This is a genomic window from Rhizobium lusitanum, from assembly GCF_014189535.1.
Lineage (GTDB): Bacteria > Pseudomonadota > Alphaproteobacteria > Rhizobiales > Rhizobiaceae > Rhizobium > Rhizobium lusitanum_C.
The window spans coordinates 3,394,208-3,504,606 of sequence record NZ_CP050308.1 but is presented as its reverse complement, the minus strand read 5'-3'; the positions used below and the strand labels follow the sequence as shown (position 1 = coordinate 3,504,606).

Sequence of the window (110,399 nt, the reverse complement as noted above, 5' to 3'; positions counted from 1 at the left end):
AGTCGTTGGTATAGCCGTTGCCGCCGAGGACCTGGATGCATTCGAGCGCCAGGGCCGTCGCCTTTTCCGCAGCATAAAGGATGCAGCCGGCGGCATCCTTGCGGGTCGTTTCGCCACGATCGCAGGCGGCGGCGACCGCATAGACATAGGCGCGGGCGGCGTTCATGGTCACATACATGTCGGCAAGCTTGCCCTGCATCAGCTGAAATTCGCCGATCGGCTGGCCGAACTGCTTGCGCTCGTGCAGATAGGGCAGCACGACATCCATGCAGGCGGCCATGATGCCGAGCGGGCCGCCTGACAGGACGACGCGCTCATAGTCGAGGCCGGACATCAGCACCCGCGCGCCGCCATCAACTTGACCCAGCACATTTTCCGCCGGGACTTCGCAATCGATGAAGATCAGTTCCGACGTGCTGGAGCCGCGCATGCCAAGCTTGTCGAGTTTCTGGCCCACCGAGAAACCGTTGAAACCCTTTTCGACCAGGAAAGCGGTGATGCCGCGAGGGCCGGCATCGGGGGTGGTCTTGGCATAGACGACCAGCACTTCGGCATCGGGGCCGTTGGTGATCCACATCTTGCTGCCGTTCAAAATATAGTGGTCACCGCGCCTTTCGGCCTGCAGCTTCATCGAGACGACATCGGAGCCGGAGCTGGGTTCCGACATGGCAAGCGCGCCGACATGTTCGCCGGATATCAGCTTCGGCAGGTAGCGTGCCTTCTGTGTCCCGCTGCCGTTGCGGTTGATCTGGTTGACGCAGAGATTGGAATGAGCGCCGTAGCTGAGGCCAACGGAGGCCGAGGCGCGGCTGATTTCCTCCATGGCGACCGTGTGCGCAAGATAGCCGAGACCGGCGCCGCCATGGGTTTCGTCGGCCGTGACACCGAGCAGGCCGAGATTGCCCATATCCCGCCAGAGCTGCATGGGAAAGCCATTGTTACGATCGAACTCGTCGGCAAGCGGCGCGATGCGCTGGCCGGCAAAGCGGCGCACGCTGTCGCGCAGTGCCTCGATCTCCTCGCCGAGCGCGAAATTCAGTCCCCCGTCATACATGGCTTTCTCCTCCCGCTTCTCTCCTGAACATCACGCCGCGTCAGCCGGAACGTGCTGCTTCTCCTGCGGCATTTCATAGGTCTTCAGCTTCTCGGCGATCCGTGCCATGACCTTCCGGGCAGCCTCCTCCTTGACCGGTCCGTAGCCTCTGATCTCATCGAACAATGACAGAATAGCAAGGGCCTCGGCTTCATTATCCGCGCATAGGCGACTGAGGACACGCTCGGCGATTGCTTCATATTCGCCGATCAACCGGCGCTCGAGCCGACGTTCGGCCATATAGCCGAAAGGATCGAAGGCAGTGCCGCGAAGCCGCTTCATCGGTGCGAGCCAGCGCAGCAGCGGCAAGATCCAAGGGCCGAATTCACGTTTCTTCGGCCGGCCGTTCGGATCCTTGCCGGCGAGCATCGGCGGGGCGAGATTGAGGGCCAGCTTGAAATCGCCTTCCATCTCGTCGCGCAGATGCGCCTCGAAAGCCGGATCGGTCAGAAGCCGCGCCACCTCATATTCGTCCTTATAGGCCAGCACCCGCGCATAGTTAACGGCAACTGCGAAGGGCACCTTGTCGGAAAGCTGAGCTTTGGCGGCCGCTGCCGAGGCGCGTGTGACGAACGCGCCATAGCGATCGGCAAGGGCGGCATCCTGATAGGCGGTCAGATGCGTCTTGCGGTGGGTGATAAGCTCGCCGAGGCTCATCTCCACCAGCGTCTTCTTCGCATCCGGCTCGGACATTATCTCATGCACGGCTTGCGGATCATGCGCCAGCAGCCGGCCCCAATGGAAGGCGGAGAGGCTGGCCTTGACCGCCACACCATTGAGCTCGATCGCCTTCTCGATCGCCTCCAGCGACAGCGGCAGCAGGCCGCGCTGCCAGGCGAAACCGGTGAGCAGGATGTTGGTCGACATGGCATCGCCGGTGACTTCGCTGGCGACATGGCCGAAATCGAGGAAGACAGATTTGTCGGAGACGGTCTTGGCAATCGCATGCTGCACCGAACCAACTTTGAAATCGAAATCGCGGTTGCGGACGAAATCGGCGACCGGCATCAGGCCGGTGTTGACGATGGCGGTGGTGCGGGCGGAAGAGCAGAGCGTGATCGCATCCTTCGATGCTCCGACCACCTCGTCGGCGGAAAGCAACAGGTCGGCGCCGCCGTTGACGATGCGCGACGAGGTGACGTCGGCTTGATTGTGGCCGATGCGCAGATGGCTCATCACGGCACCGCCCTTTTGCGCGAGGCCGGCCATATCGAGGATCATCGGCACCTTGCCGTCGAGATGGGCCGCCATGCCAAGGATGGCGCCGATCGTCAAAATGCCGGTCCCGCCGACGCCGGCGATGGCAATGTTCCAGGGACGCTCGCCGAGAGCCGGGACTTCCGGCATCGGCACCTCAACATCGGCATGTTCCAACGCCTTGCGCTTGCGACGCTTGCCGCCATGGACGGTGACGAAGGAGGGACAGAAGCCCTTGACGCAGGAGAAATCCTTGTTGCAGCTCGACTGGTTGATCTGCCGCTTGCGACCGAATTCGGTTTCCAACGGCTCGACGGAGATGCAGTTGGACTGCACCGAGCAGTCGCCACAGCCTTCGCAGACAGCGGGATTGATGAAGACGCGCTTGGCCGGGTCTTCAAGCAGACCACGGCTGCGACGGCGGCGCTTTTCCGCGGCACAGGTCTGGACATAGACGATGGCCGAGCAGCCCTCGACCTCGCGCAGCGTCAGCATCACCTGATCGATGTTGTCGCGATGCAGGACCTTTACGCCGGGAGCCAGATCCGATGCGAGATAAGCCTCAGGACTTTCAGAGAGCAGATAGATCGGCTTAACGCCCTCGCCGTGCAGCTGGCGGGTGACGAGTTCCGGCGTCAGATAACCATCGATCTGCTGGCCGCCGGTCATGGCGACGGCGTCGTTATAGAGCAGCTTGTAGGTGATGTTGACCTTGGCGGCGACGGATTGGCGGATGGCGAGAATGCCGGAATGGAAATAGGTGCCGTCGCCAAGATTGGCGAACATGTGCTTCTCATCGGTATAGCGGGCGATTGCCGTCCACGGCACGCCCTCGCCGCCCATCTGCGTGAAGGTCTCGGTTTTGCGGTCCATCCAGGTGACCATGTAGTGGCACCCGATACCAGCCATGGCCCGGCTGCCTTCGGGCACCCGGGTCGAGGTGTTGTGCGGACAGCCGGAGCAGAAGAACGGCGTGCGGTTCACCGGCGCGACATGGGTGCGGCTGATCTGGCCGCGCTCTGCGAGATAGGTGAGCTTGGCGGCGATGCGATCATGTAACGAAGAATCGAGATCGAGCTTGACGATACGTCCAGCGATGGCGCGAGCGACCGCGCCGACGGTCAGCGCCGCCGATAGACTGAGATAGGGCTTGTCGTGTTCGTCGAACTTGCCGACGATGCGCGGGCGGACATCGGAGCGCCAGTTGAAGAGCTGCTGCTTGATCTGGTTTTCGATGATCTCGCGCCGCTCCTCGATGACCAGCACCTCGTCCAGCCCCTCGGAGAAATGCCGTACAGCCTCCGGCTCCAGCGGCCAGGGCATGCGAACCTTCAGGATACGCAGGCCGATCGCCGCCATTTCCCTCGGGCCGATCTCGAGTTCGCGCAGCGCCTGCAGCACATCTTCATAGGCCTTGCCGGACGATATGATGCCGAAGCGGGCGTTGGGCACATCATGGGTGACTTCATCGACACGATTGGCGCGGGCAAAGGCGATCGCGGCATAGGCCTTATAGGTCTGTAACCGGTCATCCTGCACCAGCGGCGGATCGGGCCAGCGGAGATTCAGGCCGCCAGGCGGCAGCTCGAAATCGATCGGCAGCACGAATTGGCGTCTTTCGCCGGCGAGATCGACGGCGGCCGTGGTCTCGATGGTATCGGCGATGAATTTCATGCCGACCCAGCAGCCGGAGTAGCGCGACATGGCGATGCCGAGCAGGCCGTATTCGAGGAACTCGTGGATCGAGGAGGGATAGAGGACCGGAATGACCGCCGACATGAAATCATGGTCGGTCTGGTGCGGAATAGTGGAGGATTTGGCGGAATGATCGTCGCCGGCAAAACATAGGACGCCGCCATGCTTCGAGGTGCCGGCGGCATTGGCATGTTTCAGCACGTCGCCAGAGCGGTCGACGCCGGGGCCTTTGCCGTACCAAATACCGAGCACGCCATCCTTGCGAACGCCGGGCGATAGGCCGACTTGCTGTGTGCCCCAGACGGCGGTGGCGGCTAGGTCTTCGTTGATGCCGGGCTGGAAGGTGACGTCGTGCGCGTCGAGGTAGGTCTTGGCTTTCAGAAGCTGCTGGTCGTATCCGCCGAGCGGCGAGCCACGATAGCCGGATATGAACGCAGCTGTGTTGAGACCGGCGGCGCGATCGCGCCGCATCTGGGTCATCGGCAGACGCACCAGCGTCTGCAGGCCGGTCATGAAGACACGACCCTCGTCTGCGGTATATTTGTCGTCAAGCGATACGCTCGTCGCAAGCATCTGCTCTCCTCCCGAGATCGCAGTCACCAATCGCGCATGGACTTTTTCGCCGGATGCCTCCTACCGCATCCGATGAAAACCACACTCGAATCTAACATGCACGGAGGCTAATTTCCGAACAAAGGAGGTGAGTAGACAGCATGATTTGCAAAGTTTCCGGGCGGTTTGCGGATATTTTCGTGCTTGGCCCCGCGCATCCATCAAAAGCTTTCATCCAGATATCAGCGGACACCCCTTCCTTTCGCCCATAGCCGCCAATACCCTAGCTCCACGCAAAACACTTCGGAGACGGAACATGCTGACAATCTATGGCGTCTATCGCTCGCGTGCATCGCGCAACTACTGGATGGCTAGGGAAATCGGCATCGAGTTCAGGTCCGTGCCGGTGCTTCAGGCTCGCCGGCTGGATAACCCCTTGAGCCCCGATGCGCCGCTCAACACGATGTCGCCGGAATTCCTGGCGGTAAATCCGATGGGTTTGATCCCGAGCATCAAGGATGGCGATCTCGTCATGAACGAATCCCTGGCGATCAATCTCTATCTCGCCCGTAAATATGGCGGTCCGCTTGCCGGCAAGACGGTGGAGGAGGAAAGCCAGCTTTTGATGTGGACCATGTGGGCGGCGACCGAGGTGGAGCCCTATTCCGTTGCGCTCGTCAGGATCTACGACAATGGTCTGGAAAACAGCGAGGCCGGCAAGGCCGGGATCGCGGTTGCCTGCCGCTCGCTCAAGAAGCCGCTGGACGTGCTCGAGCAGCATCTTCAGAATCAGGATTATATCGCCGGCAACCGCTTCACCGTCGCCGACCTTAACGCCGCCGAGGTCCTTCGCTATGCGCAGACGGAGCAGGCGCTGTTCGACAGCCATCCGAAGGTGAAGGCCTGGATCGAGCGTTGCCAGTCGCGCGCCGCTTACAAGGCGATGCAGGCAGGCCGGGCCAAAGAGCCGGCCTGAGACCAACTTACTGGAATAGCCGCATGCTCGCTTCCATCTCCTCGCGCATCCATGCCTTGAAGGCGGTCACCTTCTTCGCCTCGCGCGCACCTTCGGCCGTGATGAAATAGTGGCCGAAGCCTGTTTTAGCGCGGATGCCGAAGGGATCGACAAGGCTCTTGTGTTCCAGAGCGTGTACCGCCAGCGTCTGCCAGGCGAGCATGACACCCTGGCCGGCCATAGCGGCATCGAGACAGAGCGAAGCATCGTTGAAGATATGTCTCGTTTCCATGCTCTCGCCGGAGAGGCCAACCTCGCTTAGCCAGACATCCCAGGTAAACATGGCATGTCCGTCGATGATTGCGGGCACGGTCAGCAGATCGGCGGGCTCCTTGAGCGCGGCGGCGATCTGCGGCGTGACGACCGGAAACACTTCCTGCGCGAGTAGCAGCTCGGATTTGACGCCCGGCCAATGTCCGCTGCCGACGCGGATGCCGATATCGACATCCGACGTCGCCGGATTGACCAGTTGTGTGGTGGCATCGATGCGCAGGCGGATATCCGGGTAGCGCTTGGCGAACCGATCCAGCCGGAACACCAGCCAGCGGGCGGCGAGAACCGGCGCGACCGAGATAGTGAGAATGTTGTCGTCACGATATTGCGCGACGGTCACCGCCGCCGATAGCGCCTGAAACCCCTCGCGAAGCCGCGCCAGCACCGCGATACCCGCCTCCGTCACCGCCATGCCCTTTGGCGTGCGGTCGAAGACCGGCCGGCCCAATTGGGCCTCGGCCTTGATCACCTGCTGGCTGACCGCGCCGATGGTCACGCCAAGCTCATCGGCCGCCGCCTGCAATGACCCAAGCCGGCCGACCGCCTCCAGGGCACGAAGCCCGTTCAGATGAACGCTGTTGAGATTTCTCATATAGAATATCTATACCGGCATCCTGGCATTCTCAATTGTAATAGTGCGAAATTCGCGCGATCATTGCAGCATAGATTCAGAAACCGCCACCGTACAACCGATCGATGCGCCCTCAGGACGCACCACCGCGGGAGAACAAGGAGGCATGCCATGTCGATACTGAAGCTTTTCTTCAATCATTTGCTGGACGAGAGTCGAGAGCCGCAGACCGACCCGCTGCAACATCCGGCCCTGGCGGCGATGTCGCTGGAAGAACTGGCGGACCTGCCGCTCATGCCAGAGAATCTGGGGCGCAAGACGGTGGAACGGGACATGCAATCGACGGCATGTGCGTGAGTGCGCTCATGGTGAAGCCCAATGATAGCTTTCCAGAACTCGTCCGTTGCCATCAAGAGAAACGGACCATGCCTCAAGGCCGGGAATGAGGTTTTCGTACCACAATCTTTCAACGCAGGGCATGGTACAGTTCGTATATGCGTAACCAGGATAGAGTCGGTCCGGCTTTTCGCGCGCGGTCGGGTGCCCGAGCTTGGCGAGAACAACTTTTTCCGTATCGCCTATTGCACCAGTTTCAAAAGCAGTCCGCCATCTTCTGTCGTAGTGGATATGCCCCTCTATAATGGACAGGAACGCTATCACCACGATGGCGTTTGCAAGTATTACCCGACCTTCTCGACTGATCGACATACCGCTCTCTACAAAGTCGGAGTTGTTTGTATGCCCCGTGACTTATATTCTCTTTTGCGCAAACACAATCAAAGAGAGCATGGCAGATGGGCATTGACACCGGCAACATTCTTCAGCGCCTTCAGCGGCTCGTAACAGCGTGCCACTTCCCAGAAGTTGAGATCAGCACTCATTACGGTATACCGGCATTGAAGGTCGGCGGCAAAGCGTTCGTTTGGGTCAAGAATATCGAGACCGTCGTGCTGGCCTTGCCAGTCGACCGCAAGGAACAGCTCATCGAAATGGCGCCGGAAATCTATTTCCAGACGGATCACTATGTCGGCTGGCCCTCGCTGCCGCTGCGCATCGCCGAAATCGGCGACGCCGAACTGCAGCTCCGGCTGATCGAAGCCTGGCAATTTCGCGCGCCGAAAAAGCTGCGCGCCGCCTTGGATGCCGTCTGATCAGCTCTGCTGGGCAGCAAGTGCCTTTTGCACGGCCGGGCGTTCCAGCATGCGCGCGTGATGGGCGCTGACCTTTTCGAAGCGGGCCATATCGACGCCGTCGCCGGGCAGCCACCGCGTCAGGGTGAAAAGATAACCGTCGGCGACGGTATATTGCTCGCCCATCACCCACGGACCTTCCAGCATCGTCTCTTCGATTAACGCAAAGCTTTCACCCATGGTCTGCGGCACCTTGGCCTTCATCGCCTCGATTGCCGAGGTATCGTCGGTCCAGCGATGGCCACGCATCTTATGGGCATGATTGGTATGCACAGTCGAAGCAAGATAGCTGTTGAAGGCCTGCATGCGGGCGAATTCGAAGGGATCGTCGAGCGGCGCCAGCTTTGCCTGTGGGGCGATCTGGGCGACATAGGCGAGGATCGCTACATTCTCGGTGATGACGCCCTTGTCCGTGATCAGCGCGGGAACGCGACCCTTGGGGTTGATCGCCAGATATTCCGGCGAACGCTGCTCGCCCTGGGCGAAGCTGATAGGCCGGGCTTCGTAAGCAAGACCGGATTCCTCAAGCGCAATCAGGCTTGCGAGCGCGCAGGTGCCCGCTGCAAAATAGAGTGTCGGCATATTCTCTTCCTCGGTTCGACTCCAAGGAAGGCTAAAGGCAACCGGGCAAATACGGAAGTGGCTGGCAGTGATACTTGCCATGAAAGCTTTTGATTGATGCGGAAAGGCATGCCCATCCCCATGACGCGACGCCGGAAACCGAAGGCCTGCACATAATGCCATGAAGATGGGCGAAAGTCCCTTAGGCGCAGCCGGGCACATCTTCCAGCCGATGCCAGACCGGAATACCGCGCTCGCGGGCAATGCGGACGTCGTTGTCGGCGCCCTTGGACTCGCCCGGCAATCTAAGCACACCCTCGCAAAGTTGCAGCAGCCGGTGGGCGGTTGGGTGGAAGATCTCCTCATAGAGATCGTCGCCGATACTCTTGCCGCCGGCGGCGTGCCAGACCGGCAGCGCGACCCATTCGCCGATCATCGGCAGGTGCCCTGCCCTGAACAGCGCATGGGACGGCTCTTCCAGCCGCCTAAGATTTGCGGCCATCTTTTCGGGATCGTCCCCGGTCCCGGAGCGATAAGGTCCGGCAATCAGGATCAACATGTCACATCTCCTTTTGCTCCTGCCCATTGCAGGAATTTGCACGAAAATGCATTAAATTTCTTGATTGTCGACTCATTTCTGATAAATTCACGATGCATCATGAATTATCGTGCAAAAGCAGGCAGCATGCTCACCAGTCAGCGAAAGACCCTCATCCTCGATATCCTGCGCCGCGACGGCCAGGTGATCGCCAAGACCGTCGCCGACGATCTCGGCCTGTCCGAGGACACGATCCGCAGGGATCTTCGAGAGATGGCGGCGGAAAAGCTGCTGAAACGCGTGCATGGCGGCGCACTGCCGCTCTCGCCTGAGCTACCCGATTTCTCGGCGCGGCAGAACGTATCGTCGGAGGCGAAGCGTCAGCTCGGCGCCTATGCGGCGGGAATGGTTCGGCCGGGACGGACCGTGTTTCTCGATGGCGGCACGACGAATGCGGAAATCGCGCGCCACCTCCCCAGGGATTTTCCCTTCACCATCGTCACCCACAGCCCGACGATCGCTGGCGAACTGGAGCATCACCCGACAGCCGAAGTCATCCTGATCGGCGGCAAGCTCTACAAGCATTCGATGGTGGCGACGGGAGCCGTGGCAATGGCGGCGATCTCGCTGGTGCGGCCGGACATCTTCTTTCTCGGCGTTACCGCCATCCACCCCGCCCGCGGCCTTTCGACCGGCGATTTCGAAGAAGCCGCCATCAAGCGGCATATCGCGCAATGTTCGGCGGAAACCTATGTGCTGGCGACGCAAGAGAAGCTGGATGCCGCCTCGCCTTGCCACATCCTGCCCATCACGGCGGTTTCGGGCATGATCGTGCCATCAGATATGACGGAGGAGAGCCTAGTGCCCTATCGGAGTGCAGGGATGCCTATTTTCGCCGTGTGACCGAAAGCACGGCACCACCCCGTTTGACTGGCGACAGAGGCAGCAGTCTTAAACTTGCGCTATCATGCCCACATACGGCGCAACAACGACACTAACCTGCGAAAATATGCACCCATTGCATGGTTGTCGGGTCTGCCTGGCTATTTCATCGAAAGCGGGTTGTAAGAGCATGAACGAACGTCGAATTCATCAACTCTTCGAGATCAGCGTGCTGTTGAAGGGAGCCCATGCCCTGATCGAATGCATTGGCGGAATAGCGCTTGCACTCATCAGCACCGATACGATCGTTCATCTCGTGAACCTGCTTACCCAAGACGAATTGGTCAAGAATCCGAACGACTTCATCGCAACGCACCTGCTTTCCTGGGCGCAAAACTTCTCCCTCACGACCAAGCACTTCTACGCATTCTATCTCCTGACCCACGGCCTGGTGAAAGTGCTGCTCGTCATCGGTCTTCTCAGGGGCAAGCTATGGGCCTATCCGGCGTCCCTAGTGGCTTTAGGGCTATTTATCGTCTACCAGCTCTATCGCTTCACCGACACCCACGGGATCGGGCTTCTGGTGCTGACCGCTTTCGACCTGGTGGTCATGGTCCTGATCTGGCATGAATACAGGCTCGTGCGGCAGCATCTGCCAGCCAAATAGACAACCTTAAGACACAACGGTATTCTAAGCCGTCAACGCTGCCGTCGCCCTGATATCGCCGACATGGATGCGGTTCCAGTTTTTGAGCACCTTGTTGGCCATGGCCATCAAACCCAAGTTGACGTCACCGCTTTTCTCGAAGAAGCGGGCGAGTGTGGCGGCCACCATGGCTTCGGCGGCGCGCGTCGTGCCGTCATCGCATTTGACCGCGATCGCAATACCCTGTTCGGGGATTGCCGCACAGAAAACGCCCTCCGCCCCGGTCTTGGCGAAAATCCTGCCGGGAGCGATCTGCATCAGCTTCGTGCAGGCGCGATCGGTGCCGGCGACATAGAAGGGCTCGGCCATGCAGGCGTCGATGAGGCGGCGAGAAGCCTTGGCGCGCAGCGGCTCCAGTCCGTTGCCGGTCGCCATTTTGGCGAAGCCATACGCCAGGCTTTTGAGCGGCACGGCATAGCTCGGGATGGCGCAACCGTCGATGCCGCAATTGTCGTGACCCAATGGCGTGCCCGTCAGACTCTGCATCGTCGTGCGGATCTGCTGTTGCAGCGGATGGTCGTAGCCGACATAGCCTGCGGGATCGATGTCCTGATGAGAGCAGGCGCAGATGAAACCAGAATGCTTGCCCGAGCAATTGTTGTGCAGCGCCGTCGGCTTCTCCATGGTGCGCGCTTGATGGATAATCGTCTTCTGATCAAAGGACCAATGTGCGCCGCATTCGAGCGTGGTGACATCCCGACCGGCCCGTGCAAGCATGGATGCGGCCAGCGCCACGTGCTCGTCCTCGCCATTATGCGACGAACAGGCCAGCGCCAGCTCCTTATCGCCAAAGCCATAGGCATCCGCCGCGCCGCTCTCGACCAGCGGCAAAGCCTGCATCGCCTTGCAGGCGGAGCGCGGAAAAACGCCGCGTTCGATATCGCCAAGCGAGAAAACCAGCTTCCCGTCACCATCGACCACGGCAACCGATCCGCGATGACGGCTTTCTACAAGATTTCCACGGGTGACTTCGACGCAGACGGGATTGGACATGATGGAAAGCGCTCTTCGATTTGCGGGATGAGGTATTGTTAGCCGCTGACTGGAGGGTTGCCAATCGGTATGCGAGATGAAACTGGCTCGGGAAGTTGAGGTGCAAGCCTGAAAACGAATCTGGTCCGCCAACTGGTTCGTGCTATTATCACGAGCACAGCTGATCTGGAGAAGTCTATGCCGCAATCGGCGCGAACCATGCATATCGATTTTCCAAATGAATTGCAGTCTCAGGTCGATGACCTTGCTGCTCAGACTGGTCGCTCGAACACCGATATTGTGACGGATGCGGTTGAGAGCTACCTGCGTAATCAGGCACGCTGGCAGCAGGACATGGATGCCGCATTGACAGACGTTGATAACGGCCTCGGTTACGCGGGCGACGATGTATTGGCATGGTTGGAAAGTTGGGGAGAAGATGCGGAGTTGCCGCAGCCTTCGCTCGTACGCAAGCAATAGCACCCCATGGAAATTCGCTTTTCTCGTGATGCCATGCATGATCTGCAAGAACTCAAGCATTGGCTGCGACCGTTGAGCCCACAGGGATATGGCAACGTATCCAAACGTCTTGCCGCCGCGATACAATCACTGAAACAGCAACCGTATTCAGGCCGCCCGACAATACGCGAGCATATTCGCGAACTCGTCGAGCCCCGATATGGGTTCATAGTCCCTTACATTGTCCGCGATCAAACTATTTGGATACTTCGGGTCTACAGCGCCAGACGGTATCCGCTCAATTATACCGATTTTCCGGGCTCAGCTGATCCCGTTTGACGCCGCCCTTATCCGATAGGCACAGCGCCTCGCCCCAAGCAAAATATGCTCCTCCCGCTCCACGCTCGCCGCCAATGCCTCACGAAACGTCTCGAGCTCCGATCGGCAGAAGCCGGCGCAGACGCTTGCGGCTGAACAGATGGGGCAGTGGTTTTCCACCAGCATGACGGAGCCATCCTCCTCCAGCCAGTGATCGGCCATGTAGCCTTCGCGCGTGCGGATGGCCGCAAGCGTGGCAACGCGCGAAGGAAGGTCGGAGCCGATGTCGATTTCGCTGCGGTAACGCTTCAGTGTCTCCACCTCACGGGCTGAAATCACCGCATTGACCGCCCCCTGCCCGAGCTGGTCGGCCATGGTTGCCAGAAGCGTCGCGGTGAGGTCAGCATGGCCGTCGGGAAACTGGCGGTTGCCGGCTGCCGTCAGATGCCAAAGCTGCCGTGGTCGCCCCCTGCCCGAAGAAGCCTCCGTCACCGGCTCGACCAGGCCCTCCTCCGCCATCTTCGTCAACTGCTGGCGCACCGCTTCCGATGAGATGCCGAGCGCGTTGCCGAGGGCTGCTGCAAGCTGCGGACCATCGGTTTTCAACAGGATCAGGATGCGGTTGACGGGCGACTGGCGCATTTTTCCAAGTTTTCTCTTGTTTTAATTTCGCGACGATGTAATTTTCCAATCTATAACTTGGAAAATAATTATTCGCCAGGGAAAACACCGAGGATCATCCGATGTCCAGCATCGACCACGCAGATACGTCCCGCTCCGACTCCATTTTCACCCTCTTCTCACCCCGGCTCCTGCCCGCGACATTGATGCTCGGCGGCGGCGTCACCCTTTACGCTGTCGAATCCTACATCACCGCGACGCTCGCTCCGTCCATCGTTCGCGACATCGGCGGACTGGAGCTGTTTTCCTGGATGACGACGCTTTTCGTCGCGGCTGGCGTACTCGGCTCGATCACGGTTGCGACAAGGCCGAGAGGCATGGGCCTGCGCGCGGTCTATGTCGCGGCGGCGCTGATATTCGGTGCCGGAAACCTGATCTGTGCCATAGCACCCACGATGCATGTCGTGCTGGCCGGCCGCGCCGTACAAGGTTACGGCGTCGGCATGCTGGCCGGCCTCGCCTATGCCTTTATTCGCTTCGTTTACCCCGAGCCGATGTGGCGCAAGGCTTCCACGCTTTACGCCGCAATATGGGGCGTCGCCAGGTGCTCGGACCGACGCTCGGCGGCATGTTTTCCGCCGGGCACGCATGGCGCGAGGCCTTCGTTATTCTTGTGCCCGTGGCCGGTCTCATGGCCCTGTCGGCACGATGGCTGCTGCCAAAGGTCAAGGACGATCGCGCCGAGGGGAAAACCCCGCTGGTCCAGATCGCGCTTCTGCTCACCGCGGTCCTGCTGACGAGTTTTGCGAGCACAAGCGATCATGGATCCTACAAGATCCTGCTGATTGGCCTATCCGTCGCTTTCATCGCGGCAATGTTGATCTTCGAGCGCAAGGGGCAGACCACGCTCCTGCCGAAGGGCGCCGTCATCCTCGCCAAGCCGATCTCCCGGCACTATCTGATGATGTTCACCATGATGCTGGTGCTGACGAGCGATATCTACATTCCTTACTTCCTGCAAAACCTGCATGGCGTTGCGCCGCTCGCCTCCGGCTATCTCGTCGCGCTGGTGGCGCTCGGCTGGACCGTGGCCGCCTTCTTCAGCGCCTCGTTTTCGGGACGGCAGGCCGCCATTGCGATCATCATCGGCTGCGTGCTTGAAACCATCTCCACCGCGTCGCTGATCCCCTTTGTGGCGAGAGACAATCCGGCCGGCCAACTCATCTGGCTCGCGCCCGCCGTCGTCTCCATGTTCCTGATGGGTTTCGGCGTCGGTCTCGGCTGGGGGCATCTGATCGCCAGGATCATCAGCCTTGCCGAGCAAACAGAGCAGGACAAAGCTTCGGCGGCGATCTCGATGGTGCAGTCGCTTGGCGGCGCATTCGGCGCAGCACTCGCCGGCGTCATCGTCAACAGTGCCGGCCTTGCCCATCCGGGCGGCATTGCAGGCAGCCTGTCGGCGGCGACATGGCTCTATGCGTTGATGGCCCTTCCCGGCCTCGTCGCCATCGCCCTGTCGTTCACCCTCAGGCCAGCTTCAGCATGATCTTGCCGATGTGATTGCTGGTCTCCATCAGCCGATGCGCGTCGATGACGTCATCAAAAGCGAAGGTCTTGTAAATGACGGGGGCAATCCTGCCCTCGTCGAGCAGCGGCCAGACCTGCGAGAGAAGATCATCGCGGATAGCGCGCTTCTCCTCCGCTGTGCGCGGGCGCATGGTCGAGCCCGTCACCGTCAGACGCTTGACCATGATCGGCTGCAGGTTGGCCTTTTCGGCCACCGCGCCACCCAAGAAGGCAATGATGGACAGGCAACCGTCCTTGGCAAGCGAGGCAAGGTTCTTTTCGAAATAGGCAGCGCCGATCATGTCGAGGATGATATCGACGCCCTGGCCGGTTTCCTCCTTGATAACCTCGGCGAAGTCTTCGTCCTTATAGTTGATCGCCCGCTTTGCGCCGAGCTTCTCGCAGGCCTCGCATTTCTCCTTCGAACCGGCGGTGGCGTAGGCCGTGGCGCCGAAGGCGTGGGCAAGCTGGATCGCCGTCGTGCCGATGCCACTGGAGCCGCCGTGGATCAAGACGCTCTCGCCTTCGGTGAGGCCAGCCATCTGGAAGAGGTTGGCCCAGACGGTGAAGAATGTCTCCGGCAGCGCCGCCGCGCGGACGGCATCGTAGCCGTTCGGAAACCGCAATGCCTGGCTGGCCGGGATGGCACAATATTCGGCATAGGCTCCGCCATTGGCGAGACCGCAGACCTTGTTGCCGATGGCGAACTCCGTGACGCCGCGTGCGACATCGACGACTTCGCCGGCAACTTCCAGGCCGAGTATAGGACTAGCATCCTTCGGCGGCGGGTAAATGCCTTGCCGTTGCGCCACATCCGGCCGATTGACGCCGACCGCCTCGACCCGGACGAGAATCTCGCCGTCTTTCAACACCGGCAGGGGCTTGCGGGCGATGATCATGACCTCAGGGTTGCCAAACGACGGCAAATCCACAAAACGCATTTCAGACGGCAAGCGCATGGCTCGACTCTCCTCATCCCAGTAAAGCAATGGAGATAGTTTAGCGCATGCCGCTTGAAAAGAAGCTGGTATGGGAGGGCGTCAATTCGTCTCGCCCAGGCTCAGGAACGCAATGCCGATTTCGCTCTCTTTCGCTCGCGCCTTGATGCCGGCGATCGAAGTGCTGACGCGGTTGATATCGTCGATCACCAACCCCTCTGGCAGCTCGAGAATGCCGATGGAACAACGCATCAGCGGGAACATGGCCTCCGTTCCGCTACGATCATGGCCACGGATACGGCCGGCGGCGCGATCCTCCGCTGAGTAGAACTCCAGAACGTCAGCATGGAAATCGGCAAGCAGCCTGTCCAGGATTTCGCGCAGCTCTTCCACAGTCCATCCGGAGACACTGATGAAGAAATCGTCGCCGCCGACATGACCGAGGAAATGGCGCTCGGCAAAGAAATAGCGCCGCATCAGAGCGGCGAATAGCGAGATGGCGTGGTCACCAAGATGGAAGCCGTAGGCATCGTTGAACGGTTTGAAATTGTCGAAGTCGCAATAGCAAAAGTGCCTGACCTCATCGCCATCGCGGCCGGTGCTCTGCATGAAATCATGAATGGCGCGATTGCCCGGCAGGCCGGTGAGCGGGTTCTGATCCTGGGCGACCTTGAGCTGCTTTTCGTTGATGACCTTGATCAGCGAGGCGGCCGAGACGATGCCGGCATAGTGCGTGCCCTCGGTGACGATCAGGCAATCGCTGCTTTCCATATTGGCAAAGATCGCCATCAGCGTGTCGGCGTCGGAATCCAGGCCGACGATCGGCGCCATCTCGACGAAATGAGAAATCGAACGCTCATAGACCTTGTTTTTCAGGAGGTCGCGGCCGAAGGGCTGGTAGATATATTCCTTGAGCTGGTACTCGTGGATGATGCCGCGCGGTTCGCCATTGGCATTGACGACGGGAAAATAGGCGCGACGCGGATTGCGGCGGAAAAGCTCGAAAACGCTGTCGATGCTGTCGTTCTCGCCGATGGTCGGCAGCACCTCGATCTGCTTGCGAATGAGAATTTCGTCCAGCGATTGGCTGTTGCGCGTCCTCTTGCCGAGATCCTGCAGATGCGGAAAGGCGGGCTTCAGCTCGTTGACCAGCATCGTCGGGCGGGCAATGAACCAGCCCTGGACGAGATCGACGCCGAATTCGCGGCAGGTCAGGAATTCCGCCTCGGTCTCGATCCCCTCGGCAATGACGCGCGTGCCGAGGACATGGGCGATATTGACGATGTTTCTGAGGATATGACGCTTGCGGGCGTTGCGATCGATATTGGCGACGAAATGCCGGTCTATCTTGAGATAATCGACGGGATAGTCGGCTAGGAGCTTCATTTCACCGTGGCCGACGCCGAAATCGTCGATCGCCAGCTTGAAACCGGCGTCCCGCATCTTGGCGACCAGATCGGAAAACTCCGGCACGCTGGTGTTATCGAAGCGCTCGGAGAGTTCGAAGCAGACGGAAGACGGCGCAATGCCGGCCTTCTTCATGTGCTGCAGCAAGCCATCGACCAGCAGATCGCCCTGCGGGATCAGGCGAACATCGAGATTGAGGAAAAGGGTCGTGGAGCCTGCATTGGGGAGCGTGGCGAATTTCGCCAGCGCCCGGCTCGTTACCATCTGCTCCAGCCCCAGGAGCTGGCCGGTGCGCTCGGCCTCATCGAGAATGTCGATCGGGCTGTCGAAGCCGATCCGCTCCTGCCCACGCATCAGGGCTTCATAGCCGAAGACCGTACCCGTCCCGGCTTCGACGATCGGCTGGAAGGCATTTTCGATCACGAGTTTGGCGAGCGTGACAATCTGATCGCTGGCATACCGGCGCAATACGCCAGGCTCAACGGCGGCAGTCAGGGACATGCCAATCTCCACTAAAGAATTTTTGATCTAAGTTTTTGAGTAAACTTTGGATTTAATGCATTTTCGGCTCAAGATGGGCCACAAGCATCAACGAAACCTTTCCCCTATGTGAAAGTTTCGTGAATGGTAAAAAAGCATTAACCATAGATATAGCCGCCTCGATCCAAGGATCGGCGACACCGGCTTCGCAAGATGCGAGACCCCAGAGGCTCAGTTATGCCGGTGTGTTTCCGCCTCGTAATCGGCGAACATGTCGGCGACACATCGGCTGCTCTTCACCACAGCATCGGGATCATTGGCCGCGCGCGGCACATCGCAAATCTCGCCACGCTTGCGCGCGGCATCCCACATGCGCAACGCCTCACGCACGACTTCGCTACTCGATGCATAAGTACCTGTGTCTACGGCCGCTCGGATACCGGCGACCTGAAGCGGAGAGATGGAAACCGTTACCATCGGCATGATATTCCTCCCTTTACGTTGTTCGGCAGAATTTGTCACTGGAGATCCGCTCCAGGATATTGAACCGGAGCCTTCAGGACGTGCCTCGATTGACACGGCCGCTCCGGGTGATGGCGCTGAACATTCAGTCCGTAGGCGCCGCTCTCATCCTGCATGACAGCCCCCAGAGAGTACCGCCGCTCACGCCTCTTGTCAAAAAGTCGCAAACCGTTACCGCCGGTTGTGCCCGCTTTTATCGCCTTAGCGCAAAGCCGAAAGCCATCAGCGTCCAGCCCTGGAACGTCAGGTCAACCGCGAGAAACAGGCCGAGAACCCAGAGGCTATTGACCGGCCAGCCGAGCGCAACGGCAATGCCGGCAAGCGCAGTGACCACGCCGCTGATGACGATCCAGACCGAGCCTCGCTCCGGCTTCAGCTTGCGGCCGACCCAGACACGGAATGTGCCGGCAATCAGCAAGGCGATGGCAAGGAACAGCGTCAGCGCTTCCGAGGCGAGCAAGGGATTGGCGAAGGCAAGGATGCCGGCGATCGTGTAGAGTAGGCCGCTCAGCACCCAGAACGGGATATGCTCCCATCCCCGCACCTGAAAGGCATGCGCCAGATGGATGATGCCGCCGATCAGCATCAGCACGCCGACATAGTAGACCGACGCAACGGTGGCGACGAAAAGATTGCCGAAGGCGATCGCACCGCAAATGAGCAGAAACACACCCAGCGCTACAAACCAACCCCACTTTTCGCGCATTACAGACGGGGGGACCTCATCCAGAATATTGACCATGACTGCACCTCCTCCTGCCTAAGAGTATGGCACAGAAATGCAACTCGGAAAGGAGCTTCGAATTTTCAGCACATATCTGGCCGCCAAGCGATTTTTTTATTGATTGATCAGTCAATCAAAAATACACTATCCGCAAGCTCAGGGGTAATTTATGCCGAAAGTCGGAATGGAACCGGTGCGCCGCAAGGCGCTTGTGGACGCGGCGATGCGCGTGATCGGCGATCACGGCTCGCTGACTGTAACCATGTCCGAAATTGCCAAGCAGGCCGGCGTTTCCCCGGCACTTGCGCATCACTACTTCGGCAGCAAGGAACAATTGCTGATCGAGACCGTCCGTCATCACCTACAGCGGCTGCGCGACAGCACCGTGACGGCGATGAAGGTGGCAACGACCCCGCGGGAAAAACTCTCCGCCGTCATCCATGTCAGCTTCCACGCCGATCAATTCGCACCGGAGACGATTGCCGCCTGGCTCGCCTTCTACGCCGAGGCGCAAAGGTCCGAAGAGACCCGCCGCTTCCTCGTTATCTATGCGCGGCGGCTACGCTCCAACCTGCTCGCCAACCTCAAGGCGCTGTGCCCGCGCGAAGACGCAGAACGCATCGCCGAGGGCGCTGCCGCGATGATCGACGGCCTCTATATCCGTCAAAGTCTGAGATCAGCGCCGATCAGCATCGAGGCTTCGATCGCGCTTACAGAAGATTACATCAATTCACTGCTTGCGCCGCTTTCCCGAGAGGCCGCCGTTCAAAGGACTGAGACATGACCCTCAAAGCCCAACCAATAGCTTCCCACTTCATCGACGGCGAATATGTCGAGGATACCGACGGTACCGTCTTCGAGAGCATCTATCCGGCAACCGGCGAAGTGATCGCCCGGCTGCATGCGGCAACGCCTGCCATCGTCGAGCAGGCAATCGCCAGTGCCAAGCGGGCGCAGCCTGAATGGGCCGCAATGAGCCCAACGGCGCGCGGCCGCATCCTGAAGCGTGCCGCCGACATCATGCGCGAGCGCAACCGCGAGCTCTCCGAACTGGAAACACTCGACACCGGCAAGCCGATCCAGGAGACCATCGTCGCCGACCCGACTTCGGGCGCCGACAGTTTCGAATTCTTCGGCGGCATCGCGGCCGCCGGCCTCAACGGCTCCTACATCCCGCTCGGCGGCGATTTCGCCTATACCAAGCGCGTGCCACTCGGCGTCTGCGTCGGCATCGGCGCCTGGAACTACCCGCAACAGATCGCCTGCTGGAAGGGCGCTCCTGCGCTGGTGGCCGGCAACGCCATGGTCTTCAAGCCTTCGGAAAACACACCGCTCGGCGCACTGAAGATCGCCGAGATCCTCATCGAGGCAGGGCTTCCCAAGGGGCTCTATAACGTCATCCAGGGCGACCGCGAAACCGGGCCGCTGCTCATCAACCATCCTGACGTCGCCAAGGTGTCGTTAACCGGCTCGGTGCCGACAGGCCGCAAGGTCGCAGCCGCCGCTGCTGGAAACCTCAAGCACGTCACCATGGAACTCGGCGGCAAGTCGCCGATGATCGTGTTTGAGGATGCCGATATCGACAGCGCAATCGGCGGCGCCATGCTCGGCAATTTCTATTCAACCGGGCAGGTCTGCTCGAACGGCACGCGCGTTTTCGTCAACCGGAAGATCAAGGCTGAATTCCTGAAGCGCCTGAAGGCGCGCACCGAGGCCATGCTGATCGGCGACCCCATGGACGAGGCAACGCAAGTCGGCCCGATGGCGTCCTGGGCACAGCGCGAAAAGGTGCTTTCCTACATCGAGAAGGGTAAGGCCGAAGGCGCGACGCTGGTGGCCGGCGGTGGCATTCCCAACAATGTCTCCGGCGAAGGCTATTACGTACAGCCGACCGTCTTTGCCGACGTTACCGATGACATGACCATCGCCCGCGAGGAAATCTTCGGGCCGGTCATGTGCGTGCTCGATTTCGATGATGAGGCGGAGGTGATTGCCCGCGCCAACGACACGGAATTTGGCCTCTCCGGTGGTGTCTTCACCGCCGATCTTACCCGCGCCCACCGCGTCGTCGATCAACTCGAGGCCGGAACACTGTGGATCAACACCTACAATCTCTGCCCGGTCGAAATCCCCTTCGGCGGCTCCAAGCAATCCGGCTTCGGCCGCGAGAATTCGCTGGCGGCGCTCGAGCATTATTCCGAGCTGAAGACGGTCTATGTCGGCATGGGGCCGGTGCAGGCGCCTTATTGATACACTTCCCCCTTAAGGGAGGAGGTCGCCGCATAGCGGCGGGTGGGGGGTGACCAGCCGCAACGCTTATACCAGTGATCACCCCGCCCCGGCCTGCGGCCGACCCTCCCCCCTCAAGGGGAGGGTGCAAAACCACTTCGATCTACGCCCCTAGCCATCTGGAACACATCGTCATGCAAGCAGATTTCGTCATTATCGGCTCAGGTTCCGCCGGCTCCGCCATGGCTTCCCGGCTGTCGGAAGATGGCAAGCATACGGTCATCGTGCTGGAATTCGGCGGCAGCGATGTCGGGCCGTTCATTCAGATGCCGGCAGCGCTTGCCTGGCCGATGAGCATGGATCGATATAACTGGGGCTATCTTTCCGAACCTGAGCCGCAGCTCAACAACCGGCGCATCACTGCGCCGCGCGGCAAGGTGATCGGCGGCTCCTCCTCGATCAACGGCATGGTCTATGTCCGCGGCCACGCCGAGGATTTCAATCGCTGGGAAGAACTCGGTGCCCACGGCTGGGCCTATGCCGACGTTCTGCCCTACTTCAAGCGGATGGAGCATTCGCATGGCGGCGAAGACGGCTGGCGTGGCACCGACGGGCCTCTGCATGTTCGGCGTGGCGACGCCCGCAATCCGCTGTTCCATGCCTTCATCGAGGCCGGCAAGCAGGCGGGTTTCGAGGCGACGGAAGACTATAATGGCGGCAAGCAGGAAGGCTTCGGCCTGATGGAGCAGACGACCTGGATGGGCCGGCGCTGGTCTGCCGCGACCGCCTATCTGAAGCCGGCGCTGAGGCGGCCGAATGTCGAGCTGATCCGTTGTTTCGCCCGCAAGGTGGTGATCGAAAACGGCCGCGCCACCGGCGTCGAGATCGAGCGCGGCGGCAAGATCGAGATCGTCAAGGCGAACCGCGAGGTGATCGTCTCGGCGTCCTCCTTCAATTCTCCGAAACTGCTGATGCTCTCCGGCATCGGCCCGGGACAGCATCTGCAAGACATGGGCATCGAGGTGAAGGTCGACCGGCCGGGCGTTGGCGCCAATCTGCAGGATCACATGGAATTCTATTTCCAGCAGACCAGCCTGAAGCCGGTGTCGCTCTATTCCTGGCTGCCCTGGTACATGCAGGGCATTGTCGGCGCGCAATGGATGTTCTTCAAATCCGGCCTCGGGACCTCCAACCAGTTCGAAGCCTGCGCCTTCCTGCGCTCGGCGCCGGGCGTCAAGCAGCCGGATATCCAGTATCATTTCCTCCCCGTCGCCATCAGCTATGACGGCAAGGCGGCGGCCAAGAGCCACGGGTTCCAGGCGCATGTCGGCTATAACCTGTCGAAGTCTCGCGGCGCGGTGACACTACGCTCCTCCGACCCGAAGGCCGATCCGGTCATCCGCTTCAACTATATGAGCCACCCGGAAGACTGGGAAAAGTTCCGCCACTGCGTCCGCCTCACCCGCGAAATCTTCGGGCAGAAGGCGTTCGACGACTATCGCGGCCCGGAAATCCAGCCCGGTCAGGATGTCCAGACCGACGACCAGATCGACGCCTTCCTGCGCGAACATCTGGAAAGCGCCTATCATCCTTGCGGCACCTGCAAGATGGGCGCGAAGGACGATCCTATGGCAGTCGTCGACCCCGACACCCGCGTCATCGGCGTCGAGGGCCTGCGCGTCGCCGACAGTTCGATCTTCCCCAGCCTCACCTACGGCAACCTCAACGGCCCTTCGATCATGACCGGCGAGAAGGCCGCCGATCATATCCTTGGAAAGCCAAGGCTGGCGCGATCCAATCAGGAGCCGTGGGTCAATCCAAGGTGGGAAGTGAGCGATCGGTAGGCCTCAGCGAGCATCAATGGTAGTCGTCTTCGCGCTGATGTCGGATCGCCAATATCGTCACTGTGTCGTTGTCTTCGATTTCAAACAGAGCGACATAGCCGGCGGAGCCGAAGGGGATGACCAGTTCGCGGAGAAATGAATTATCCGAGGACACTTTGCGGCAGCTAAACGGGAAGGTCTCGAGAAATTCGGTTGCTTTGACAATCGCTTGATAGGCTCTTTCCGCCAGCTCGATGTCTCTCAGGAGAAGGTAATCGTAAAGCCGATCGAGATCTTCGACTGCTCCTAGCGAATAGCGAACGGCAAACTTCATTTCTGTTTGGAGGCTTTTGCGGCCGCAAGCTTGCTTTTCAGCTTTCCGAGCACCTCATCAGCACTGTAATAGACGCCCGTACGCTTGGCATCGTCTCGTGCGGTCAGGCCACGCGCGATGAATTCCGCCTGCGCCCGCCGATAGTCGATCTGGGCTCTTAGCGAATTCTCCAGGAACGCGGACAGGGTCTCGCCCTCCTTCAGCACGCTCTCGGCAGCAGCGCGCAGCTCCGGGTCGACTCTCAGCGATGGAATGGAAGCGGATTTCATGGGCAACCTCTTGCATTGCAATTGCGATGCATTCTAGGAGACCGTCAGAATGTGTCAAGGCTCGGATAAGCCTTGGCCATAAAGTGAAGTCTTGTAAGAGAGTGTGAATATCCTGCCCCGTCGTTTTTAAGCAGACTGTTCAGAATTGAGTCCTAAACGGACATATCGCTCAGCCCTCTGGTTTAAAATCCCATGCCCCCCATCTACCGAAAATCCAAACTGCTCCGCCGCTCCCGTGTCTTCTGGGGTTCGATCCATCTGTGGCGGCCACGGCTGGTGTTCTGGACGGGGGCTTTGGCGATCGGGGTGATCAGCGTCGGCTTTGCCAAGCTGGCCGATCTGGCGCAGCGCGCCTTTGCCGGGGTGACGAGCTCCGGAGAATGGAGCTGGCTGTTGCCGCTCGTGCTGACACCGCTTGGCTTCGTGCTCTCCGCCTATCTCGCCACGACGCTGTTTCCCAATGCGCAAGGCAGCGGCATTCCGCAAGCGATCGCGGCGCGGCATCTGCATCATGACGAGGATCGCACGAAACTGCTGTCGCTCCGGCTTGCCTTCGGCAAGATCGTTCTGACCATTCTCGGGCTATTCTGCGGCGCTTCGATCGGCCGCGAGGGGCCGACGGTGCAGGTGGGCGCGTCCTTCATGCTGGCGGTCGCCCGCTTCAGCGGCATGGCGCAGGCGAAGGGATTGATTCTGGCGGGCTCTGCAGCGGGTATTGCAGCGGCGTTCAACACACCACTCGCCGGCATCGTCTTTGCGATCGAGGAGATGAGCCGTACTTATGAATCGCGCGCCAACGGCCTGGTGCTGACGGCCGTCATCCTCTCGGGTCTCGCGGCCCTCGGGCTCTCCGGCAGCTACAATTATTTCGGCACGGCCAGTGCTGCGCCGGTAGCGCTTGTGGATTGGGCTCTCGTCCTGATCTGCGGTGTCGGTGGCGGCGCGCTTGGGGCGGCCTTCAGCGGTTTTGCGCTCTATGCCGGCATCCGCATCCGCCGCTGGGCGCAGCCACAGCCCCTCAAGCGCATGCTCTTGCTCGCCGGATGCTGTGGTCTTCTGGTCGCGGCCATCGGCGTCTCCTCCGGCGGCAACACCTTCGGCACCGGCTATGATCAGGCGCGTGGCGCGGTGGAGGGGCATGCCCTGCCCCTGCTCTTCTTCCTGGAAAAACTGCTCGCCAGCTTCCTGTCGATGATCTCGGGCATTCCCGGTGGCATCTTCGCACCGTCACTGGCGGTCGGCGCCGGCCTCGGCAGCACCGTCGGAACACTGATCGGCGGTAGCATTGCGCTGGCGGCGATCCTCGGCATGGCGGGCTATTTCGCCGGTGTGGTGCAGGCGCCGATGACCGCCTTCGTCATCATATTGGAAATGACCGGCGACCATCAGGCCGTTATCCCGATCATGGCGGTGTCGATGATCGGCTATGTCACCTCGCGGCTGTTGTCGCGCGAGCCGCTCTATCACGGCCTGTCGCGCGTCTTCATCGCGGCGGCGATCCGGGCACGGCGGGCAATGGAGAAAGAGGCGGGCGAAGAACACGCCGCCCATTGAGGCCTATGCCAAAAGGCGAGTGACTTCCGCTTCGTCCGGCAGAGCCACAGCATCGGCGATGGTGGTCGAGAACAGAACCTTGCGGGTGACATCCGCAACCCTTGCGAAGACATGGCGGATTTCGCAGGTCTGCTCGCCGTCGCAATCCTCGCAGCGGCGATAGGCGGTGATGGAAAGACAGGGCAATGGCGCGATCGGACCGTCGATGATGCGCAGAATCTCGCCGAAGGTGATCTCCTCGGCCGGCTTGCGCAGGAGATAGCCCCCCTGCTTGCCGCGGCGGCTGATGACGATGCCCTGATGCTTCAGGTCGAGCAGGATCTGTTCCAGGAATTTCTTCGGGATTTTCTGTTGCGTGGCAATGTCGGAAATCATCATCGGTTCGCCCGCTTCGGCCTGAGCCAGAGCAGATAGCGCCCGCAACGCGTATTTTGCTTTTTGAGTGATCATTTCGAACCGCTTACACACACATACGATGCGCTCACCCGATACACCGGCCACATCGCTTCGGAACTCTTAAACCCTTGGCCGACCTCGCCCCGCTTCAAACACCCGGATCGCGGAAGGCTCGGAGCGCCGGCAACCCAGCCTTGTTTTCAAGTCTTCTCACTATGCTCATAGTTTAGCGCATAATTTGGCGTTCCGCATCTTTTTGGCCATCACTTCCGATTTCCGTTTGACAAGCCGCGTGTAACTCTACTATTTCTATAGACATTAAAGCAAGCGCTTAGATATGACTAGTCTTATCGGCGCCTCTCCGTTGGCCCGCTTCAGGGGCAAAACGCCTTGGTTAACAGCCGAGGCGGTCGCTTTTCCGCATGGGAGCGGCTTCGTGGAGATATTTGCTCTCTATCCCCTCGCTTTCGAAATCCGTTTTTCTGTCCGCTGCCCTCTCGAACTGCGATACTGACGGCAATATCAGGACAGGATTCCCCATGACTGCCATCAATCGCATCGAAGAAGCCGGGACGCTGAACAGCCGGTTGGCGGCGCTTGACCTTGCCGGCCGCCTGTCTCTGGTCGCCGGTCTTGGCGGCCGCGCCGTCTTTACGACCTCCCTCGGGATCGAGGACCAGGTCATCACCGCCGAGATCGGCAATCATCGCCTGCCCATCGATGTCGTGACGCTGCAGACCGGCCGCCTCTTCCCCGAGACGCTGGTGCTGATCGACGAGACGGAAAGCCAATACGATATTCATATCCACCGTTACGAGCCGGAGCAGGCCGACATCGACGCCTATGCGGCGAAGTATGGCCTCAATGGTTTCTACGAGAGCGTCGAAGCCCGGCATGCCTGTTGTGGTGTGCGCAAGCTGAAGCCGCTTGCGCGCGCTCTTTCCGGCGCCACGATCTGGGTTACCGGCCTACGCCGTGGCCAATCGAACAATCGCTCCGACACACCGTTTGCCGAATACGATCCGGAGCGCAACCTGATCAAGGTCAACCCGCTCGCCGATTGGGATATCGATGTGATCCGCGCCTATGTCGCCGACAATAGCGTGCCGGTGAATCCGCTGCACCAGCGCGGCTACCCCTCGATCGGCTGCGAACCCTGCACCCGCGCCATCAAGCCGGGCGAACCGGAGCGAGCCGGCCGCTGGTGGTGGGAAAACGACGAGACGCGCGAATGCGGCCTGCACGTTGCGGAAGAAGCCGTCGTCGCCGCGCAATGACATGCCCCGCCGGTTCCCGGCATCGGCTCAAGGCGCGGTATTCGCCGCCGCCAGCCCACCGGGACCCAAAGCATTCTATTCTTTCCGGCCAACCTTCCGGCCGCGACAAATGATTAAGTTCTGGAGTTGAAAATGCCCGATAGCCGTCCGGATACGGAACTCTCCAATCCGCAAAGCACCAAGCCGCCGCTCGACCCGCATCTGAAGGCGCTGGAAAACGAATCCATCCATATTTTCCGCGAAGTTGCGGCCGAATTCGAGCGTCCGGTGATGCTCTATTCGGTCGGCAAGGATTCGTCCGTGCTGCTGCATCTGGCGCGCAAGGCCTTCTATCCCGGCCGCGTGCCCTTCCCGCTCCTGCATGTGAACACCGGCTGGAAGTTCGCCGAGATGATCACCTTCCGCGACGAGATCGTGAAGAAATACGATCTCGACCTGATCGAGCACATCAACCCGCGGGGCAAGGCGGAGAACATCACCCCGTTCACCCACGGTTCGGCGCTCTACACCGACATCATGAAGACGGAAGGGTTGCGCCAGGCGCTGGACGCCGGCCAGTTCGACGCCGCGTTTGGCGGCGCACGCCGCGACGAGGAAGCATCGCGGGCTAAGGAGCGCATCTACTCCTTCCGCACGCCGGATCATCGCTGGGATCCGCGCAACCAGCGCCCGGAACTCTGGAACGTCTATAACGGCCAGATCCGCAAGGGCGAGAGCGTGCGTGTCTTCCCGCTGTCGAACTGGACCGAGGTCGATATCTGGCGCTACATCCAGGCCGAAGAGATTCCGATCGTGCCGCTTTATTTCGCCGAGAAGCGCCCGGTCGTCGAGCGCGACGGCATGATGATCCTGGCGGCCGATCCGCGCCTTGAATTGCTGCCGGACGAGGTCAAGCGCGAGGAGCTTATCCGCTTCCGCACGCTCGGCTGCTTCCCGTTGACCGGCGCGATCCGCTCAACCGCCACTACCCTTGAAGACGTTATCGCAGAGCTGGAAATCGCCACGGTTTCCGAACGACAGGGCCGCGCCATCGACCGCGACCAGTCCGGCTCCATGGAAAAAAAGAAGCGCGAAGGATATTTCTGAGATGACCGCAGCCGTAACCGCAAACGTCGTCACCTTACCCGCCGCCGAGCCCCTCAAGGCCGTGCGCGATACGCGTCCGCTTCGCCTGATCACCTGCGGCAGCGTCGATGACGGCAAATCCACGCTGATCGGTCGCCTGCTCTGGGACACCAAGGCCGTCAAGGAAGATCAGGCCGCCACGCTGCAGCGCGATTCCACCGGCAAGCAGAACGATCTCGGTCTGCCCGACTTCGCCCTGCTGCTCGACGGCCTGCAGGCCGAACGCGAACAGGGCATCACCATCGATGTCGCCTATCGCTATTTCTCGACCGAGAACCGCTCCTTTATCGTCGCCGACACGCCCGGCCATGAGCAGTATACCCGCAACATGGCGACCGGCGCTTCCACCGCCGATCTCGCCATTCTGCTGATCGACGCACGCCTGGGTATTCTCGAGCAGACACGCCGGCACGCGACGATCGCCTCGCTGCTCGGCATCAAGCAGTTCGTGCTTGCTGTCAACAAGATCGACCTGACGAATTACGACCGCGCCGGCTTCGAAAAGATCGCGCATGATTTCCGCGAATTCGCGCTGTCGCTCGGCGTCAAGCAGATCACCGCCATTCCGATGTCGGCGCTGAAGGGCGAAAACGTCGTCTATTCCGGCCAGGCGGCCATGCCCTGGTACAATGGCCCGACACTCGTCGAGACGCTGGAGCTTGCCACCGTGCGCTCGGCTCAATCCGTCGGTTTCCGCCTGTCCGTTCAGCGCGTGTCCCGCCCCGGCGAAAGCTTTCGTGGCTATCAGGGCACGGTTGCCGGCGGCTCGGTGAAGCCGGGCGACAGCGTCATGATCCTGCCGTCGGGCATGGTTGCCAACGTCGCAAAGATCGTCACCTACGATCTCGTGCGCAATGCCGCCGTTGCCGGCGATGCGATTACGCTCGTGCTCGACCGCCAGGTCGACGTCTCGCGTGGCGATATGATCGTCGCCATCGACAGCCAGCCGCAATCGGGCCTTGCCTTCGACGCGCAGATTGTCGCACTGCAGCCGGAAGGCATCGAGCCCGGCAAGCGCTACTGGCTGAAGAGTGGCAGCCGCCGCCAGCGCGTGCAGGTGCAGCCGATTGCGCAGCTTGAGCTGAAGACCGGCGCCTGGGCACCGGCGCAAGCCCTGTGGATGAACGCCATCGGCAAGGTTCGTCTTTCCTTCGACGAAGCCGCTGTTTTCGACCCTTACGACCAGAACCGCTCGACCGGCTCTTTCATCCTGATCGATCCGGACAGCAACAACACGATCGCCGGCGGCATGATCACCGGCAGACGCACCGATCTCGGCGGCATCCACAAGGAGGGTCAGCGCGTTCTCCTGTCGCTGCCGGCAGACCTCGCCGACCAGATCATGGCCAGCGAACTCTTCGCCAGCCGCCGCGACGAGACGGAAGTCCGCCGCGTCACCGCCGCACAGGCCGCCGATATCTGGGCGAACGCTGCCAGCGATATCTGATCCGGATCGGATCGATGACAAAAAGGGGCCTCAGGGCCCCTTTTTCATGTGCTTGCGACACCCGGCAAGACTTCGCAGCTCTTTGCAAAAAGCCGGTCTCCGAGAAAATCGACGAAGACACGGACCTTTGGCGACAGATGGCGATTGGAGGGCCAAAGCAGATGGAAATGGCCAGGCCCATCGATGTGGTCGTCGAGTACCGTACACAGCTTGCCTTCGGCGAGAGGGGTTCGCGCGATAAAATCCGGCATGCACCCAATGCCGAGGCCGCTGATCACGGCGCCGCATAGAGCTTCCATATTGTTACAGGAAAGAGCGGTTTGCAGGCGCAGTTCCGGTCCGCCATCCGGCAAGGTCAGTGGCCAGCTTTGTAGTTTGCCGCTGTTGGGGAAACGGAACCGGATCGCCAGGTGACGGTCAAGGTCGCGTGGGCAATCGGGTATGCCATGACGCTCGAGATAGGCAGGGGCTGCACAAAGCAGCATCTGGAATGGCCGCAGGGTCCGCGACATCAGCCGGGAATCCGGCAGATCGCCGCTACGGATCGCGACATCGACACCCTCTTCAATCATATCGACGATGCGGTCGTTGAAATCGATGTCGAGTTCGACATCCGGATAGCGAGCAAGGAATTCGGGCAACACCGGCAGCAGGAAATGGTAGCTGACGATCGGAACGCTGACGCGCAGTCGCCCGCGCGGCACGGCCACCGCCTGGGCAAGCGAAGCCTGGGCATCGTCCAGATCGTCCAGCACACGCCGGCAACGCTCGTGAAACAGGCGCCCCTCCTCGGTCAGGCGAATGCTGCGGGTCGAGCGCTGCATCAATCGCACACCGAGTTGCCGCTCGAGATTGGTCACCGCCTTACCGACGGCCGAGGCCGAAAGACCGAGCACGCGCCCGGCGGCGGCGAAACTGCCGAGATCGGCGCTTCGTACAAAGGCATTGAGGCCGCTTAACCGATCCATCGCTATGTCCATTCGATCATTTTCTTCCGGTATATATGGAAACTTAGCCACATTTTCTATCGATTGCATCAAAACTATCTTGTCCGGGTATTCCGATGCTCGCGCAGATGATGACGCCCCTCTTTGAAAGAGGGGCGCGCTCCCAACTCATCTGCAGAGCCTTTTTGCTCAAATTCAGCGGATATCCTGATGCATCCCAACAAGACAAAGGCCGCAAGCCCGGCCGAGAAACTCTTCGTTCTCATCGCCGTGTGTTGCGCCGCTGCCGCCATGCCCCTCACCTTCACTGGCCCGGCCGTCGCCTTGCCGGCAATCAGCCGGACGCTGGGTGGCAGCCCGATTGCGCTCAACTGGGTCACCAATGCCTTCATGCTGACCTTCGGCAGCAGCCTGATGGCCGCCGGCGCGCTTGCCGACAGCTTCGGACGCAAGCGCATCTTTCTCATGGGGCTCGGCGGTTTCGCCCTGTTTTCGGCGTGCCTGGCCTTCGCCAGCGACATCGTCTGGTTCGATATCTTGAGGGCCTTGCAGGGATTGGGGGCCGCCGCCGCCTTTTCCGGTGGCATGGCATCGCTTGCACAGGAGTTCGATGGCACGGCGCGCATACGCGCCTTCAGCATCGTCGGCTCCAGTTTCGGCGTGGGGCTTGCGTTCGGGCCAATCGCTTCCGGCCTGATGATCGAGATGTTCGGCTGGCCGGCGATCTTCATTCTCGTCGTCATCCTCGCCGTTCTTGCTTTTAGCCTCGGCGCACGCTTCCTCACCGAATCCAGAGACCCCGACGCCGCCAGTCTCGACTGGCCGGGCGCCCTCGGCTTTACGCTCGCCCTGACACTCTTCACTTACGGTATGCTTCGCGCGCCGGAAAATGGCTGGAGTGACCCGCTAGTCGTTGCCCTGCTGGTGGGCGCAGCATTACTTTTCCTCGCCTTCGGCATCATCGAGCGCACAGTGAAACGGCCGATGCTGGATCTCACCCTGTTTCGTTATCCGCGTTTCGTCGGCGTGCAGTTGCTGGCGGCAGCTCCTGCCTACGCCTTCGTTGTGCTGCTCATCCTTCTGCCCGTCCGCTTCGTTGGCATCGAGGGCATGAGCGAGGTCGCCGCTGGCCGCATGATGGTCGCCCTGTCGGCGCCGTTGCTTGTCCTGCCCATCATTGCCGGCCTGCTGACGCGATGGTTCACGGCGGCCACGATCTGCGGCGTGGGACTTTCTATCTCCGCCATGGGCCTGTTCTGGCTCAGCCATTTCGCCACGGGAACTGCACCGACTGCGTTGATTGGTCCACTGCTGACGATCGGCATCGGCATAAGCCTGCCCTGGGGTTTGATGGATGGGCTTGCCGTCAGTGTCGTGCCGAAGGAGCGCGCGGGCATGGCGACCGGCATCTTCAGCACCACGCGCGTCGCCGGCGAAGGCGTCGCATTGGCTGTGGTCAGCGCCATCCTCTCCTCTTTCATTCAGTCAAATCTAGGTGCGACAGCGGGTGAGCATGCCGCCGCCGCGGCACAGCGATTGGTGACAGGTGATCTCCTCGACGCGATATCCAATGCGCCGGCAATCGGGCATGCAGCTTTGGTTCAAGGCTACAGCGAGGCCTTTAGCGCGTTGCTATGGCTCCTGACAGCGATCACCGCTCTCACGGCAATCGTCGTCTTCACCTTTCTCGGTCGCAGCGATGTGGGGGAGAGCAGCATCGAACCCGGCAAGCCGGGGGCCGAAGACAATGCTGAGGCACCTGAGGCATCTAGCGCCTGATACTGCTTGCGCATCCAAGGTGGGTTGGCCCGAGAGTGTCAGCCCGCCGTCCATCGTCGATAGCGTGCGCGGGTTAACCGACTTTAGGCCGCAAGTGGCCATCAGCACGTAAAAGTCATCCCTTCTCCTCCTCATATCCGCTACAGAATATTTCGCGGGCACACAAAACGTGTGCGATGCGGGAGGCTGAACGAGGCTGCGAAAGCGTTACGAGACTGGTGTTCCCATACACCGCTGCTATATGACATCCCCGTGATAACAGAGCGCTTTTTGAAGATTGTTGCTTGGAGCTACATCGCGGCACTGGTTGCCGTGACCTTCGCGCATCTCAATTGGCAGGCCGAGTTTGGCAATCCCTTCGATCTCTATCGAGCTGTCGCGCTCTGTCTTGCCGGCATGCTTGCACGGCTGGCCTATCCGCAATCGCCCTCCTTCACCTGTCTGCTGATGATTGCCTGCGTCTCGGCGCTGTGCTTCTCGCATTTCCTGGCAAACGGCAATTACGGTTCACCGATGGACATCATCGTCGCCATGACAGGCGCTCTCTGGGGCATTGCGATCGGCGCCATGCTCAGCAGGCTGGTATCGCCGAACTCAAAGCGAACCGCGCTGTATTAAGCGACCGTCCCTCCTCTTAATCGCACTTAGACGCCCGTTGCCGATGTCGGCAAAGGGCGTTGATTGCGTTTGGACATAGCATCCCACGCATTGCTATTTTCCCACTTTCCTACGTCGGCATGATCATTACGCAGCCAATATTATGGCAAACTTACTATCTATGTTTGCAAATGTGTCTTTCATGCAACTAAAAATGAAAAATCACGAAAACGTCATTTCGAAGAAAATATATCATATAACTTTGCAGGAATTCGTCTTTAATGGGGCGCAGAAGCGGGTGGGGCCCGTTTCTCCCGAGTCGGGGTTTTTAACAGGGATAGGGTGAGGCACGTCGATTTTTCGGCGCGATAGCCTATGCCCAATCTATATTGGATTGGAGTTTTTATGAACATCAAGAGCCTTCTTCTCGGCTCCGCTGCTGCCCTCGCAGCAGTTTCCGGCGCTCATGCAGCCGATGCTATCGTTGCCGCCGAGCCGGAGCCGCTTGAGTATGTCCGCATCTGCGACGCATACGGCAACGGTTACTTCTTCATTCCGGGTACCGAAACCTGCCTCAAGATCGGCGGCTACGTCCGCACCGAAGGCAAGTGGTACAATGCTTACAACCCGGCTGACCGTTACGGTACGCTGTGGCACACCCGTGCTCACCTCACCCTCGACACCGCTTCCGACACCGAATACGGCCCGCTGAAGACAGCTACCGTTCTGCGTTGGGACTGGCAGGATGGCGGCTCGACCACCACCAAGCTGATCGCTGCCAACATCAGCCTCGCCGGCTTCACCGTCGGTAAGCTCGACTCGGCCTACAACCTGTACGCAGGCTATGCCGGCGGCGTCATCAACGACGACGTTGTCTATGACGGCCCGTACGAACTCAACCAGATCACCTACAACTACGACGCCGGCAACGGCTTCACGGCTGTAATCTCGCTGGAAGACAGCAATTCGGGCCTCACCACGAACAGCGCCGGCGCGACCGTTCCGGTCAGGGGCCTCAACGGCGAAGACGCCTCGGATCACTACGCTCCTGACGTTGTCGCCGGTGTTGGCTACAAGGCTGGCAACTTCGGCTTCAAGATCGTTGGCGGTTACGACTCCATCGTTGAAGAAGGCGCTATCAAGGCTCGCGTCGACGGCGATTTCGGCGTCTTCAAGGCGTTCTTGATGGGCGGCTGGAACACCGACGGCAACAAGCTGAACAAGTACGCAAGCTCGAACGGCGCCGGCCCGGCAAAGCCGATCGGCTGGGGCGACTGGGCTGTCTGGGGCGGCGTTACCGTTCCGATCAACGAAAAGCTGCAGGCAAACGCTCAGGTTGCCTACACCGACTCGAAGATCTTTGCAGCGACCGCGAACGTCAAGTTCAACCCGGTCAAGAACCTGCAGATCACGCCGGAAGTATCCTACACCAACTGGGACTCCATCAATCAGGACCAGTGGGCTGGCGTTCTGCGCTTCCAGCGTACTTTCTAAGACCTCGTTTTTCGAGATCTGATTAGACTTGACCCCTGATCGGATGGGGACTGGTCCTGCTTCCAGCGAAGTGGGGCCAGTCTTTCTGATCTGGGGTTCGTCTTTTTGCTACTGCCACCAAATTGGGAGCCGGGCCAAGCACCTGCGATCAGTTCCCAAGCTATCAACGGCATCGACAAGCCATATTTTTTGTCGTAGAGACACTGCATGTCGTTCACCTACGCAAACGCCTCGCGATTTTATTCGTACCGCTGCTCCCAGCGGAGGCGGGCCTGTGCGTAGGTAAAACTGACGCAATAAAAGACCCGAACAGCCGCTAGTCTACCTGGCGGCTTTTTTTGTGTCGCCACGGTATGACCCCAAAAGGAACAGATACCGTGTTGAATTCTACTGATGATTTGCGCATTATCGAAATTACCGCGCTTACGCCGCCGGCTCGCATTATAGACGAGATCCCGCGAGACGAGGCCGTCACCTCCACCGTGACGGGCGCACGCGCCGCTATGCATAGTATCCTCCACAATGACGACGATCGCTTGATCGTGGTCATCGGCCCCTGCTCCATCCACGACCCTGTCGCGGCGCGCGACTATGCAGCCCGACTGAAGGAACAGCGCGACCGCTTCGCCGGCGACCTTGAAATCGTCATGCGGGTCTATTTCGAAAAGCCGCGCACCACGGTCGGCTGGAAGGGCCTCATCAACGATCCGCATCTCGACGGAAGCTACCGCATCGAAGAGGGATTGCGCCTTGCCAGGCAGCTTCTCGTCGATGTCAACGAGATCGGATTGCCAGCCGGTTGCGAATTCCTCGACACGATCACGCCGCAATACATCGCCGACCTCGTGAGCTGGGGGGCCATTGGTGCCAGAACAACCGAGAGCCAGGTGCATCGCGAACTGGCCTCCGGCCTCTCCTGCCCGATCGGCTTCAAGAACGGAACCAACGGCGACACGAGGATCGCGCTCGATGCGATCCTGGCGGCGTCGCAACCGCATCATTTCCCCGCCGTAACCAAGGATGGCCTTGCCGCCATTGCCTCGACACGCGGCAACGACGACGGCCATCTCATCCTGCGCGGCGGCAAGCAGCCCAATTATGATGCCGTCAGCGTGCAGGCGGTCTCGGAGCAGGCTTCCAAGCTTGGGCTCGACCCGCAGATCATCATCGATGCCAGCCACGCCAACAGCAACAAGAACCCGGAAAACCAACCGGCAGTGGTCAGCTCCGTCGCCGAACAGGTATCGGCCGGCGACCACCGCATCAAGGGCATGATGATGGAAAGCAATATCGTCGGTGGCCGCCAAGACCTCGTTCCCGGCAAGGCGCTGGTCTACGGCCAGAGCATCACCGACGGCTGCATCGATTGGCCGACTTCCGTCCGTACGCTGGAGGAATTGGCTCTGGCTGTCCAGACCAGACGGCGGATGTCCCGATAAGACTTCACATCATTCGCCATTGTTCCGCGAATGATCGAAAAAGAGAGGCGGAGATATACTCCGCCTCGCATCGCGCCCTGAGAGGCTAGACCCGCCGATAATGGGCGAGACTTACATAATGTTTTCGAGGGCCGTACACATGCCACATCTCGGCCCAGGCGTCCGGCCCGCGAAAGAAAAAGCGACCTCGATAAAGATCCAGGCCACAGTGATGGATGACGCGCTGCGATGCAGCGCCGCCAATATGGATGAATTCAGTCAGGTCGGGGAAATAAACGCTCAGACACTCAGCCTCAGAGCCTAGCCAGTAAGTTCGGCTGCTTCTGAGCGTCGCATATTCGCTCGTGGTGTCGCCATGTTCCTCGAACTGGACAGGCGTCAACAACGCCTGTCCTTCGAAGGTTATCAGGGTCGCGTTGAGACGGTCGATGATCCGACGCTTCACGTCCCATGTGCCAAGATAGCGTCCCAGCCGCTCCCTCGCGGCGGTTTGCATCATTCAGGATGCTGCGCGCTGCGTCGTGTCGGCCTGCCGGACCGGAAGCTTCCAGCCGGGCCGGACGAAATGGCAGGTGTAGCCGTTCGGGATACGCTCCAGATAGTCCTGATGTTCGGGTTCGGCCTCCCAGAAGTCGCTTGCCGGCACCACTTCGGTAGCGACCTTGCCCGGCCAAAGACCGGAAGCATCGACATCGGCGATCGTGTCCAGGGCGACCCGCTTCTGCTCGTCGCTGGTGAAGAAGATCGCCGAGCGATAACTCGCGCCGACATCGTTGCCCTGGCGGTTGCGCGTGCTCGGATCATGGATCTGGAAGAAGAAGCCCAGCAGATCGCGATAGATGATCTTCTCGGGGTCGAAGACGATCTCGATCGCTTCCGCATGGGTGCCGTGATTGCGATAGGTCGCGTTGCGAACCTCGCCGCCGGTATAGCCGACGCGGGTCGAGATGACGCCCTTGTAACGGCGGATGAGGTCCTGCATGCCCCAGAAACAACCGCCGGCGAGAACTGCACGTTCCGTAGTCATCGGATATCCTCCACTTGGTCGAGATAGGCGCCGTAACCTTCGGCTTCCATGCGATCACGATGCACGAAGCGAAGCGAGGCGGAGTTGATGCAATAGCGCAGACCGCCGCGATCGCGCGGCCCATCGGGAAAAACGTGACCCAGATGGCTGTCGCCGTGCAGCGAACGCACTTCTACGCGCAGCATGCCATGTGAGTTATCGGAGAGTTCGCTGACGTTGGCGGCCTCGATCGGCTTGGTGAAGCTCGGCCAGCCGCAGCCGGAATCAAACTTGTCGGAAGAGGCAAACAGCGGCTCGCCCGATACGATATCGACATAGATGCCCGGCTGCTTGTTATCGACATATTCGCCCGTGAAGGGGCGCTCCGTGCCGCTTTGTTGGGTCACACGGTATTGTTCCGGCGACAGCTTCGCTATGGCCTCGGAGGTCTTGCTGTAATTTCGCATTCTTGTTCTCCTTGCTCTTGGACGCATACCTCAAGCTTCACCAGCTATTACGGGAGAATGCCGGACATCGTTACAGACGTTAAGCTCGATAAGCGTCGCGGGAGTGGTTGCGACGGAAATATAGGTATGGTGCAGTCGGTTTGCCATATCTGACACGGCGGCGTGATGCGCCGCGCAGCGACAGGCAGTCACTCATCCCAGTCGCAGGCAGCGGTATAAATTGCCGAGAGCGTCTCGATGCCGGCCTGATCGTCTTTGTCGAAACGGCCGGGAAGTGGACTGTCGAGATCGATGACGCCGAAGACAAGGCCATCGCGGAACAGCGGAACTACCAGCTCCGAGCGGGAGGCCGCATCGCAGGCAATATGGCCTGGGAAGGCATGCACATCCTCGACGACGATCGATTGCTCCTTTTCGATCGCCGTGCCGCAGACACCACGGCCAACGGCGATACGGACGCAGGCAGGTTTGCCCTGGAACGGCCCGAGCACAAGCTCCTCATCCGACTGCAGGAAATAGAAGCCGGCCCAGTTGAGGTCCGGCAGCATCTGGAAGATTAGCGCCGAGGTATTGGCGGCGTTGGCGATCGGGTCGGCCTCGCCGTCAAGCAGCGCCTGCAACTGGCCGGCAAGCTCGCGATAGAATTCTGGCTTGCTGGAGGATTGAATCGTCTGTTGCTCGAACATCAACTATCGCCTTTCGGTTGGGTCATTCCGGACAGACTAGCGTCAGTCCTTGTCATCGGGCGGGCATGGCCAGGAACCAGGCGCCCTCAATCCCGGAGGCAGTATGGTCGTCTGGTCGCCACAGGCCAAATTGACCTGAGTCTGTACCAGACCGGTTGCCGCCGACAGGTCTATCCCCTCGATGCGGGTCAGATACAAGAACGCGCCACCGAAGGTGACGGGCCCTTGGATGGTCGCGCCGCTCAAAGTAGCGCGGGAAAGATTGGCGAAGGAAAAATTGACGCCCGTCAGCACAGCCTTGTCGAAATCGGTGCGGCCAAGCTCGGCCTTCTGAAAATCGGCGTTCGCAAGCTGCGCGCCGCTGAATTCGGCCCGCTGCAGCTCGGCATTGGCAAAGGAGGCGCCGTTGGCGACAGCATTGCTGAAATCCGAGCGATAGGCTTCGATCTTGGCGAAATTCGCACCCTCGGCGCGCGCATTCTTCAGCCACGCACGCACCAGCGTTGCCTTTTCCAGATTGGCCGAAGTGAGATTGGCATCGCTGAGATCGGTGCTGTCGAAATGCGTTTCGGACAGATTGGCGCCGTGCAGATCGCTGCCCGGCAGCATGATATTGGTTTTGCTGCACGCGCTCCAGTCTATGCCGGGTGCCGCGACCACATTGCCGCAATCCCCGGCGAAGGCGGATTGCCCGGCTCCCGAAGCCAGCAGGAGCGCCGTTGCCAATGCCGTAGCGGAGATGCTTGCGAGACGACCAAGGACCGCACCGCCGACATTCCGACGCTGCCGGAATTCCGTTCCAGCCCGCCAGACCAGTCTTTCAATCAGGCTGCTCATCTCGTCGCTCCGCTTCCGCAACCATTGGTCCGTCCTCAACCTCGAGTCGGATGCACTCATCCTCCCCTTGTATATGGTGCTTCGGACGACAAAAAGAGGCTAGGCGCAAAAGGATATTCCAAATCGGACGAACGACTTGGCGCGCGAGACATGAAGAGATACAGATTTGGGGATCGGCTATCGGAAGCGGATGAAATTTTCGGGAAAATCGGGAATTTAGCGCTGGTCGGAGTGGAGTGATTCGAACACTCGACCCCCACGTCCCGAACGTGGTGCGCTACCAGACTGCGCTACACTCCGTGACCAGCGGCGCTTCTATAGACCAGCCATTTTTGATGCACAAGCACCAAATTCAAAAAACGAGTCTGTTTCTTGACGAAAAGATTACAGAGGCAATTGCCCAGAAAATCAGCACGAAAAATGGACGCCGGACAGAGTAAAGTGCATGAGACGCAACACATTCGGCAAAATTCCGCTTGTACACGCGGATGGGAATTTTCTTTTGCCGGCTTTGGCGCTAAAGCCCTTAGTGGGACAGGTGGAAATGCCGTGGGACAGCGGCGTTTCCGCAACCGAATGCGAGACAGAAGCTCAAGGACGATACGATGAATATCCGCATGATCACCGCGGCGGGACTGTTGCTGGCGCTGGCCGGCTGCGCCAGCACGACCACGACAACAATTCTCCCGGCGCTTGTAAGCAACCCGGTTCAGGACCGCTGGGAAGGCCAGTCGGCCGGGCGCTTCTTCGCCTCCTACGGCCCGCCGATCTCGGACCGTGACGACGGCGGTAACCGCGTCTACACTTGGCGGGGTGGCTACAAGAACATCACCATCGCGGCCAAGGACGGGAAGAAGGGCGGCAAGCGCTATCTGAGCTGCAAGGCCGATATCGTCACCAGCCAGAGCTACGTCATCCGCTCGGTCCGCATCCTCGGCGACCAGCCCGGCACCAACGGCTCTTCCTATTGCGCCGAACTGCTGGCACCGCCGCCTGAAAAGGCGAGCTAAGTCTCGAACACCATCGGGGACACGCATTCAGCAGGCGGCTCGAAAGGGCCGCCTGTTTTGTTGTCAGGGGCTTGGCTCAGCCTTCCGTCGTCAACGGATTTGGGCAGCTTGTGGCTGCCGGCACATTTGCCTGGGGCACAAAAGCCTTGTCGATGGCATAGAGCTTGGCAAAGGGCGTGTCGGCGGCAAGCCGAAGGCCGGACGGAATGGTGTCACCGCTATATTGATCGGGCATATCAGCGTTGACGACAAGGACGAAGTCGAAGCGCTGCCGCCAATTGGCGAGATAGGGCGCGATGGCGCTGAACGCCTTCAGTTCGGCCGGGCAATTCAACAGGCCGATGGAAAAGAGATTTCCCTCCGGCACGGCAATGTCTTTCCACTGCGGCAGCACGGTAAGAGGTTGCTTGCCCGCGGCGGTAAAGATCGTCGGCACGAAGGCACGGGCGTAGGGGACGGCAAGCGTCGGCAGATGCCGGAAAGTATCCTCATTCCAGGCGTAGTGCCTCTGATCGATGCCGATCGGCATGCCTTTGGGCTTATGGGTCATCGGCAGGATTGCCGAACCTTCAGAAACATCGGCAAGGACGGTGCGGATATTGGCGACATCCGCCTGCCCGTACCACCAGTTGAGCCCGATCCAGCCCGTCCTGCCAAGCGCCACACATGCAAGCACCACGGCCAGCATGAAGGCCTGCCGGCGCGGCAGCCGAGGCAGAGGGCAAACCATGGCCATCGCGACCAGCGCCGCCATGATCGGAAATCGCCAGCTGATCCAGCCAGTGCCCAGGACATGGCGCGGGGATATGCAAGCAAGGACCAGCAGGCCGATAGCGGTAACGGCAAGCCCGGCATGCAATCTCAATCGGCCTGTGCGCACCGCATTGGTGCAGACCAACACCAGCGGGATCAGCAACAGCGTGTCGGCCAGCGCCGTATAGGTCCAGATCGCCGAGATGAGGTTTGCCAGTATCAGGCCCGGCGTATCGTTCCACGCCGTTCCCAGACCGATATTGTTGCTATCAGGCAGCACTGGCGCATAGAGAAACAGGCAGATCGCCGGCAGCGTGCAGGCGAGCATCGCCACGACCAGCCGGGCGCACAGGCGGACGAAGTCGCGCGGAGACTTCAGGGCCGCCGTCGTCGGTGAAAACTCGAGGCCGCAGACGAGCGCCATATAGAAGCCGAGCGAAAAAATATGCATGACGGTCAGCAACAGGCCGGCGACGGCGCGCCAGGCAAACAGCACCGTCCGGCTCTTCGGCTGCAGTCCATGATCGACCGTCGCAAAGAACAGCGCCATGCCCAGGCCGATCTGGAAATTGATGAAACCGCCGATCAGCGTCGCGCACCAGGCGAAATAGAGGATGGCGATCTGCCAGTAATAGGAGCCGCCGAACAGGCGGCGGTGCAGGGCGATGGCGCCGAGCGGCGGCAGCACGATCGCCAGGAACAGCAGGCCGCACGCCAAGAGCGGCACGCCGATCACCGGCCCCAGCCAATAGGCCGCGAGATCGATGCCGACATTGGTGAAGGTCTGGTTCCAGTCGAGCGCATAGATCCGGTTGAACGGCGGCTCCGCTATGCCGCCGGCAAGCAGCCACATGCGCGCATAATGGTTCGGATAATCCAGGATCGGCGGAAACTGGAAAACGGCGACGAAGATGGCGGCGAGGATGACGAAAGCGGCGATGGCGAAGCCCGGACGTTGCCTGACGATCGCGCTATCCGGAATGGCTGCAATTTCGACCGGGATCGCCGGCTCGACCGGAGACAGGTTTGCGGATGAATGCGGCATCAGCGGACCGCCCTCGCCCGGCTGCTATCCTCTTCCGCCTCTCCTTCATCCGTGAGGAGACGCTCGAGTTCGCGGCGCTTGCCGGCCGCATTCATCTCGGCGAAATCGCCGGTGATTTCGATGGATCGGCCGGCCTGCGCCAGGCTCTCGATCATGAACATCGGCCGCCGTTTGTTTTCCTGCACCAGCCGGCCGATATATTCGCCGATGATGCCGATGCAGATCAGCTGGATGGCGCTGAAGGCGGTAATCGCGGCCATGATGCTGGACCAGCCGATAATCGTTTCGCCCTCGATCCAGCGCACCACCGTATAGATCAAAAGCAGGATCGCGCAGGCGGCAGAGACCATGCCGAGCCATGTGCTGATGCGTAGCGGCACGGTGGAAAAACTGGTGATGGCGTCGATGGCGAAATTGACCATCTTGCGCAGCGGATATTTGGTCGTGCCGGCAAAGCGGGCGTCGCGCTCATAGGACAGCGCCACCTGCCGCCCACCGATCCAGCTCACCATGCCGCGAATGAAACGATCACGCTCCGGCATCGCCAGCAGGATATCGACGACACGACGGCGCATCAGGCGAAAATCCCCGACATCGCGCGGGATCGCCACCGAGGCGAGCCGCGACAGGAGCCGGTAGAAGAGTGAGGCGGAGGCCAGCTTGAACCAGCTCTCCCCTTCCCGCCGCACCCGCTGCCCATAGACGACATCCGCACCGCGATCCATGATCGGCATCATCATCAGCAACAACTCCGGCGGATCCTGCAGATCGGCGTCGATCAGCAGCACACGCTCGCCCCGCGTGGCGGCAAGCCCGGCGGTGGCGGCCAACTGATGACCATGATTGCGCATCAACCGGACACCAAGCACCTGCGGCACCTCGCGGCCAAGCGCCGCGATGATCTCCCAGGTCCCATCCGTGGAACCATCATCCACCAACACGATCTCGAAGGCATCCCCGGCAATACTGCGAGCGGTCGCGACGGCACGCCGGCAAAACTCGCGAAGCCCCTCTTCCTCGTTGTGGCAGGGGGCGACGATGGAAAGAAGAGGTGGGGAGGTGTTGTTCATGGTCGCCTGCATCGGAATGGTGGTGGCGGCCAGATTGCAGGAGAAAGGTCAAACAAGGTTTAAGGGTGGGTGGAATAGTTGCTTCGAGCATTGCTAGCGATATTTTACAAGCACAACAAAGCATCTCATATACATATTTATATTAAAAATAATTCGGAAAACCACAGTGACTTATAATAGAAAATCTGCCGATGAAGATCGGTGGCCTTCTATCGCAAATAGAAAACAAAAGCAGGCATCGGCACGCTATCTCTGATGCTCGTCCTGAACATTAAGGGCACGATGTAGCATCGGATGGATATGGATCTTGGTTTCCAAATCAATAGAATCGGAATTAATAACGGGCACATCCTGAAACGAGTATATATAGCGCTCCCCTGCAGATGTCTTAATACCTATTGCTCCGATCCGATAGAGTTCGCTCACCAGCGTTCTAACAAGGGCAAGACTCGCAGCATCAGAGCCTTCCCGAATGTAGTGTTCAACTCCTGCTCTGATCGGGTCGCTCTCGCTTGCAGCCGTTTGATCGACGGTCAAAACAAAATCATCCAAAAACGTCCTGTTCGAGATATCGCGGGAGCTAAATCGGCCACGACGGTTCGCTAGTAATTTGAATACCGCTGAAAGCGAAGGAGACGCGCTTTGCCACTCATAAATTAATGCCTGCATTCTGATGCGAGAATATTCAGATTCTGCCTCTTTAATCACTTTCGGCGTAACTTCAGTCTTCCCCTGGGCCTTTTGAAAGCACTCATTGACGAATGATATAACATCGCGCGGCCTCTTTAGAGTTCTCTCAATAATATAATCGATAGGCTCTTTATTTCCAATTTTATTTCTAAATATATCATCGAATGTGACGTTCTCAGATGTATATTTTTTCTTGTATAGCTTATTTATTCTTTTTTGAACGAGCTCCTTCAGCTGCGCGTTATCCCAAACTACTCTTAGAAAATAATCATCGTATTTTTCTCTCTGAAAACCTACATCTTTATTATCTTGAACAACACGTTCAAGCACATCCTCCCTAATAGACACTACTATTTTCAGCATCTCTATCTTGTTAAACGACCGAAGGCACTCTATTAGCGCTCTAATAAGATCAAACCTGACTGTCTCATCCACCCATTTTTCATCAAGCTTATCAATAAGAATATAAAAGCTTTTTTTATATTTCCCGTCCTCGGCATCATACGATGACAGAAGGTCGAGAACCTTATTTAACTCCGCAAGCTGCTCAGCGTTCACAATTCGTTTTGCACGGGCGACAAGTTCGGATTTTTTTCATTGCTGAGAGTTCGGCTATAGCCAGCTCGCACGCTGAATTTTTCGACCTCCGCACCGAACTCACCATTGACCTTCGACTCAAGCCGAGATGTGATCTCCTTGATATTTTCATCCATGGTGATGAAAAATTTTCCTTCCCATTCCGAAAGGTATTTCAGCGCGGATTGTCGACGACCGTCCGATTTGAAAAAGTCCTTAAACCAGCTAAAAACCTGACGGGAACTTTCACCGTTGCTAACATTATAGCGGAGACGGATGTACTCTAAACAGAGAACATGCTTCCAGAGCGCCTGAAAGAATAAATCAAGATCAACATCAATTGACTTAAGAAACCTTACAATAGTTGAATTTGCAACGTAGTCCATTGACAAGCCAGATAGGTCGATAACCGATGCTGTATCGGGGTATTGTTGTTTTATTTTTCTTAAAATTGCGGTCTTTCCGCCTCCGGTTCTTGCCAAAACGAACATCTTTGAATTTGCTACATCCCGAGTTGCCTCTAGAGCGGGGTGGTCAACAAAACATTCAAATAAAAACTCGTCGTCTGCCTCCGCAGAATTGTTTCCGATACTCGTATCTGGTCGTATAATCACCGGATTAGTCTTGATATCTCTGCCCACATCAAAGCACTCCACGAGAACCATTACCCAATTTTGAAATACTGGCACAATTCACCGTTACTGTCGCACGGATTTCTACTTAGATTAACAGAATTTTTGTTGCGGCAATCGAACAGATACTAATCTGTTCCAGAAAGGGCGGACATGGGAAGTCACTTGAGCATCCTCAAAGCCGCAATGCTCAACGGAAGCCAATATCTCTAGTCTGTTGATTATATTAATAAAACAAAACAATGGCTGGGGCGCCTGGATTCGAACCAGGGATGGCGGTACCAAAAACCACTGCCTTACCGCTTGGCTACGCCCCACCAGAGTGAGATGGCGACTATTCGCGCCAAATCACCGCCTGATTAGCAAAGGTCGCATCCGCTCACAATCATTAAGTTATAGGTGAGCGCATATTTTTATACGCTTCCCAAGTGGCTATGCTAGGTCTTGTCATCCCCAAATCCCGATCAGGAGATCCGATGAGCCAGTATCGTGCCCGCCCGCCCGCTGTTCCCACCGTGCTTGTCGACGATGATGTCGTGCGGATTACCCGCTGGGATTTCGAGCCGGGCGCCGATACCGGCCACCATGTCCATGGCCTCGGCTATGTCGTGGTGCCGATGACCGACTGCCAGTTTCTGCTCGAGGAGCCGAATGGAGAGAGGCGCGTCGACATTGCCAAGGGTGCGGCCTACCGGCGGGAAGCCGGGGTCGAGCATAATGTGGTCAATGCCGGCTCCGAGCCGATGTCCTTCATAGAGGTCGAATACAAGCAATCATGAGCACACCCGAATTCGAGCTTGCGTTCGAGGCCGCCTATGGCCGCGCCGTGCCGGTTGCGCCCGGCATCGAGCGGATGACGGTCAACAATCCCAGCGCCTTCACCTTCCATGGCACCAACAGCTATATCGTCGGCGGCTCGTCCGTGGCGGTCATCGATCCCGGTCCGGAGAATGAGGAGCATTTTGCCGCCCTGTTAACGGCGCTGAAGGGGCGCGAGGTCACGCATATCTTCGTCAGCCACACCCATCGCGACCACTCGCCGCTCGCCAAGCGGCTGAAGGAGGCAACGGGCGCTCTCACGGTCGGCCAGGGGCCGCATCGGGCCGCGCGGCCGCTGCACGAGGGCGAGGTCAATCCTTTCGCCGAGAGCTCGGACATGGATTTCCGGCCGGATATCACACTTGGCGATGGCGAAAGCGTCTCGGGGGATGGTTGGCAGCTGACCGCGCTTCTGACGCCCGGCCACACGGCCAATCACGCCTGTTTCGCGCTGGAGGGCATCGGCATCGTCTTTTCCGCCGACCATGTCATGGCCTGGGCAACCACGATCGTAGCACCACCCGATGGCTCCATGGCCGACTACATGGCCTCGCTCGAGCGGCTGCTTGCCCGCGACGACCGCCTGTTCCTGCCCGGCCATGGCGGACCGGTAAAAGAGCCCGCCTCCTTCATGCGTGGGCTCAGGACCCACAGGCGCATGCGCGAGCGTGCCGTGCTGGAGCGCATCAAGGCCGGCGACCGGCTAATCCCCGAGATGGTGAAGGCCATCTACCGCGACACGGACCCGCGCCTTCATGGCGCGGCGGCGCTGTCGGTGCTGGCGCATCTGGAGGATCTGGTGGAAAAGGGCCTGGTACAGACGGACGGGCCGCCGGCCCTGCTCGGGGCCTACCGCCCTGCCTGAACCAGCTCAGCCTCCGGCAATCCCTAAAAGTTCGGCGTCCAACGCCTTCAGATAGCTCTCGGCTATGTCAGCGCTGACGCCGAGGTCGTCCTGTCCGTAGCGCGAGGCGACGCGGACATCGACCAGTGTCGTCTCCGCCTCTTCGCGCAGGCGGATCAGTACGTCGAAAGGCAAGCCGAAAATGCGGGTGCGAGTCTGCCCCTGCAACACAACATCGGTGCTCTGGCGGATGAGATCCGCCACGCCGTCGCGATAGGGGCGCGGCGTCGGCACCGGGATGACATCGGGCATATCCGTGACGGCGCTGTCATCCGCCGTTGGGCTCGGGCGTTGCCGGGGCGTACGGCGGCGCGGTCTTTGATCGCCGTTCGGATCGACCAAATCAGTGCCTTCAACCTTGACGATGGTGATGTGATTGTCACCGGCGACCTTGCGCACGGCTTCCAGCACGCGGTCGGAGGCTCCCTCGTAGCGGCGGCTGGTGAGCGCGGGATAGGCGACATTTTGTGCCTCGCGATCCCCTGATGTTACAAGGTGCCTGGCCGGCAGCCAGAGTTGCTTCGCCTCCGGCGTCGCCAGCCATTCCGGAGCATCGACGAGATCGGTGGACACATCGTAGATCGCCGGTCGCGTCCAGTAGCGCTCCGCGCCGATGCCGACGATCGCCAGCGGCAGCGCGGCATAGATCAGCGCCTTGACGGCCGAAACGCCACCGAGGGCGGCAATCCGCCAGAGCTGCGTGAGGCCGATGACCGCGAGCAGTACCGCAAACGCGGCGAATCCGGCCGAAACCAGCAGCAGCAGAACGAAATAAGGTGTTTCCAGCGGCCCGAATCGATGGCCGATCAGGATTACCCCGCACAGCACCAGCGCAAAGGAAGCAATCAGGCGCGCGGCGCGGGCGGCATGCGAAACGGGACGGTCGAAGCGAATGGTCATCAAGGGCTCGTCGGCGCGTCGGATCGGAAAGCGGATGAACCGAATCCCTAGGGCTGATCCCATGTTTAGAGCAAGAAACGGCGAAAATAAATCGGATGTCGCAGCGCTGATAAACAAGCTTCGACTGCAAGCCGATTTGATGTCGCCTAGCACAAAAACGTGAGTACTTGCTTAAATTCCGAAAAAGGCGATGATTTTCGTGTTTTACCGTGGCTATGAAAGGACTTGAGGAGATGGGAACGACGCAATCGCCAGACATCGCCGCCAAGCCGTCGCCTGCAGCAGCCAACATGGCCGACATTGCCGCCGAGCCTGCCCTGCCGCTCGAACTGCTGGAACTGGAGCTTTCGCTCGACGGTTTCTCCGGTGGGGAAGCAGGATTTTGCGAAGCGGTGCGAACAGCCGCCAAAGCTGTCGGCGGCGAGCTCCTGTTCGATCTTCCGGCCACCGGACTGATATCGGAGTACCGTCGGCTGGCCGTTCTGTGGATCCCGGAGGGCGGAGAGAACATGCGTATCATCTTCGCGGCGCTCGACCTGGACGGCGCGGAAATTCGCGTGCTGGAGCCGAGTGAAGAAACCGAGCACCTGCTGAGCTTCACCGACGCCTTCGTCGATCTGCTGCAACGCCTGCCAGAAAGACTGGATGACGCCGCCTGAACGGCTTCAACAGTGCGATATGTCTTTCGCGCCTTGCCGAGCGGCGCTATAATTTCCGCTGGCATATCTCTCTATTCAGGACATCAGGCCATGCGTATTTCTCCCGCACTCCTCCTCGTCGTCACAGGTTTGCTCCTATCCGGTTGCCAGACTGCGGAAGAGATCAGAGCGGGGGACCAGTCGAAATGCAGCGGCTACGGCTTTCGGCCCGGCACGCAGAACTACGCGAACTGCATGATGAACCAGGATCTGAGCCGCCGCGCGGACCAGCGCGCCTTCATGGAAAGCAATGATGACTTCTTCTGGGGACCGCCCTATGTCATCGGCCCGGGTTACTATCGCCATCGCGGCTACTGGCGGCGCTGATCGTCGCGCCGCCTGTCGCTTGAACGTCAGATCCTGGCCTTGATAGCCGCCTGCGCCGCCGCGAGTCTCGCGATCGGCACGCGGAAGGGCGAGCAGGACACGTAGTCCAGCCCGATCTCCTCGCAGAAATGGATCGAGGCCGGGTCGCCACCATGCTCGCCACAAATGCCGAGCTTCATGTCGTTGCGGGTGCGGCGGCCGCGCTCGGTGGCGATGCGGATCAACTCCCCCACACCATCGAAATCCAGCGAGATGAAGGGATCGTGCTCGATGATGCCTTTGCGCTGGTAGGTCGGAATGAAGGCGGCGGCATCGTCGCGCGACATGCCGAAGGTGGTTTGCGTCAGATCGTTGGTGCCGAAGGAGAAGAATTCGGCGGCCTCGGCGATGATATGGGCACGAAGGGCGGCGCGCGGCAGCTCGATCATCGTGCCGACGAGATAATCGATCTTCATCCCGGCTTCGGTCATGACGGCGCCGGCCACCTCGTCGATGCGCGCCTTGACGTAGTCGAGTTCCGAGCGCAGGCCGACCAGCGGCACCATAATTTCCGGAACCACCGCCGCACCCGTCTCCTTTGCGGCGGCAACCGCCGCCTCGAAAATGGCGCGAGCCTGCATCTCAACAATTTCGGGATAGGAAATCGCCAGCCGGCAACCGCGATGGCCGAGCATGGGATTGAACTCGTGCAGCGCATCGACGCGCTGGCGCAAGATGGCCGGCTCCATACCCATGATACCGGCGACCTCGGCGATCTCCTCGTCCGTCTTCGGCAAGAACTCGTGCAAGGGCGGATCGAGCAAGCGGATGGTCACCGGCAAGCCGTGCATGATGGTGAACAGGGCGGTGAAATCGAGACGCTGCATCGGCAAAAGCTTGGCGAGCGCGGCGCGGCGACCCTCCTCGCCCTCCGCGAGAATCATCTCGCGCATCACATGGATGCGATCGCCCTCGAAGAACATATGCTCCGTGCGGCAAAGGCCGATGCCTTCGGCGCCGAAAGCACGGGCGGCGCGCGCATCAGCGGGCGTATCCGCATTGGTGCGCACCGTCATGCGCCGCGAACGGTCAGCCCAGGCCATGATGCGGCCGAAATCGCCGGAGAGTTCCGGCTGGATCATCTGCACCTCACCCTTCAGCACCTGACCGGCGGAACCGTCTATAGTGATGACGTCGCCCTTCTTCAGGGTAATGCCGATGCCGATCAGCTTTTCGTTGCGCAGGTCGAGGCGCATGGTGCCGGCGCCGACGACGCAGGGAAGGCCCATGCCGCGCGCGACGACCGCCGCGTGGCTGGTCATGCCGCCGCGCGTGGTGAGGATCCCCTCGGCGGCATGCATGCCGTGAATATCTTCCGGGCTGGTCTCGATCCGCACGAGGATGACCTTGCGGCCCTCTTCCTCGGCAGCGATCGCCTCTTCGGCGGTAAAGACAATCTCGCCGGTGGCAGCCCCGGGAGAGGCCGGCAGGCCGGAGCCAATGACCTCGCGATGAACGCGCGGGTCGATGGTCGGATGCAGAAGCTGGTCGAGGGTCGATGGCTCGATGCGCGCGACGGCCTCGTCCTCAGTGATCACGCCTTCGTCGACCATGTCGACCGCGATCTTCATCGCCGCCTTGGTGGTGCGCTTGCCGGCGCGGGTCTGCAGCATCCAGAGCTTGCCGCGCTCGATGGTGAATTCCAGATCCTGCATGTCGCGATAGTGGTTTTCAAGCTCGGTGCAGATGCGGCGGAATTCGGCAAAGGCTTCCGGCATCAGCTTTTCCATCGACGGCCGCTCATAGCCGGAGGCGATGCGGGCAGCCTCGGTGATGCTCTGCGGCGTGCGAATGCCGGCAACGACATCTTCGCCTTGCGCGTTGACGAGGAATTCGCCGTAAAGCTCCTTCTCGCCGGTCGAGGGATTGCGGGTGAAGGCGACGCCGGTGGCCGATGAATTGCCGAGATTGCCGAAGACCATGGCCTGGATATTGACCGCGGTGCCCCAGGCTTCGGGAATATTGTGCAGATGGCGATAGGTGACGGCGCGCGGGTTCATCCAGCTGGAAAAGACGGCGCCAACCGCGCCCCACAGCTGCACTTCCGGCTCCTGCGGGAAGGCCTCGCCGAGTTCCTCTTCGATGACGGTCTTGTAGAGCGAGACCACATGCTGCCATTCGACGGCGGAAAGATCAGTGTCGAATTCATGCCCGAGGCGAGCCTTCTCGTCCTCCAGGATCTCCTCAAAAACCTCGTTGTCGAGACCCATGACGACATCGGCATACATCTGGATGAAGCGGCGGTAGCTGTCCCAGGCAAAGCGGGCATCACCGGCATCGTGGCCGAGGGCCTGCACCGTGGCATCGTTGAGGCCGAGATTGAGGACGGTGTCCATCATGCCGGGCATGGAGGCACGGCCGCCGGAGCGTACGGAGACGAGCAACGGCCGCTCGACATCGCCGAACTTTCGCCCGGTGATCGCTTCCATCTGCTTCAGACCCTGCATAACCTGCGGTTTCAGCTCATCCGAAACGCTGCGGCCGTTCTTGTAATAGAAAGCGCAGGCCTCGCTGATGATCGTCAGGCCAGGCGGAACCGGCAAGCCAAGGCTGCACATTTCAGCAAGATTGGCACCCTTCCCCCGAGCCGCTCATAATCCTTAGCGCGACCCTCGGCCTTCCCATCGCCGAATGTATAAACCCACTTGGTCATTTTCCCCCGCCCAACTCCTAAAGTTGAACTTAATTCATTGAGACGGAAAAGAAAATCGACAAATGCGGCAAATTGTTGCGCTGCACCATAAATATGGGATCATGATCCTTAAAACCGTGCCTGCCGCAGAAATTTCGTAAAGCGTAACTTGACGCAATACGAAGCATTTACTATCTAAAACCATGAAGATCAGAAACGTGATCCATAAAGGGCTACGCCGCTTCATCGAGGAAGATGATGCGTCAGGCCTGCAATCCGCCTTCGTACCGAAGCTGCGGCGAATTATCTCTTTCCTTCAGGACATGGAGCAGGAAGAGGAGTTACGGACGGTTCCGAGTTGGAAAGCTCATCAATTGACTGGCGACCGCAAGGGCACATGGAGCCTGTTTGTCACGAAAAACTGGCGATTGACGTTTCGAATAGAACGGACGGAAATTGAGATCATCGACCTCGATTATGAAGACTATCACTAGGAGGTGGTCATGAACGCTATACAGGGCATCCGCATGAAAAACCCCGCCCATCCCGGCGGCTTTGTCAAAAGCGAGATCATCGAGGCTCTTGGGCTTTCCGTCACCGACGCCGCCAAGGCGCTCGGCGTCACGCGCCCGGCCCTCTCCACGCTTCTCAACGAACGAGCGCATCTTTCGCCGGAGATGGCTCTCAGGATCGAAAAGGCGTTCGGCGTATCCATGGATACGCTGATGCGAATGCAGAATAGCTACGACATTGCTCAAACTCGAAAGCGAGAAGGAGAGATCGAGGTCGCGCCATTCAAGGCTAAGCCCAGCGATCCGGCGTCAACGCAACCAAAATGACCCCAAATGGGTAATTAAGCCCCCAGCTCCCGCCGCGCCAATATCTTATCGATCCGCATGCCGTCCAGGTCGATGATCTCGAAGTGCCAGCCGTCGAACGTGAAGCTTTCGCCCACGTCCGGCAGATGGCCCAGATGATAGAGCGCGAAGCCGGCGAGCGTGTGGAAGTTGCTGTCTTCCGAGCGATCGCGCAGGCCAAGCCGTTCGAAAGCGTCGTAGGCCGGCATCATGCCTTCCATCAAGAGCGAACCATCGGCGCGCTCGACGACATCCGGGCTCTCGTTTTCCATGTCGGGCAGGTCGCCAGCAATGGCTTCCAAGAGGTCTGTCTGGGTGACGATCCCCTCCAGGCTGCCATATTCATCGATGACCATGGCGAGGCGCACGGGTGCGCGCTTGAAGCTTTCCAGCACCTTGAAGACGGCGGTCGCTTCGTGGACGATCAGCGGCTGGCGAATGACCGCCATCGGATCGAGCGGCTTGCCGTTCAGAAGCTGATCGAGGAGATCCTTCTTCAACACCATGCCGATCGGCTCGTCGATCGATCCGCGACTGACGAGAAGCTGTTCGAAACGGCTTTCCCGGATGGTTTTCTGTATTTCCTCGGGCGTGTCGTCGGCATCGATCCAATCGACCTCCAGCCGTGGCGTCATGATGTCTGAAACATCCCGATCGCCGATGTTGAAGACACGTTCGACCAGATCCTGCTGCGCCTGCTCGAGGAGGCCAGCCTCCTGGCTTTGGGCGACCAGAAGCTTGATCTCCGCCGGCGAATGCAGCGAGCCTTCGCCAGTGCCCGGCCGCAGGCCGAAAAGGCGCAGGACCAGATTGCCGAGACCGTTCAGCATCATGATTGCCGGGCGAAGCAGGAAGAGGAAGAGGCCGAGCGGCCGTACGACGCTCAAGGCCGTGCCTTCGCTGCGCTGCAATGCCAGGCTTTTTGGCGCGAGTTCGCCCAGCACGATATGCAGGGCGGTGATGATGATGAAGGAAATTGCAACCGCGACGGCGTGCGATCCGGCGGCAGCCCAGGAGCCGGGCAGAAAAGCCAGAAGCGGCTCGAGGAGATGGGCGAGTGCCGGCTCACCGACCCAGCCAAGCGCAAGCGAGGAAATCGTGATGCCGAGCTGAGTGGCGGCGAGATTGGCGTCGAGATTGTCGACCGCCTTTTGCAGCGCCTTGGAGTTCGTCCGCCCTTCGGCGACAAGCTCAGTCACGCGATTGCGTCGTACGGAGACCAGAGAAAACTCGGCGGCGACAAAGAATCCATTGGCTGCCACGAGAAACAATACAGCGAGTATTCCGAGAATATCGAAAATACTGCCATCAGACCCAGACATGCTTCCCTTCCGGGCGGTTCAGCGCCACGTATTATTGATAGAAAATAAATCTAGCACGCTTTGTGGCTGTACGGCAGCCGAAGCGGCAATTTCTTGTCGATATGGAAACAGTTTTCCCGCTTTCCAGTCAGGGGCAGCGCTCAAGCTATTTCCCGCAACCGCTCGGCGGTCTGCAGATCGACGGAGACCAGCTGGGAAACGCCCTGTTCAGCCATGGTGACGCCGAAGAGACGGTCCATGCGCGCCATGGTGATGGGATTGTGGGTGATGACCACGAAGCGTGTCTCGGTCGAGGCGGACATCTCATCCATCAGATTGCAGTAGCGCTCGACATTGTGGTCGTCGAGCGGTGCGTCCACTTCGTCCAACACGCAGATCGGCGCCGGATTGGTGAGGAAGACGGCAAAGATCAGCGCCATTGCCGTCAGCGCCTGCTCGCCGCCGGAAAGCAGCGTCATGGTCTGCGGCTTCTTGCCCGGCGGGCGGGCAAGGATTTCGAGGCCCGCTTCCAGCGGATCGTCGGATTCAATCAGCTGCAGCTCGGCCGTGCCACCGCCGAAGAGGTGGGTGAACAACCGCTGAAATTGCACATTGACGATATCGAAAGCGGCGATCAGCCGTTCCCGGCCCTCGCGGTTGAGGCTCTGGATCGCGCCGCGCAGCTTACGGATGGCGTCGATGACATCGTCGCGCTCCTTGATCAAGGCCTGCAACCGTTCGGTCAGCTCCTTGCTTTCTTCCTCGGCTCGCAGGTTGACGGCACCCAGGCGCTCGCGCTCAATCTTCAGCCGCTCCAGCTCGCGCTCGACTTCGCGCAGATCGGGAATATCCTGCATCACGGCAAGTCCGCTGAGCCGCAGCGCCTCGTGCGGCTCGATATTGAGCGCCTGGCGGATACGCAATTCGCTCTCCTGCCGGCGCTCGCGGGCCGACACCAGTCGTTCCTCGACGCGCCCGCGCTTTTCGCGGCTTTCCGCCAGTTCGGACAGGGCCGTCGTGGCTTGCCGGTCGGCGTCGCGCTGTACGATTTCCGCCTCAGCCAAACGGTCGGCCGCGACGCGACGGGCTTCCTCGGCCTTTTGCAACTCATTCATCAGCGCGCGGCGCTTGTCGTCAAATTCATCCGGGGCGAGGTCAAGCTCGGCGGCTTCATCGCGCGCCTCTTCCTCGCGGTCGCGCAGCGTCTGGATATGTTCCTCGGCGCTGGCGGCGCGCTGGTGCCAACCGTCACGCTCCTGCTGGATCGCCAGGATGCGGCGCTGTCGGGCTTCGTTTTCCCGGTTCAATCCCTCATGACGGGCGCGGGCCTCGGCCAGTACACCGCGATCGGTCGCAACCTCTACCTGCTGATCGCGCAGCTTGAGGTCGATGGCCGTCAGATCGGGCGCGTCTTCCAGCTCGATGCGGGCATTTTCATCCTGCACCGTCAACTCTTCCATCTGCGCCTGCAGCTGGCTGGCGGCCTCCGTGACAACATCCCGGCGGCGGATCAGATCGCCGGAGGCACGTTCGGCCGCAACCAGGGTCTCGCGGGCCTCCGCGAGATGGCGGGCGGCAAGCCGGCTGGCATCGCGGGCGACGGCAAGGCGGCCTTCTTCTGACCGGATCGTTTCGCCGGCCGCTGCCAGACGTTCTTCCGCTTCGAGCAGGACATCGCGCGCGAGTTCAGCTTCGGCCTCAAGCTCGGCAAGACGGTTTTTCTGCGCCAGCCGTAAGGCGGCAGCACTTGGCGCATCCGCGCCGGTCACATGGCCGTCCCAGCGATAGACGGCGCCTTCCTTGGTCACAAGCCGCTGTCCCGGCTTCAATGTCGGCATGAGGCGCAGGGCATCCCCGGCAGCGACAAGCCCGATCTGGCGCAAACGCCGCGTCAAGGCAGCCGGCGCGCCGACATGGGAAATCAGCGGCTTCACGCCTTCCGGCAAGGCGGGATCGGCAGTGCCGCTGCCATTGTCCGACCAGTACGCGGGTGCCTGCGGATCCAGTGGTGATTCCAGATCATCACCGAGCGCTGCGCCAATCGCGGTCTCGAAGCCGCGATCGACACGCAGCTCTTCGGCAACCGGCGCGAAGGTGCCGGAGGCGGCGCCCGCTGCCAGCATTTTGGAGATCGTGCGCGCTTCCGTTTCCAAGGCATTCAGCCGCGAGCGGGCCTGATCGGCCGGTGCGCGCGATAGAGCTTCGGTCTCGCGGGCCTTGGCAAGAGCCGTCTCGACAAGCTGGATTGCCGCCTCGGCATCGGCAACGACGCCTTCGGCCGTTTCGACCATATCGCGCTTTTCGCCGGGGTCCGGCAGAACCGCCATCTTCTCATCGATAGCGGAAAGCTCACGGTTCGCCTCGTCCATCTGACGTTCCAGGCGCATCTTGCGATCGGCAAGATCGCGAATGGCGCGCTCCAGCTGGTTGCGTACGGCTGCGGCCTCGGCACGCTCCGCCGTCAGCGCGGTAAAAATACGTTCGCTATCGGCGAGCTTGGAAGCTGCTTCCTCGAAAGCCTCGCGCGTCTCCTCGGCGAGCCGGCCGGAATCGGCGAGGATATCGGCAATATCGGCCTCCTCCCCGTCGAGCTTGGCGAGAATCGCGGCGTTGTCGGCGACAAGACGCTCTTCACGACGGATATCCTCGCCCAGTTGCGCCAACCGACGGGTCAGCTCATCGCGACGGCGCAGGATACGGTTGGCATCCTCTTCCAGCTGGGCACGGGCAAACTGCAGTCGTTGCAGCGCGGCTGCGGCCTTCGCCTCGTCTTCACGCAGTTCCGGCAGCTTGAAGCTGGCAATGCCTTGCGCCTTTGCCGCCTCCATCTGCAGCTGCGCCTTTTCGGCGACCAGGACGGTTGCCCGGTTGAGGCCGCTATCAGCCTCCGCTTCCGCCTCCTTGGCCTGCACCCAGTGGATATGCAGCAGCATCGCCTCGCGGGCGCGAATATCGGCGGAGAGCGTCTTGAAACGGTTGGCCTGACGGGCCTGACGCTTCAGGCTCTCGATCTGGCTTTCGAGCTGCGACGTCACGTCATCAAGACGCTCAAGATTACCTTCGGCTGCGCGCAGGCGCAGTTCCGCCTCATGGCGGCGCGAATGCAGGCCGGAAATGCCGGCCGCTTCTTCGAGAAGCTGGCGGCGGGCCTGGGGCTTTGCCTGGATTAGCTCACCGATACGCCCCTGACCGACCATGGACGGCGAGCGTGCGCCGGTGGAGGCATCGGCAAACAGCAGCTGCACATCCTTGGCGCGGGCTTCCTTGCCATTAATGCGGTAGAGCGAGCCCTGCTCGCGCTCGATGCGGCGGGTGACCTGGATTTCGTCGCTGTCGTTGAAAGCGGCGGGGGCGGTGCGGTCGCTGTTGTCGAGATAGAGGCCAACTTCCGCCGTGTTGCGCGCCGGGCGATTGCCGGAGCCGGAGAAGATGACGTCGTCCATGCCGGAGGCACGCATGTTCTTGTAGGAATTCTCGCCCATCACCCAGCGCAGCGCCTCGACAAGGTTCGACTTGCCGCAGCCGTTCGGGCCGACGACGCCGGTCAAACCGCGCTCGATGACGAATTCAGCCGGCTCCACGAAGGATTTGAAGCCGACAACACGAAGCCTGTTGAACTTCATGGGCTGATCTCCACCCTCCCCTTGAGGGGGGAGGGTCGGACCAAAGGTCCGGGGTGGGGTGATCATTTGTTCACCCCAAAAATCACCCCCCACCCGCGCGTATCGCGCGACCTCCCCCCTCAAGGGGGAGGTAATAAAAAGCGGGCGCGCAGGTTTCCCCGCCGCCCGCCATTTGCAAAATGCGCGGATCAGAGAAGGCTGTCGATAAGCTTCGACATGGCACCAACCGACATGTCTCCTGCGTAACGCTTGCCATTGATCAGGAAGGTCGGCGTCGCGTTGACGCCGAAGTCCTTGGCTGCACGTTCCCTAACTGAGTTGACATCATCCAGAAGCTTCTGGTTCGTCAAGCACTTCGTAAAGCTATCCTCAGTAAAACCTGCAAGTTTCGACATTTGCAGCAGTGCGGCACGGCCATCGACGTCAGGGGACGCCCAGGCGATCTGCTGCTTGAACAGCATTTCGACCATTGGCATGTACTGTTCCTGCGGCGCGCAACGCGCGAGCATGAAGGCAGCGGCGGCGCGCGGATCGAACGGGAATTCGCGGATGATGAAGCGAACCTTGCCCGTGTCGACGTATTTCTGCTTGATCGTCTCGAAAGTATTGACGGCGAAATGCGCGCAGTGCGGGCAGGTCAGCGACATGTATTCGACGATCTTAACCGGAGCATCTTCCTTGCCGAGCGCGATTTCCGGCAGGGAGCCGGGCTTCAGCACTTCGTTCATATCGACGCTGCCATCTGCCGACGGAATTTCATCCTCCGGCGAGGAACCTGAGGCAGTGGTCTCCTGCGCGCCGCCGACCGTCGTGGCGTTGGCAGCGGATGCCGTGTCGGCAAAGGCAGCGAACGTCACCGAGAGGGCAGCAACGGCGCTGCCACCCAGCAGGTGGCGTTTGGTCAAGAGCATGTCGGACATCGGCATAGAGTCACCCGTCGTTAAAGAGGTCTGTGAATGGTCCATTGCGATATAACGGCTAGTTGCCGCTAACAAGGCACGGTTGACCAACTTTCTTCAAAGAATTGTGACCTGGAGAAGACGGAGAGGTTAAATTATCGTCAGAATTGCATGGGGAGCGGTTGCTTGCCCTAAAGACAGATCATTGCGCGACATTATTTGCGATAGACCTCACGGCGATTTCCGACTCGAACGATCAGAATTCGTATGGCGCTATCCTCGATATGGGCGATGACACGGTAGTCCCCGACACGGTATTTCCAGAAATCGCCCAGCTCGGAGCCTTTGAGGGCCTCTCCGATGGAACGTGGATTATCGAGCTTGGCAACACGTTCGTGGAGGAATTTTAGAATCCGGCGCGCAGTCTCATGTCCCAATTTCTCAAGTTCGCGCTCCGCCGGTCGTTGAAACTCAACCTTCCACGCCATAGCGTGCCATTAGCTCAGCCAGGGAAACCGTATCGCTCTCACCCCGGCGAAACTCCTCCAGACGCTTTTCTGCGAGATAGATATCTTCGAGATCGTCCAGATGCTCAAGGATCGCTTCACGTGCATAGAAGCTTTTGCTACGCCCCGTGCGCTTGGCAAGTTCATCAAGCCTTGCTTCAATTTCCGGCGGCAGCCGTAGGGCCAACATCATCGTCTCTCCAGATTGCTATACAAATATAGCACTCAAGAAAGCAGCTGGCCAACTGATTTCGATATTTCGGCGACGCTATCTCCCGCCCCGCTTCCAGACCATCGCCGTCCCCAGCCTCTGGATTGCGGCGCGCAGTTTGTCGTCCTCGATGCCGTCCATCATGTCTTCCAGCTTCCGTGCCGCCTCGCCCTTCAGCGGCGGCGGGGTGCGGGAGCGTCTTGAGGCCCCCGAGACCGGTTTCTGGACGATGCGGATCTGGCTGACGGCATGGAAGCCGAAGAAGCCGTTGATGCGTTGGATGAGTTCACCCTGGGCATGGGTGAGGAATAGGGCGCGGGCGCCCTCGCAGGCGATGGTCAGCACGCCGGGCTGGTAGCGGCCATCCTCGCCCGACCCTACACGCTTGGCCCAGGCAATCTTTTCCGGCCGCGTGCATTCGGCGAAATCCTCGCCGGCGATCTCATCCCAGGAACCGAGCAGCGCCGTATTGATTCCGGCACGCTTCGCCAGCACCGGATCGATGATGCCGTTGGTCAACTCGGAAATCTGCTTTTCACCACGACGTGGCGTTCTCGCTGGGGCAAACCCACTCATTGTGAGGTTATAATCCATTCTTCGTCATCGCGACGAAACATTGGTGTCAGCTGGAGCGTCAAAGAGACTCCCCTTTTCCATTTTGTAAAAGAGCGCGAAATGATCTCCACTCTTGCGCTGCATTCTTACGCATCAGCACGGCTACAACAAGGCCAACGGAGAAGAACCACAGCGCCAATAGTTGTAGGGGAAATATATCCTTCTGACCCGTATGCCAGGCAGCAACGAGCAACACCACCGATGAAGCGATGTATACACTTACTGCCATTGCGAGGAAGATGAGCACACCGAAAGCGTGATAAAATAGCTGCGAGCGACGAGAACGCCTCATTTGCTGCGGCTGAAATTCCTGCTTGAGATAGGCCAAGAGAAACTTGAACGGCCCGGTGTGCAACAACTTCCAAATCACAGAACACGCGAACAACAAGAAAACAATTTCCGCCACGCAATCGTTCAAGAGCTGCAAGTTAGGACTCACATCCAGCAGACGATCGAAAAGCTCCATAAGCATGATTAATTCTCCTTCATGGTTGGCTTTCAAGCGGTCGCATATTTTCCAACCTTCGCTTCCGGGACAATTGCGGCTAGAGAGTTTAAGTGTAATCGCTTCACCGAAGGAAATTATGGATCTTTCGTCACAACCATCCTCGCTGAGCGGAAAGCTGCTTGCCTGGTACGACCGCCATCACCGCGACCTGCCCTGGCGGATATCGCCGCCGATGGCGGCGCGGGGAATCCGGCCCGATCCCTATCATATCTGGCTGTCGGAGGTGATGCTGCAGCAGACCACCGTACCAGCGGTCAAAGCCTATTTCGCCAAATTCCTCGAGCGCTGGCCGACGGTCGGCGATCTCGCGGCGGCCCCCACCGACGACGTCATGGCCGCCTGGGCTGGCCTCGGCTATTACGCCCGCGCCCGTAACCTGAAGAAATGCGCGGAAGCGGTAGCGGCAGAGCATGGTGGGCGCTTTCCCGATACCGAGGATGGGCTGCGGGCTTTGCCGGGGATCGGCGACTATACGGCAGCAGCAGTCGCGGCCATCGCTTTCAATCGGCAAGCAGCCGTCATGGACGGCAATGTCGAGCGCGTCATCTCCAGGCTCCATGCCATCTCGACGCCGTTGCCCGCCGGCAAGCCGGCGATGAAGCAGAAGGTGGCATTGCTGACGCCTGCCGACCGCCCCGGCGATTTCGCGCAGGCGATGATGGATCTGGGTGCGACGATTTGCACGCCGAAGCGGCCGGCCTGTGCGCTCTGTCCTTTCAACAATGCCTGCGAGGCGCTGGCCTCGCATGATCCGGAGCATTTTCCGGTGAAGGCGGCGAAGAAGGACAAGCCGGTGCGGCAGGGAGCCGCTTTCGTGGCGGTCAATGGCGAGGGCGAAATCTATCTACGCCGGCGCATTGCAAGCGGGTTGCTCGGCGGCATGACCGAAGTGCCGACCACCGGCTGGACCGCACGGATCGACGGAGAAACCAGCACCGCTGCCGCCCCCTTCCCGGCCGATTGGCAGGCAGCGGGGACCGTGACGCATGTCTTTACCCACTTCGAACTGCGACTGTCGATCTATCGCGCCCAGGCGGCGTCGAGCAGCAACCACAATGACGGATGGTGGGAGCCGGTTACAAATCTTGAAGCCCAGGCCCTGCCGACAGTCATGAAAAAAGCGATCACCCAGGCTATTCCCAATGCCTTCACAAAAGTTGGGGCGTTTAGCAAAGCCAGCGCCTAACCATCAGGAAATCATTCATGACGACGGAAATCCGGCACATTGTCTTCGATATCGGCAAGGTCCTCGTTCACTACGATCCAAGCCTTCCCTATAGCCGCATCATTCCCGACGATGCCGAGCGTGACTGGTTCCTCGCCAATGTCTGCACGCATGAATGGAATATCGAGCAGGATCGCGGCCGCACCTGGGAAGAGGCCGAGGCGCTGCTAATTGCCGAGCATCCGGAGCGCGAGGAGCAGATCCGCGCCTTCCGCAAGCATTGGCACGAGATGGTGCCGCATGCCTATGACGACAGCATCGCCATCTTCGAAGGATTGATCGCCGAGGGCTGCGATGTCACCATGCTGACCAACTTCGCCTCCGACACGTTTCGCGAGGCGCAGGCACGCTTCGATTTCCTCAACAAGCCGCGCGGCGTCACCGTGTCCGGCGATATCGGCCTGATCAAGCCGGATGTCGCAATCTATGAAGCGCATGTGAAGAGTTTCGGCCTCGATCCGGCATCGACGATCTTCATCGACGATTCGCTCGCCAACGTCGAAGGCGCCAAAGCGGCCGGCTGGCATGCAGTTCATTTCACCGGCGCCGAGAAGCTGCGCAGCGATCTCGCCGCCTATGGCATTAAGGTTTAAGCCCATGATTTTCGACCCGGCAGAACGCATCACCCTGTTTCACGACGCCATCAACAGGCTCGACTACGAGACGATCGAGAACTTCTTCGCGGAAAACGCCACCTATGTCTCGAACGGTGTTGGCAGTCTTGCCGGCCGCGAGGCGATCATGGAGGCCTTCCGCGGTTATTTCGACACCTATCCCGATCAGACAGCCTCCAACTCATTGGTGGAAACGCTGACACCGCTGTCCGGCCGCTCAGTCTGGTCCGTCCGGGCAACGAACAGCAAGACCGGCAAGCCGCTCATCCGCGAGGGCGAGGAGACGATCACCTTCGACGAGGATGGCCGCGTCGTGCGGGTCGACGTGACGGATTATCAGGAGTTCTGAGCCGTCAGGCCGCAGCCTCAAAACGATGACGCCCAGGGTTTTGGCCCTGGGCGTTTCGCCTTCCTCCCTAACTGGAGGTACAAGACAGAGAAAGGCGAGTGTGCTGAATGGGCAGCAGTGCGATCCCGCAAACCGTGGGGCGGTTTTGGAGCGGGATCGTGCCTGTCAGATGAGTGGAGTTACCCCACCTTCCCCATATCATTGCGGATAATCGTCCGGAGATCGTCGATCGGGCGCAGGGACTGCCCGTCGTCGAAGTGCCAGAATGTCCATCCGTTGCATGCATCAAGGCCCTGGACTTTCGCGCCAAGACGGTGAATGGAGCCGGCCTCGCCGCCGGCGGCGACCGTGCCGTCAGCGCGAACGATGGCGCTATGCCGACGCTTCGCGTCCGTCAGCACCTGGCCGGGCTTGATAAGACCGCTTTCAACGAGCACGTTGAAGGCGACGCGAGCCTCGGCCTTTTTGCCGGTCATCACCGTCAGCTCCGCCTTACCGAGCGGCTCGACGGAGGCAATGCGGGCGCTGGCCGCATCGATATAGTCCTGCTCGCGCTCGATACCGACGAAGTGACGGCCGAGGCGCTTGGCGACGGCGCCCGTGGTGCCGGAGCCGAAGAAGGGATCGAGAATGATATCGCCCGGCTTGGACGAGGCCATGATGACACGCGCCAGCAGGGCTTCAGGCTTCTGCGTCGGATGCACCTTCTTGCCGTCGTCACCCTTCAGGCGCTCACCACCATTGCAGATCGGGAACAGCCAGTCCGAGCGCATCTGCACATCGTCATTGGCGGCCTTCATGGCGTCGTAGTTGAAGGTATAGCCCTTGGTCTTGGCGTTCGGACTCGCCCAGATCATTGTCTCATGGGCGTTCTGGAAGCGACGGCCCTTGAAATTCGGCATCGGATTGGTCTTGCGCCAGACGATGTCGTTGAGGATCCAGAAGTTCAGATCCTGCATCGTCGCGCCGACGCGGAAGATGTTGTGATAGGAGCCGATGACCCAGATGGTGCCGGTCGGCTTCAGGACGCGGCGGCAGGCGAGCAGCCAGGCGCGGGTGAAAGCATCATAGGCTTCGAAGGAAGCGAACTGATCCCACTCGTCGTCGACGGCGTCGACCAGCGACTGGTCGGGGCGGTGCAATGTGCCGCCAAGCTGCAGGTTGTAGGGCGGGTCGGCGAAGATTACATCGACGGAATGCGTGGGCAGTGCTTCAAGAGCCGCCACGCAATCGCCCTTGATGATCGTGTCGATCCAGGAGCCCGGTGTTGCGGAAGCTCTGAGGTCGGCAAGCGGGAAAACTGACGCCATGTGATACTCGCTGTTACACTGAATCGTTACGCTTAACTGAGTGTTATGGTTACCTAACTTGGTTACCAAAGACTAAAGCGGGTCTCACATTTTACGATTTCCCGGAAATAAGTCGGTCTTCAGTCGTCGCTGGGCCCCACCGTCTTGGGTCCATCATGCACGATCAGGCTATCGGCGGGCGCCTCGTCGCGTTCGTTCATTCCGTAGTCCCGCACCACATGCGCTATGCGCAGGCGGTAATCGGCGAACACGGTCCCTCGCCCGGCTTTTTGAGCGGCGCGATGGGCCTCGCGATTGCGCCACTCCTTGACCGCCGCCTCGTCGCGCCAGAAGGAGAGCGACAGGATCTTGCCGCGCGAACTGAGGCTCTCGAAGCGTTCGATGGAGATGAAACCGTCGATCGTCTCGAGCTCGGCGCGCAGCTTGCCGGCAAGGTCAAGATAGTGATCACGCTCGTCGGGATAGGGTACGACTTCGAAAATGACGGCGATCATGGCGTTACCTTCGGCCCGTGCGGCAGCGACACGTTCTTCAGAAAGATGCGGTCTTCCTTGATAATGAAGCGTTCACGCTGGGAGAAATCGTAGTTTGCCTTACCGAGCGGGTCGGCGGCGAGACGAGCACGATAGGCCTCGTAGGCCGTCAAACTCTCGATATTGTAAACACCGTAAGCGGTCGTCGCGGAGCCCTCGTGCGGGGCGAAGTAGCCGATAAGATCGGCGCCGTTGCGCGGGATGGCCTGCCCCCAGGCTCTGGCATATTCGGCGAAGGCGTCCTTTTTGAACGGGTCGATCTCGTAGCGGATGAAACAGGTGATCATGATCTTCTCCTTTGCTGACGGAGATGTTTTCGCACATTGCCTGACGTCGATGCTTCGGTTACGATCGAAGTATGAAGGAAGGTCCCGACATAGCGCAGATCGGCGCGCTCATTGGCGACCCGGCGCGGGCGAACATGCTCACCGCGCTGATGGACGGCCGTGCGCTGACAGCGACAGAGCTGGCGGCGGCCGGCGGCATCACGGTTCAAACGGCAAGCACGCATCTGTCGAAGCTCGAAGCCGGCGGGCTGCTGACACAGCGCAAGCAGGGCCGACACCGCTATTTCACGCTGGCTGACGACACCGTCGGCAAGCTTCTCGAGAATATCATGGGCTTTGCCGCGACGCGAGGGCACCTGCGCCATCGCCCCGGCCCGAAGGAACCGGCGCTGCGCAAGGCGCGCATCTGCTACGACCACCTTGCCGGCGATTACGGCGTGCGCATGCTCGACAGCCTGATTGCGGCCGGCGCGATCTCGTCGATCGACGATAGTTTGAGGCTGACGGAAAACGGCGAAACGCATCTCGCCTCGATCGGCATCGACGTGACTGTGCTGCGCTCGACACGCCGCCCGCTCTGCCGCTCCTGCCTCGACTGGAGCGAGCGGCGCGCCCATCTTGCCGGCAGCCTTGGTAAGGCGCTGCTATCCAGCTTCTTCGACAAGGGCTGGGCGCGACGAATGGAAGACAGCCGCTCGATCCTGTTTACCTCGGAGGGCGAGCGCCGCTTCCTGGCGCTATTTCCGCTCGAGGCCAGCCGGACAGACAAAGCGTGGGATCACGCAGAAGCCTGAATGTAAGCGACCCACTACCTATGATGTAGCGCGTCACGGTCAGGCCTGCCCCACCAGCACGCCCTTGAAACTGTCTGAGGCAATGCGGCTGCAAAGCCCCGTCCATTCGCAGCCGAGACAGGCATGGCGAATATCACCGCTGGCAAAATGCCGGCGCAATTTGGCAAGAAGGCTGGCATCGGGAACGACGACCGAGCCGGGCTTGAGCTCTGCGCCCAACAGCGCGACCACATCCGCCAGGGCGGCAGTGTCGCGCTCGATCACGGAATCCTTGAAACAATGCGGCTCCTTCTCGTCGAGAAGCGACGCGCAGATGTCGTCGGGGCCGGAGACGAGTTTGATCTCCTCTCCGGCCGTCAGACGCTCGGCAATGCGGCGATAATTTGCGGTGAAGGCCGGCGTATAGCCTTCACCGACAAAGGTCAGCATGCAGAGCAGATGATGGGCACGAAGCCGGATGGTCAATTCAGGCGCGCCTTGCCGCCATAGAGCTTCACACCCTTGAGCACGGCAGCGGCCAGCGCCGACTTCAGGACGGCACCGAGGATGAAGGGGGCAACACCGAAGAGCCAACCCTTTTCCGCCCCGATCAACATGGCAAGCCAGGCGCCACCGATCGCCAGGCCAAGGGCGTTACCGGCAAGATGCGCTACGAAGCTGCGAACGACGCGATCGCCGCTCCAGCCACGCTCGGCAAGCCAGCCGACCAGCACGCCCATGATCGGGAAGGAGACGAGATAGCCGGCCGTCGGTCCCATGAAGGGTGCGATGCCGCCCGCGCCGCCAGCCAGAACCGGGAAACCGATCATCGCCTCGCCCAGCCAGGCAAGAATGGTGACCGCGCCGAGACGCCAGCCGTAAAGTGCGCCGATCATGGTGACCGCAAAGGTCTGCATGGTGATCGGAACCGGCACCATGGGCACAGAGATCCACGAGGCGAGCGTCAGCACCAGCGTGCCCGCGAGAACGAACATCGCCTTGACGACCAGCGACCGCCCGCCGAGGCGCAGCGGATCGAAGGTGGTCTCTTCATGATGATGCGACAGGGACATATAGCTCTCCTTTTTAAATTATAGATAATTTATTAGTCTCATCTATTTTTATGAAGGAGATTGAGAAAGGAGGCAAGAGGCGGGCACGCGCAATCCTCCTTTCCGCTGCGGAGACAGGCGAAAGACTATTGTTGAAATTATCTATAATTTATGCGGAATGCTTATCCGACAATCGCAAATGCTTCGCGCGTCACCCCGGAAGGCGTCCGCACCGGCGCCCGACCGATCCATTGCACATGTTTCTGCAGGATGGACGCAGCCTCCTCCACCCGCCCCTGGCGCAGGGCGGAAAGGATGGCGCGATGATCGTGGTCTGTGCGTTTTTCCCAGCCCGATTGCCAGGCGGAGAAGAGGAAGCGGGCACTGGCGGCGTGCAGATCATCAATTGACGCCAGCAGCCGCACCATGCCGCAGGGGGCAAGGATCAGGCGGTGGAAACGGCGGTTCGCTTCTTCCCACGCGCGAACATCGGCGGCGGCGTCCCCTTCCCGCGTCGCCTCTTCGGCGGCATCGAGAATTGCCGGCGTCAGGTGCTGTGCCGCGTGTTTCAGCGCCAGGCTTTCGAGCGCTGCCCGCATTTCGGCGACTTCACGGACTTCCTTGAGATCGAAAGAAGCGACGCGAACGCCGCGACGGGGCTCGCTGATCGCCAGCCCCTGCGCCTCCAACCGCCGGAACGCCTCGCGCACCGGCACATGGCTAGCGCCGAACTCCTCGGCGATGTGATCCTGCCGCAGCCGCGCATCGGGCGCGATCTCGCCGCGGATGATGCGGTCGGCAAGCACCCGGCTGATACGGCTGGCAATGGTGTCGTCGCGCTCTTTGGCCATGGCTGATCCTTAAAGGCGGGATTACGGATTGTCGAGCGACAACGGCAGGTCACAGGGTCGCTCGAACACCGTGACCTCTTCCACCAGCGCAGCCCAGCCATGATCACCGCCCGGTTGAGCTTTGCCGACGCATCGTGTAAAGCCGCACAATCCCATTTCAGAGCATGCCCCGAAAGCCGTGGAACGGTTTTCGGACAAGGCCATGCCCGATCAAGCGCCCTCTTCAAAGGCAGTATATCTTCATGAGCAATGGCTTCGACCTAATCATCTTCGACTGCGACGGCGTTCTGGTCGATTCGGAAATCATCGCGGCAGAGGTTGAATCCAAGCTACTGACGGATGCCGGCTATCCGATCAGCACCGAGGAAATGGGCGAGCGTTTCGCCGGCATGACCTGGCAGAACATTCTGTTCCAGGTCGAGCGCGAGGCGAGCATCCCGCTCTCCGCATCGCTCCTCGACAAATCCGAGAAGCTGCTCGATCTCAAGCTCGCTAATGAGGTCAAGGCCATCCCCGGCGTTCCGCTGGCCCTGTCGCGCCTGCCGATGCCGCGTTGCATCTGCTCGAACTCCAGCTCCGCGCGCCTCGACATGATGCTCACCAAGGTGGGCTACAAGGAGCTGTTCGCGCCGCATATCTATTCCGCCAAGGATCTCGGTGCCGACCGCGTCAAGCCGAAGCCGGACATCTTCCTGCACGGCGCCAAGCAGATGAATGTCTCGCCGGCCAACACCATCGTCGTCGAAGATTCGGTTCACGGCGTCCAGGCGGCGCGGGCCGCCGGCATGCGCGTCATCGGCTTCACCGGAGCATCGCACACCTACCCATCACATGCTGACAAACTGACGGATGCCGGCGCGGAAACGGTCATCGCCCGGATGGCGGACCTTCCGGGCGTGGTGATGGCTTTGGCGGAATGGGACGGAGTTTTGTAAGGAATGACAGGCAATAGTTTCAATCTATTGCCTGCAGCCTAAAATCCTTAGTTTGTCGCAGCGTGCTTCCTGCGGGCCGACTTCTCGGCTTTCGCAGGCTTCTGTGGCCCCTGATCGAAGCTGAGCTGGACAATGGTGAAGCCGCCCGAACCACCGGCAACCTTGATATCATTCGCGGTGAAGAGAAACTGCGTGGTCGTCTCGCCCGGCGGGATTTCGGCGACGAAGTTGACGGTCTGGTCGTAAAGCGCGATGTTGTTGTCCATGACGGCGACATGGACCGGCAAGGTGACCTTACCAGAACCGCCCATCGGCCCGGCGACAAGACGCCCTTGCGCGGCAATGTTGATGCCTAGGCTGGTGCCGTCGCTCGTGCACTGGCGCGTCGCCTGAGCGAGCGATGCCTGATAGGTCAGCTGGTTCGGATCGTCCTTGGCGCCCTTGGCGTAGGTGCGATAGGTGGACGCCTCGTCGCGGATCACGACTTGCGGGCATTTGCCGGCGACATAGGCCTGACCGCCGGTAACCGGCTGAGCGGAGCTGCCGGCTCCCGCCGCAGGCGCCACCGTCACATCCGTCGCGGGCTGCTTGTCGCCGCCACCTCCGAAGCCGAGAGAACTGCAACCAGCCAGCAACGCCAGAAGCGAAGCGGAGAGAAGACGACGCGAAACCCTGCCAAACACTATTATTCCACCCTCTGCATATAATTTACATTATCGGCCTGCAGCCTGTTCGACGGGCCTTTTATGACCCTTGGCGATGGTCTATACCAGCGACGCAGCGAAAAATCGATTGGGTAGACACCGTTTTGGCTCACTTTTCGACGTCGACATATTGGCGAAAGCCGCCGCCCGCCGGATGCGACCGGACGGACATTGCGCAAACGCGAAAACCACGCGGCTGATCCGACGCAAAAAGACGGGCGGCCATCGCTTCGTTCTTCTATCCTCTCAACCCATCACTCAGGCAATTTTACGACCAAAGGAATTCTAGACCGTGGACTATATCTCAACACGGGGGAAGCCCCTGCCCTTGGCTTCTGCGACGCTCTTCTGGCCGGCCTTGCTCGTGATGGCGGGCTCTATGTGCCCCGGCAATGGCCGACCCTGACGAAAAAAGAGATTCGCGCCTTCCGCGGCAAGAGCTATCAGGAGGTCGCCTTCGCTGTGTTGTCGCCCTTCACCAACGGTGAAATTCCCGATGACGTCTTCCGTGGCATGATCGATGAGGCCTACGCCACCTTCCGCCACCCGGCTGTAGCCCCGCTGGTGCAGACCGGGCCGAACAGCTTCATCATGGAGCTGTTCCACGGCACGACGCTCGCCTTCAAGGATGTCGCCATGCAGCTGCTCGCGCGGCTGATGGACTATGCGCTGGAAAAGCGTGGGCAACGGGCGACCATCGTCGGCGCGACCTCGGGCGACACGGGCGGCGCTGCGATCGACGCCTTTGCCGGTCGTGATCGCACTGACATCTTCATTCTCTTCCCGAACGGCAAGGTCTCGCCGGTGCAGCAGCGGCAGATGACGACCTCGACGGCCGCCAATGTGCATGCGCTGTCGATCAACGGCAATTTCGACGATTGCCAGAACCTCGTCAAAGCCATGTTCAACGACACGGCCTTCCGCGACGGCGTCCGGCTGTCCGGCGTCAATTCGATCAACTGGGCGCGCATCATGGCGCAGGTGGTCTATTACTTCACCACCGCCGTCGCGCTCGGCGGACCGGACCGGAAAATTTCCTTCACTGTTCCCACAGGTAATTTCGGCGATATTTTCGCCGGCTACGTCGCCAAGCGCATGGGCCTGCCGATCGACCGGCTGGTGATCGCAACCAATGAGAACGACATCCTTGCCCGCATGCTGAAGACCGGGCGCTACGAAATGCGCGCGGTCAAGGCGACCACGGCACCGTCGATGGACATTCAGATCTCTTCCAATTTCGAACGGCTGCTGTTCGAAGCCCATGACCGCGATGCGTCGAAGGTGCGCGCCGCGATGGAAAGCCTGAAGCAATCGGGCGGTTTCTCAATCGGCGAAGACGCGCTGAAGTTCATCAAGAAGGACTTCCGCGCCGGCCGCGCCAGCGAAAAGCAGGTGGCCGCGACAATCCGCAAAACACTCGACGACACCGGCTATCTCATCGATCCGCACACAGCGATCGGCGTCTTCGTGGCGGAAAAGAATGAGAAACCAACGAGTCCGATGGTGACGCTTGCAACCGCGCACCCGGCGAAATTCCCCGCCGCAGTAAAATCGGCATGCGGTATTGACCCGGCGCTTCCGACGTGGCTTGCTGGACTGATGAACAGGGAGGAGCGTTTCGACGTCCTCGATCCGGAGCTTAAAGCCGTTGAAACTTTCATCGGCAAGCATACCCGGGCCGGGGAATGATAAACGCAGAAAGACAAGCGATGACAGTGGAGTGCACCCGGCTTGCGTCCGGGTTGACAGTAGCGACCCAAACGATGCCACATCTGGAAAGCGTGGCGCTCGGCGTTTGGATCAAATCGGGTTCGCGTAACGAAACCGAGGCGGAGCACGGCATCGCCCATCTGCTCGAACATATGGCGTTCAAGGGCACGGCACGCCGCTCCGCGCGGCAGATCGCCGAGGAAATCGAGAATGTCGGCGGCGAAGTCAACGCCGCCACCTCCACCGAAACGACCTCCTATTATGCCCGCGTGCTGCGGGACGATGTGCCGCTCGCCGTCGATATCCTTGCCGATATCCTGACTGAGTCCGCTTTCGACGAAGAGGAACTGGCCCGCGAAAAGCAGGTCATCCTGCAGGAGATCAACGCGGCGAACGACACGCCCGACGACGTGGTCTTCGACAAATTCTCCGAAGTCGCCTATCGCGACCAGACGCTCGGCCGGGCCATTCTCGGCACGCCGGAAACCGTCGTCTCCTTCTCGCCTGCGCAGATTCGTGGCTATCTCGACCGCAACTACACGACCGACCGCATGTTCGTGGTGGCAGCCGGCGCCGTGGATCATGACAGTTTCGTGCGCCAGGTCGAGGAGCGTTTTTCCGGCCTTCCGACCAAGCCATCGGCACCGCTCGTCATTGAGCCTGCCCGCTATATCGGCGGCAACATCCGCGAGACGCGCGACCTGATGGACGCGCAGATCCTGCTCGGCTTCGAGGGCCGCGCCTATCACACGCGCGACTTCTACTGTTCACAGATCCTTGCCAATGTGCTTGGCGGCGGCATGTCCTCGCGACTGTTCCAGGAAGTGCGCGAGCTTCGCGGTCTGTGCTATTCCGTCTATGCCTTCCATTGGGGCTTTTCGGACACCGGCATTTTCGGTATCCATGCCGCCACCGGTGGGGAGAACCTGCCGGAACTGGTGCCTGTTATCGTCGATGAGCTGCACAAAGCCTCCCACAAGATCGAGCAACAGGAAATCGAGCGCGCCCGCGCCCAGATCCGCGCGCAGTTGCTGATGGGGCAGGAAAGCCCGGCAGCACGCGCTGGCCAGGTCGCCCGGCAGATGATGCTCTATGGCCGACCGATTCCAAACCAGGAGATGCAGGAGCGGCTGCAGGGCATTACCGTCGACCGCCTGACGGATCTTGCCGGCCGCCTGTTCTTCGATAATGTACCGACGCTGTCGGCAATCGGACCGCTGGAGCAGCTGGCGCCGATGGAAGACATCCTCACGTCGCTGTCTTCATCGACCCCCGCATCCAAAAGCGCGAGCGGCTAAAACCCGCTTCTAGCGCCGATCAGGTCAATTCTCGGGGGAGTGTTGGGCGGAATGCAAAAATCGGTCTTTCGGTTTCTCTCACGTCATCCGGACGCGGTTGAACTTGAAGACGCGACCTATGTGTTGCGCCTGCCGCGTTATTCCGATTTTAACCAATGGCACAGGCTGAGAGCCGAGAGCCGCCGCTTCCTGGAGCCCTGGGAACCGACTTGGCGCCACGATGAGCTTACAGAGGGCGCTTTTCGGGCCCGCGTCGTCAGGGGAAAACAGGAATACAGCGCTGGACAAGCCATTCCGCTTTTCGTTTTCCTCAGAGAAAACAGAACATTACTTGGCGGCATCACGATCGGCTATATTCGCCGGGGCGCCGCGCAAAGCTGCATGATCGGATATTGGATGGGCGAACGGCATTCCGGTCAGGGCCATATGTTCGCCGCACTTCGGTTGGTTATACCCTATATCTTTTCCGGACTTGAGTTGCACCGTATTGAAGCAGCCTGTATTCCGGATAACGAGCGTAGCATACGGCTTTTAGAAAAGGCCGGTTTCCAACGGGAAGGTCATTTGCGCGGTTATCTCAAAATCAACGGTCAGTGGCGTGATCATGTGATGTTTTCCCGGTTGGCGTCCGACGCCGACTTGAACGGAAACTCCGACAAGCGATGACCGCTGCGCTCAAGCCAACCCTGCCGATGGCCAAATGGCCGTCCGCGATCCTCGCGGCGCTTGCGGCCACGATGCTGTTTTTCCTTGCCGGCATGGCGCATGCGGCCGAACCCGTAAAGATTTCACGCGACGACACCGCGCTGGACCTGACGGCGACGACGGAGATCTATACGAACCAGGGCGAGGCCTTTCAGGTCTCCACAGCCGCCGGTACTGACGGTATCCGTCGCCGAATCGAGGTACGCTCCTCTTCACCCAACCATCAGGGCGACTGGGCCGTCTTCGCGCTCGCCAATGTCTCGGAAGAGCAGCTTGAGCGCGTCATCGTCGCGCCGCACTTCCGCCTGGTGAATTCGAAGATGTTCTGGCCGGACCTCGGCTCGCAGCGCATCGTCGCGATCACGCCGAGCGAGGGCTTTGCGCTGGACCGGCAGCCGAGCGACGAGGCCGATGTCTTCCGCATCACGCTCAATCCCGGGGCTGTCGTTACCTTCGTCGCCGAGCTTTCCTCGCCGAGCCTGCCGCAGCTCTATCTCTGGGAGCCGAATGCCTACAAGGATACTGTCAACGCCTTCACGCTCTATCGCGGCATCGTGCTCGGCATTGCCGGCCTGCTGGCGGTGTTCCTGACCATTCTCTTCGTCGTCAAGGGCACCTCGATGCTGCCTGCGACGGCAGCGCTCGCCTGGGCGGTACTCGGCTATATCTGCGTCGACTTCGGCTTCCTCGGCAAACTCATCAGCATCACCTCCAGCGATCAGCGAATATGGCGCGCCTGTGCGGAGGTGGCGCTCGCATCCAGTCTGGTGATCTTCCTGTTCACCTATCTGAACCTCAATCGCTGGCATGCGCATCTGGGCTACGTGACGCTCGCCTGGATTCTCGGTCTCGCCTTGCTCTTCGGCGTGGCGATCTACGATCCCTCAATCGCGTCCGGCATCGCGCGCCTGTCGCTGGCGCTGACCGCGACGGCTGGTCTGCTGCTGATCATTTATCTCGGCTTCAGCCGCTATGACCGCGCCATTCTGCTGGTGCCCGCCTGGGCTCTGATCCTGGTCTGGCTGTTCGGCGGCTGGATGACGATCACCGGCAAGCTCGACAACGACATCATCCAGCCGGCGCTTGGCGGTGGCCTCGTGTTGATCGTGCTCCTGATCGGCTTCACGGTGATGCAACATGCCTTTGCCGGCGGTGCGTTCCAGCAAGGCCTGTTCTCCGATCTCGAGCGGCAATCGCTGGCACTCACTGGCTCCGGCGATACCGTCTGGGACTGGGACGTGGCGCGCGACCGCGTGGTGACGACGCCGGATATCTCGACGAAGCTCGGCCTGTCGCCGGGCACCATGCACGGCGCGGCGCGCAACTGGCTGCCACGACTGCATCCCGACGATCGTGACCGCTTCCGCGCGACGCTGGATGTGCTTCTCGAACATCGGCGTGGCCGGCTGAATCATGAGTTCCGCATTCGCGCCGAAGACGGGCATTTCCATTGGCTGTCGATCCGCGCCCGACCGGTGCTTGGCTCGAACGGCGAAATCATCCGTTGCGTCGGCACTGTCGTCGACGTCACCGAGCAGAAAAATTCGATCGAGCGGCTGCTGCACGACGCGCTGCACGACAATCTGACCGGACTGCCGAACCGCCAGGTCTTCCTCGACCGCCTACAGGCCGTCCTTACTTTGGCATCAGAGGGCAATCAGATCCGCCCGACCGTGATGGTGATCGACATCGACCGCTACAAGCTGGTCAACGACACTCTCGGTGTCGCGGCCGGAGACAACATCCTGATCGCTCTCACCCGCCGTCTGCGCCGTCTGATGAAGCCGCAGGATACGCTGGCGAGACTTTCCGGCGACCAGTTCGGCCTGATCCTGGTGTCCGAGCGCGATCCGGCCAAAGTCGCCGATTTTGCGGATGCGATCAGCAAGGCGATCATGGTGCCGATCAACTTCGCCAATCGCGAGATCATTCTGACGGCATCGATCGGCCTTACGTCCTGGGTCGATCAGCAGGAAAATGCCTCGGGCCTGCTGAGCGACGCCGAGCTTGCCATGTACCGTGCCAAGCGCACCGGCGGCAATCGCGTCGAGCCTTTCCAGCCCGCCTTCCGCAGCTTCGGCACCGACCGCCTGCAGCTTGAAACGGACCTGCGCCGCGCCGTCGAGCGCAAGGAACTGTCGCTGGTCTATCAGCCGATCGTTCGCTTGGAAGACGCCGAAGTCGCCGGTTTCGAGGCGCTCATGCGCTGGGAGCATCCCAAGCGCGGCAATATTCCGCCGTCGGAGTTCATCCCGATCGCCGAAGCCTCCGATATTATCGGCCCGCTCGGCATGTTCGCGCTGGAACAGGCGACCAACGATCTGATGGCCTGGCAGCGCCAGACCGGAGACCTGCCACTGTTCGTCTCCATCAATCTCTCCAGCGTGCAGCTCCTCAACAACGAGCTTTACGATGATATCCGCGCGCTGCTTGCCAAAACGCATTGCGAGCCGCACCGCATCAAGCTTGAATTGACGGAATCGCAGGTGATGGAGAACCCGGAACAGGCCCGCCTCGTACTCGGCAAGCTGCGCGACGCCGGCATCGGCCTGGCGCTTGACGATTTCGGCACCGGCTATTCCTCGCTCTCCTACCTCACCCGCTTCCCCTTCGACACGATCAAGCTCGACAAGACGATGGTCTGCGACGAAAGCGACAAGAAGGCCATACTTCTGCGCTCCGTCATCTCCATGGCGCGCGAACTCAACATGGGTGTCGTCGCGGAGGGCATCGAATCGGAAGAGGATGCGCTCGAACTCGCCAAGATGGGCTGCGCCTACGGCCAAAGCTTCATCTTCGGACCGCCGATGGGGACGGACTCGGTGCTGCGGCTGCTGAAGGAACGCTTTCCGCTGACGAAGCGGGCTTAGGGGCCGGTCTATCCCGCCCCTTGCGGGCGGGATAGCAAAATCAGCATTTAGCCGGAAGGCTAAGTGCTAGATTTTTGCAAGGGCGGCGGTAGGTAGGGACGCACTTAATCCTTGGAATGATTTAAGCAAGAACGTGACCCCCGCTCTGGCAATTTCAATGGCTTAGAAATTGCGCTTAGTCTCAAATATGCTGAGACCTCGGTGTCGCAATTCCTAAACCAGTGAAATTGCTTTCTCGCCCGCCAAGGGCGAGATAGGGCCCCGAATTTGCGGCCGCCTCCTATCCTAACAGGATATTGTACTTACGCCGCGCCAATCACCTGCCGAATATATTCCAGCTTCGTCACCACCGGTGGCGACAGGATGAAGGGGTAGGCATCCGGCTGGCCCATGCTGCGCTGGATAGCATTGATGGCGACGCTCAAAGGGATCCAGGCGCTGACCAGCTGTGCAGCGCTTTCAGCCCTGTAAGGATCGAAATCCACCTCCGCCGCCATCTCGTGGTAGCCATAGGGATCAACCGCCAGGCCGAAAGAGCGGGCGGTCTCCAGCGTGTCGACGATATGGAGATAATGCGCGAAACATTCGGCGAAATCTTCCCAGGGGTGGGCGCTGGCATAGGCGCTGATGAAATTGTCCCGCCAGCTCGGCGGCGGGCCGTTGTCGTAATGCTGCTGCAGGGCCACGCCGTAATCCATCCGCTCATCGCCGAAGACGGCACGGAAGGCGTCGAACTGGTTGCGGTCGCGGATCAGCTTGTTCCAGATGAAATGACCTGTCTCATGACGGAAATGGCCGAGCAATGTGCGGTAAGGCTCGTTCATCGAGGCACGCGCCTGTTCGCGCGTCACATCGTCAGCCTCGGCGGCACGGATAGCAATCAGCCCTTCCTCATGACCGGTCCTGGCCGGCACGACATAGCCTGCCTGGACCTCGTCCTCGAGGAAGTCGAAGACCAGCCCGCCCTGCGGATCCTGCTTGCGATCCGGATGCGGCAGGTTCCAGCGCAAGAGCGAATAGAACAGATGCCGCTCAGCCTGACCGATCCGCCGCCAACGGTCGATGCCCTGTTGCGTATCGGTGTTCGGCACCAGGCGGTTATGTCGGCAGGCTATGCAGAAGGGTTCCGGATCTCCCGCACCCACCAGCCAATTACAGGTATCGAGTTCGGCATTGGCGCAAAAACGCACCGTTCTATCCGGCTCGGCAACCACGCGCCAATCCTGTCCGTCACCGGTCTCCAGCGCATAGATCGCCAGAAGCTCCGGAACAAAACCGAGCTGATGGCCGCAGCGCATGCACTGCCTGTTATCGAAATGCACCGGCTGGCCGCAATGATCACAAGCAAATAGCCGCATGGAAAACCCCCGCAATTAAGCCATGACGGACATAAAAGAGCCCGCCACGACACCGCGGCAGGCTCTTTTGTTTTGCCGCATAAGCGGCAGCATATCAAATGGCACGGCAATTCATAAGTTTATGCTTAAATTCAAATCGGATCACATCCGGTCGACCGCACCCTTGACCTTATCCTTGGCCTTGCCAACAGCCGATTGCACCTTGCCCTTGACTTCCTGGCCGGCCCCTTCGGCGCGCATTTGCTTGTCATCGGTGGCCTTGCCGACGGCCTGCTTGGCCTTGCCGGCGATTTCATTGACCTTGCCGGATACCTTGTCACTCATGCTACCCATGTCGAGCATCTCCTCATTCGGCACCAGCGGGGTTGCCGGTACTGTCAGGAGGAAACGTCACGGGTGATGTTTCGTTCCGCTCGAATGTCTCAAGCATGGCCCGCATGCGGTGAAAGCATCGCGGCGTTGATACCCATCAAAGCCAGAGCGCGCTCATATTTATCGTCAAGGCTACGGTCGAAAATCAGCTCTTCATTGGCCGGGCAGTTCAGCCAGCCGTTGCTACCGATCTCCGCCTCCAACTGACCCGCTCCCCAGCCGGCGTAGCCGAGCAGCATGGTGGCGCGCTTCGGCCCACTGCCTTTGGAAATGGCCCTGACGATATCCAAGGTCGCCGTCAGGCTGATATCGTCACTGACCGGGATGCTGCCGTCGCTCAGATAGTCGTCGGAATGCAGGACAAAGCCCCGGCCGCTTTCGACCGGCCCGCCGGTCTGGATCGGGAAATCCCGTGCGACCGGCGGCAGGACGATAGCGTCGTCATCCTTGATCATATCCAGATGCAGTAGCACATCGGCAAAAGTCAGGTTCTGTGCGCGGTTGATGACGAAACCCATGGCTCCGGCATCGGAATGAGCACAGATATAGATCACCGTACGGTTGAAATTCCGGTCTTCCATGCCAGGCATGGCAATCAGGAACTGGCCGTCGAGCAAACCTCTTTCGCGTCTATTCTTCAACGTCGATAGGGACATCGTGCCTCCTGACTGCAGTCCGTAACTGCGCCCCCGAAAAGAAAGATGGGGCAATGTCATAAATCAATCAACTGAAAATGATCATTTCTTTTTCCCGCTGTTCTGGCACAGCACGGCGCCATCCGGTAAACCCTTGTCTCATGTTGGAAAAACTCTGTTTTGCTGGCCTATTGAGAATGCCGCTGGGCGTGCTCGCGGCAACGATACTGGCCTCTTCGCCTGTCCATGCCGCCACGAGCGACTGGGCCGACAATCCGGGCGGCCGCATGCGGTTGGTGGCGCTGGCGCCGGATGCGCAAGGTCGTATTCGCGCCGCGTTGCAGATCGAGCCGGCGCCCGGCTGGATCACATACTGGCGCGAGCCCGGCGAGAGTGGAATTCCACCGCAGGTCAGTCCGGTACCGGACGGTGGCATTGCGCTTACGAAGATGAGCTTTCCCGTACCCAAGCCGATCATCGTCGGCGCGATCCAGGAGATCGGCTATGATGCGCCGGTGACATTGCCGCTGGATTTCCGCATCGAGGGTAAACAACCGGCGAAGCTTGAGCTCACGGCCTTCATCGGCCTTTGCAAGGATATCTGCATTCCATTCCAGGCCGAGCTTTCGCTGCCGCTTTCGGCCGCCGGTCAGTCGACCCCACATGAACAGGCTTTGCTGGACGCCGCCGACGCATCGTTGCCGCAGGCCCCCACCCCGGACTTTACCGCCGAAAGCCATAGTCTTTCAGCCGATGGAAAGATGCTTTCGCTGCGCCTGACGCTGCCGGAGGCAAGTGGAGACGCGCCGCTGATCTATGTGACTGGACCGGCCGGTTATGTCTTTTTCAAACAGGCCAACGGCAAGCGCGACGGCAAGACCTTTGCAACCGATATCGCCATCGGCAAGCTGCCGAGGAATTACGATGTCAAGGGCAAGAGCTGGAGCGTCCTCGTCATCGACGGCGAGCGTGCGATGGAAACGACGCTTGCGTTCGAATAGGCTGGACCTATAGTTTTGCCCGACATCTACATTCAGGGCGGCGGTCCAGCCGCCCTCAATCGCGACCCAAGGAGAGAGCCATGACCATCGCTATCGGCGACAAGCTGCCTGCCGCCACCTTCAAGGAAAAGACCGCCGACGGCCCGGTGGAGATCACCACCGATCAGCTTTTTGCCGGCAAGCGCGTCGTGCTTTTCGCCGTACCCGGTGCCTTCACGCCGACCTGCTCGCTGAACCATCTGCCGGGCTACCTGGAAAATCGTGACGCCATCCTCGCCAAGGGTGTCGACGACATCGCTGTCATCTCCGTCAACGACTGGCACGTCATGGGCGCCTGGGCGCAATCCTCCGGCGGAATGGGCAAGATCCACTTCCTCGCCGACTGGGACGGCTCGTTTGCCAAGGCCGTCGGCCTCGACGTTGACCTCTCCGCCGGCGGCCTCGGGGTTCGCTCCAAGCGCTATTCCATGCTGGTGGAAGACGGCGTGGTAAAGACGCTCAACATCGAGGAAAGCCCTGGCCAGGCCACGGTTTCGGCGGCGGCCGCGATGATCGAGCAGCTTTGAGGACTATCCAGATAGAAGAAGCGGGGCGTCTCAGAGGCACCCCGCTTCATTCCTCCTCGTTAAAATGGGTGTCGATATCGCGATGTCCTTCGAGCACATTCAAGACCTCGAAAACATTATCGACATAGCGAAAAAAGATCACATAACCGCGAAATGCAAAGCTGCGCATATCGTCTTTCAATTCCGGTCGCATACGACCCATCTGACCCGGCAAAGCGGCAAGATCTGAGCACTTCCGGCGTAGCTGCCCAGTAAATTTCAGAGCGACTTTTTGACTGCCACTTTGGCGCGCTATAAATTCGAGAATATCAAGGATATCGTTTGAGCATCGGCTGTATAACGAAGCCGAGCCACTCAGTAGCCTTCCTTTGCCAGTTCAGCGGCCCTGGCTTCCAGAGCGGCACCAAGCTCCTCGTCCGATATATCGCCCCCACGAGCAATCGACGCCTCCAAAGTACGCCTCAAGGCCGCGATCTTCGTCTCACGCTCCTCCACGAGCCGGAGACCTTCGCGCACGACTTCGCTGGCGGAGCTATAACGCCCCTCTTCCACCGTCTTCTCTACGAATTTTTCCCAGCGCTCACCTATAGAAACATTCACAAGCGTCTCTCCTGCAGGACCGGCCAAATCGGTGAATAACAGATAATGTGCCATATATAGCATTATTGGCACAGAGCGCCAATTGCCAGTGCTCAACTCCCATCAATCCACACCCCGCCTCTTTTTCGCCGCATTCTCTCGGCTACTACACGTAACGTTATTACATTAAGAGAACGCCGCATGCCCTTCAGCAACGATCCCTTCGCCGCCTCCCTGATCGGGCGCTCCGTGTTGACGCGCCTGGTCTTTGTCGCGGTTGGCGTTGCGGTTCTCTGGGCGGCCATCGGCTGGGCGGTGGCCTTGGCATGAGCGCTCTGATCCGCCTCGACAACCTCACCGTCACCTATGAGCGCCATCCGGCCGTGCATCATGTTTCCGGCGCCTTCCAGAGCGGCAGCCTGACGGCGATTGCCGGGCCGAACGGGGCGGGCAAGTCGACGCTTTTGAAGGCGATCATCGGCGAGCTCCGGGTCGCTGAGGGCTCAATCGATCGTGGCCAGCTGACGCGCAATGACTTTGGCTATCTGCCGCAGGCGGCCGATATCAACCGCCGCTTTCCGATCTCGGTTGCCGATACGATCATGCTCGGTGCCTGGAAGAATTCCGGCGCCTTCGGCCGCTTTTCGCGCGCGGATGCCGAGCGGGCGCGCGATGCGCTGGCAGCCGTTGGCCTTTCCGGATTCGAGCGCCGGCATATCGGCTCGCTCTCGGCCGGGCAGTTTCAGCGCGTGCTCTTTGCTCGGCTGCTGCTGCAGGACGCCCGCGTCATCCTGCTCGACGAACCCTTCACCGCCATCGATCAACGCACGACGCGCGACCTCCTCGATATCGTGCTGCGCTGGCATGGCGACGGACGCACGGTGATTGCCGTGCTGCATGATTTCGATCAGGTGCGGGCGCATTTTCCCGAGACGCTGCTGATTGCGCGCGAGCTGGTCGGCTGGGGCCGGACTGAGGATGTGATGAGCCCCGCCAACCTTATCAAGGCGCGGGCTATGGCCGAGCGTTGGGACGAGGATGCCGACGATTGCTCACCCGAGCCGGATCATGCCGGCTACGCACTGGCGAAGCGGGAGCCGGCCGAATGACGGCTTATGACATCTTCTTCGCGCCCTTTGCCGATTACGGCTTCATGCGACGCGCACTCATCGCCTGCCTCTGCCTCGGCCTCGGCTCCGGCCCGATCGGCGTCTTCCTGATGCTGCGGCGCATGAGCCTGATGGGCGATGCCATGAGCCATGCGGTGTTGCCGGGTGCTGCGATCGGCTATCTGATCGCCGGCTCGCTGTCGCTGACGGCCATGGGGCTTGGCGGGCTGGTGGCGGGCCTGTCGGTGGCGCTGCTCTCCGGGCTCGTCAGCCGCATGACGGTGCTGCAGGAGGATGCGAGTTTCGCCAGCTTTTACCTGACCTCGCTGGCGCTCGGCGTGCTCATCGTCTCTCTGCGCGGCTCCAATATCGATCTGCTGCATGTGCTATTCGGCACGATCCTCGCCATCGACGCCCCTGCCCTCTATCAGATCGGCGCGATCACCACCGCGACGCTGCTGATGCTCGCGGTGATCTATCGGCCGCTGGTGATGGAGTGCTTCGATCCCGGCTTCCTGCGCGCCGTCGGCGGGCGCGGGCCGGTCTATCATTTCCTCTTCCTGCTGCTCGTCGTGCTCAATCTCGTCGCCAGCTTCCAGGCGCTCGGCACGCTGATGGCCGTGGGGCTGATGATGCTGCCGGCGGCGATTGCGCAGCTCTGGTCGCGCAGCCTGCCCGCGATGATGGCGATCGCGACGGCAACGGCGGCGGCCTCGGGCTATATCGGCCTCATCGCCTCCTACCATCTCGAATTCGCCTCCGGCCCGACCATCATCATCACGGCGAGCATCATCTACGGCTTTTCCATTCTCTTCGCACCCTCGGGCATCGCCCGCCGGTTCATCCCCCGTCCCCATCTCAGGGGCTAATCTCGATCAAGGAGACATTCATGAGCAAACACAGACTGCTTCTCTCCACTGCGGCGGCGGCCTTCGTCGCCTTCGGCGTCGCGGCTCCCGCCTCCGCCGAGACGCTGAACGTCGTCGCTTCCTTCACCGTGCTTGCCGACGTCGTCAAGCAGGTCGGCGGCGACCATGTGAAGGTGTCGAGCCTCGTCGGCCCGAACGGCGACCCCCATGAATTCGAGCCCTCGCCGGCCGACGCCAAGAAGCTCAATGCCGCCAAGGTCACCTTCGTCAGCGGCGAAGGCCTGGAAGGCTGGATGGACCGGCTGATCAGCGCATCGGGCTACAAGGGCACGCCGGTCGTCGCCTCGGAAGGCATCAACGCCCGCACCATGGTCGACGATGGCAAGACGATCACCGATCCGCATGTGTGGAACAGCCCGGTCAATGTGAAGATCTGGGTCGCCAACATCGAAAAGGCGCTGTCCGCTGCCGATCCGGCCGACGCCGCCGATTTCAAGGCCAATGCCGAGCGCTACACCAAGGTGCTGACCGAGCTGGACGCCTATGCTCACGGCAAGTTCGACAAGATCGCCGAGGACCGCCGCAAGGTCCTGACCAGCCACGACGCCTTCGGCTATTTCGGCCGCGAATACAATGTCAGCTTCCTGTCGCCGCTTGGCGTCTCGACGGAAACCGAAGCCTCGGCCGCCGCTGTCGCCAAGCTGATTGAGCAGATCAAGACCGAGCATGTGAAGACCTATTTCTTCGAAAACTCGAACGATCCGCGCCTGGTCAAGCAGGTTGCCAAGGCCACCGGCGCCGAGCCCGGCGGCGAGCTCTATGTCGAAGCCCTCTCCAAGGCCAACGGCCCGGCTCCGACATATGAAAAAATGTTCCGTTATAACGTTGACCAGCTCGCCGCCGCCATGGCGAAATCGAGCTGAGGCAGCTGAACAGATAGGGCCGCAGGCACCAGCCCGCGGCCTCTTTTCTATTTAAAGATTAAGATCGAAGACCAGCAGCCCGGCAAGGCCGCCATCGGTCGACGAGACGATACGCTCGCCAACGGCGACATGCTCCGGATGCACCAGATAGGCATCCCGCGCCTCGACACTTTCAAACGTCACCGCAAACCCATCGACAAAGCCGCCATGCAGCCCTTCCGGCGAGACATTCGGCCCGTATTTGATATCGAGGATGCCGGGAATGACCTGCTGCAACGCGGCCACGGATTCGAAAAGCGCTTTCTTCTCATCCTGTGTCATGGCGGATTTGAGCCGCAGGAAAACGCAATGCAGGATCATGGATACAGCCTCCCTGGATGTTGGGGGCAGCATAGAGGGAAAGGGGGATGGGGCAAGATCGGGTGTGGACATAAATCCGGAGGGAGCACGCATCACTCAAAAGCTTTATAAACCTGGCTTTTGGGGATGGTAAGTAGGAAGAAGACATCCCTCATTTGTGTCTCTGTTAAGACAATAAACTAAAATCCGCTTTGGCCTCTCGGCGTATCAGCAAATTGCACCACATTGTGTGTTAGAATTTTTGAATGCAATGTTGCACAACGAAGTAGGCGTATGCCCTTGCTACTTCGCAGTTGCTCGCGCGGACAATACTTCCCACTGCGCTTCGCCTCGTTATCCGTGCGAGCGCCACACCAATGCTTTATGTGCATAACGATTGCGGCATATCGATTTAAAGCGTGAATAACACTGTTGAAAAGTAACAGGCGCGATCACCCATCGGTTGTGCTGAGACGGAATTAGTGCTTCGTAAGGTCTGGGCTTGCGGACAGATTTTGTTGCCAAGTTTCATGGCAGTTGAAAACATTGTCAGGCAGTTTGCCCGACGATACTTCCAGATGATGGGATTTGTATAATATCTCCGCTCGCATAAGAGTGTCCGCAAGCCTTTTAAAGATCAACTAAATGTCCAAACTTGAGGCATTAAAGAAAGCAAAGTCGCTATCTGATCTCGCCAGCATACTCGGTGAGCAGCCGAGAGTTCTATCTTTTATTCTCTACAAAATTCCGAGTAATTTAAAATATAAAAGCTTCGAAATCACCAAAAAGTCTGGTGGAAAACGAACTATACACGCGCCTGTTGCCCGCCTGAAGAGAATTCAGAGGTCGTTGGCCGATTTGCTACAAGACATACAAGATGAGATAAAAATACAGAGAAAAGTGAATGATAATTGTGTTGTCTCTCACGGCTTCAAGAGAAAACTATCGATAATCACGAACGCTCGTAATCACAGAAATAAGACATACGTTTTCAACTCGGATTTGAAGGATTTTTTCCCGTCGATAAACTTTGGACGGGTATACGGCTTCTTTGTCAGAAATCAGGAATTCGCGTTAGATCCTAAAGTGGCAACTGTCATTGCTCAAATTGCTTGCCAAGGTAATAGTCTACCGCAAGGCAGTCCGTGCTCGCCAATTATTTCGGACTTTATCGGGCATATTCTCGACATGAGACTTTCGCGAATGGCGGCGCGCCATAGGTGTACTTATACACGCTATGTTGACGATCTTAGTTTTTCGACTAACAAGCGCTCGTTTCCAAAAGCAATAGCGTACCAAAACGAAGATAACTCTCACGAATGGCTTGCGGGCGATGCACTCCTTAAAAACGTCTTTAAAAGCGGGTTTAAGTTGAACAATGCAAAGACGCGCGTCCAATACAAGTCGTCAAGGCAGGAAGCGACCGGATTAATTGTAAATAAGAAGGTAGCTGTTCCAACTGAATTTTATCACACAACACGCGCAATGTGCCATAATCTGTTTAAAGACGGATTTGCTTTTATTGTCAAAGATGGGACACCGAAACCGATTTCCGACGCAGTATTGCGGGGACGGCTGAGTTACATCCATCACGTGCGTTCAACACAGAACAAACTTGAAAATGGTCCTCCTCTCAAAACGACCGCACCCTTCAAATTATATCAGCAATACCTCAACTACATCTCTTTCTTCGGAAGCTCCATGCCGGTCATCATTGGGGAGGGGGTAACCGATACGATTTATCTGAAGGCTGCTCTCAACCAGCTTGCGGCAAAGTACCCGAATTTGATTACTGTCGTGGACAAGAAAAAAGAGCACAAACTCCAGTTTTTCAAGTACAGCAATTCCAGTCGTGAGTTAATGGGCCTATCTGGGGGCACCGGGGAACTGAAAAATCTGCTGGGCGAATATAGAAAGAGGATCAGTGGCTTTAAGTTTGGCGGAACACAACCAGTCATCATTCTTGTAGATAATGACGATGGGGCAAAGGCTTTCTTTTCCACATTGGGCTCAATCACCAAAACAAAGGTAAGCGGCACGGACCCGTTTTATTACGTCTACGCGAACTTATATGCGGTCCCGATCCCGCCAACTGGGAACCCTGTTACCGCAATTGAAGGGCTCTTCGAGCCGGCCTTACTCAATACGATTTATGACGGAAAAAAGCTGGATTTGACAAACAAGGAGCCAGATGGTTCGAAATTCTATTCAAAACACACATTCGCCAAAAACGTTGTACGCCCCAACCAAGACAAGATCGATTTTAAAGGCTTTGAGCCCCTACTGACCGCAATTGATCACGTTATGGCTGATTATGCTGCTCGCTTGGTGGCTGGAACTGCTCCGTAACGCTCGTAAGCTGCGCGAACGGCAAATTTTTACGAAGAAGTTGAAGACAAATCGTCAGCCGTTCCCCTGTAAGCAGGCTCTGGTTTAGCGTCATCAACCCCTCTCCCGGCAATGCGTAAATCTTTCCGGGTCAATTTTTACTATGACGGAAGGACATAAGGCCGGCGGGTCAGGTTGTTGCCCGTGGGATATACGTTTTCGGACAAAGCCATTGCGGTAGTCCAGCTCCCCACCCACCAACCCCTACTTCCGCTTAAACGGCTCCATCCCCTTGCGCGCCAGCTCATCGGCACGCTCGTTCTCCGGGTGCCCGGCATGGCCCTTGACCCAGTGCAGCGTCACCTGATGCCTGTTGCGGGCTTCTTCGAGCGCTTGCCAAAGTTCGGCATTTTTCACCGGCTTCTTGTCGGCGGTTTTCCAGCCGTTTTTCTTCCAGCCGAAAATCCACTTGGAGATGCCGTCCATCACATATTTGGAATCGGTATAGAGGTTGACTTCGCAGGGGCTCTTCAGCGCGTTCAGCGACGAAATCGCCGCCATCAGCTCCATGCGGTTGTTGGTCGTCTCGGCCTCGCCGCCGAACAGTTCTTTTTCCGCATCGCCATAGCGCAGCACCGCGCCCCAGCCGCCCGGGCCGGGATTGCCGGAGCAAGCGCCGTCGGTGAAGATATCGACCTGTTTCATGCCTTCAGCCCGTATTCGGCGCTGGAGGCGATCTGGCGGTGGAAGCGCAGCTTGCGCAGATATTCGAGCGGGTCCTTCTTGGTGACCATGGCGCCGGCCGGCGTCGTCAGCCAGTCGTAGAGGCGGGTCAGGAAGAAGCGCAGCGCCGAGCCGCGCGCAAGCGTCGGCAGGGCGGCGATTTCGGCCTCGCTCAGCGGCCGCACACTCTGATAGCCCTCCAGCAGCGCCATGCCCTTGGTGATGTTGTAGGCGCCGTCCTTCTCGAAGCACCAGGCGTTGAGGCAGATCGAGACGTCGTAGGCGAGCTGATCGTTGCAGGCGAAATAGAAGTCGATCAGGCCGGAAAGCTCGTCGCCGAGGAAGAAGACATTGTCCGGGAAGAGATCGGCATGGATGACGCCATCCGGCAGGTCCTTCGGCCAGTGGTGGCCCAGAAATTCGAGTTCGCCGCGGATTTCGTCCTGGAGGCCGGGCTCGACCTCGTCGGCGCGGGCCTCGGACTTTTCCCAAAGCCCCTGCCAGCCCTGAAGCGACAGCGCGTTCGGCCGCTTGATAGCAAAACCTTCGCCCGCGACATGCATGGCGGCCAGCGCCCTGCCGACCTCGCGGCAATGTTTCGCCTCGGGCTTCCTCAGCCACATGCCCTCGAGGAAGGAGATCAGCGCCGCCGGGCGGCCGGAAAGATGGCCGAGCAGCTCGCCATCCCTGCGCGGCAGCGGCAGCGGGCAGGAAAGCCCACGGCTCGCCAAGTGCTGCATCAGGCCGAGGAAGAACGGCAGGTCGTTCTTTTCCACGCGCTTTTCATAGAGCGTCAGGATCAGCGGATCGCGCGAGGTGTGCAGCAGGAAATTGGAGTTTTCGACGCCCTCGGCGATGCCCTTGTAGGAGAGCAATGTGCCGACATCATATTCCGTCAGGAACCACTTCAGATCGTCTTCGGTAATATCGGTATAAACGGCCACGAATTATTCCCTGTTAGATACATGCCGGCCACCAGTAGCCACCCACCCTCGTGGTTCGAGACGGCCCTGCGGGCCTCCTCACCATGAGGACTGATCTTTGGTGCCTGGTGGCGAAACTCTCTCCACCTCATCCTGAGGTGCCTTGCCGATGCAGCGTCAGCGCAAGCGGCAGGGCCTCGAAGGACGAGGTGGCCACTCTTCACTCGCCGTTGACGAAAGCCATGTCCGCCGTCGTCAGCTCGATGTTGCGCAGCTCGCGATTGACGAGGAAATTCTCTGTCTCCTTGACCGTCTCGGCCAGCTCCACCACCGCATTATAGCGGGCGCGGAAGGCTTCGATGATCTCATTGACGATAACCTCTGGCGCAGATGCACCGGCGGAGAGACCAACGGTTTTGATATCGCCGATATCGTCCCAATCGATCTCGGCGGCGCGCTGCACGAGCACGGACTTCGTCGCCCCTGCCCTCAGCGCCACTTCGACCAGACGTTTCGAGTTGGACGAGTTCGGCGCGCCGACGACGATGAAGAGATCGCAGCCGGGAGCCGCCTGCTTCACAACTTCCTGGCGGTTGGTGGTGGCGTAGCAGATCGAATCGGCCGATGGCGCCGTCAAGTTCGGGAAACGCTCCTGCAGCCGCGCAATGACGCCGGCGGTGTCGTCGACCGAGAGCGTCGTCTGGGTGACGTAACCGAGATTATCCGGATCAGTGGGCTCATAGACATCGACATCCTCGACGGTCTCGATCAGCGACACCGTGCCTTCGGGAAGCTGGCCCATGGTGCCGATCACTTCCGGGTGGCCGGCATGGCCGATGAGGACGACGTGGCGGCCGAGGCGATTGTGGCGCATGGCCTGCTTGTGCACCTTGGAGACCAGCGGGCAAGTGGCGTCGAGATAGAAGAGATTGCGCGCGTCCGCATCCGCCGGCACGGCCTTCGGCACGCCATGGGCGGAAAAAACCACCGGCTGGGCGCGATGTTCCGCCGGGATTTCGTCCAGCTCCTCGACGAAGATGGCGCCCTTGGCTTCCAGCCCTTCGACCACGTAGCGATTGTGCACGATCTCGTGGCGGACATAGACCGGCGCGCCATAGGATTTCAGCGCCAGCACGACGATCTGGATGGCGCGATCGACGCCGGCGCAAAAGCCGCGCGGGCCGCAGAGCCGGATGGTCAGGTCAGGTTTGGAAACTGCTATGTTCATATCTCTTCCGAAATCCGGGACGATGGCAAAGCTATAGATAGGTTCGCCTTGCCGCTTGTCCCACTCGTCCGCATGATCTTATCCAAAAACCGCTGCGCACTTTTGGGATCATGCTCTAGCCCAATATCCCATCGAAATGAAGCTATTCTATTGCGCAAATCTATTGCGACGGTGCGTCTGGATGATGTTTGCGCCACCAGGAGATCGCGACAATGGCGACGAGCACCGCCGCCAGACCATACCAGGTCACGATATATTGCAAATGATTGTTGGGCAGATCGACGATTGTGACGCCGCCGATCGGCATGCTCCCCGGATTGGGCGTCTTGTCGGCATCGACGAAAAAGGGCAGCACCTTGTCCTTCGGCAGCCCGTCGCTCGACGCCATGGCGTCTAGGTCTTTCCAGTAGAAAATATCCTTGGCGAGATCATTGTCCGGCATGCCGGAGGGCTGGCTGGCGAGCTTGGCGCGGGCAAGGCCGGTGACGGTCTGCTGGTCCGTCAGCTGCCCCTGCATGCGCATTTCCGGCTCCTTGGCGTCATAGGGCACGAAGCCTCTGTTGACGAAGAGATAGCGCCCGTCGGCCAGCTGCAGCGGCGTGTAGATATGGAAACCGGGTTCTCCGTCATAGGTCGCGAAGAAATGCCGTTCCTTGTTGTTGATATAGCGGCCGGTCGCCGTGACGCCACGATATTCGATATCGCCGCCGGACGCGGCCATGGCCTCGATTGCCGATAGCGGCACGGGCGGCGCGGACTGACGCGTGGCGATGTCGGCGAGCAAGCCTTCCTTCCAGTGCAGCCGCTCGACCTGCCATGTGCCGAGCGCCAGCAGGATGGCAAGCGCCACGAGCAGGATCAGCACCTTGCCGACCTGCCAGAACGGGTTGGCGCGGCGTGCGGGGATAACAGCCTCAGTCACGGTGAAGACGCCCTTCACTGGCTTTGTTGCGATATTGCAGGGCGATCAGGATGCCCTTGCACCAGCGCAGCGACAGAAGCGACAGGATGATGGTCAGCGGCCCAAACAGCACGACATACACCCATATCGGCGGCCCGTAATTGACTTGCAGCCACAGGACCGCGCCGATGACGATGAAACCGACAATGAGAATGACGAAGACCGCCGGCCCATCGCCGGCATCGGCAAAGGCATAATCGAGATCGCAGGCCGCACAGCGTGGCTTCAGCCCCAGAAGCCCATCGAAGAGCTTGCCATTTCCGCAACGCGGGCAACATCCCTGAAGGCCGACCTTGAAAGGATCGACCGGCGGAAACAGGGCACTGTCGCTGTTTGCCCCGTCGTCTGGGGTTTTGTCTTGCTCTGAGGTCAAGGTTTGGTCTCGAATCGGTATGTCTTCCGGACGAATGTCCGGTTTTCGTCCATGCCATCATCAGTAACCACGATGCCGCCGTCCGTCCAATCCAAAAGCTTGGTGAGCACTGCGAGCCTGCTACAATAGAGACGCCACGGAGGAGGCCCATGGACATCCATCAAGACCGCGACGCCGGCCGGATCATCATTCTGAACGGCGCGCCGCGATCCGGAAAATCCAGCATTGTCGAGGCCATTCAGGCCGGTTTCGACGGCCCCTGGATGAATCTCGGCGTCGACGCCTATGTCAGGCACGTCACGCCAAAACGTTACGGGCCGGGGATCGGCCTGCGGCCAGGCGGCGAGAGGCCTGATCTCGAGCCGCTTGTCCCGCGCCTTTATGCCGCGCTCTACGCCTCCATTGCAGCCCATAGCCGTCTCGGGCTCAATGTCGTCGCCGAGTTCGGCCATCACGATGCCCATTCTCGCCCGCTCGGCATCTTGCAGGACTGTGCCCGGCGATTGACCGGCCTGCCCGTTGTCTTCGTCGGCGTGCGCTGCCCGATCGAAACCATCATGCAGCGGCGGCTAGTGGAAGGCTCGGAGCGGCGCGGCACCTATGTCGGTGTCTCCGCCGACGAGCCGATCCCGGCGCCGGTTCTTGCCTGGCAGGCAGAGGTGCATCGGCCCGGCATCTACGATCTGGAGGTCGATACCTCGATCACAAGCGCTGAGGCCTGCGCCGAGGAGATCGGGCGGCTGATGGATCGGGGCATTCCACGACCGACAGCATTCGAGCGGCTTGCGGCGAGCGGCTGAGGCTACCTGCTCCAAAAGAAAAAGGCGGGCATTTCGGCCCGCCTCTTCATCAAAATTCCGCGTCCGCCGCTTAGCCGTGCGCGATTGGTGCGCCCCAACTGCCCCAGATATAGATGCAGAAGAACAGGAACAGCCAGACGACGTCGACGAAGTGCCAGTACCAGGCGGCCGCCTCGAAGCCGAAATGCTGTTTCGGCGTGAAGTCACCCTTGATCGCGCGGATCAGGCAGACCAGCAGGAAGATCGTGCCGATCAATACGTGGAAACCGTGGAAACCGGTCGCCATGAAGAAGGTCGCGCCATAGATCGAGTTTTTGAACTCGAAGGGCGCATGGGCATATTCATAGGCCTGCACGCAGGAAAAGAACGCGCCGAGCAGAACCGTGAGCGTCAGGCCCTGGATCATGCTTTTGCGGTCATTATGCAGCAGCGCATGGTGCGCCCAGGTGACCGTCGTGCCCGACAGCAGCAGGATGATGGTGTTGTAGATCGGCAGGTGCCAGGGATCGAGGACCTCAACGCCCTTTGGCGGGAATTGCCCGCCGAGGAAGGCCGTTCGCGATGCCTGGATCGCCTCGTTCGGGAAGAGGCTGACGTCGAAATAGGCCCAGAACCAGGCAACGAAGAACATCACTTCCGAAGCGATGAACATGATCATGCCGTAGCGCAGATGCAGCGAGACGACGCGGGTATGCGCGCCCTCATGCGCTTCCTTCACCGTGTCCGACCACCAGCCGTACATGACGTAGAGGATCAGCGCCAGGCCGATGAAGAACAGCCATGGGTGCGCCCAATCGAGGCCGAACAGGTGCAGCGAGCCGCCGTTGAGATAACGCATGAAGCCGACGCCACCGAAGGTGATGATGAAGGCCCCGATGGCTGCCAGCAGCGGCCACGGGCTCGGGTCGATGATGTGGTAGTCGTGTTTCTTCTGATGCGCCTCTGCCATGTCAGCAATCCCCGAATGACTTTTTCCCATATTGCTCCCGGCTGAGCCGAAAAGCACTCTCCATCAAAGTTTCTTTTCCGCCGCCTTCGTCGCCGCGCCCTCGTTCGACGCGACTGGCTTTGCGCCATCGCGTGGGTAGAAGGTGTAGGACAATGTCAGCGCCGTGATCGTCTTCGTCTCTTCCGCTTTGGTAATCTCCGGATCGACGTAGAAGACCACCGGCATCTCACGCTTTTCCCCCGGCGCGAGATCGGTCTCGTTGAAGCAGAAACATTGCACCTTGTTGAAATAGGCGCCCGCTTCCACCGGCGAGACGTTGAAAATTGCCTGTCCGCGCGTCGGCTGGTCGGACTTGTTTTCGGCCACGAACTTGATCTCGATCGTCTCGCCGATCTTCGGGTTGACTTCCTTCTGCATCGGCTTGAAGTCCCAGGGCACGCCCGGAGCAACATTGGCGTCGAAGGTAACCTTGATCGGCCTGTCGAGAATAACGCTGGATGCCTGGTCGACGCGCTGCGTCGTGCCGTTGAAGCCCGTGACCTCGCAGAAGATGCGATAGAGCGGCACGGCGGCGGCGCTCATGGCGCTCATACCGACGACGAAACTCAGGCACATGGCAACCACCAGGCCATTGTTGCGGCCTGTCGTCCTCACCTTGTTGGTTGTCCCCTCCTCCATCACGCCTCCTCAAACGTGTCCAGTGCCGACCTTGATGATGGTGATCGCGTAGAACAGGATCACCAGGCCGGCAAGCACCAGGCCGAGCGCGATATTGCGCCCTCGCCGCGATTTCTTTTGCGCGTCCGTAAGCTTGACAAGTTCGATCATAGCCAGCCCCCCACGCCACCCGACATCAGCGCGGCAACGAGCCTGTCGATCAAGAGCGCCGAAAAAATTGCGAAGAGATAGAAGATCGAAAAGGCAAAGAGTTTCTTCGCCGGCGCCATCTTTACATCGTCATCCGGCATGCGCCAGACAGAGATGGAACAGTGGACGAAAATCACACCGAGAATGGTGGCGACGACACCGTAGCCGAGGCTTGCAAAGCCCATGAAGGACGGGACCACGCCGATAATGGCGGTCAGCACGGCATAGGCGACGATCTGATTTTTGGTGGTGGGGATGCCCGCTACGTTCGGCAGCATCGGCACGCCGACGGACTCGTAGTCCCCCATCTTGAACAGCGCCAGCGCCCAGAAATGCGCCGGCGTCCAGAGGAAGATGATCAGGAAGAGCACGACGCTTTCGATCGTCACATTGCCGGTCACGCAGGCCCAGCCGATGACGGGCGGGAAAGCGCCGGCGGCACCGCCGATAACGATGTTCTGCGGCGTCGAGCGCTTCAGCCACATCGTATAAACGACGGCATAGAAGAAAATGGTGAAGGCGAGGATGCCGGCCGAAAGCCAGTTGACGGCAAGACCGAGGATCGTCACCGAGAAGCCCGACAATATCAGGCCGAAAGCCAGTGCTTCGGAAGGTGCCACGCGGCCAGCCGGGATCGGGCGTTTCGCCGTGCGGGTCATGATCGCGTCAATATCGGCGTCGTACCACATGTTCAGCGCGCCGGATGCGCCGGCGCCGACGGCGATGCAGAGAATGGCGATCAGACCGAGAACCGGATTGATATGCCCCGGCGCCAAAACCAGGCCGGCAAAGGCGGTGAAGACGACCAACGACATGACGCGCGGTTTCAGGAGCTCGAAATAATCGCGCGCACCCGCTTCCGAGAGGCCGTTATCGCCTTCCTTCGCAAGCGCTTCGTGATTGTCGATGACCGTCATTCTTTCATTTCCAATGTCAGTTGAGCCGGACGCCGCTTATCACGGCGTCCGGGAATAGGCTACTTGATACGCGGCAACTCTTCCCACTGATGGAACGGCGGCGGCGATGACAGCTGCCATTCGAGCGTCGTAGCGCCCTCGCCCCAAGGATTGTCGCCGGCAACACGCTTCTTGGCGAAGGCGTCATAAACGCCATAGAGGAAGATAACCACACCCACGGCTGCGACATAGGAGCCCATGGAGGAAACGAAGTTCCAGCCGGCGAACGCATCCGGATAGTCGATGTAGCGGCGCGGCATGCCGGCACGACCAAGGAAGTGCTGCGGGAAGAACACCATGTTGACGCCGATGAAGGTGACCCAGAAATGCAGGTTGCCGATCTTCTCGTTGTACATGTAGCCGGTCATCTTCGGGAACCAGTAGTACCAGGCGGCGAAGATGGCGAAGACGGCGCCGAGCGACAGCACGTAATGGAAGTGCGCCACGACATAGTAGGTGTCGTGCCATACCCGGTCGAGGCCGGCATTGGCGAGCTGTACGCCGGTGACGCCACCGACCGTAAACAGGAAGATGAAGCCGATCGCCCAGATCATCGGCGTGCGGAACTCGATCGAGCCACCCCACATCGTCGCGATCCACGAGAAGATCTTCACGCCTGTGGGAACAGCGATGACCATCGTTGCGAAGACGAAGTAGCGCTGCGTGTCGAGCGACAGGCCGACCGTATACATGTGGTGAGCCCAGACGACGAAGCCGACAGCACCGATCGCAACCATGGCATAGGCCATGCCGAGGTAACCGAAGATCGGCTTGCGCGAGAAGGTCGAGATGATGTGGCTGACCATACCGAAGCCGGGCAGGATCAGGATGTAGACTTCCGGGTGACCGAAGAACCAGAACAGGTGCTGGTAGAGGATCGGATCGCCGCCGCCTTCAGGGGCAAAGAAGGTCGTGCCGAAGTTGCGGTCGGTCAGCACCATGGTGATGGCGCCTGCCAGAACCGGCAGCGACAAGAGCAGCAGGAAGGCGGTGATCAGCACCGACCAGGCAAAAAGCGGCATCTTGTGCAGCGTCATGCCCGGAGCGCGCATATTGAGGATCGTGGTGATGAAGTTGATCGCGCCAAGGATCGAGGATGCGCCGGCGATATGCAGCGCGAAGATCACCAGGTCGACCGCAGGTCCGGGATGACCGACCACACCGGATAGAGGCGGATACATCGTCCAGCCGCCGCCCGCGCCATAGGCACCGGCCGGACCTTCGACGAACATCGACAGGATCAGAAGCAGGAAAGCCGGAACGATCAGCCAGAAGGAGATGTTGTTCAGGCGCGGAAACGCCATGTCCGGCGCGCCGATCATGATCGGCACCATCCAGTTGGCAAAGCCGCCGATCATCGCCGGCATGACCATGAAGAAGATCATGATCAGCGCGTGAGCGGTGACGAAGACGTTGTACATCTGCTTGCCGCCATCGATGGAAGCATCGCCAGCATAGCCATAAACCATGGAAGCCAGGCCGCTGAAGATCTGGATGCCGGGTTCCTGCAGCTCCATGCGGATGGCAATCGACAGCAGGAAGCCGATGAGACCCGCGAAGATCGCGAAGATCAGATAGAGGGTGCCGATGTCCTTGTGGTTCGTCGAGAAAAGCCAGCGGTTTGCGAAACTGGGCTTGTGAGCGTGGTGATCGTCATGCGCATGGGCGTCGTGATGATCGTGCGAGTGATCGTCGTGTGCCGTGGATCCAGCCATTGTCCCTAATCCCTCTTACTTCGCGACGTTTTCAGCGACATTGACGGTAGCCGGCTGATCGACGGCGGCCATCAGGGCCTTGTTCGCCTTGCTCAGATCACCGGCAGCACTGGTCAGCCACTGCTGGTATTGATCCTGGGAGACGATGCGGATGGCGATCGGCATGAACGCATGGTCCTTGCCGCAGAGCTCGGAACACTGGCCGTAGTACAGACCTTCACGGTCGGCCTTGAACCAGGTCTCGTTCAGACGGCCCGGAACGGCGTCGATCTTGAGGCCGAAGGACGGCATGCCGAAAGAATGGATGACATCCGTGGGTGCCGCGGTGACGAGAACGCGCACGACCTTGTCGACGGGCAGCACCAGCTCGTTGTCGACGGCGAGAAGCCGCGGATATTTCGACTTGTCTTCCTTGCCGGCTGCCCCGCGATCGGGCTCCTTCAGCATGAAGGAATCGAAAGCCAGCGGGTTATTTCCGCTGTTTTCATATTCGTAGTTCCACTGCCACTGCGTCGCCGTCGCCTTGACGGTCACGTCGGGATTCTGCGGAAAGGTGAGCTGCTTTGTCAGAAGTTCGAAGGACGGTACGGCTAGGAACAGAAGAACGAGAACCGGCCCCACCGTCCACATAACCTCGATCACCGTGTTGTGGCTCGTCTTGGAGGGCACCGGATTCTTGGAGGCCCGAAACTTGACCATGACGACGATCAGAAGGACGAGTACCAGCAAAGTAACCGGAATGATAAACCAAAGCGTGTATGCTTCGAACCAGCGTATTTCATGCATGTTGCCGGTTGCCGCCTCCTGCAGACCGGTTTCCCATGGTTTTGGCTGATCGGCATAGCTGCCGGTCGCAAAAAGCAGACAGGCGATAGCCGCCAGAGCTGCATAAGCCCTCTTAATCACGATGTCTCTCCCTCCAGCGTTTGATCCCAGATCAACCTCAAACGCAGTATCCCTACAGTCCTCTGCGCTTCAAACCACAGTTTGGGGCACACCGCAACAACTCACAACATTTGTCCGTGCGGCATTTTTGCGCGAACTATACTCCCCCGGGCTCACTAAACATGCCAAGCATTTCATCATCATACGAAAAATTGCATGATGGTCCATCGCGTTGCCGGGACAAAATAGGATAGAGGTCGTATTTCCGCCGCACTCGGTTGGAATTCAGCAGGCGGGGCTTTTCATTTGCCAGGCTGGGCTTCAACAATAGCGGCACTGATTCGAATCTAGAGGTTTCCATGGGTTTTCGTTCCCTCGCGCGGCTTTGGTTTGCCACCGCCAGCATCGCTGTCGCGGTTGCCGTGCCCGTTTCAGCGCAGCAGGCACAGCCGGCGCCGCAGGCCCAACAGTTGCAACCGCAGCAGGCTCAGCAGCAACCGACACATACCCAGCAGGTCCCCACCACCCAGGTTCCACAACCGCCGGGCACGGTGCGCTCGAGCCATGGCGCTTGGTCCGTGGTCTGCGACAAGCCGGCGGGCGCCGCCACCGAGCAATGTGCGCTGATGCAGAATGTCATCGCCGAAGACCGGCCGGAAGTCGGCCTCTCGGTCGTCGTGTTGAAGACCGCCGACCGCAAATCGAAGATCCTGCGCGTGCTCGCTCCTCTCGGCGTATTGCTGCCGAACGGCCTCGGCCTCAACATCGACGGCAAGGATATCGGCCGCGCCTATTTCGTGCGCTGCTTCACGGACGGCTGCTATGCCGAAGTGGTGCTTGAGGACGAGCTCTTGAAGACGCTGCGCAGTGGGGCGACCGCCACCTTCATCGTCTTCCAGTCGCCCGAGGAAGGCATTGGCATTCCAGTCGATCTCAAGGGCTTCGCTGACGGCTACGACGCGCTTCCGTAACCCGGCAGGGCTTGCTCTCTCGCCATGCGACGCCTACATCGGCTCTGAACGGAGCACCTGACCCATGAATACCGATCTCCTTACCCTCTTCGATGCCGACGAAACCAAGCTGCGCGCCATTGTTGCCGAGGCGCTTGCCGGCGCCGACGATGGCGAGCTTTTCGTCGAGCATGTCCAGGCGGAATCGCTGACCTTCGACAACGGACGGATGAAGGGCGGCAGCTTCAACACCGAACAGGGCTTTGGCCTGCGCGCCGTCGCTGGCGAGGCGGTCGGTTACGCCCATGCGGGCGACCTTTCGGAAGCGGCGCTGAAGCGCGCCGCCGATGCTGTACGCGCGGTCACCTCTGGCTATGCCGGCTCCTATGCAGCCGCACCCCAGCGCACCAACAAAGTGCTCTACAGCGACGAGAATCCGATCGGAGCGCCGAGCTTCGAGGACAAGGCGAAGCTCCTGCAGCAGATCGACAGCTATCTGCGCGACAAGGACGGCAAGGTTCGCCAGGTGACGGCCTCCGTCGCCGCGAGCTGGCAAGTCGTCGATATTCTTCGCGCCGACGGCCATCGCGTCCGTGACATCAGGCCGATGACCCGCATCAACATCTCCGTCATGGTCGGCGACGGCGACAAGCAGGAATCCGGTTCCTTCGGCACCGGCGGCCGCCTCGGCTTCGGCGATTTCGCCACCCAAGAGAACTGGCAGCGCGGCGCCGACGAGGCTCTCCGCCAGGCACTCGTCAATCTCGAAGCGATCGATGCGCCGGCCGGCACGATGGATGTCGTTCTCGGCTCCGGTTGGCCAGGCGTGATGCTGCATGAAGCCGTCGGCCACGGGCTGGAAGGCGATTTCAACCGCAAGAAGACTTCGGCCTTTGCCGGACTTTTGGGCCAGATGGTTGCATCGCCCGGTGTCACCGTCGTCGACGACGGCACGATCGAAAACCGCCGCGGTTCGATCACGGTCGACGACGAAGGCACGCCTTCGGCCTATAATGTCCTGATCGAGAACGGCAAGCTGGTCGGCTACATGCAGGACCGGCAGAATGCCCGCCTGATGGGCATGAAGGCCACCGGCAACGGCCGTCGTCAGGGCTATGCCCATACGCCGATGCCACGCATGACCAATACCTACATGCTTGGCGGCGACAAGACGCCGGAAGAAATCATCGCCTCGGTGAAAAAGGGCGTCTACGCCGTTTCCTTCGGCGGCGGCCAGGTGGATATCACCTCCGGCAAGTTCGTCTTCGGCTGCACCGAGGCCTATCTGATCGAAAACGGCAAGATCGGCGCACCGATCAAGGGCGCCATGCTGATCGGCAACGGCCCCGATGCCATGAAGCGCGTCTCGATGATCGGCAACGACATGAAACTCGACACCGGCATCGGCAATTGCGGCAAGGCGGGCCAATGGGTCCCCGTCGGCGTCGGCCAGCCGCATCTGAGGATGGATCAGGTCACGGTCGGCGGGACGAAGACGTAAGGCCTATTTCCTGCTTCATCCCACCTCCGGCCGGAAACGCCATTTCCGTTCCACAGCGGCGGCGAGGTCCAGGCCGTTGCGGTGGGCGAAGAGCAGGATATGGCCGAGCACGTCGGCCGTCTCGTCTGCCAGCGCGGTCGCCAGTTCCTCGTCCGTCATGCCCTTGCGCCTGCCACGACCTGTCGTCTTGTTCCAGATCTGGGTCAATTCCCCCATCTCTTCCTGCAGCTTGAGCACGAACCAATCGTCGTCGCGTTCCACACCATTGGCAGTGGCGTAGGTAACAGAAGCTTTCTCGAATTGCTGGATCAGACTGGCGAGCATCGATATTGTTCCCTTTATGTTCAGGGCATCAATGAGCGATTCTGCCGTAAATGTCGAGACGGCGGAGCTTGCGCCCCGCCGTCTCGATAGATCCAGATTTTGACTTTCGATCAGCCCTTGTGCGGCAGAAGCAGGCAGTTGAAATCGTTCCGCTTCAGCGCGGCACAGGCAGAGTTCGCGTCGTCGCGGCTATCGAAGCCGACGAAGCGGGCGCGGTAGACGGTGCTGCTGCCCTTGCCGACGGCTTCCGTATAGGGCGAGGCATTGGCGAGTGCATTGCCGGCCTTCGACTGGGCTGCGGAGAGCAGATCCTTGGCTGCCTGCGCTGTCGGGGTTGCGGCGATCTGCACCTGCCAGCGGCCGGTCGCCGGCTTGCCGGCATTCATGATTTCATCCATCGCCACCGGGCGGTCCATCGGCACGGTCACGTTCGGGACAGCCGCGAAGGCGAGCGGGGTCGGTGCCTGAGCTGGGTTGAACTCGGCGCGCTTACGCGTTGTCGCTGTCGTCTGCGTATCGATGTCAACGGCGACGTCATCCGATGCCGAAGCCACCTCGACCTGCTTGACCTTGCCGCCACCGATGCTTGCAACCAGGCGTGAGGTCGCCACGGGGTTGGCCTTTGGCACGTAGCGATCAAGAAGCGAAGCCATCAACGCGTCGCGGCCGCGGGCGGTTGCGCCACCCATGACGACGCCGATGACGCGGCGATTGCCCTGGCGCACGGCGCTGACAAGGTTGAAGCCGGAAGCATTGGTATAGCCGGTCTTGATGCCGTCCATGCCCTCGTAGCGATACATCAGGTTATTATGACCGCGAATGCTGTTGCCGCGATAGTTGAAGCCTGTCTGCGAGAACAGCCGGTATTCCTGGGGATAGTTGTTGATCAGCGCTACGGCGAGCGTCGACATATCGCGCGCAGTGGTTATCTGCGCCATGCTCGGCAGGCCCGACGGATTGGTGAACACGGTGCGGCGCATGCCGAGTTCGCGCGCTTTCTGCGTCATCATGCGGGCAAAGCCGCTTTCGCTGCCACCGAGCGCTTCGCCCATGGCTGTGGCGGCATCGTTGGCAGACTTGATGATCATGCCGTCGACGGCTTCACGCACGGTTACGGTGCTGCCTGCCTTCAGGCCGAGCTTGGTCGGGCTCTTGCCGGCGGCGTTGCGCGATACCGGTATCTTGCTGTTCCAGCTGAACTTGCCGCGATGAAGCGCCTCGAACGTCATGTAGAGCGTCATCATCTTGGTCAGCGACGCCGGATGATTGAGATCATCGGCATTGCTCGAAGCCAGCACCGCGCCGGTCTTCGCGTCCATGATGAAATAGGCACTGCCCGCAAAGCTCACCACGGGCGCTGCCAACAGCACGACGGCCGCAGAGAGGGCCATCAGATATTTTTTCATATTCGTCCCCAAACGAAACAAATGCCAATACACCGCGTCAACCTGTTGTGCGCTTTTGCGACAGAAGCCTGATATTCGGTGCGATATTGAGGCAACACCCTCAAGAGATTCCCAATTTTGCCTTTGCTGGTAAAATAACGGTTAACATATTGAAAATATGGCGCAGATTCAGCAAGGATTAACGGCGCTCCAGTACAGCATGGGTCTTCGTCAACCGGGTCAATCCCCATGCAGCAAGGCATCAGAGACTGTCTCAAGCGCGCCGCAATCTCCGGCGGGCTGGAAACTGCCATAATTCTGAAGAACCTCGGGCTGATGCGCGATGCTGCCGGCCTCGGTGCCATCTTTACCCTGCACCATGTCCGTCCGCCGCAGCCCCGCCGCTTCGCGCCGAATGCCCATCTGGAAATTTCGCCAGAATTCCTCGACCGCGCGCTGACCCGGCTGAAACGGGATGGCTACGATTTCATCGCGCTTGATGCGCTGCCGGAGCGGATGGCAAGCAAAGGCGACAGGCAGCCCTTCGCGGCCTTCACCCTGGATGACGGCAGTCGGGACAATCTCGACCATGCGCTGCCGGTCTTTGCTCGCCACAATGCCCCCTTTACGGTCTTCGTCGCCCAGGGCCTGTCAGAGCGGACACATAGCATATGGTGGGAAACGCTGGCCGACCTGCTTGACCGGCTGGACCACCTGACGTTCGATTTCGGGGCGGGGACGGAAAGCTTCGATCTTGACAGGGCCGGCCAGCGACAGGCCGTATTCGCGCGGTTCGCGACCTATGTTCATGGCCGCGACGAGAGGGAGGCCGTCGGCCGGGTCGATGAGCTTGCACGCAAGAACGACCTGGAGCCGCTCGATCTCGTGTGCGCCTCGATCATGGACCGGACGGAACTGAAGCAGCTAGTCGCCCATCCCCTCGCCTCGCTCGGCGCCCATACGGTCAGCCATCGGGCACTTGCCCGGCTGCCGGAGGCGGAAGCCGCGGCGGAAATGGCGCTGTCGGCGGATTATATTGCCGGGATCACCGGCCGGCGGCCGGCAGCGATCGCCTATCCCTACGGCACGGCCGATGCGGCCTCATCGCGTGAAGCCCGGCTAGCGGCGGAACTCGGTTTTGCCATCGGCGTCACGACCCGGCCCGGAACGATCGCGGCCGCAAATGCTGCCACCACCCTCCTTCCCCGGCTGTCGTTGAACGGCCATTATCAGAAGGCGCGTTATGCCTCAGCGCTCGCCTCGGGCATCCCCATGCGCCAATTCAAAATGTTACTGCGACCTTAGCGCGTCCGATTGGACGCGCGGCGCAGTCGTGGGACGCCGGGCGCCGGCATAATCAGTCAGGGATACATCCGGACCTTTTCCCAGGCACCTTCCGGCACTTCGCGACGGAATTCGACGCGGTCGTGCAGACGGAATGGACGATCGTGCCAGAACTCGATCGACAGCGGCCGAATACGAAAACCGGACCAATGAGGCGGGCGTGGAATGTCGCCGATGGCATAGCGCGCGGTATATTCGGCAACCGCCTTTTCCAGCGCGAAACGGCCCTCGAGTGGGCGCGATTGCTTGGAAGCCCAGGCGCCGATACGGCTGCCGCGAGCCCTCGTCTTGTAATATTCGTCGGCTTCCCTGTCGCTCACCACTTCAACCAGACCACGCAAGCGCACCTGCCGTCGCAGCGACTTCCAGTGGAAACACATGGCCGCTTTCTTCTGGGAAAGAATTTCTTGGCCTTTCTGGCTCTCGAAATTTGTATAGAATACGAATCCCTGACTATCGAAACCTTTCAGAAGGACCATGCGGACGTTTGGCAATCCATCCTTATCAACCGTTGCCAAGGCAACCGCATTCGGATCATTCGGCTCAGTGGTTTCTGCTTCGCGCAGCCAAGTGGCGAAAAGTGCGAAGGGTTCATTCTGTTCGGTGAAGTCACCGCTTGTTAACTCGTTTTCCGACATATTAGCTCAAATGCTCCGCAATTCCTAAAAATCGCCAGTCCCTGACGCTGGCCAAGATACTCGGGTGGAAGTCATAACAAAGTCGACGGTTCATACAAAGCGCAAGCTTGTAAAAGGCGCGGCGATGGCGATTGCCATTCTCTCCCTTTTCTCCCTTGGCGGCTGTGTCAGCGGCGGCATGGATATCCTGAGTTCTGCGAAGGTGGACCGAAGCGTGTCCACAGGTACGGTACCGACAGCACCCGTTACCACCGATAGCATTTCCGACGAGACCACCGTGCGCAATGCCGTGACCTCGGCGGATCTCCACAGGCTTAATGGACAACCCGTGCCGTGGGCGAATGCCTCGACGGGCAGCGCCGGCGTCATCGACACGATCGTCGAAAATGCCGCCTCGGGGCAAGTCTGCCGCCAGTTCCGCACCACCCGGCACTCCTATCAGGGTATCGCGAACTTCTCCGGCAGGACCTGCCTCCTCGGGCAAGGCGAATGGCAATTGCTGAGCTTCCAGCAGGCCGGCTGACCACCCGCCCTCTCCTCATTCATGCCCATCAAACGACCCCGCCGGGACAGGCGGGCGGTGGAACCGCGTGCTGTCTTACGGCCTTGGCGGGGACCTTCTCGCTGTCCCGCCTCGTGTCTTAGCGAACGGCTAACCATTATGGCAAATCGCCCGAGCAGCCCGCGCCCGGCGTAACAACTGATTAGCAACTGTTCCCGCAGGATCACACCACATGCGCGTCGACCTTCCCTGACACCTGGGGACACGGGAGGGGAGCGCGGTCCATTCTATTATTTCCTTTTGGGCGCCCCAACGAGGCTTGGCGCCGTCCAAATCGGTGGTTGAGATGATGCGCGATCCGTACAAGCTACTTGGCGTAAAGAGAGATGCAGGGGCAGACGAAATCAAGTCGGCGTGGCGCAACCTGGCAAAGGTGGTCCATCCCGACCATAATATCGGCGATCCCACCGCAACGGAACGCTTTGCCGAAATCGGCCGCGCCTACGAAACGCTGAAGGATCCGCAGAAGCGCAGCCGTTACGATCAGGTGGCGCACATGACCGAAGCGAAGGCGCAGAGCCGCGAACAGACCATCATGCAGCAGCGCCAGGCGGCGCGCGAAGCCGAGGAGCGCGCCAAGGCAGCGCGTGCTAATGCCGAAAAGATCATGGAAGAGCTCGCCCGCGCCAATGCCCGCAAGGCGCAGGCGGCGGCGACCGCCAGTCCGCAGGTCGCTGGCGCGAGCGAATCGCCCGAAGATATGGTCGAGCGCATTTTTGGCGTGAAGGCCGCACAAACCGCTCCGAACCAGGCTGGGGCCGACACCGTCGCCACAGAGGCGGAGAAACAACGCGAGGCGAACAGCGCCGCGATCAACGACGCTTTCGTTGACGAGGAGCAGCTTGCGACGGGAACCGGCTCGAGCGCTGTGCGCTCCCCTCTCGGCATACTCGGCGAGCTCGTGCGCCGCATCACCGGCGTCGCTCAGGACAAGCCTCCGGAGAAAACGCCGGAGATCGCCGCCGAGGCGACCATCACGCTCGACGACATGCTCAAGGGACAGTGGATCACCGTTGCGCTCCCCGAAGGGCGGGAAGCACGCTTCCAGGCGACGACGGATATTGGCAACGGACAGGTCCTGCACCTGAAGAATCAGGGGCTGAAACTGCCGGGCATGCTGCGCGGCGATGTGGCGATCACCGTCCATCTTTCCACCGACGACCGCTTCACGCTCGATGGCTTCGACGTCCGCACGACACTTCCGGTCACCATCGAAAATGCCGTGCTCGGTTATGAGACGGAGGTCGAGGGATTGAACGGTCAGGTTCGGCTAACGGTTCCCGCCTGGTCCGGTTCGGATCAGGTCATCCGAATCTCCGGCGAGGGCCTTCCGGATGGACAGGGTGGAAAAGGCGATCTGGTGGTGGAGTTGCGCCTGATGCTCTGGGAAAAGCCGGATGACAAAGTCACCGATTTGATGCGCAGCATGCGGGAAGGCTTTTTTCTGTGAAATTTCAGTGACAACCGCACCCTTTGTTACGCTCCCTAACAGTTGATGATCTTGACAATGCTTGAACAGGGGAACGGCCTATGCCATAGGCAGGGTCAATCGTAGTTCAAGGGAGCATAATATGGCTCAAGCCACTGGCCTCATGGCAGGCAAGCGCGGCGTCATTCTCGGCGTTGCTAATAACCGTTCCATAGCGTGGGGCATTGCCAAGGCCTGTTCGGACGCCGGTGCCGAAGTCGCAATGACGTGGCAGGGTGACGCTTTGAAGAAGCGCGTCGAGCCGCTCGCTCAGGAACTTGGCGCCTTCATGGCGGGCCATTGCGACGTGACCGAGCCCGCGACGATCGACGCCGTCATCGACGCGCTCGAAGCCAAATGGGGCAAGATCGATTTCGTCGTGCATGCCATTGCCTTCTCCGACAAGGACGAGCTGACCGGTCGTTACGTCGACACGAGCCGCGATAACTTCGCGCGCACGATGGACATCTCGGTCTATTCCTTCACCGCAGTCGCCCAGCGCGCCGAGCGAATCATGAATGACGGCGGCTCGCTAGTCACCCTCACCTATTACGGTGCGGAAAAGGTCATGCCGCATTACAACGTCATGGGTGTCGCCAAGGCCGCTCTCGAAGCAAGCGTTCGCTATCTCGCCGTCGACCTCGGCGGCCGCGGTATTCGCGTCAACGCGATTTCGGCCGGCCCGATCAAGACGCTGGCCGCTTCCGGCATTGGCGATTTCCGCTATATCCTGAAGTGGAACGAATATAACGCGCCGCTGAAGCGCGGGGTTACCATCGACGAGGTCGGAAATTCCGCACTTTATCTGCTCTCCGATCTCTCCACCGCCGTCACCGGCGAAATCCATCATGTCGATTCCGGTTACCACACCGTCGGCATGAAGGCTGTGGACGCGCCCGACATGTCGGTCCTCAAGGACTGAACAACAGGAAGTCTGAACCGTGCCGCCTATCCTTTATGTGATCCGCCACGGTCAGACCGACTGGAATGCCGAGCGTCGGCTGCAAGGCCAGAAAGACATCGATCTCAACGCCATCGGCCGCGCGCAGGCGCGGCAGAACGGCCTTGAACTGGCCGAGATTCTCGCCTTCGAAAACCAGCCCTTCGACTTTGTTGCGAGCCCGATGCGGCGCACGCGCGAGACCATGGAGATCGCGCGGGAAGCCATGGGCCTGCCGCCCAAGGACTATCGCACCGACGAACGGCTGGTCGAAGTTTCCTTCGGCGCCTGGGAAGGCTTCACCATCAAGGAATTGAAGGCGACCGAGGCCGAGCGTCTTGCCGAGCGCAATGCAGGCAAGTGGGATTTCATCCCACCCGGCGACGAAGCGGAGAGCTACGAGATCCTCTCCTGGCGCGTCGGCTCATGGCTGGCGTCCGTCGACAAGCCGACCGTCTGCGTCACTCATGGCGGCGTGATTCGTTCGCTATTCCGGCTCGTCGGTGATGTCTCGAAAGAAGATGCCTCGGAGACCGAGATCCCGCAGGACCGTGTCCTGAAGATCGATCCGCAGATGAAGATCATCGGCTGGATCTAAAGCAGCCGCGTGTTCGGCTAGCGGCCGCCAATTTTCACTGCACGATATCGAGGTCGTTGATGACGCGCTTGCCGTCGACTTCGGTGTAGAAAACATCGACCTTGACGCCGGGTTTCAGGCCGCTGAAATCGAAATCCTCCGGCGCCTGATAGTTCTTGCCGTCGTCCAGCGTAATGCTGAAATTCTTCGCGTCGACTTTCTTGATCGTGGACTGGACGTCGGCGCTTTCGGCAAAGCCGGCAACGGGGGCAAGAAAACTTGCCGTGGCCAGGAGCGTCGCAACAAAGAAGCGCATTGGAAGGACCCTTTTTATTCCATTTCGGTGCCAATTTTGATCTGACATAGATAATACTTTGAATATGGCGGAAGTTGCCCGCAACAATGGCTTTCGCCGCCCAATTGATGAATGTATCGTCACAATCCACAGCCTAGTCTAATCTTTGTTCACCATATCAGGTGCTTGACGGACTTTCACCTCCCCCGTGCGTGCGCCGTCATCATGGAAAGAAAGATTTGCCTCGGCGGTTTTTTGGCCTATGAGTGTGCCGCAATTCCAAAAGACAAGACGCGGCCCGCCGCCGGGCCGCCGCAATCCGGTTGTTCCCATGTCGCATAATAGCTTTGGTCACCTCTTCCGCGTCACCACCTGGGGCGAAAGCCATGGGCCGGCGCTCGGCTGCGTCGTCGACGGCTGCCCTCCCGGCCTGCGCTTCAAGCTGGAAGACATCCAGACCTGGCTCGACAAGCGCAAGCCCGGCCAGTCGCGCTTCGTGACGCAACGCCGCGAGGACGATCTCGTCAAGGTGCTCTCCGGCGTGATGCTGGACGAGGACGGCGAGACGATGGTTTCGACCGGCACGCCGATTTCGATGCTGATCGAGAATACCGACCAGCGCTCCAAGGACTATGGCGAGATCGCTCGCAGCTACCGCCCCGGCCATGCCGACTATACCTATGACGTCAAATACGGCATTCGCGACTATCGCGGCGGCGGTCGTTCCTCTGCCCGCGAAACCGCGGCGCGCGTTGCTGCCGGCGGCATTGCCCGCCTCGTCGTGCCCGGCGTCACCGTGCGCGCCGCGCTGGTACAGATCGGCAAGCACAAGATCAACCGCGCCAACTGGGATTGGGCGCAGGTCGATCAGAACCCGTTCTTCGCCCCCGATCCGGCGATCGTGCCCGTCTGGGAAGACTATCTCGACGGCATTCGCAAGTCCGGCTCCTCGATCGGCGCGGTGGTCGAGGTCATCGCGGAAGGCGTGCCTGCCGGCCTCGGCGCACCGATCTATGCCAAGCTCGACCAGGATATCGCCTCGCTGCTGATGTCGATCAACGCCGTCAAGGGCGTCGAAATCGGTGAAGGCTTTGCATCCGCCGAACTGACCGGCGAGGAAAATGCCGATGAAATGCGCATGGGCAATGACGGCAACCGCATTTTCCTGTCCAATCATGCCGGCGGCATCTTGGGCGGTATTTCCACCGGCGAACCCATCGTCGCCCGCTTCGCCATCAAGCCGACTTCTTCGATCCTGACCGAGCGTCAGTCGATCGACGCAGACGGCAAGAATGTCGATATCCGCACCAAGGGCCGCCATGACCCCTGTGTCGGCATCCGCGCCGTGCCGATCGGCGAGGCGATGGTTGCATGCGCCATTGCCGATCATTACCTCAGAGACCGTGGCCAGACAGGCCGGCTGAAATAAGGACTTTCTCATGCCCTATGACCAGAAGCGCGTCGTGGAAGCCCTGCGGGCATTCGAAGCCGGCGAGATCGTCGTCGTCATGGACGACAATGACCGCGAAAACGAAGGTGACCTGATCGTCGCCGCCGTTCATTGCACGCCCGAGAAGATGGCCTTCATTGTCCGCCATACCTCAGGCATCGTCTGCACGCCGATGCCCCGCGAGGAGGCCAAGCGCCTGAACCTCAATGCCATGGTGGCGGAAAACGATTCGGCGCATACCACCGCCTTCACCGTCTCGGTCGACTTCAAGCACGGCACGAGCACCGGCATTTCCGCCGACGACCGGACGCTGACGGTGCGCAATCTCGCCAATCCGAATGTCGGCCCGACAGATTTCGTCCGTCCCGGCCATATTTTCCCGCTGATCGCCCGCGAAGGCGGCGTGTTGATGCGCTCTGGCCATACGGAAGCCGCAGTCGACCTTTGCAGACTCGCCAATCTGCCGCCGATCGGCGTCATCAGCGAATTGGTCAATGACGACGGTACGGTGACGCGCGGCCCGCAGGTGGTCGAGTTCGCCGAGCAGCACGGGCTGAAGCTCGTCTCCGTCGCCGATCTCATCGCCTATCGCCAGCGCAAGGAAACGCTGATCGAACTCGGCACCAGCTTCGACATCGACACACCGTTCGGCAAGGCACGCGCTCACACATATTCGCTGCCCTGGGACACGATGCAGCACCTCGCCGTCGTCTTCGGAGACATCCGCGACGGCATCGACATTCCGGTGCGCCTGCATCCGGAAAGCGTCGCCGAGGACCTCTTCGGCAAACGCCGCCCGGTCGATTTCTACATGAAGAAGATTGCCGAGGAAGGCCGCGGGATCATCGTCTATCTGCGCGAAGGCTCCGTCGGCGTCGGCCACTTCGACAATGGCCGCAAAGCGCGCCAAGCCGAGCGCGAAAGCCATGCCGAGGCGCAGGCACGCGACAGCGAATGGCTGGAAATCGGCCTCGGCGCCCAGATCCTGAAGGATCTCGGCATCAGCTCGATCAAGCTGCTCACCAGCCGCGAACGGCACTATGTCGGCCTGGAAGGGTTTGGCATCAAGATCGCCGCGACGGAGATTTGTTGAGAGATTTATCTCGCCCCTGGCGGGCGAGAAAGTAAAAACTTGGGCTTAGATGAGGGCTTGTCCCTCGTCTAAGTCTTAGTTTTTACAAGAGAGGGGGTAGGCAGGGACGCACCCAATCTCTGAGGGACATGATCAAGAAACGGACCCCCGCTCTTGCAATTTCAATGGCTTAGAAATTGCGCTAAGTTTAAGACAAGCTGAACCTCCGGTGTCGCAATTCCTAAACCAGTGAAATTGCTTTCTCGCCCGCCAAGGGCGAGATAGGGCTCCACATGCCCTGCGCCTTCTGCGGTTAAAAGCTAGCTTCCTCGCCACCCCTCCAGAAACACCACCTTCTCAACGCCCGTAAACCGGGCGACGCGCTCCAGCTCTGCCTCCAGCTTTTCAAGTCGCCCGGCTGATGCCTTTACGCCCGGCTCCAGCCACAAGCGTTTGATGTCCAAAGTCCCCGCCTTGCGGTCGGCCTTCATGTCGATCCGTCCGACCAGACGGTCTCCTTCCAGCAGCGGGAAGACGTAATAGCCGTATTCCCGCTTCGGCTCCGGCACGAAGATTTCGATGCGGTAGAAGAAGCCGAAGAGGCGTTCGGTGCGGTTGCGGTCGCGCAGCGTCGGATCGAAGGGGCTGAGGACGCGGATGCGGGCCGGCGCTTCGGGGAAGCTGTCGAGTGAGGAAAGGAAATCGGCAAAGGCGAAGGATGGGCGCGGTTTGCCATCGACCGCCGCCTCGATCAGCACTTCGCTGAGTTCGTCGCGATGCGCCTCCACCCAGGCTTTCGCCTCCTGCGGCGTCACCAGGTTCCAGAAGGCGGCGATTTCGCCCGAGGTGGCGAAGCCCAGGCGTTGTAATGCGCCGCGGCAGGCCCAGTCGACGAACTCCTCATGGCCGACCTCCGGTGTATGGACATGATCCGGCAGCACGCGCTCGACCAGATCATAGACCTTTTGGAAGTTCGTGCGGCCAGCGATTGCGAATTTGCCGGTGCGCCAGAAATATTCGAGCGCCGTCTTGTTGGGATGCCAGTTCCACCAGCCGCCGGAAACGTGATTCTCCGCCTTGATTTCGCGGGCCATGATGGCGCCGTTCTTCAGCACGCGCTCGTAGGTCTCCTCGAAAGCGGACTCGAACCCCTCGCCACGCCATTTGCGCCAGCGGTCGACCAGCGCCAGTTCCTCGCGGCGGAACCGGTGCTTCCAGTAGACGAAGAAGGCGCTCGGCAGGATGGAGGCGTCGTGCGTCCAGTGTTCAAACAGCGCGCCGTCCTTTTCGAGCAGCTCCGTCAGATGTTCACGCCGATAGGTCTGGTTGCGCGAAAACAGGATCTGATGATGCGCCCGCTCGACGGTTCCGATGCTATCGACCTGCACGAAGCCGATGTCGTGGATCAGCTGCAGCAACCCCGCCTTGGTCAAGGCGCGGTTCGGTGGATTTGACAGCCCTTGCTTGGCGAGGAAGACGCGGCGGGCGTCGCGATTTGAAAGCAGATTCGTCATGATCGGATCATAGGCATAAATTCCCATGCTTTCAAATGGGCACTAATTTGATAATTCGCCATGATGGGCTATAGGACCGCAACACCACCACGGAAGGGGACCAGCCGCTTGGATATCCGCTTCGACAATGCCGGCGTCGATTTCGGCACACGGGCAGCCCTTCTGCCGCTCAGCCTGACGCTCAGCGAGCGGCGGATCGGCGTGATCGGGCTCAACGGTTCCGGCAAGACGACATTCGCGCGGCTGATCAACGGGCTCTCCAAGCCGACGACGGGCCGTGTCACCGTCAATGGGCTCGATACCGTCGGCGACGCCAAATCCGTGCTCGGCAAAGTGGGCTACATCTTCCAGTCGCCGCAGAACCAGATCATCCTGCCGATCATCCGCGACGACATCACCTTTGGCCTCAAGGCGCGCGGGCTTGGGAAAGCCGAAATCGAGGCAGCTGTCGATGGCATTCTCGACCGGTTCGGCGTGCGCCATCTGGCGGAACGGCGGGCACATGAGCTTTCGGGCGGCGAGCTGCAGATGGCCGCCCTTTGCTCCGTGCTCGTCACCGGGCCTGATATCCTCATCCTCGACGAGCCGACCAACCAGCTCGATCTCAGGAACCGGGCGCTGGTGCAAAAAACCATCGCCGCCCTGCCGGAAAGTGTCATCGTCATCAGCCATGATCTGCCGCTGGTCGAGGATTTCGACCGCGTGCTGCTGTTCGATCAGGGCCGTCTTGTCGCCGACGCGCTGCCGGCAGAAGCCATCGCCCGCTACAGGGAGCTGGCCGCCTGATGCAGACGCTGCATGTCGATGTCGATACGTGGATGCACCGGATATCACCGCGCCTGAAGCTCGGCATGCTGGCGGTGCTCGGCATCATCCTGTTCCTGATCGACTCCGTGGCACTACTCGCTCTCGCCGTTGCAATCGGCGCCCTCCTCTATTTCCGCACAGGTCTGCCGGCGGGCGAAGCGTTGAAACGGCTGCGACCGATCCTTCTCTCGATTGCCGTCGTGACGCTGTTCGGCCTGATCTTCAACCCGATTCATGTCGCTATCGTCACCACACTGCGACTGGTCGCGCTGGTGCTGTTCGCGGCGACGGTGACGGCGACGACCTCGATCGCCGCTTTCATGGACGAGATCACCGCGCTTGCCGCTCCCCTCGAAAGGCTCGGCCTGTTGAAGGCAGCCGATATCGGCCTTGCGGTCGGCCTCGTCGTGCGCTTTGTGCCCGAAATTCTCGACCGCTATCGCGCCATCCGCGAAGCGCATGAGGCGCGCGGGATCAAGATCCGCATCGCCACGACGCTCGCGCCGCTGATCATCCTGACGTTGCGCGACGCCGATAATATCGCGGCTGCGATTGACGCCCGCGGCATTCGGCGGCATTGAACAGAGATTGTTTTTGAATGGAGCCGTCATGACGACCCGCGACCTCGTTCTCTCCGCGCTGTTTGCCGCCATCATCGTGGCGCTCGGCCTGCTGCCGCCGATCCCGATCGGCATCATTGCCGTGCCGATCACCGCGCAGTCGCTCGGCGTCATGCTGGCGGGCGTTGTGCTTGGCGCGAAACGCGGCGCGATCGCCGTGCTGATCGTCGTGGTGCTGGTCTCGATCGGCCTGCCGGTACTATCGGGCGGGCGTGGCGGACTTTCGGTCTTCGCAGGACCGACGGCCGGCTTCTTCATCGGCTGGACCTTTGCCGCCTACATCACCGGCTATCTCTCCGAACGATTGGTCAAGGCCGAGCAGACCGGCATCGCCCAGGGCATCGGCTTCTTTATCGCCTCCGTGATCGGTGGCGTTGTCGTACTCTATGCCTTCGGCATCGGCTGGCTGGCCCTCGTGGCCAATATCGACTTCGGCAAGGCATTCTTCGGGTCGATGGCCTTCGTGCCCGGCGATCTCGCCAAGGCAGTGGTCGCCGCTCTCGTCGGCCGCGCCGTCATGGCCGGTTATCCGCTGCTGCCGCAGCGAACCTGATCGCTAGAACGTTTTTACGCAATTCCGGACGGAAAACCGCCGCACACTTTTCCTAGCATTGCTCTAATCAAGATATTTATAGAGCCAGTCGCGGGTGTCTTCAGGCAATGGTACGGGATCGTG

The 110,399-nt window shown here is 60.0% G+C and carries 116 protein-coding genes, 2 tRNA genes and 3 pseudogenes (2 of these 121 running past the window's edge); 55 read left to right on the top strand and 66 right to left on the bottom strand.

What is annotated here, in order from left to right:
* Together HB780_RS30675 and HB780_RS30670 are read right to left on the bottom strand one after the other, a co-directional pair.
* A protein-coding gene (locus HB780_RS30675; RefSeq protein WP_183691958.1) for an isovaleryl-CoA dehydrogenase crosses the window boundary here: on the bottom strand, window positions 1–1,054 show its 5' portion. 110 nt of this gene lie to the left of the window's left edge; the window shows 1,054 of its 1,164 coding nt (coding positions 1–1,054); the start codon lies at window positions 1,052–1,054; the stop codon falls past the left edge of the window.
* A gap of 30 nt (window positions 1,055–1,084) precedes the next feature.
* The gene (locus tag HB780_RS30670; protein WP_183691956.1) at window positions 1,085–4,558 is read right to left on the bottom strand and encodes an indolepyruvate ferredoxin oxidoreductase family protein; all 3,474 of its coding nucleotides are present in this window, start codon (window positions 4,556–4,558) and stop codon (window positions 1,085–1,087) included.
* A 295-nt stretch (window positions 4,559–4,853) separates the two neighbouring features.
* Here HB780_RS30670 and HB780_RS30665 point away from each other — a divergent pair, with 295 nt between their 5' ends.
* Window positions 4,854–5,513: a glutathione S-transferase family protein gene (locus HB780_RS30665; RefSeq protein WP_183691954.1), complete on the top strand. Its 660-nt coding sequence runs from the start codon at window positions 4,854–4,856 to the stop codon at window positions 5,511–5,513.
* Window positions 5,514–5,520: 7 nt separating this feature from the next.
* Here the strand turns inward: HB780_RS30665 and HB780_RS30660 are convergent, their stop codons facing one another.
* Window positions 5,521–6,417, bottom strand: coding sequence for a LysR substrate-binding domain-containing protein (locus HB780_RS30660; protein WP_183691952.1), 897 nt, complete (start codon window positions 6,415–6,417; stop codon window positions 5,521–5,523).
* Between the two features lie 150 nt (window positions 6,418–6,567).
* Here HB780_RS30660 and HB780_RS30655 point away from each other — a divergent pair, with 150 nt between their 5' ends.
* On the top strand, window positions 6,568–6,753 hold the full coding sequence (locus HB780_RS30655) for a hypothetical protein (protein ID WP_183691950.1): 186 nt from the start codon (window positions 6,568–6,570) through the stop codon (window positions 6,751–6,753).
* 6 nt (window positions 6,754–6,759) lie between these two features.
* On the opposite strand, the gene HB780_RS30650 is transcribed toward HB780_RS30655, so the two are convergent.
* On the bottom strand, window positions 6,760–7,104 hold the full coding sequence (locus tag HB780_RS30650; RefSeq protein WP_183691947.1) for a hypothetical protein: 345 nt from the start codon (window positions 7,102–7,104) through the stop codon (window positions 6,760–6,762).
* 86 nt (window positions 7,105–7,190) lie between these two features.
* On the opposite strand from HB780_RS30650, the gene HB780_RS30645 reads away from it, so the two are divergent.
* Window positions 7,191–7,547, top strand: coding sequence for an MmcQ/YjbR family DNA-binding protein (locus HB780_RS30645; protein WP_183691945.1), 357 nt, complete (start codon window positions 7,191–7,193; stop codon window positions 7,545–7,547).
* On the opposite strand, the gene HB780_RS30640 is transcribed toward HB780_RS30645, so the two are convergent.
* Together HB780_RS30640 and HB780_RS30635 are read right to left on the bottom strand one after the other, a co-directional pair.
* Complete coding sequence (locus HB780_RS30640; protein WP_183691943.1) at window positions 7,548–8,168, bottom strand: glutathione S-transferase family protein; 621 nt, start codon at window positions 8,166–8,168, stop codon at window positions 7,548–7,550.
* Window positions 8,169–8,349: 181 nt separating this feature from the next.
* A complete protein-coding gene (locus tag HB780_RS30635; protein ID WP_183691941.1) occupies window positions 8,350–8,706 on the bottom strand; it encodes a DUF4406 domain-containing protein in 357 nt (118 codons plus the stop codon).
* Between the two features lie 126 nt (window positions 8,707–8,832).
* Here HB780_RS30635 and HB780_RS30630 point away from each other — a divergent pair, with 126 nt between their 5' ends.
* Both HB780_RS30630 and HB780_RS30625 read left to right on the top strand, forming a co-directional pair.
* A complete protein-coding gene (locus tag HB780_RS30630) occupies window positions 8,833–9,588 on the top strand; it encodes a DeoR/GlpR family DNA-binding transcription regulator (RefSeq protein ID WP_183697646.1) in 756 nt (251 codons plus the stop codon).
* A 169-nt stretch (window positions 9,589–9,757) separates the two neighbouring features.
* Complete coding sequence (locus HB780_RS30625) at window positions 9,758–10,234, top strand: DUF2127 domain-containing protein (protein WP_183691939.1); 477 nt, start codon at window positions 9,758–9,760, stop codon at window positions 10,232–10,234.
* Window positions 10,235–10,258: 24 nt separating this feature from the next.
* Here the strand turns inward: HB780_RS30625 and HB780_RS30620 are convergent, their stop codons facing one another.
* Window positions 10,259–11,266: an asparaginase gene (locus tag HB780_RS30620; RefSeq protein ID WP_183691937.1), complete on the bottom strand. Its 1,008-nt coding sequence runs from the start codon at window positions 11,264–11,266 to the stop codon at window positions 10,259–10,261.
* Window positions 11,267–11,443: 177 nt separating this feature from the next.
* On the opposite strand from HB780_RS30620, the gene HB780_RS30615 reads away from it, so the two are divergent.
* On the top strand, window positions 11,444–11,725 hold the full coding sequence (locus HB780_RS30615; RefSeq protein ID WP_183691935.1) for a hypothetical protein: 282 nt from the start codon (window positions 11,444–11,446) through the stop codon (window positions 11,723–11,725).
* Window positions 11,726–11,731: 6 nt separating this feature from the next.
* A complete protein-coding gene (locus HB780_RS33425; RefSeq protein ID WP_183691933.1) occupies window positions 11,732–12,043 on the top strand; it encodes a type II toxin-antitoxin system RelE/ParE family toxin in 312 nt (103 codons plus the stop codon).
* On the opposite strand, the gene HB780_RS30605 is transcribed toward HB780_RS33425, so the two are convergent.
* Window positions 12,026–12,664 carry a helix-turn-helix transcriptional regulator gene (locus tag HB780_RS30605; RefSeq protein WP_183691931.1) on the bottom strand — a complete coding sequence of 213 codons (639 nt, stop codon included), beginning with the start codon at window positions 12,662–12,664 and terminating at the stop codon, window positions 12,026–12,028. The genes HB780_RS33425 and HB780_RS30605 overlap by 18 nt on opposite strands.
* 101 nt (window positions 12,665–12,765) lie before the next feature.
* On the opposite strand from HB780_RS30605, the pseudogene HB780_RS30600 reads away from it, so the two are divergent.
* Window positions 12,766–14,189: pseudogene (locus tag HB780_RS30600) on the top strand (MFS transporter).
* Here the strand turns inward: HB780_RS30600 and HB780_RS30595 are convergent.
* The 4 genes from HB780_RS30595 to HB780_RS30580 form a co-directional block, all read right to left on the bottom strand.
* Window positions 14,170–15,168: an NAD(P)H-quinone oxidoreductase gene (locus tag HB780_RS30595; protein WP_183691930.1), complete on the bottom strand. Its 999-nt coding sequence runs from the start codon at window positions 15,166–15,168 to the stop codon at window positions 14,170–14,172. The pseudogene HB780_RS30600 and the gene HB780_RS30595 sit on opposite strands and share 20 nt — an antisense overlap.
* An 81-nt stretch (window positions 15,169–15,249) precedes the next feature.
* Window positions 15,250–17,055 carry a GGDEF domain-containing protein gene (locus HB780_RS30590; RefSeq protein ID WP_183691928.1) on the bottom strand — a complete coding sequence of 602 codons (1,806 nt, stop codon included), beginning with the start codon at window positions 17,053–17,055 and terminating at the stop codon, window positions 15,250–15,252.
* Window positions 17,056–17,265: 210 nt separating this feature from the next.
* Entirely contained in the window at window positions 17,266–17,517 is a 252-nt protein-coding gene (locus HB780_RS30585) for a ribbon-helix-helix domain-containing protein (protein WP_183691926.1), read from the bottom strand.
* A gap of 232 nt (window positions 17,518–17,749) precedes the next feature.
* Entirely contained in the window at window positions 17,750–18,298 is a 549-nt protein-coding gene (locus HB780_RS30580; RefSeq protein ID WP_183691924.1) for an HdeD family acid-resistance protein, read from the bottom strand.
* Window positions 18,299–18,449: 151 nt separating this feature from the next.
* On the opposite strand from HB780_RS30580, the gene betI reads away from it, so the two are divergent.
* The 3 genes from betI to betA all read left to right on the top strand — a co-directional run bounded on the left by betI (window position 18,450) and on the right by betA (window position 22,353).
* Window positions 18,450–19,064: a transcriptional regulator BetI gene (betI, locus tag HB780_RS30575; RefSeq protein WP_183691922.1), complete on the top strand. Its 615-nt coding sequence runs from the start codon at window positions 18,450–18,452 to the stop codon at window positions 19,062–19,064.
* Window positions 19,061–20,530, top strand: a complete 1,470-nt coding sequence (gene betB, locus HB780_RS30570; protein WP_183691920.1) for a betaine-aldehyde dehydrogenase — start codon at window positions 19,061–19,063, stop codon at window positions 20,528–20,530. Before betI ends, betB begins: the two co-directional genes overlap by 4 nt.
* Before the next feature lie 173 nt (window positions 20,531–20,703).
* A complete protein-coding gene (gene betA, locus HB780_RS30565; RefSeq protein WP_183691918.1) occupies window positions 20,704–22,353 on the top strand; it encodes a choline dehydrogenase in 1,650 nt (549 codons plus the stop codon).
* Between the two features lie 13 nt (window positions 22,354–22,366).
* On the opposite strand, the gene HB780_RS30560 is transcribed toward betA, so the two are convergent.
* Both HB780_RS30560 and HB780_RS30555 read right to left on the bottom strand, forming a co-directional pair.
* Window positions 22,367–22,666: a type II toxin-antitoxin system RelE/ParE family toxin gene (locus HB780_RS30560; protein WP_183691916.1), complete on the bottom strand. Its 300-nt coding sequence runs from the start codon at window positions 22,664–22,666 to the stop codon at window positions 22,367–22,369.
* The gene (locus tag HB780_RS30555) at window positions 22,663–22,935 is read right to left on the bottom strand and encodes a YlcI/YnfO family protein (protein WP_183691914.1); all 273 of its coding nucleotides are present in this window, start codon (window positions 22,933–22,935) and stop codon (window positions 22,663–22,665) included. The genes HB780_RS30560 and HB780_RS30555 overlap by 4 nt, the downstream gene beginning before the upstream one ends.
* A 192-nt stretch (window positions 22,936–23,127) precedes the next feature.
* On the opposite strand from HB780_RS30555, the gene HB780_RS30550 reads away from it, so the two are divergent.
* On the top strand, window positions 23,128–24,489 hold the full coding sequence (locus HB780_RS30550; protein WP_183691911.1) for a chloride channel protein: 1,362 nt from the start codon (window positions 23,128–23,130) through the stop codon (window positions 24,487–24,489).
* 3 nt (window positions 24,490–24,492) lie between these two features.
* Here HB780_RS30550 and HB780_RS30545 read toward each other — a convergent pair whose 3' ends face one another.
* Complete coding sequence (locus HB780_RS30545; RefSeq protein WP_183691909.1) at window positions 24,493–24,939, bottom strand: RrF2 family transcriptional regulator; 447 nt, start codon at window positions 24,937–24,939, stop codon at window positions 24,493–24,495.
* 485 nt (window positions 24,940–25,424) lie between these two features.
* On the opposite strand from HB780_RS30545, the gene HB780_RS30540 reads away from it, so the two are divergent.
* From HB780_RS30540 to cysN, 3 genes are all read left to right on the top strand, one after another.
* Window positions 25,425–26,162, top strand: a complete 738-nt coding sequence (locus HB780_RS30540; RefSeq protein WP_183691908.1) for a phosphoadenylyl-sulfate reductase — start codon at window positions 25,425–25,427, stop codon at window positions 26,160–26,162.
* 132 nt (window positions 26,163–26,294) lie between these two features.
* A complete protein-coding gene (gene cysD, locus HB780_RS30535) occupies window positions 26,295–27,248 on the top strand; it encodes a sulfate adenylyltransferase subunit CysD (protein WP_183691906.1) in 954 nt (317 codons plus the stop codon).
* A 1-nt stretch (window position 27,249) separates the two neighbouring features.
* Complete coding sequence (cysN, locus tag HB780_RS30530; RefSeq protein WP_183691904.1) at window positions 27,250–28,734, top strand: sulfate adenylyltransferase subunit CysN; 1,485 nt, start codon at window positions 27,250–27,252, stop codon at window positions 28,732–28,734.
* Window positions 28,735–28,778: 44 nt separating this feature from the next.
* On the opposite strand, the gene HB780_RS30525 is transcribed toward cysN, so the two are convergent.
* Window positions 28,779–29,702 carry a LysR family transcriptional regulator gene (locus HB780_RS30525; RefSeq protein WP_183697643.1) on the bottom strand — a complete coding sequence of 308 codons (924 nt, stop codon included), beginning with the start codon at window positions 29,700–29,702 and terminating at the stop codon, window positions 28,779–28,781.
* Window positions 29,703–29,891: 189 nt separating this feature from the next.
* Between HB780_RS30525 and HB780_RS30520 the strand changes: the two genes are divergently transcribed.
* From HB780_RS30520 to HB780_RS30505, 4 genes are all read left to right on the top strand, one after another.
* A complete protein-coding gene (locus tag HB780_RS30520; RefSeq protein WP_183691902.1) occupies window positions 29,892–31,460 on the top strand; it encodes an MFS transporter in 1,569 nt (522 codons plus the stop codon).
* A 270-nt stretch (window positions 31,461–31,730) separates the two neighbouring features.
* Window positions 31,731–32,078 carry a hypothetical protein gene (locus HB780_RS30515; protein WP_183691900.1) on the top strand — a complete coding sequence of 116 codons (348 nt, stop codon included), beginning with the start codon at window positions 31,731–31,733 and terminating at the stop codon, window positions 32,076–32,078.
* Between the two features lie 384 nt (window positions 32,079–32,462).
* On the top strand, window positions 32,463–33,551 hold the full coding sequence (locus tag HB780_RS30510; protein WP_183691898.1) for a porin: 1,089 nt from the start codon (window positions 32,463–32,465) through the stop codon (window positions 33,549–33,551).
* Between the two features lie 353 nt (window positions 33,552–33,904).
* Entirely contained in the window at window positions 33,905–34,990 is a 1,086-nt protein-coding gene (locus HB780_RS30505) for a 3-deoxy-7-phosphoheptulonate synthase (RefSeq protein ID WP_183691896.1), read from the top strand.
* An 85-nt stretch (window positions 34,991–35,075) separates the two neighbouring features.
* Here HB780_RS30505 and HB780_RS30500 read toward each other — a convergent pair whose 3' ends face one another.
* From HB780_RS30500 to HB780_RS30475, 6 genes are all read right to left on the bottom strand, one after another.
* Window positions 35,076–35,489, bottom strand: a complete 414-nt coding sequence (locus HB780_RS30500) for a DUF6314 family protein (protein WP_183691894.1) — start codon at window positions 35,487–35,489, stop codon at window positions 35,076–35,078.
* Window positions 35,490–36,017: a peptide-methionine (S)-S-oxide reductase MsrA gene (gene msrA, locus HB780_RS30495; RefSeq protein WP_183691892.1), complete on the bottom strand. Its 528-nt coding sequence runs from the start codon at window positions 36,015–36,017 to the stop codon at window positions 35,490–35,492.
* Complete coding sequence (gene msrB / locus HB780_RS30490; RefSeq protein WP_183691889.1) at window positions 36,014–36,463, bottom strand: peptide-methionine (R)-S-oxide reductase MsrB; 450 nt, start codon at window positions 36,461–36,463, stop codon at window positions 36,014–36,016. Before msrB ends, msrA begins: the two co-directional genes overlap by 4 nt.
* Window positions 36,464–36,651: 188 nt before the next feature.
* Entirely contained in the window at window positions 36,652–37,149 is a 498-nt protein-coding gene (locus HB780_RS30485) for a GAF domain-containing protein (protein ID WP_183691887.1), read from the bottom strand.
* Between the two features lie 42 nt (window positions 37,150–37,191).
* A complete protein-coding gene (locus tag HB780_RS30480) occupies window positions 37,192–37,986 on the bottom strand; it encodes a pentapeptide repeat-containing protein (RefSeq protein WP_286203092.1) in 795 nt (264 codons plus the stop codon).
* 223 nt (window positions 37,987–38,209) lie between these two features.
* A tRNA-Pro gene (locus HB780_RS30475) sits at window positions 38,210–38,286 on the bottom strand.
* A 305-nt stretch (window positions 38,287–38,591) separates the two neighbouring features.
* On the opposite strand from HB780_RS30475, the gene HB780_RS30470 reads away from it, so the two are divergent.
* Window positions 38,592–38,996, top strand: coding sequence for a hypothetical protein (locus tag HB780_RS30470; protein ID WP_183691885.1), 405 nt, complete (start codon window positions 38,592–38,594; stop codon window positions 38,994–38,996).
* 76 nt (window positions 38,997–39,072) lie between these two features.
* Here HB780_RS30470 and HB780_RS30465 read toward each other — a convergent pair whose 3' ends face one another.
* The 5 genes from HB780_RS30465 to HB780_RS30445 form a co-directional block, all read right to left on the bottom strand.
* A complete protein-coding gene (locus tag HB780_RS30465) occupies window positions 39,073–40,794 on the bottom strand; it encodes a hypothetical protein (protein ID WP_183691883.1) in 1,722 nt (573 codons plus the stop codon).
* The gene (locus HB780_RS30460; protein WP_183691881.1) at window positions 40,794–41,864 is read right to left on the bottom strand and encodes a glycosyltransferase family 2 protein; all 1,071 of its coding nucleotides are present in this window, start codon (window positions 41,862–41,864) and stop codon (window positions 40,794–40,796) included. Before HB780_RS30460 ends, HB780_RS30465 begins: the two co-directional genes overlap by 1 nt.
* Window positions 41,865–42,110: 246 nt before the next feature.
* Complete coding sequence (locus HB780_RS30455; protein ID WP_183691879.1) at window positions 42,111–43,112, bottom strand: P-loop ATPase, Sll1717 family; 1,002 nt, start codon at window positions 43,110–43,112, stop codon at window positions 42,111–42,113.
* The gene (locus HB780_RS30450; RefSeq protein WP_183691877.1) at window positions 43,109–43,771 is read right to left on the bottom strand and encodes a hypothetical protein; all 663 of its coding nucleotides are present in this window, start codon (window positions 43,769–43,771) and stop codon (window positions 43,109–43,111) included. The genes HB780_RS30455 and HB780_RS30450 overlap by 4 nt, the downstream gene beginning before the upstream one ends.
* A gap of 234 nt (window positions 43,772–44,005) precedes the next feature.
* Window positions 44,006–44,079, bottom strand: a tRNA-Gln gene (locus HB780_RS30445).
* A gap of 159 nt (window positions 44,080–44,238) precedes the next feature.
* Between HB780_RS30445 and HB780_RS30440 the strand changes: the two genes are divergently transcribed.
* Window positions 44,239–44,541 carry a cupin domain-containing protein gene (locus tag HB780_RS30440; RefSeq protein WP_183691875.1) on the top strand — a complete coding sequence of 101 codons (303 nt, stop codon included), beginning with the start codon at window positions 44,239–44,241 and terminating at the stop codon, window positions 44,539–44,541.
* Window positions 44,538–45,446: an MBL fold metallo-hydrolase gene (locus HB780_RS30435; protein ID WP_183691873.1), complete on the top strand. Its 909-nt coding sequence runs from the start codon at window positions 44,538–44,540 to the stop codon at window positions 45,444–45,446. The genes HB780_RS30440 and HB780_RS30435 overlap by 4 nt, the downstream gene beginning before the upstream one ends.
* Window positions 45,447–45,452: 6 nt before the next feature.
* On the opposite strand, the gene HB780_RS30430 is transcribed toward HB780_RS30435, so the two are convergent.
* Complete coding sequence (locus tag HB780_RS30430) at window positions 45,453–46,385, bottom strand: DUF1499 domain-containing protein (protein WP_183691871.1); 933 nt, start codon at window positions 46,383–46,385, stop codon at window positions 45,453–45,455.
* Window positions 46,386–46,618: 233 nt separating this feature from the next.
* Here HB780_RS30430 and HB780_RS30425 point away from each other — a divergent pair, with 233 nt between their 5' ends.
* Window positions 46,619–47,044 carry a hypothetical protein gene (locus HB780_RS30425; RefSeq protein ID WP_183691869.1) on the top strand — a complete coding sequence of 142 codons (426 nt, stop codon included), beginning with the start codon at window positions 46,619–46,621 and terminating at the stop codon, window positions 47,042–47,044.
* 90 nt (window positions 47,045–47,134) lie between these two features.
* Window positions 47,135–47,410, top strand: a complete 276-nt coding sequence (locus HB780_RS30420; protein WP_183691868.1) for a hypothetical protein — start codon at window positions 47,135–47,137, stop codon at window positions 47,408–47,410.
* A 26-nt stretch (window positions 47,411–47,436) separates the two neighbouring features.
* Here HB780_RS30420 and ppdK read toward each other — a convergent pair.
* A pseudogene (gene ppdK, locus HB780_RS30415) lies at window positions 47,437–50,102 on the bottom strand (pyruvate, phosphate dikinase).
* Window positions 50,103–50,284: 182 nt separating this feature from the next.
* Here ppdK and HB780_RS30410 point away from each other — a divergent pair.
* Both HB780_RS30410 and HB780_RS30405 read left to right on the top strand, forming a co-directional pair.
* On the top strand, window positions 50,285–50,575 hold the full coding sequence (locus tag HB780_RS30410) for a type II toxin-antitoxin system RelE/ParE family toxin (protein WP_183691866.1): 291 nt from the start codon (window positions 50,285–50,287) through the stop codon (window positions 50,573–50,575).
* A gap of 9 nt (window positions 50,576–50,584) precedes the next feature.
* Window positions 50,585–50,920 (top strand): HigA family addiction module antitoxin, encoded by a 336-nt coding sequence (locus HB780_RS30405; protein ID WP_183691864.1) that lies wholly within the window; start codon window positions 50,585–50,587, stop codon window positions 50,918–50,920.
* Between the two features lie 14 nt (window positions 50,921–50,934).
* On the opposite strand, the gene HB780_RS30400 is transcribed toward HB780_RS30405, so the two are convergent.
* From HB780_RS30400 to HB780_RS30370, 7 genes are all read right to left on the bottom strand, one after another.
* Window positions 50,935–52,260: a hemolysin family protein gene (locus HB780_RS30400; RefSeq protein WP_183691862.1), complete on the bottom strand. Its 1,326-nt coding sequence runs from the start codon at window positions 52,258–52,260 to the stop codon at window positions 50,935–50,937.
* 140 nt (window positions 52,261–52,400) lie between these two features.
* On the bottom strand, window positions 52,401–55,862 hold the full coding sequence (locus tag HB780_RS30395; RefSeq protein ID WP_183691860.1) for a chromosome segregation SMC family protein: 3,462 nt from the start codon (window positions 55,860–55,862) through the stop codon (window positions 52,401–52,403).
* 188 nt (window positions 55,863–56,050) lie between these two features.
* Window positions 56,051–56,788 (bottom strand): DsbA family protein, encoded by a 738-nt coding sequence (locus HB780_RS30390; protein ID WP_183691858.1) that lies wholly within the window; start codon window positions 56,786–56,788, stop codon window positions 56,051–56,053.
* 188 nt (window positions 56,789–56,976) lie between these two features.
* On the bottom strand, window positions 56,977–57,249 hold the full coding sequence (locus HB780_RS30385) for a type II toxin-antitoxin system RelE family toxin (RefSeq protein ID WP_183691857.1): 273 nt from the start codon (window positions 57,247–57,249) through the stop codon (window positions 56,977–56,979).
* The gene (gene relB, locus HB780_RS30380) at window positions 57,233–57,457 is read right to left on the bottom strand and encodes a type II toxin-antitoxin system RelB family antitoxin (RefSeq protein WP_183697637.1); all 225 of its coding nucleotides are present in this window, start codon (window positions 57,455–57,457) and stop codon (window positions 57,233–57,235) included. The genes HB780_RS30385 and relB overlap by 17 nt, the downstream gene beginning before the upstream one ends.
* 78 nt (window positions 57,458–57,535) lie before the next feature.
* Window positions 57,536–58,054 (bottom strand): DUF721 domain-containing protein, encoded by a 519-nt coding sequence (locus HB780_RS30375; protein WP_183691855.1) that lies wholly within the window; start codon window positions 58,052–58,054, stop codon window positions 57,536–57,538.
* Window positions 58,055–58,112: 58 nt separating this feature from the next.
* On the bottom strand, window positions 58,113–58,565 hold the full coding sequence (locus HB780_RS30370; protein ID WP_183691853.1) for a hypothetical protein: 453 nt from the start codon (window positions 58,563–58,565) through the stop codon (window positions 58,113–58,115).
* Window positions 58,566–58,677: 112 nt separating this feature from the next.
* Between HB780_RS30370 and mutY the strand changes: the two genes are divergently transcribed.
* Genes mutY through HB780_RS30355 form a run of 3 tightly spaced genes read left to right on the top strand, consistent with a single transcriptional unit; the run spans window position 58,678 to window position 60,789 of the window.
* Window positions 58,678–59,787: an A/G-specific adenine glycosylase gene (gene mutY, locus HB780_RS30365; protein WP_183691851.1), complete on the top strand. Its 1,110-nt coding sequence runs from the start codon at window positions 58,678–58,680 to the stop codon at window positions 59,785–59,787.
* Between the two features lie 17 nt (window positions 59,788–59,804).
* Window positions 59,805–60,419: an HAD family hydrolase gene (locus HB780_RS30360; protein WP_183691850.1), complete on the top strand. Its 615-nt coding sequence runs from the start codon at window positions 59,805–59,807 to the stop codon at window positions 60,417–60,419.
* Window positions 60,420–60,423: 4 nt separating this feature from the next.
* Entirely contained in the window at window positions 60,424–60,789 is a 366-nt protein-coding gene (locus HB780_RS30355) for a nuclear transport factor 2 family protein (protein ID WP_183691848.1), read from the top strand.
* Window positions 60,790–60,968: 179 nt separating this feature from the next.
* On the opposite strand, the gene HB780_RS30350 is transcribed toward HB780_RS30355, so the two are convergent.
* From HB780_RS30350 to HB780_RS30340, 3 genes are all read right to left on the bottom strand, one after another.
* Window positions 60,969–62,099, bottom strand: coding sequence for a site-specific DNA-methyltransferase (locus HB780_RS30350; RefSeq protein ID WP_183691846.1), 1,131 nt, complete (start codon window positions 62,097–62,099; stop codon window positions 60,969–60,971).
* Window positions 62,100–62,218: 119 nt separating this feature from the next.
* A complete protein-coding gene (locus tag HB780_RS30345; RefSeq protein ID WP_183691844.1) occupies window positions 62,219–62,593 on the bottom strand; it encodes an antibiotic biosynthesis monooxygenase family protein in 375 nt (124 codons plus the stop codon).
* On the bottom strand, window positions 62,590–62,919 hold the full coding sequence (locus tag HB780_RS30340) for an NIPSNAP family protein (protein ID WP_183691842.1): 330 nt from the start codon (window positions 62,917–62,919) through the stop codon (window positions 62,590–62,592). The genes HB780_RS30345 and HB780_RS30340 overlap by 4 nt, the downstream gene beginning before the upstream one ends.
* Before the next feature lie 71 nt (window positions 62,920–62,990).
* On the opposite strand from HB780_RS30340, the gene HB780_RS30335 reads away from it, so the two are divergent.
* Complete coding sequence (locus HB780_RS30335) at window positions 62,991–63,713, top strand: ArsR/SmtB family transcription factor (protein ID WP_183691840.1); 723 nt, start codon at window positions 62,991–62,993, stop codon at window positions 63,711–63,713.
* A 39-nt stretch (window positions 63,714–63,752) separates the two neighbouring features.
* On the opposite strand, the gene HB780_RS30330 is transcribed toward HB780_RS30335, so the two are convergent.
* The 3 genes from HB780_RS30330 to HB780_RS30320 all read right to left on the bottom strand — a co-directional run bounded on the left by HB780_RS30330 (window position 63,753) and on the right by HB780_RS30320 (window position 65,595).
* A complete protein-coding gene (locus tag HB780_RS30330; protein WP_183691838.1) occupies window positions 63,753–64,178 on the bottom strand; it encodes a DUF1284 domain-containing protein in 426 nt (141 codons plus the stop codon).
* Complete coding sequence (locus tag HB780_RS30325; protein WP_183691836.1) at window positions 64,175–64,765, bottom strand: biotin transporter BioY; 591 nt, start codon at window positions 64,763–64,765, stop codon at window positions 64,175–64,177. The genes HB780_RS30330 and HB780_RS30325 overlap by 4 nt, the downstream gene beginning before the upstream one ends.
* A 161-nt stretch (window positions 64,766–64,926) precedes the next feature.
* A complete protein-coding gene (locus HB780_RS30320) occupies window positions 64,927–65,595 on the bottom strand; it encodes a GntR family transcriptional regulator (RefSeq protein ID WP_183691834.1) in 669 nt (222 codons plus the stop codon).
* Window positions 65,596–65,837: 242 nt separating this feature from the next.
* On the opposite strand from HB780_RS30320, the gene HB780_RS30315 reads away from it, so the two are divergent.
* Window positions 65,838–66,530 (top strand): HAD family hydrolase, encoded by a 693-nt coding sequence (locus HB780_RS30315; protein ID WP_183691832.1) that lies wholly within the window; start codon window positions 65,838–65,840, stop codon window positions 66,528–66,530.
* A gap of 47 nt (window positions 66,531–66,577) precedes the next feature.
* Here the strand turns inward: HB780_RS30315 and HB780_RS30310 are convergent, their stop codons facing one another.
* Window positions 66,578–67,213 carry a hypothetical protein gene (locus HB780_RS30310; RefSeq protein ID WP_183691831.1) on the bottom strand — a complete coding sequence of 212 codons (636 nt, stop codon included), beginning with the start codon at window positions 67,211–67,213 and terminating at the stop codon, window positions 66,578–66,580.
* Between the two features lie 313 nt (window positions 67,214–67,526).
* Between HB780_RS30310 and thrC the strand changes: the two are divergent.
* The 4 genes and pseudogenes from thrC (at window position 67,527) to HB780_RS30290 (ending at window position 73,817) form a co-directional block, all read left to right on the top strand.
* Window positions 67,527–68,923 (top strand): annotated as a pseudogene (thrC, locus tag HB780_RS30305) (threonine synthase).
* A 20-nt stretch (window positions 68,924–68,943) separates the two neighbouring features.
* Window positions 68,944–70,242 carry a M16 family metallopeptidase gene (locus HB780_RS30300; protein ID WP_183691829.1) on the top strand — a complete coding sequence of 433 codons (1,299 nt, stop codon included), beginning with the start codon at window positions 68,944–68,946 and terminating at the stop codon, window positions 70,240–70,242.
* Window positions 70,243–70,293: 51 nt separating this feature from the next.
* Window positions 70,294–70,908: a GNAT family N-acetyltransferase gene (locus tag HB780_RS30295; protein ID WP_183691828.1), complete on the top strand. Its 615-nt coding sequence runs from the start codon at window positions 70,294–70,296 to the stop codon at window positions 70,906–70,908.
* Window positions 70,905–73,817 carry a sensor domain-containing phosphodiesterase gene (locus HB780_RS30290; RefSeq protein WP_183691826.1) on the top strand — a complete coding sequence of 971 codons (2,913 nt, stop codon included), beginning with the start codon at window positions 70,905–70,907 and terminating at the stop codon, window positions 73,815–73,817. The genes HB780_RS30295 and HB780_RS30290 overlap by 4 nt, the downstream gene beginning before the upstream one ends.
* 302 nt (window positions 73,818–74,119) lie before the next feature.
* Here HB780_RS30290 and HB780_RS30285 read toward each other — a convergent pair whose 3' ends face one another.
* The 3 genes from HB780_RS30285 to HB780_RS30275 form a co-directional block, all read right to left on the bottom strand.
* Window positions 74,120–75,175 carry a zinc-binding metallopeptidase family protein gene (locus HB780_RS30285; RefSeq protein WP_183691824.1) on the bottom strand — a complete coding sequence of 352 codons (1,056 nt, stop codon included), beginning with the start codon at window positions 75,173–75,175 and terminating at the stop codon, window positions 74,120–74,122.
* 141 nt (window positions 75,176–75,316) lie between these two features.
* Entirely contained in the window at window positions 75,317–75,508 is a 192-nt protein-coding gene (locus HB780_RS30280; RefSeq protein ID WP_183691822.1) for a CsbD family protein, read from the bottom strand.
* An 89-nt stretch (window positions 75,509–75,597) separates the two neighbouring features.
* A complete protein-coding gene (locus HB780_RS30275; protein ID WP_183691820.1) occupies window positions 75,598–76,203 on the bottom strand; it encodes a YqgE/AlgH family protein in 606 nt (201 codons plus the stop codon).
* Between the two features lie 176 nt (window positions 76,204–76,379).
* Between HB780_RS30275 and HB780_RS30270 the strand changes: the two genes are divergently transcribed.
* Both HB780_RS30270 and HB780_RS30265 read left to right on the top strand, forming a co-directional pair.
* Window positions 76,380–77,183, top strand: coding sequence for a protein-disulfide reductase DsbD domain-containing protein (locus tag HB780_RS30270; RefSeq protein ID WP_286203091.1), 804 nt, complete (start codon window positions 76,380–76,382; stop codon window positions 77,181–77,183).
* Window positions 77,184–77,263: 80 nt separating this feature from the next.
* On the top strand, window positions 77,264–77,749 hold the full coding sequence (locus HB780_RS30265) for a peroxiredoxin (protein ID WP_183691816.1): 486 nt from the start codon (window positions 77,264–77,266) through the stop codon (window positions 77,747–77,749).
* Between the two features lie 46 nt (window positions 77,750–77,795).
* Here HB780_RS30265 and HB780_RS30260 read toward each other — a convergent pair whose 3' ends face one another.
* Both HB780_RS30260 and HB780_RS30255 read right to left on the bottom strand, forming a co-directional pair.
* The gene (locus HB780_RS30260; RefSeq protein WP_286203198.1) at window positions 77,796–78,011 is read right to left on the bottom strand and encodes a type II toxin-antitoxin system RelE/ParE family toxin; all 216 of its coding nucleotides are present in this window, start codon (window positions 78,009–78,011) and stop codon (window positions 77,796–77,798) included.
* 92 nt (window positions 78,012–78,103) lie between these two features.
* Window positions 78,104–78,349 carry a type II toxin-antitoxin system ParD family antitoxin gene (locus HB780_RS30255; RefSeq protein WP_183691814.1) on the bottom strand — a complete coding sequence of 82 codons (246 nt, stop codon included), beginning with the start codon at window positions 78,347–78,349 and terminating at the stop codon, window positions 78,104–78,106.
* 180 nt (window positions 78,350–78,529) lie between these two features.
* On the opposite strand from HB780_RS30255, the gene HB780_RS33270 reads away from it, so the two are divergent.
* Genes HB780_RS33270 through HB780_RS30240 form a run of 4 tightly spaced genes read left to right on the top strand, consistent with a single transcriptional unit; the run spans window position 78,530 to window position 81,229 of the window.
* Window positions 78,530–78,658 carry a hypothetical protein gene (locus HB780_RS33270; protein WP_286203090.1) on the top strand — a complete coding sequence of 43 codons (129 nt, stop codon included), beginning with the start codon at window positions 78,530–78,532 and terminating at the stop codon, window positions 78,656–78,658.
* Window positions 78,655–79,437 (top strand): metal ABC transporter ATP-binding protein, encoded by a 783-nt coding sequence (locus HB780_RS30250; protein ID WP_183691812.1) that lies wholly within the window; start codon window positions 78,655–78,657, stop codon window positions 79,435–79,437. Before HB780_RS33270 ends, HB780_RS30250 begins: the two co-directional genes overlap by 4 nt.
* Window positions 79,434–80,306, top strand: a complete 873-nt coding sequence (locus HB780_RS30245) for a metal ABC transporter permease (RefSeq protein ID WP_183691810.1) — start codon at window positions 79,434–79,436, stop codon at window positions 80,304–80,306. Before HB780_RS30250 ends, HB780_RS30245 begins: the two co-directional genes overlap by 4 nt.
* A 20-nt stretch (window positions 80,307–80,326) precedes the next feature.
* A complete protein-coding gene (locus HB780_RS30240; RefSeq protein WP_183691808.1) occupies window positions 80,327–81,229 on the top strand; it encodes a metal ABC transporter solute-binding protein, Zn/Mn family in 903 nt (300 codons plus the stop codon).
* Window positions 81,230–81,280: 51 nt separating this feature from the next.
* Here HB780_RS30240 and HB780_RS30235 read toward each other — a convergent pair whose 3' ends face one another.
* A complete protein-coding gene (locus HB780_RS30235; RefSeq protein ID WP_183691806.1) occupies window positions 81,281–81,589 on the bottom strand; it encodes a Dabb family protein in 309 nt (102 codons plus the stop codon).
* Window positions 81,590–82,213: 624 nt separating this feature from the next.
* Here HB780_RS30235 and HB780_RS30230 point away from each other — a divergent pair.
* Window positions 82,214–83,917 carry a retron Ec67 family RNA-directed DNA polymerase/endonuclease gene (locus HB780_RS30230; protein WP_183691804.1) on the top strand — a complete coding sequence of 568 codons (1,704 nt, stop codon included), beginning with the start codon at window positions 82,214–82,216 and terminating at the stop codon, window positions 83,915–83,917.
* A 243-nt stretch (window positions 83,918–84,160) separates the two neighbouring features.
* Here the strand turns inward: HB780_RS30230 and rnhA are convergent, their stop codons facing one another.
* The 5 genes from rnhA to HB780_RS30205 form a co-directional block, all read right to left on the bottom strand.
* The gene (gene rnhA, locus HB780_RS30225; protein ID WP_113136997.1) at window positions 84,161–84,601 is read right to left on the bottom strand and encodes a ribonuclease HI; all 441 of its coding nucleotides are present in this window, start codon (window positions 84,599–84,601) and stop codon (window positions 84,161–84,163) included.
* The gene (locus HB780_RS30220; protein ID WP_183691802.1) at window positions 84,598–85,563 is read right to left on the bottom strand and encodes a homoserine kinase; all 966 of its coding nucleotides are present in this window, start codon (window positions 85,561–85,563) and stop codon (window positions 84,598–84,600) included. The genes rnhA and HB780_RS30220 overlap by 4 nt, the downstream gene beginning before the upstream one ends.
* Window positions 85,564–85,762: 199 nt before the next feature.
* Complete coding sequence (ispH, locus tag HB780_RS30215) at window positions 85,763–86,770, bottom strand: 4-hydroxy-3-methylbut-2-enyl diphosphate reductase (RefSeq protein WP_183691800.1); 1,008 nt, start codon at window positions 86,768–86,770, stop codon at window positions 85,763–85,765.
* 160 nt (window positions 86,771–86,930) lie between these two features.
* A complete protein-coding gene (locus HB780_RS30210; protein ID WP_183691798.1) occupies window positions 86,931–87,692 on the bottom strand; it encodes an SURF1 family protein in 762 nt (253 codons plus the stop codon).
* A complete protein-coding gene (locus tag HB780_RS30205) occupies window positions 87,685–88,104 on the bottom strand; it encodes a DUF983 domain-containing protein (RefSeq protein ID WP_183691796.1) in 420 nt (139 codons plus the stop codon). Before HB780_RS30205 ends, HB780_RS30210 begins: the two co-directional genes overlap by 8 nt.
* Before the next feature lie 155 nt (window positions 88,105–88,259).
* Between HB780_RS30205 and HB780_RS30200 the strand changes: the two genes are divergently transcribed.
* Window positions 88,260–88,904, top strand: coding sequence for a chloramphenicol phosphotransferase CPT family protein (locus HB780_RS30200; RefSeq protein ID WP_435693934.1), 645 nt, complete (start codon window positions 88,260–88,262; stop codon window positions 88,902–88,904).
* A gap of 70 nt (window positions 88,905–88,974) precedes the next feature.
* Here the strand turns inward: HB780_RS30200 and HB780_RS30195 are convergent, their stop codons facing one another.
* The 6 genes from HB780_RS30195 to coxB form a co-directional block, all read right to left on the bottom strand.
* Window positions 88,975–89,853: a cytochrome c oxidase subunit 3 gene (locus HB780_RS30195; RefSeq protein WP_007693929.1), complete on the bottom strand. Its 879-nt coding sequence runs from the start codon at window positions 89,851–89,853 to the stop codon at window positions 88,975–88,977.
* Window positions 89,854–89,916: 63 nt separating this feature from the next.
* Window positions 89,917–90,531, bottom strand: coding sequence for a cytochrome c oxidase assembly protein (locus tag HB780_RS30190; protein WP_183691792.1), 615 nt, complete (start codon window positions 90,529–90,531; stop codon window positions 89,917–89,919).
* Between the two features lie 9 nt (window positions 90,532–90,540).
* On the bottom strand, window positions 90,541–90,681 hold the full coding sequence (locus HB780_RS30185) for a hypothetical protein (RefSeq protein WP_047463470.1): 141 nt from the start codon (window positions 90,679–90,681) through the stop codon (window positions 90,541–90,543).
* Window positions 90,678–91,637, bottom strand: coding sequence for a heme o synthase (locus HB780_RS30180; RefSeq protein ID WP_183691790.1), 960 nt, complete (start codon window positions 91,635–91,637; stop codon window positions 90,678–90,680). The genes HB780_RS30185 and HB780_RS30180 overlap by 4 nt, the downstream gene beginning before the upstream one ends.
* A 59-nt stretch (window positions 91,638–91,696) precedes the next feature.
* Complete coding sequence (ctaD, locus tag HB780_RS30175; RefSeq protein WP_183691788.1) at window positions 91,697–93,391, bottom strand: cytochrome c oxidase subunit I; 1,695 nt, start codon at window positions 93,389–93,391, stop codon at window positions 91,697–91,699.
* 15 nt (window positions 93,392–93,406) lie between these two features.
* Window positions 93,407–94,297, bottom strand: a complete 891-nt coding sequence (coxB, locus tag HB780_RS30170) for a cytochrome c oxidase subunit II (RefSeq protein WP_183691786.1) — start codon at window positions 94,295–94,297, stop codon at window positions 93,407–93,409.
* Between the two features lie 338 nt (window positions 94,298–94,635).
* Here coxB and HB780_RS30165 point away from each other — a divergent pair, with 338 nt between their 5' ends.
* A complete protein-coding gene (locus tag HB780_RS30165; protein WP_183691784.1) occupies window positions 94,636–95,247 on the top strand; it encodes an invasion associated locus B family protein in 612 nt (203 codons plus the stop codon).
* A 64-nt stretch (window positions 95,248–95,311) separates the two neighbouring features.
* Complete coding sequence (tldD, locus tag HB780_RS30160; RefSeq protein WP_183691782.1) at window positions 95,312–96,727, top strand: metalloprotease TldD; 1,416 nt, start codon at window positions 95,312–95,314, stop codon at window positions 96,725–96,727.
* 15 nt (window positions 96,728–96,742) lie between these two features.
* Here the strand turns inward: tldD and HB780_RS30155 are convergent, their stop codons facing one another.
* A complete protein-coding gene (locus HB780_RS30155; protein ID WP_183691780.1) occupies window positions 96,743–97,051 on the bottom strand; it encodes a nucleoside triphosphate pyrophosphohydrolase family protein in 309 nt (102 codons plus the stop codon).
* Window positions 97,052–97,161: 110 nt separating this feature from the next.
* Window positions 97,162–98,457 (bottom strand): D-alanyl-D-alanine carboxypeptidase, encoded by a 1,296-nt coding sequence (locus HB780_RS30150; protein WP_183691778.1) that lies wholly within the window; start codon window positions 98,455–98,457, stop codon window positions 97,162–97,164.
* 228 nt (window positions 98,458–98,685) lie between these two features.
* On the opposite strand from HB780_RS30150, the gene HB780_RS30145 reads away from it, so the two are divergent.
* Window positions 98,686–99,741: a polysaccharide deacetylase family protein gene (locus HB780_RS30145; protein WP_183691776.1), complete on the top strand. Its 1,056-nt coding sequence runs from the start codon at window positions 98,686–98,688 to the stop codon at window positions 99,739–99,741.
* Window positions 99,742–99,797: 56 nt separating this feature from the next.
* Here HB780_RS30145 and pdxH read toward each other — a convergent pair whose 3' ends face one another.
* Window positions 99,798–100,418 (bottom strand): pyridoxamine 5'-phosphate oxidase, encoded by a 621-nt coding sequence (gene pdxH, locus HB780_RS30140; protein WP_183691774.1) that lies wholly within the window; start codon window positions 100,416–100,418, stop codon window positions 99,798–99,800.
* 64 nt (window positions 100,419–100,482) lie between these two features.
* On the opposite strand from pdxH, the gene HB780_RS30135 reads away from it, so the two are divergent.
* The 4 genes from HB780_RS30135 (at window position 100,483) to HB780_RS30120 (ending at window position 103,986) form a co-directional block, all read left to right on the top strand.
* Window positions 100,483–100,941 (top strand): RT0821/Lpp0805 family surface protein, encoded by a 459-nt coding sequence (locus HB780_RS30135; protein WP_183691772.1) that lies wholly within the window; start codon window positions 100,483–100,485, stop codon window positions 100,939–100,941.
* 328 nt (window positions 100,942–101,269) lie between these two features.
* On the top strand, window positions 101,270–102,430 hold the full coding sequence (locus HB780_RS30130) for a DnaJ C-terminal domain-containing protein (RefSeq protein ID WP_183697628.1): 1,161 nt from the start codon (window positions 101,270–101,272) through the stop codon (window positions 102,428–102,430).
* 121 nt (window positions 102,431–102,551) lie between these two features.
* Window positions 102,552–103,370 carry an enoyl-ACP reductase FabI gene (gene fabI / locus HB780_RS30125; protein ID WP_183691770.1) on the top strand — a complete coding sequence of 273 codons (819 nt, stop codon included), beginning with the start codon at window positions 102,552–102,554 and terminating at the stop codon, window positions 103,368–103,370.
* A gap of 19 nt (window positions 103,371–103,389) precedes the next feature.
* Window positions 103,390–103,986: a histidine phosphatase family protein gene (locus HB780_RS30120; protein WP_183691768.1), complete on the top strand. Its 597-nt coding sequence runs from the start codon at window positions 103,390–103,392 to the stop codon at window positions 103,984–103,986.
* Window positions 103,987–104,020: 34 nt separating this feature from the next.
* Here the strand turns inward: HB780_RS30120 and HB780_RS30115 are convergent, their stop codons facing one another.
* Window positions 104,021–104,281, bottom strand: a complete 261-nt coding sequence (locus HB780_RS30115; RefSeq protein ID WP_007703658.1) for a DUF1344 domain-containing protein — start codon at window positions 104,279–104,281, stop codon at window positions 104,021–104,023.
* A 310-nt stretch (window positions 104,282–104,591) separates the two neighbouring features.
* Between HB780_RS30115 and aroC the strand changes: the two genes are divergently transcribed.
* Window positions 104,592–105,689 (top strand): chorismate synthase, encoded by a 1,098-nt coding sequence (aroC, locus tag HB780_RS30110; protein WP_183691766.1) that lies wholly within the window; start codon window positions 104,592–104,594, stop codon window positions 105,687–105,689.
* A gap of 10 nt (window positions 105,690–105,699) precedes the next feature.
* Entirely contained in the window at window positions 105,700–106,803 is a 1,104-nt protein-coding gene (gene ribB, locus HB780_RS30105) for a 3,4-dihydroxy-2-butanone-4-phosphate synthase (RefSeq protein ID WP_183691764.1), read from the top strand.
* A 299-nt stretch (window positions 106,804–107,102) separates the two neighbouring features.
* Here the strand turns inward: ribB and HB780_RS30100 are convergent, their stop codons facing one another.
* Window positions 107,103–108,296 (bottom strand): winged helix-turn-helix domain-containing protein, encoded by a 1,194-nt coding sequence (locus HB780_RS30100; protein WP_183691762.1) that lies wholly within the window; start codon window positions 108,294–108,296, stop codon window positions 107,103–107,105.
* A 108-nt stretch (window positions 108,297–108,404) separates the two neighbouring features.
* On the opposite strand from HB780_RS30100, the gene HB780_RS30095 reads away from it, so the two are divergent.
* Genes HB780_RS30095 through HB780_RS30085 form a run of 3 tightly spaced genes read left to right on the top strand, consistent with a single transcriptional unit; the run spans window position 108,405 to window position 110,276 of the window.
* Window positions 108,405–109,082, top strand: coding sequence for an energy-coupling factor ABC transporter ATP-binding protein (locus HB780_RS30095; RefSeq protein WP_183691760.1), 678 nt, complete (start codon window positions 108,405–108,407; stop codon window positions 109,080–109,082).
* Entirely contained in the window at window positions 109,082–109,684 is a 603-nt protein-coding gene (locus tag HB780_RS30090) for an energy-coupling factor transporter transmembrane component T family protein (protein ID WP_183691758.1), read from the top strand. The genes HB780_RS30095 and HB780_RS30090 overlap by 1 nt, the downstream gene beginning before the upstream one ends.
* 28 nt (window positions 109,685–109,712) lie before the next feature.
* Window positions 109,713–110,276 (top strand): biotin transporter BioY, encoded by a 564-nt coding sequence (locus HB780_RS30085; RefSeq protein WP_183691756.1) that lies wholly within the window; start codon window positions 109,713–109,715, stop codon window positions 110,274–110,276.
* A gap of 63 nt (window positions 110,277–110,339) precedes the next feature.
* Here the strand turns inward: HB780_RS30085 and HB780_RS30080 are convergent, their stop codons facing one another.
* A protein-coding gene (locus HB780_RS30080; protein WP_183691754.1) for an acyl-CoA thioesterase crosses the window boundary here: on the bottom strand, window positions 110,340–110,399 show its final stretch. It continues 342 nt past the right edge of the window; 60 of the gene's 402 nt are visible here — the last part of the coding sequence; its start codon lies beyond the right edge, outside the window; its stop codon occupies window positions 110,340–110,342.

What these genes read in the sequence shown, in the direction of transcription:
- HB780_RS30670 (WP_183691956.1), bottom strand. Translation starts at nt 4,558, where the DNA reads ATGCTTGCGACGAGCGTATCGCTTGACGACAAATATACCGCAGACGAG.
- HB780_RS30665 (WP_183691954.1), top strand. Translation starts at nt 4,854, where the DNA reads ATGCTGACAATCTATGGCGTCTATCGCTCGCGTGCATCGCGCAACTAC.
- HB780_RS30660 (WP_183691952.1), bottom strand. Translation starts at nt 6,417, where the DNA reads ATGAGAAATCTCAACAGCGTTCATCTGAACGGGCTTCGTGCCCTGGAG.
- HB780_RS30655 (WP_183691950.1), top strand. Translation starts at nt 6,568, where the DNA reads ATGTCGATACTGAAGCTTTTCTTCAATCATTTGCTGGACGAGAGTCGA.
- HB780_RS30650 (WP_183691947.1), bottom strand. Translation starts at nt 7,104, where the DNA reads ATGTCGATCAGTCGAGAAGGTCGGGTAATACTTGCAAACGCCATCGTG.
- HB780_RS30645 (WP_183691945.1), top strand. Translation starts at nt 7,191, where the DNA reads ATGGGCATTGACACCGGCAACATTCTTCAGCGCCTTCAGCGGCTCGTA.
- HB780_RS30640 (WP_183691943.1), bottom strand. Translation starts at nt 8,168, where the DNA reads ATGCCGACACTCTATTTTGCAGCGGGCACCTGCGCGCTCGCAAGCCTG.
- HB780_RS30635 (WP_183691941.1), bottom strand. Translation starts at nt 8,706, where the DNA reads ATGTTGATCCTGATTGCCGGACCTTATCGCTCCGGGACCGGGGACGAT.
- HB780_RS30630 (WP_183697646.1), top strand. Translation starts at nt 8,833, where the DNA reads ATGCTCACCAGTCAGCGAAAGACCCTCATCCTCGATATCCTGCGCCGC.
- HB780_RS30625 (WP_183691939.1), top strand. Translation starts at nt 9,758, where the DNA reads ATGAACGAACGTCGAATTCATCAACTCTTCGAGATCAGCGTGCTGTTG.
- HB780_RS30620 (WP_183691937.1), bottom strand. Translation starts at nt 11,266, where the DNA reads ATGTCCAATCCCGTCTGCGTCGAAGTCACCCGTGGAAATCTTGTAGAA.
- HB780_RS30615 (WP_183691935.1), top strand. Translation starts at nt 11,444, where the DNA reads ATGCCGCAATCGGCGCGAACCATGCATATCGATTTTCCAAATGAATTG.
- HB780_RS33425 (WP_183691933.1), top strand. Translation starts at nt 11,732, where the DNA reads ATGGAAATTCGCTTTTCTCGTGATGCCATGCATGATCTGCAAGAACTC.
- HB780_RS30605 (WP_183691931.1), bottom strand. Translation starts at nt 12,664, where the DNA reads ATGCGCCAGTCGCCCGTCAACCGCATCCTGATCCTGTTGAAAACCGAT.
- HB780_RS30595 (WP_183691930.1), bottom strand. Translation starts at nt 15,168, where the DNA reads ATGCGCTTGCCGTCTGAAATGCGTTTTGTGGATTTGCCGTCGTTTGGC.
- HB780_RS30590 (WP_183691928.1), bottom strand. Translation starts at nt 17,055, where the DNA reads ATGTCCCTGACTGCCGCCGTTGAGCCTGGCGTATTGCGCCGGTATGCC.
- HB780_RS30585 (WP_183691926.1), bottom strand. Translation starts at nt 17,517, where the DNA reads ATGCCGATGGTAACGGTTTCCATCTCTCCGCTTCAGGTCGCCGGTATC.
- HB780_RS30580 (WP_183691924.1), bottom strand. Translation starts at nt 18,298, where the DNA reads ATGGTCAATATTCTGGATGAGGTCCCCCCGTCTGTAATGCGCGAAAAG.
- betI (WP_183691922.1), top strand. Translation starts at nt 18,450, where the DNA reads ATGCCGAAAGTCGGAATGGAACCGGTGCGCCGCAAGGCGCTTGTGGAC.
- betB (WP_183691920.1), top strand. Translation starts at nt 19,061, where the DNA reads ATGACCCTCAAAGCCCAACCAATAGCTTCCCACTTCATCGACGGCGAA.
- betA (WP_183691918.1), top strand. Translation starts at nt 20,704, where the DNA reads ATGCAAGCAGATTTCGTCATTATCGGCTCAGGTTCCGCCGGCTCCGCC.
- HB780_RS30560 (WP_183691916.1), bottom strand. Translation starts at nt 22,666, where the DNA reads ATGAAGTTTGCCGTTCGCTATTCGCTAGGAGCAGTCGAAGATCTCGAT.
- HB780_RS30555 (WP_183691914.1), bottom strand. Translation starts at nt 22,935, where the DNA reads ATGAAATCCGCTTCCATTCCATCGCTGAGAGTCGACCCGGAGCTGCGC.
- HB780_RS30550 (WP_183691911.1), top strand. Translation starts at nt 23,128, where the DNA reads ATGCCCCCCATCTACCGAAAATCCAAACTGCTCCGCCGCTCCCGTGTC.
- HB780_RS30545 (WP_183691909.1), bottom strand. Translation starts at nt 24,939, where the DNA reads ATGATCACTCAAAAAGCAAAATACGCGTTGCGGGCGCTATCTGCTCTG.
- HB780_RS30540 (WP_183691908.1), top strand. Translation starts at nt 25,425, where the DNA reads ATGACTGCCATCAATCGCATCGAAGAAGCCGGGACGCTGAACAGCCGG.
- cysD (WP_183691906.1), top strand. Translation starts at nt 26,295, where the DNA reads ATGCCCGATAGCCGTCCGGATACGGAACTCTCCAATCCGCAAAGCACC.
- cysN (WP_183691904.1), top strand. Translation starts at nt 27,250, where the DNA reads ATGACCGCAGCCGTAACCGCAAACGTCGTCACCTTACCCGCCGCCGAG.
- HB780_RS30525 (WP_183697643.1), bottom strand. Translation starts at nt 29,702, where the DNA reads ATGGATCGGTTAAGCGGCCTCAATGCCTTTGTACGAAGCGCCGATCTC.
- HB780_RS30520 (WP_183691902.1), top strand. Translation starts at nt 29,892, where the DNA reads ATGCATCCCAACAAGACAAAGGCCGCAAGCCCGGCCGAGAAACTCTTC.
- HB780_RS30510 (WP_183691898.1), top strand. Translation starts at nt 32,463, where the DNA reads ATGAACATCAAGAGCCTTCTTCTCGGCTCCGCTGCTGCCCTCGCAGCA.
- HB780_RS30505 (WP_183691896.1), top strand. Translation starts at nt 33,905, where the DNA reads ATGACCCCAAAAGGAACAGATACCGTGTTGAATTCTACTGATGATTTG.
- HB780_RS30500 (WP_183691894.1), bottom strand. Translation starts at nt 35,489, where the DNA reads ATGATGCAAACCGCCGCGAGGGAGCGGCTGGGACGCTATCTTGGCACA.
- msrA (WP_183691892.1), bottom strand. Translation starts at nt 36,017, where the DNA reads ATGACTACGGAACGTGCAGTTCTCGCCGGCGGTTGTTTCTGGGGCATG.
- msrB (WP_183691889.1), bottom strand. Translation starts at nt 36,463, where the DNA reads ATGCGAAATTACAGCAAGACCTCCGAGGCCATAGCGAAGCTGTCGCCG.
- HB780_RS30485 (WP_183691887.1), bottom strand. Translation starts at nt 37,149, where the DNA reads ATGTTCGAGCAACAGACGATTCAATCCTCCAGCAAGCCAGAATTCTAT.
- HB780_RS30480 (WP_286203092.1), bottom strand. Translation starts at nt 37,986, where the DNA reads ATGAGCAGCCTGATTGAAAGACTGGTCTGGCGGGCTGGAACGGAATTC.
- HB780_RS30470 (WP_183691885.1), top strand. Translation starts at nt 38,592, where the DNA reads ATGAATATCCGCATGATCACCGCGGCGGGACTGTTGCTGGCGCTGGCC.
- HB780_RS30465 (WP_183691883.1), bottom strand. Translation starts at nt 40,794, where the DNA reads ATGCCGCATTCATCCGCAAACCTGTCTCCGGTCGAGCCGGCGATCCCG.
- HB780_RS30460 (WP_183691881.1), bottom strand. Translation starts at nt 41,864, where the DNA reads ATGAACAACACCTCCCCACCTCTTCTTTCCATCGTCGCCCCCTGCCAC.
- HB780_RS30440 (WP_183691875.1), top strand. Translation starts at nt 44,239, where the DNA reads ATGAGCCAGTATCGTGCCCGCCCGCCCGCTGTTCCCACCGTGCTTGTC.
- HB780_RS30435 (WP_183691873.1), top strand. Translation starts at nt 44,538, where the DNA reads ATGAGCACACCCGAATTCGAGCTTGCGTTCGAGGCCGCCTATGGCCGC.
- HB780_RS30430 (WP_183691871.1), bottom strand. Translation starts at nt 46,385, where the DNA reads ATGACCATTCGCTTCGACCGTCCCGTTTCGCATGCCGCCCGCGCCGCG.
- HB780_RS30425 (WP_183691869.1), top strand. Translation starts at nt 46,619, where the DNA reads ATGGGAACGACGCAATCGCCAGACATCGCCGCCAAGCCGTCGCCTGCA.
- HB780_RS30420 (WP_183691868.1), top strand. Translation starts at nt 47,135, where the DNA reads ATGCGTATTTCTCCCGCACTCCTCCTCGTCGTCACAGGTTTGCTCCTA.
- HB780_RS30410 (WP_183691866.1), top strand. Translation starts at nt 50,285, where the DNA reads ATGAAGATCAGAAACGTGATCCATAAAGGGCTACGCCGCTTCATCGAG.
- HB780_RS30405 (WP_183691864.1), top strand. Translation starts at nt 50,585, where the DNA reads ATGAACGCTATACAGGGCATCCGCATGAAAAACCCCGCCCATCCCGGC.
- HB780_RS30400 (WP_183691862.1), bottom strand. Translation starts at nt 52,260, where the DNA reads ATGTCTGGGTCTGATGGCAGTATTTTCGATATTCTCGGAATACTCGCT.
- HB780_RS30395 (WP_183691860.1), bottom strand. Translation starts at nt 55,862, where the DNA reads ATGAAGTTCAACAGGCTTCGTGTTGTCGGCTTCAAATCCTTCGTGGAG.
- HB780_RS30390 (WP_183691858.1), bottom strand. Translation starts at nt 56,788, where the DNA reads ATGCCGATGTCCGACATGCTCTTGACCAAACGCCACCTGCTGGGTGGC.
- HB780_RS30385 (WP_183691857.1), bottom strand. Translation starts at nt 57,249, where the DNA reads ATGGCGTGGAAGGTTGAGTTTCAACGACCGGCGGAGCGCGAACTTGAG.
- relB (WP_183697637.1), bottom strand. Translation starts at nt 57,457, where the DNA reads ATGTTGGCCCTACGGCTGCCGCCGGAAATTGAAGCAAGGCTTGATGAA.
- HB780_RS30375 (WP_183691855.1), bottom strand. Translation starts at nt 58,054, where the DNA reads ATGAGTGGGTTTGCCCCAGCGAGAACGCCACGTCGTGGTGAAAAGCAG.
- HB780_RS30370 (WP_183691853.1), bottom strand. Translation starts at nt 58,565, where the DNA reads ATGCTTATGGAGCTTTTCGATCGTCTGCTGGATGTGAGTCCTAACTTG.
- mutY (WP_183691851.1), top strand. Translation starts at nt 58,678, where the DNA reads ATGGATCTTTCGTCACAACCATCCTCGCTGAGCGGAAAGCTGCTTGCC.
- HB780_RS30360 (WP_183691850.1), top strand. Translation starts at nt 59,805, where the DNA reads ATGACGACGGAAATCCGGCACATTGTCTTCGATATCGGCAAGGTCCTC.
- HB780_RS30355 (WP_183691848.1), top strand. Translation starts at nt 60,424, where the DNA reads ATGATTTTCGACCCGGCAGAACGCATCACCCTGTTTCACGACGCCATC.
- HB780_RS30350 (WP_183691846.1), bottom strand. Translation starts at nt 62,099, where the DNA reads ATGGCGTCAGTTTTCCCGCTTGCCGACCTCAGAGCTTCCGCAACACCG.
- HB780_RS30345 (WP_183691844.1), bottom strand. Translation starts at nt 62,593, where the DNA reads ATGATCGCCGTCATTTTCGAAGTCGTACCCTATCCCGACGAGCGTGAT.
- HB780_RS30340 (WP_183691842.1), bottom strand. Translation starts at nt 62,919, where the DNA reads ATGATCACCTGTTTCATCCGCTACGAGATCGACCCGTTCAAAAAGGAC.
- HB780_RS30335 (WP_183691840.1), top strand. Translation starts at nt 62,991, where the DNA reads ATGAAGGAAGGTCCCGACATAGCGCAGATCGGCGCGCTCATTGGCGAC.
- HB780_RS30325 (WP_183691836.1), bottom strand. Translation starts at nt 64,765, where the DNA reads ATGTCCCTGTCGCATCATCATGAAGAGACCACCTTCGATCCGCTGCGC.
- HB780_RS30320 (WP_183691834.1), bottom strand. Translation starts at nt 65,595, where the DNA reads ATGGCCAAAGAGCGCGACGACACCATTGCCAGCCGTATCAGCCGGGTG.
- HB780_RS30315 (WP_183691832.1), top strand. Translation starts at nt 65,838, where the DNA reads ATGAGCAATGGCTTCGACCTAATCATCTTCGACTGCGACGGCGTTCTG.
- HB780_RS30300 (WP_183691829.1), top strand. Translation starts at nt 68,944, where the DNA reads ATGACAGTGGAGTGCACCCGGCTTGCGTCCGGGTTGACAGTAGCGACC.
- HB780_RS30295 (WP_183691828.1), top strand. Translation starts at nt 70,294, where the DNA reads ATGCAAAAATCGGTCTTTCGGTTTCTCTCACGTCATCCGGACGCGGTT.
- HB780_RS30290 (WP_183691826.1), top strand. Translation starts at nt 70,905, where the DNA reads ATGACCGCTGCGCTCAAGCCAACCCTGCCGATGGCCAAATGGCCGTCC.
- HB780_RS30285 (WP_183691824.1), bottom strand. Translation starts at nt 75,175, where the DNA reads ATGCGGCTATTTGCTTGTGATCATTGCGGCCAGCCGGTGCATTTCGAT.
- HB780_RS30280 (WP_183691822.1), bottom strand. Translation starts at nt 75,508, where the DNA reads ATGGGTAGCATGAGTGACAAGGTATCCGGCAAGGTCAATGAAATCGCC.
- HB780_RS30275 (WP_183691820.1), bottom strand. Translation starts at nt 76,203, where the DNA reads ATGTCCCTATCGACGTTGAAGAATAGACGCGAAAGAGGTTTGCTCGAC.
- HB780_RS30270 (WP_286203091.1), top strand. Translation starts at nt 76,380, where the DNA reads ATGCCGCTGGGCGTGCTCGCGGCAACGATACTGGCCTCTTCGCCTGTC.
- HB780_RS30265 (WP_183691816.1), top strand. Translation starts at nt 77,264, where the DNA reads ATGACCATCGCTATCGGCGACAAGCTGCCTGCCGCCACCTTCAAGGAA.
- HB780_RS33270 (WP_286203090.1), top strand. Translation starts at nt 78,530, where the DNA reads ATGCCCTTCAGCAACGATCCCTTCGCCGCCTCCCTGATCGGGCGCTCC.
- HB780_RS30250 (WP_183691812.1), top strand. Translation starts at nt 78,655, where the DNA reads ATGAGCGCTCTGATCCGCCTCGACAACCTCACCGTCACCTATGAGCGC.
- HB780_RS30245 (WP_183691810.1), top strand. Translation starts at nt 79,434, where the DNA reads ATGACGGCTTATGACATCTTCTTCGCGCCCTTTGCCGATTACGGCTTC.
- HB780_RS30240 (WP_183691808.1), top strand. Translation starts at nt 80,327, where the DNA reads ATGAGCAAACACAGACTGCTTCTCTCCACTGCGGCGGCGGCCTTCGTC.
- HB780_RS30235 (WP_183691806.1), bottom strand. Translation starts at nt 81,589, where the DNA reads ATGATCCTGCATTGCGTTTTCCTGCGGCTCAAATCCGCCATGACACAG.
- HB780_RS30230 (WP_183691804.1), top strand. Translation starts at nt 82,214, where the DNA reads ATGTCCAAACTTGAGGCATTAAAGAAAGCAAAGTCGCTATCTGATCTC.
- rnhA (WP_113136997.1), bottom strand. Translation starts at nt 84,601, where the DNA reads ATGAAACAGGTCGATATCTTCACCGACGGCGCTTGCTCCGGCAATCCC.
- ispH (WP_183691800.1), bottom strand. Translation starts at nt 86,770, where the DNA reads ATGAACATAGCAGTTTCCAAACCTGACCTGACCATCCGGCTCTGCGGC.
- HB780_RS30195 (WP_007693929.1), bottom strand. Translation starts at nt 89,853, where the DNA reads ATGGCAGAGGCGCATCAGAAGAAACACGACTACCACATCATCGACCCG.
- HB780_RS30190 (WP_183691792.1), bottom strand. Translation starts at nt 90,531, where the DNA reads ATGGAGGAGGGGACAACCAACAAGGTGAGGACGACAGGCCGCAACAAT.
- HB780_RS30185 (WP_047463470.1), bottom strand. Translation starts at nt 90,681, where the DNA reads ATGATCGAACTTGTCAAGCTTACGGACGCGCAAAAGAAATCGCGGCGA.
- HB780_RS30180 (WP_183691790.1), bottom strand. Translation starts at nt 91,637, where the DNA reads ATGACGGTCATCGACAATCACGAAGCGCTTGCGAAGGAAGGCGATAAC.
- ctaD (WP_183691788.1), bottom strand. Translation starts at nt 93,391, where the DNA reads ATGGCTGGATCCACGGCACACGACGATCACTCGCACGATCATCACGAC.
- HB780_RS30165 (WP_183691784.1), top strand. Translation starts at nt 94,636, where the DNA reads ATGGGTTTTCGTTCCCTCGCGCGGCTTTGGTTTGCCACCGCCAGCATC.
- tldD (WP_183691782.1), top strand. Translation starts at nt 95,312, where the DNA reads ATGAATACCGATCTCCTTACCCTCTTCGATGCCGACGAAACCAAGCTG.
- HB780_RS30155 (WP_183691780.1), bottom strand. Translation starts at nt 97,051, where the DNA reads ATGCTCGCCAGTCTGATCCAGCAATTCGAGAAAGCTTCTGTTACCTAC.
- HB780_RS30150 (WP_183691778.1), bottom strand. Translation starts at nt 98,457, where the DNA reads ATGAAAAAATATCTGATGGCCCTCTCTGCGGCCGTCGTGCTGTTGGCA.
- HB780_RS30145 (WP_183691776.1), top strand. Translation starts at nt 98,686, where the DNA reads ATGCAGCAAGGCATCAGAGACTGTCTCAAGCGCGCCGCAATCTCCGGC.
- pdxH (WP_183691774.1), bottom strand. Translation starts at nt 100,418, where the DNA reads ATGTCGGAAAACGAGTTAACAAGCGGTGACTTCACCGAACAGAATGAA.
- HB780_RS30130 (WP_183697628.1), top strand. Translation starts at nt 101,270, where the DNA reads ATGCGCGATCCGTACAAGCTACTTGGCGTAAAGAGAGATGCAGGGGCA.
- fabI (WP_183691770.1), top strand. Translation starts at nt 102,552, where the DNA reads ATGGCTCAAGCCACTGGCCTCATGGCAGGCAAGCGCGGCGTCATTCTC.
- HB780_RS30115 (WP_007703658.1), bottom strand. Translation starts at nt 104,281, where the DNA reads ATGCGCTTCTTTGTTGCGACGCTCCTGGCCACGGCAAGTTTTCTTGCC.
- aroC (WP_183691766.1), top strand. Translation starts at nt 104,592, where the DNA reads ATGTCGCATAATAGCTTTGGTCACCTCTTCCGCGTCACCACCTGGGGC.
- ribB (WP_183691764.1), top strand. Translation starts at nt 105,700, where the DNA reads ATGCCCTATGACCAGAAGCGCGTCGTGGAAGCCCTGCGGGCATTCGAA.
- HB780_RS30100 (WP_183691762.1), bottom strand. Translation starts at nt 108,296, where the DNA reads ATGACGAATCTGCTTTCAAATCGCGACGCCCGCCGCGTCTTCCTCGCC.
- HB780_RS30090 (WP_183691758.1), top strand. Translation starts at nt 109,082, where the DNA reads ATGCAGACGCTGCATGTCGATGTCGATACGTGGATGCACCGGATATCA.
- HB780_RS30085 (WP_183691756.1), top strand. Translation starts at nt 109,713, where the DNA reads ATGACGACCCGCGACCTCGTTCTCTCCGCGCTGTTTGCCGCCATCATC.